This window comes from Mycobacterium paraintracellulare, from assembly GCF_000276825.1.
Classification (GTDB): domain Bacteria; phylum Actinomycetota; class Actinomycetes; order Mycobacteriales; family Mycobacteriaceae; genus Mycobacterium; species Mycobacterium intracellulare.
Genome location: NC_016948.1, coordinates 285,172 through 396,794, shown reverse-complemented (window position 1 = coordinate 396,794; position 111,623 = coordinate 285,172). Strand labels below are relative to the sequence as shown.

The following is a 111,623-nucleotide window of genomic DNA, read 5'->3' as shown; positions in this document are numbered from 1 at the left end:
CAGGTGCCAATTGCGCAACAGTCCGATAACGCTTTTTTTGGGACGAGCGTGCCGTCTCGTCCAAAAAATCCGGCGGGAAAGTGATCTTGCACACTGGGCTACCCGTCTGACCTGTGACGCAATCGCAAATTCTCGGTGCGCGCCCGAGGGGCCCGGGCGCCGAAATTTTTGGGCGAAGTTGCAGCGTGGCGGCGTGACTGGGGGCCGCTACTGTAGTACCCATGTCAGACCGCCCCCCGGCCGCGCTCACGATTTTGAAGCTCGCGGGGTTCTGTTTGTTGGCCAGCGTCGTCGCCACCGCGCTCCTGTTTCCCGTCGCCGGCGGCATAGGGCTGGTGTCCAATCGGGCCTCCGAAGTGGTCGCCAACGGCTCCGCGCAGCTGCTGGAGGGCGAGGTGCCGGCGGTGACGACGATGGTCGACGCCAAGGGCAACACCATCGCGTGGCTGTATTCGCAGCGCCGGTTCGAGGTGCCCAGCGACAAGATCGCCAACACGATGAAGCTGGCGATCGTCTCCATCGAGGACAAGCGGTTCGCCGACCACAACGGGGTGGACTGGAAAGGCACTCTGACCGGGCTGGCGGGCTACGCGCGCGGTGACGTGGACACGCGCGGCGGGTCGACCATCGAGCAGCAGTACATCAAGAACTACCAGCTGCTGGTCACCGCGAAGACCGACGCGGAGAAGCGCGCGGCGGTGGAAACCACCCCGGCGCGCAAGCTGCGCGAGATCCGGATGGCGCTGACGCTGGACAAGACCTTCACCAAGCCCGAGATCCTGACGCGGTATCTGAACCTGGTCTCGTTCGGCAACAACTCGTTCGGCGTGCAGGACGCCGCCCAGACCTACTTCGGCATCAACGCCTCCGACCTGAATTGGCAGCAGGCGGCGCTGCTGGCGGGCATGGTGCAATCGACCAGCGCGCTCAACCCGTACACCAACCCCGAGGGCGCTCTCGCGCGGCGGAACCTGGTGCTGGACACCATGATCGAGAACATCCCGCAGGAGGCCGAGGCGCTGCAGGCCGCCAAGGCCGCGCCGCTGGGCATCCTGCCGCAGCCCAACGAGTTGCCCCGCGGCTGCATCGCGGCGGGCGATCGGGCGTTCTTCTGCGACTACGTGCAGGAGTACCTCTCCCGGGCCGGGATCAGCAAGGAACAGGTGGCCCGGGGCGGCTACCTGATCAAGACGACGTTGGACCCGGACGTGCAGCTGCCGGTCAAGGCGGCGATCGACAAGTTCGCCAGCCCGACGCTGCCGGGCATCTCGAGCGTGATGAGCGTGATCCAGCCCGGCAAGACGTCGCACAAGGTGATGGCGATGGCCAGCAACCGCACCTACGGGCTGGACGTCGACGCCGGTCAGACCATGCGCCCGCAACCCTTCTCCCTGGTCGGCGACGGCGCGGGATCCGTCTTCAAGATCTTCACCACGGCCGCGGCCCTGGACATGGGGATGGGCATCAACGCCACCCTCGAGGTGCCCGGCCGGTTCCAGGCCAAGGGCATGGGTAGCGGCGGGGCCAAGGGCTGCCCGAAGGACAACTGGTGCGTGGTCAACGCCGGTAACTACCGCGGGTCGATGAACGTGACCGACGCGTTGGCCACCTCACCCAACACCGCGTTCGCCAAGCTGATCCAGCAGGTCGGGGTGACGCGCACGGTGGACATGGCGATCAAACTCGGGCTGCGGTCCTACGCCGACCCCGGCACCGCCCGCGACTACAACCCCGACAGCAACGAGAGCCTCGCCGACTTCGTCAAACGGCAGAACATCGGATCGTTCACCCTGGGCCCGATCGAGGTGAACGCGCTGGAGCTGTCCAACGTCGCGGCCACGCTCGCCTCGGGGGGCACCTGGTGCCCGCCGAACCCGATCGACAAGGTGGTCGACCGCAAGGGCAACGAAGTCGCGGTGACGACCGAGACCTGCGATCAGGTGGTCCCCGAGGGGCTGGCCAACACACTGGCCAACGCGATGAGCAAGGACGCGTTGGGCGGCGGCACGGCGTCCGGTTCGGCCGGCGCGGCGGGCTGGGACCTGCCGATGTCCGGTAAGACGGGCACCACCGAAGCCCACCGCTCCTCGGGCTTCGTCGGATTCACCAACCACTACGCGGCGGCCAACTACATCTACGATGACTCCACCAACCCCACGGACTTGTGTTCGTCCCCGTTGCGGCACTGCGGCGAGGGCGACCTCTACGGCGGTAACGAGCCCGCGCGCACGTGGTTCACCGCGATGAAACCGATCGCCACCAACTTCGGCCCGGTGCAACTGCCGCCCACCGACCCGCGCTACGTCGACGGCTCCCCCGGGTCGCGGGTGCCGAGCGTGGCGGGCCTGGACATCGACGCGGCACGCGCGCGCATCAAGGAGGCCGGCTTCCAGGTCGCCGACCAGAACAACTTCGTCAACAGCAGCGCGAAGCAGGGCGAGGTGGTCGGCACGACACCGAGCGGCGCGACGATTCCGGGCTCGATCATCACCATTCAGGTCAGCAACGGCATCCCGCCCGCCCCGCCGCCGCCGCCCGAAGGGGCGCCGGTGCCGGTCGGCTCGCAGGTCGTCGAGATTCCGGGGCTGCCGCCGATCACCATCCCGTTGATGGCGCCGCCACCGCCGGCCCCGCCCGGTGCGCCGCCCCCGTAAATCTGATTGCGTCGTGACGCACGAGATACGCTGCCCGTCCGCGACCGGCAGTAGGCTGCCATCATGGCGAACGTTATGCCCGTCCTGATACGTGCCGGTGCCGCGGCGCTCGGTTCGAGCGTCGCCGGCCTCGGCTATGCCGCGATCATCGAGCGCAACGCCTTCGTCCTGCGCGAGATCACCATGCCCGTGTTGAGCCCGGGTTCCACACCGTTGCGCGTGCTCCACATCAGCGATCTCCACATGACGCCCGGCCAGCGGCGCAAGCAGGCGTGGCTGCGGGAGCTGGCCGGCTGGGAGCCGGACCTGGTGGTCAACACCGGCGACAACCTGGCCCACCCGAAGGCCGTCCCGGCGGTCGTCCAGGCCCTGGGCGACCTGCTGTCGCGGCCGGGTGTCTTCGTGTTCGGCAGCAACGACTACTTCGGGCCGCGCCTGAAGAACCCGCTGAACTACGTGACCAACCCGTCGCACCGGGTCCGCGGCGAGCCGCTGCCCTGGCAGGACCTGCGGGCGGCGTTCACCGAGCGCGGCTGGCTCGACCTCACCCACACCCGGCGCGAGTTCGAGGTGGCGGGTCTGCACGTCGCCGCCGCGGGCGTGGACGACCCGCACCTCGACCGGGACCGCTACGACACCATCGCGGGCCCGGCCAGCCCCGCGGCGAACCTGCGGCTGGGACTGACCCACTCCCCGGAGCCCAGGGTGCTGGACCGCTTCGCCGCCGACGGCTATCAACTGGTGATGGCCGGGCACACCCACGGCGGACAGGTCTGCCTGCCGTTCTACGGCGCCCTGGTGACCAACTGCGGCCTGGACCGCTCGCGCGCGAAGGGGCCGTCGCGGTGGGGCGCGCACATGCAGTTGCACGTCTCCGCGGGGATGGGCACCTCGCCGTTCGCGCCGGTGCGATTCTGCTGCCGGCCCGAGGCGACCATGCTGACGCTGATCTCCACCCCGATGGGCGACCGCGACGCGGCCAGCGACCTGAGCCGTTCGCAGCCAACAGCTTCGGTGCGTTGACCGACCGGACCCGGATCGCGGTCCGCAGCCGCTCACGGTGCTGGACCGACAACGCGATCCGGTTGATCCACGCCGACGCCCGCCGCAGCGCCGACACCCACCTGCTGCGCTATCCGCTGCCGTCGGCGTGGAGCACCGACGTCGACGTCGCGCTGTACCTCAAGGACGAGACCACCCACATCACCGGCAGCCTCAAGCACCGGCTGGCCCGCTCGTTGTTCCTCTACGCCCTGTGCAACGGCTGGATCGACGAGGGCACCACGGTGGTCGAGGCGTCGTCGGGTTCGACGGCGGTGTCGGAGGCCTATTTCGCGGCCCTGCTGGGGCTACCGTTCGTCGCGGTGATGCCGGCGGCGACGAGCGCATCGAAGGTCGCGCTGATCGAAGCCCACGGCGGCCGTTGCCATTTCGTGCAGAGTTCCAGCGAGGTGTATGCCGAAGCCGAGCGCGTCGCCCGCGAAACCGGCGGGCACTACCTGGACCAGTTCACCAACGCCGAACGCGCCACCGACTGGCGGGGCAACAACAACATCGCCGAGTCGATCTTCGAGCAGATGCGCGAGGAGCGCTTCCCCGTCCCGGAATGGATCGTGGTCGGCGCCGGCACCGGCGGGACCAGCGCCACGATCGGGCGCTACATCCGCTATCGCCGCCACGCCACCCGGTTGTGCGTCGTCGACCCGGAGAACTCCGCCTTCTTTCCCGCCTACGCCGAGGACCGCGACGACGTTCTGATGCCCACCTCGTCGCGCATCGAGGGCATCGGCCGCCCGCGGGTGGAGCCGTCGTTTCTCCCCGGCGTGGTCGACCGCATGGTGGCCGTCCCGGACGCGGCGTCGATCGCCGCCGCGCGCCACGTCAGCGCCGTGTTGGGGCGCCGGGTGGGACCGTCCACGGGCACCAACGTGTGGGGCGCGTTCGGCCTGCTCGCCGAGATGGTCGCCGAAGGCCGCAGCGGTTCGGTGGTGACGCTGCTCGCCGACAGCGGCGACCGCTACCGCGACACCTACTTCAGCGACGAGTGGGTCGCGGCGCAGGGACTGGACCCAACGGGCCCGGCCCGGGCGCTGGTCGAGTTCGAGCGTTCTTGCTCGTGGGAGTGACGTGGCGCACCGCGGTTTGGCGAGCCGCTGGCCCGGTGCGATAGGCTGTCGGAGCTTCAGGCGGGGTGTGGCGCAGCTTGGTAGCGCGCTTCGTTCGGGACGAAGAGGCCGTGGGTTCGAATCCCGCCACCCCGACCACTTAGGTTTTGCTCGTCCGGTGTCGGTCGCAATCACCCAAAACCCGGCCGATATAGTGGATCTCACCGTAATGCTGAGCAGACAGCATTGACATTCGTCGCCGTCATAACTGACAAATGATCGCCTCGCGAGACCGCAGGCTGGGAGAAAACGGCGCGGGTTTTGCCTGGAACCGGTCTCGACGCACGAAGGCGACATTCAGTGACCAATTTCGACGATCTCACCCTGCTCACCGACGTTCTGCGGGCCATCTATTCGGCGGACGCGGCCGACTTCCCTCGGGTGCTGGACGAGCTGACCAGGGCGGCGGCGCGCTGGGTGCCCGGGGCGCAGGAGGCGGGGATCACGGTCACCAGCCGGCAGAACGAGGTCAGCACCCCCTCGGTCACCGACGACTGCGCCAGGTTGCTCGACGAGTTCCAGCAACGCCACCTCGAGGGGCCGTGCGTGCACGCCGCGTGGACCCGGAAAGTCGTCGTCATCGACGACCTCGGGAGCGACTCGCGCTGGCCGAAGTATCAGGCCGACGCCCTCGCGTACACGCCGGTGCGCAGCGTCCTGTCACTGCCGATGTACGCCGACGAGCTCAGCATGGGGGCGCTGAACTTCTATGCCGAACGCCCGCACGCCTTTTCCGACGATTCCCGCCGGGTGGCCGCCGTCTTCGCCGCGCTGGGCGCCCTGGCGTGGAGCAACGTCGTCCGCACCCAACAGTTCAGGGAGGCCCTGAGCACCCGCGACACCATCGGGCAGGCCAAAGGCATTCTGATGGAGCGCTACGACCTCGATGACCACACGGCGTTCAACACGCTGATCAAACTGTCGCAGAGCACGAACACCCCGCTGCGCGAGATCGCGCGCCGGGTCATCGAGGACACCACCCGGCGCTGAGGCGCGCCGTCCGAACGCGCTGCGGCCCAGGGCATCTCGCGGCCGTTAGTTCCCCCGCACGGGAAGGGGCGCCACCCGCGTCCAGTTCTGCAGCTGGGTGCGCCCGACCAGCCGGCATTGATGGGTGCCGGCCAATTGGCGGGCCGCCTTCGTGAACGTCTGGTTGGTCACCACGACCGCCCGATTGCAGCCGTGGTGGCGCGACCCGGAAACGACCTGTTGCACCGCGGCGACGCCGACGGCCTTGGCCAGCCTTTTGCACTGCACCGCCATGCGGACGCCGCCCCTTTTGGCGATGAGGTCCACCCCGTAGTCGCCGGTGCTCGCGGTCGGCGTGACGGTGTAACCCGCGACGCGCAGCTGGGCGGCGACGAATTCCTCGAATTCGGTACCGGACATGCGGTCGATGGCCCGCAGCCGGGATTTCGCGTGTTTGAGGTCGCGGCGGCGGTGGGCGTCGGCCTGACGGCGGTCCCGCTGCACCGAAAGCCACCACAGCACGGCGACCGCGAGCGCGAGCCCGCCGAGGCCGGCCAAAAACCCCGCCGGCGGGCTGCCGGTGGCCTGCTGCGTGAAATACCAAGGGAGAGCTAACCCCAGCAGGAGGAGCAACCCGAGAACCTTCTCCATGACTCCTCAACGTGCCGTTCGCGCCGACGCAGACTTGTCCGATGAACCTAGTTCAAGCCTGTGACATTTCGGCGCAGGCGCGAGACGGCGCCACGCCGCGGCCGGGGCGCTATCGGCGCGTTACGCGCAGTCGGCGCAGACCGGCAGGCCGGAGCTGGAGCGACGCAACCGGCTGCGGTGCTGCACCAAAAAGCAACTCGAGCAGGTGAACTCGTCGGCCCGCTGGGGAATCACGGTCACCGTCAGCTCCTCCCCGGACAGGTCGGCGCCGGGCAGCTCGAAGAAGTGGACATCGTTGGGGTCCTCGTCGACCACGGTGGTGCCGGCCCCGTGCAGGGTCGGTGCCAGCTCGCGCAGCGAGGACTTGTCCTGGGTGTCGTTGTCGGATACACGGCGTGCGTCGTAGTCAGTGGTGGTCGCCATCGGAGTTCCTCCCTGCTCTCAGACGGGCTGACGCACTTTGCTGTACTCACCCGTGGCGCAGGCAGTACCCCGTTCACGCGCGCCCTACACCGATCTGGGGCAAGAATTTCGGCCGCCGCACGCATCCGCTTACGCGCCAGCGGGTCCCCCCGGCGTCCCGGCGTCGCCGACCGGACGCCGCCGGGGCAACCCAACGCGGTCGCTCGCGAGATCCGTTGAATGCCAGCGTTATTCGCAACGGAGCGGCGGCTCGGGTCGCCGCCGCCACGCCGCTCAGCCGCCGGCCGGTGTCAGCCCGGCCCGGCGTGGGTATGCCCACCACATGACGTTGCGACCCGATGCGGGCGCCCCCGCCGTCCTGTTCGACGTCGACGGCACCCTGGTGGATTCCAACTACCTGCACGTCCACGCGTGGCGGCGCGCGTTCGACGCCGAAGGCATCGTGGTGGCGTCGTGGCAGATCCACCGCCGCATCGGCATGGACGGCTCAACGCTGGTGCGGACGCTGTCCGACGACGCGCCCGACGACGTGCAGGAGCGGCTCAGCGACAAGCACAGCCACTACTACCGCGAGATCACCGCGTTGTCAGAACCGCTGCCCGGGGCCCGCGCCCTGCTGCGCCGCGTCGCGGACCTGGGACTGCAGGTCGTGCTCGCCAGCTCGGCGCCCGAGGACGAATTGGCGATCTTGCGCAAGGTGCTCGATTGCGATGACGTCATCTCCGAGACGACCTCGTCCCGTGACGCCGACACCGCCAAACCCGAACCGGGCATCGTGCACGTGGCGCTGGACCGGGCCCGGGTGGATGCCCGGCACGCCGTCTTCGTCGGGGACGCCGTCTGGGACGCGCACGCCGCGGCGGCCGCGGGAGTGCCCTGCATCGGGCTGCTCAGCGGCGGCATCTCCCGCGCGGAGTTGCAGGAGGCCGGGGCCGCCCCGATCTTCGCCGATCCGCAGGACCTGCTCGACCATCTGGAAACCACCCGGATCGCGGAGTTGTCGCCCGGCCGCTGACTACATTCCGTGCGTGCGCAGCGTCAGGGGTAACGCCCACCAGAAGATGGCAAACAGCGCCAGGGCGCAGGCTCCGGCGATGAACCCCACCGTCGCCCCGGCCACCGCGACAAAGACGATTGCCGTGACCCCGGTCAGCGCCGTGCCCAGCAACGCCAGCCCGGCGTAGGCACACCGGTGCGCGGCCGACACCAGCGCCTGGAGGCGGTGCCGCCGGAACAGCAGCCGGTGAATGGCGACCGGGGCGATCAGCAGCACGGTTGCGCCCACCGAACACCCCACCGTCACCAGGTACACGATCCGCATCGGTCCGCTGAGCACGTCGAAGCGCTGCTGGAACGGCAGCGTCAACAAGAACCCGGTGAGCAGCTGCACGCCGGTCTGCACCACGCGCAACTCCTGCAGCAGGCTGTTCCAATTGCGGTCCAGCCGTTCGATTTCGGTTTCACCGCGCTGGCTGCGGTCCCATTGTTGGTCGTCTTCCGGATGATCGACACCCATGGCTGCCGGCGCCCCGGTTGCTAGCCGTTGAGTTTGCCGTCCCGCACCGCGGTCAGCGCGTCGTCGAGCGTCGGATACAGCGGGAAGGTCTTGTCCAGACCGGTCAGATGAATCGGCCGCCTGGTGGCCGGGCCGCGCGCGACCACGCCGAACCCGGTGTCCTTGCCCAGCTTCTCGTACGTCGCGGCCAGGATCTTCAGCCCCACCGAGCCCAGGAACTCCACCGCCGAGAGATCGATGACCAGTGCGGTGGGACTCTCCGCGACGACCGCGCCGATGGCCTGTTCCAGGGCAGGAGCCGTGACCAAATCGATTTCGCCGCTGACACTGACCACGGAAACGCCGTCGTGGTCCTCAACCAACGTGGTAATCGAATCAGGAGCTGACAATGGCAATCCTTTGTCCTGGGCCTTGAATGCCTCGAGCGTGGTTCAACCCTAGCCTGCGTTATGAACTGCGAGAAGAATATGCCCTCTACACGTGGCCCGCGACAACCCAGGCTAGTCTCGCAAAAAGGAACTGCAGACCGCAGTGCGTGACGTGTACTCGGGAGGCCTGGGGAGGCCATATGTCAGATTCGACGTCGGATTTCACCAGTACCGGCACCGCAGCGCAAGTCGTCGGCATTTCCAGCGAGGGGCTGTTGCCTCAGCTCGTTCAGCACCTGCGGCAGAATCGGACCGTTTTGCGGGAGGAATGGGCCCGCCGCATCACCGAGGCCGAGCTGCTCACCGCGATGACGCCCGAAGAGCTCTTCTCCGAGGCCACGGCCGTCTACGACAACTATGTCGAGGTGCTCGAGACCGGTAGCGTCGAGGCGCTGCAGGCCTACGCCCGCGACCTGTCCGAACGCATCATTCCACGGGGCGTGGAAACCGACGAGGTCGTCGGCATCGTCCTGCTGCTCCGCGACGTGCTGGCCCGCTCGCTGTTCGAGAAGTACCAGACCGAGTTCGAGATGCTCAACCGGGTGCTGGACGCCTACGAGCCGGCGGCCAACCGGATCGCCAACACCGTGGCGGTCAGCTTCGTCCAGGAACGTGAGCGCATCATCCGCCAGCAGCAGGAGGCGATCCGGGAGCTCTCGACGCCGGTGCTGCAGGTGCGTGAGCAGTTGCTGATCCTGCCGATCATCGGTGTGCTGGACAGCCAGCGCGCCCGCCAGGTCACCGAGCAGCTGTTGCGCGCCATCCGCGCCAACCGCGCGAAAGTGGTGGTCATCGACATCACCGGTGTGCCGACCATCGACTCGACCGTGGCCAACCACCTGGTGCAGACCGTCGACGCGTCGGGGCTGATGGGTGCCAGCGTGATCATCACCGGTCTGTCCTCGGAGATCGCGCTGACGCTGGTGACGATCGGCCTGGACCTGTCGAAGATGAACGCGGTCGGCGACCTGCAGGGCGGCATCGAGGAAGCCGAGCGGCTGCTGGGTTACGAGGTGACTCGCACCGGCGAGCAGACCGGGTGACGGTTAGGAACGCGAGCGCCGCATGCCAGTACCGATCCTGAAACAGGGTTCGATCCTCATCGCCTCGGTGCAGGCCGCGCTCTCAGACTCCGACGCCGAACGGCTGCGCTACGACCTCATGGAGCGCGTCAGCCGGTTCCGCGCGCAGGGCATCATCGTCGACGTCACCGCCATCGACGTCATGGATTCCTTCGCGGCCCGCTCGCTGCGCACGATCGCGCACATGACCCGGCTGCGTGGCGCGGACACGGTGATCGTCGGCCTGCAGCCCGAGGTGGCGTTCGCGATGGTCCAGCTTGGCCTGGCGTTCGACGACATGAACACCGCGCTGGACCTGGAAGAGGGCCTGTCCCTTCTGAATCGTCAACTGGCGCAGCGCAAACCGACGATCGGGCGCGATGGTGGCGGCTGATATCGTCGTCGCCATCGACCATCCCGACGACATCGTCGACGCCCGCAAGGCGGGACACCAGCTCGCCCTCGATCTGGGATTCTCGCTGACGGACGTCACCATTATCGCGACGGCGATCTCCGAAATCGCGCGCAACATCACCAGCTACGCCGGCCGCGGCTCCGTCCGGGTCGGGGTGGCCGACCGGGAGGGGCGCAAGGCCCTGGTGGTGCGCGCGGAGGATCAGGGGCCCGGGATCGCCGACATCGAACGCGCGATGGAAGACGGATATTCGACCGGCCGCGGGCTCGGGATGGGATTGCCGGGCGCGCGCCGCCTGATGGACCGGTTGGTCGTCGAGTCCACGGTCGGTCAGGGGACCGTCATCGAGATGTGGAAATGGGTCCCGCCCCGTGCATGAAAGCGGCCGGTTCGGACCCATCGAATGGGCCAGGGCGGGCCGGCCCTTGCCCAGCGAGTACACCTCCGGCGACCGGGGCATCTCGGTCGCCATCGGCGGCGAGGCCGCGCTGTTCGGTCTGGTGGATGGCCTCGGTCACGGGCCGGCCGCCGCGGAGGCTGCGCTGCGCGCGATCGATGCGGTCAAGAACAACAGTTCCGAGCGGCTCGAAGTCCTGATCCAGCTTTGCCACCGGCTGCTCACCGGAACCAGAGGGGTGGCAATGACGTTGGCGCGGGTGGATTTCGCCGCGAACACGCTGACGTGGACGGGGGTCGGCAACGTCACCGCCGATCTGGTGGCCAAGGCGCCCAGCGGTGTCCATGTCCGGTCCAGTGCCCGTCTCACCGGGGGCATCGTCGGCTACCGGATACCGGAAATCCTTCCGGCACAGGCTATTTCGATCCGCCCCGGTGATCTTCTCGTGATGAGCACCGACGGGATCGGGGAAGATTACCTGGGTCACGTCGACTTCTCGGCGCACGCTGTCGCCATCGCGGAAGAGATTCTCGGTAAGGGCGCCAAGGAAACCGATGACGCGATGGTGCTGACGGCGCGGCACAGGGGGACCTCGACATGAGCGGCAACGAAGACTTCCACGATCGCTACGCCGCCGCGTTGCGCAACTATCTGGACTCACCCGATGACGCCAACTTGTCGATCGGAAATGAGCTCGGTCGCACGGCCCTGCAGAATCAGATCAGCCTGCTCGAAATCGTCGAGAACCACGTCCGCCTGGTTTTCGAGATCGCGAAGGACGTGCGCATCGACGGGCCGATCGCGCTGGAGTTCCTGCTGCAACTGCTGGCTCCCCTCGACGTGGCCATGCGCGGATTCATCGACGGCAACAGGCGCTACGCGGAACAGCGGGATCGCGCGGATTGGCTGGCAGATCGCGACAAATTCCGCAACGCGCTGGTGAATTCGCTGCAGGAGGGGTTCTTCGTCGCCGACCACGAGGGCTCCGTGATCGAGATGAACAGCGCCTTCATCGACATCATCGGCTTTCCCAGCGAGGGTTTGCCCTATCGGTGGCCGCACCCGTGGCTGGTCGACACCAAGACGGCGGCCGAGCAGATCGGCCTGGTGCTGAACCACGGCAGGGCCGACTACGAAACGCCGATCCGCCACGGCGACGGGCATCTCGCCTGGGTGAAGGTGAGCATCAACGCGGTCAAGGAATCCGGCAGCGATCGCGACGCCTACGTCGGGACCGTTCGTGATATCACCGCGGAACGCGCATTCGCGGCGCGGGAGAGCGCGGTGTTGCGCCTGGCCACGGCGGTGGCGGTGGCCAGGAGCGTGGATGAGTTGCTGTCGATCACGCTCGACGAGTGCCGCGCGGCGATCGACGTGCAGCGGGTGGTCGCGGTCATGTGGCCCAGCGGCGAGGGCGACCCGACCGTCCACACCGCGGGCGAGCCCGCGGCGACGTCGTGGCGCAAGCTGGATCCGTGGTTGCGTCACACCTTCTCCGACGCGCGCCAGCAACTACCGCTGACCGCGAAAACCGTTGAGTCACCTGATCATCCCGGTAAGGCCCAGGGGTTGGTCGCGGTGCTCTCCGGCACCGGGGACCTGGCGTTGTGGCTGGAGCTGCGCACACCCCGCTGGGTCAGTGGCGAAGACCGCCTGCTGGTCACCGTGCTGATCAGCCACCTCAGTCTGGCGATGCAGCACGTTCGTCAGTTCGAGAGCGCCCGCGAGACGTCGCTGACGCTGCAGCGTGCCATGCTCCCGCCCATCCAGCCCCCGCCGGGTTTCACGGTGCGCTACGAACCCGCGGTGCTGCCCTTGGAGATCGGCGGTGACTGGTACGACGTGCTGCCGATCGGCGAGCACCGCATCGGCATCGTCGTCGGCGACTGCGTGGGACGCGGCCTGCCCGCCGCCGCCATCATGGGCCAGCTGCGCAGTTCCGCGCGAGCGTTGTTGATCAACGGCGCCGAGCCGGCGGTGCTGCTCGATCAGCTGGACTCGGCGGCGTCGCTCATCCCGAACGCCTACTGCACCACCGTGTTTCTCGCGATCCTGGACACCGAAACCGGGCTGTTGCAATACAGCAACGCCGGGCACATGCCAGCCGTGCTCACCGGCCCCGAGCCGGGCACGACGACCCTGTTGACCGACGCCGCTTCGGTGCCGCTCGCGGTCCGCCGCGATGAACCGCGCCCGCAGGCCACCCGGGTGCTGCCGCCCGGCTCGACCCTGATGTTGTTCACCGACGGGCTGGTGGAACGCAAACACGAGTCGATCGACGACGGAATCGCCCGCGCGGCAGACGTTCTGGCGCAGACGATGACATTACCGCTGGACACCGTCGCCGACGAGATGCTTCGTGAACTGGCGCCGGCGGGTGGCTATGACGACGACGTCGCGATGGTGATCTACCGCCACCACCAGACGCCGCTACGCATCGAAAGTGACGCCACCGCAGACCAATTGGTTCGCATCCGGCACCGCCTCGCGGACTGGCTGCGCGCCGCCCACATCACGGGGGACCTGGCCGCCGACATCGTGCTGGTGGTCAACGAGGCCTGCACCAATTGCGTCGAACACGCCTACCGCGGATTCGTCGCGGGGACGATGGTGGTCGAGGCCAGCCTCGGCGACGGCGAAGTGCGCACCCGTATCACCGATTACGGTTCGTGGAAGGCGCCGGCCGCCGACCCGGTCAACAGTGGGCGCGGCTTGCCCCTGATCAGGGCGCTCAGCGATGCGACGCAGCTCGACACCGCGGCCACCGGCACCACCCTCGACATCACCTTCAGACTGCCGGCTGAATCCGGCTAGTGGGCGTCGAAAAGTGTTGCGGCGCCGTTTGCCGGGCCCCGGTTACGGGTAGTCACCGGCGTGACCCGCTCATCGACCATGACTGAACCCGTCCTGCCCGAGGCACACGGGCCCCTGTCGACAGCCGTTCGTTGCGCGCTGGCGGGCCCGCCGTCGGTTGACCATTTCGCGCGCATCGGCGCATCCGTGCGCGATTCCGACCCGTACGGTCTGGATCTGCAGCTGGCGCTGTCCGTCTGCTACGAGCTGCACTACCGCGGTTTCGCCGGTGTCGACCCCGCGTGGGAGTGGAACCCGGCGCTGCTGGCGCTGCGCGCCGAGCTGGAGCGCGTGTTCTTGGCCGGTGTGCGCCGCGACGTCGGGCCGATCGAACCCGAGCAGACGGCCGCGGCTGAGATGGAAGCGATTTCGATCGAACCCGTCGACGGCACCGGCCCGTCGTACTACCTGCGTGACACCGGGACGTGGCAGCAGATGTGCGAATACTTCGTGCACCGCTCGCTGTATCACCTCAAAGAGGGCGATCCGCACGCCTGGGCCATCCCGCGCCTGATGGGCACCGCCAAAGCGGCCTTCGTGGCGGTGGAGTTCGACGAGTACGGCGCCGGGCAGGGCCCCCGACTGCACCAGCAACTGTTCGCCGATCTGCTGACCGCGGCCGGGCTGGACGCGACGTATTGGGGTTACGTCGACGCGGTTCCCCCCGAATCGCTGGCGGTGGTCAATCTGATGTCGCTGTTCGGGTTGCACCGCTCGTTGCGCGGCGCCGCGATCGGGCACTTCGCGTCGACCGAGATCACCTCGCCGCCCGGATCCCAGCGCATGGTGCGGGCGTTGGAGCGCTTGCAGGCGCCCGCGGCCTGCATCAATTTCTACAGCGAGCACGTCGAGGCCGACGCGGTACACGAACACGTCGTGCGCGCGGATGTGGTCGGCGATCTCGTCGCCCGGGAGCCGCAGCTCGAGCAGGACGTCATCTTCGGGATCCGCGCGCACGCCGCGGTCGAAAACCGCTTGGCGGAAACGATTATGGCGTCGTGGAAGCAGGATCGGACGTCGTTGCGGCGGCCGCTGACGTAGCGGTCGTCTTGCTCAGGCGCTTGCATCTGCGGTGGCTGGTGTCGCACAAGGGGTACCTGCCGCTGCGACGGCAGGTGCAGATCGCCACCATGAACCGGTCGGACTGAACGACCTCGCCGCCGGGCATCTCGATGCGCACCGGACCCGAAACCAGCACCGGGCCGTTGGGCACCACCTGAACCCTGGTGGGACTCATCGCTTTTCGGCCCGAATCACGATCAGTTCCTCTTCCCGGCGTCCGCGCGGTATCAGGCCGACGTCTTCCAACCACTGCGCCCGGGATGTCATCACCGGGCCGAACGGAATCCATTTCGAGGCAACCACTGCCGCGTCCATACCGGCCCACTTGAGGGAATCCAGCGACTGCTGGACACCGGCGAGTGCCGAGTGCACCATCAGCAGGGATCCACCGTCGCGCAACAACTTCGGAGCCGACTCGCACAGCGGGTCGAGGATCAGGCGTCCGTCTCGGCCGGCATTCCAGGCCCACGACGGTCCGGCTTCCGGGCAGATCTCTTCCAGCTCGGCACCGGGCGGGGTCGGCACGTAGGGCGGATTCGACACCACCACGTCGAACGGCGCGCACTCCACCGCGGTTATCCACGACCCCTCGCGAACGTCGATGTCGATTCCGGCAGCCGCGGCGTTCTCCCGGGCGCAGCGAACGGCCTGCGGGCAGATGTCGAAGGCGGTCGTGTCGGCGCAACCCATCTCCGCCGCCGCTATCGCGACGAAACCGCTGCCGGTGCACAGGTCCAGAACGCGCCGTCCCGGGATCAGACCGGTCTCGTGCATCACATCGACCAGCAGTCTGGAGTCCTCCTGCGGCCGATACACGTTCTGGGTGGGCAAGACGGCGGGCTCGGGATATGTGGTCGTCACGGTTGGCCTTTCGAGAACCCTATACGGATAGCCGCTGATCACGGCTTGGCGGGATGATGCCCGCAAACCGGGGCATTCAAACCGACCGGCCCGGCATCGCCGCGGCTAACCGGCCGTCGCCTGGGCAAACTGTTTGAGGATCGCCGCGCAGAACGCGGGGAGGTCCGACGGTGACCGGCTGGAGATCAAATTGCCGTCGATGACGACCTCGTCGTCTTCCACCTGGGCGCCCGCGTTGCGAAGATCCGTGCGAATGCTCGGGTAGGACGTCAGCGTCCGGCCCACCGCCACACCGGCTTCCACCAGGGTCCAGGGTCCGTGACAGATGGCGGCCACCGGTTTGCCCGAGCTGACGAAATCGCGGACGAACGAGACGGCGTCGTCGTCCATGCGCAGCTTGTCCGGGTTCACCGTGCCGCCCGGCAGCACCAGGCCGTCGAATTCGCCCACCGACGCCTCGGACACTTTCCGATCGACGGCGAAGGTCCCGGCGGGCTCGAGATCGTGGTTGCGGGCCTGGATTTCGCCGTCCTTGAGCGAGAGCACCTCGACCTTGGCCCCGGCCTCTTGCAGCGCCGCGCGCGGCTGTTCGAGCTCAACCTTTTCCACGCCGTCGGCCGCGAGAAAAGCTATTCTCTTTCCTTGCAATTCGTTTGACATCGCCGTTTTCCTTCCTGCGATCGACGATTCGCGTCGGATCAAAGAGTTCGCATCGCCGTGTAGAGGTCCAGGCCGGCGATCCCGGACAGGGCGGCGGCACAGACGATGCCCTGGCGCCGCCGGCCGGGACCGCGGGCGGCCACACCCGCGATCAACAGGGCCATATCCAGGACATCCCCGGCCACACGGGTCCACACCAGCTTGTCGGGGCCCCCGAACAGCGCCGCGCCGTGGCCGCATTCGCGCACGCCGAGCGCGCGGATCACCCGGCGCGACCGGGCGGTGTCGTCGACGCCCGCGATCGCGGCGACCCGACTCGGCGCCACCAGTTCGCTGATGCCCAGGGCGAAGCTGGCACCGCCGAGCGCGGAGACCAATGTGGCTGTGGTGTTGTCCGATTGGTCGCTCGTCATCGCCCGCCCGCCGATCAGTTCGCTGCCTCGCGCAGCGCCGCGAGCAACGGCTCGGCGGCCTCTTTGAGGAACCTCTCCTGGGTGTCCCCGCCGACCTGGATGAGCGCGATGTCGGTGAATCCGGCTTCCCAGTAGGGCCGGACGCTCTCGACGATCGCGTCGAGGTCGGGCCCGCAGGGAATGGTGCCGGCGACGTCTTCGGGGCGGACGAATTGGGTCGCGCCGGCGAAACCGGCCGGGGTCGGCAGGTCGGCGTTCACCTTCCAGCCGCCGGCAAACCAGCGGAACTGGTCGTGCGCGCGCTTGACGGCCGTGTCGCGGTCGGGGTCCCAGCACACCGGTATCTGGCCGATCACCCGGCCGCCACCGGCGAGGTTCGCGGCCTGGCGGGCGCCGTGCCAGCCGTGGACGAGTTCGGCCTTGGGCTCCGTCGCGATCAGGTGGTCGGCCAGCTTGGCGAACTTGTCGATCGCCTTGGTGCCCCCGATGGCCACCCCGATGCCGACCGGGACGTCGGGGACGTCCCACAGCCGCGCGGAGTCGACCTGGAAATAGTCGCCGGTGAAGTCCACCAGCTGCCCGCCGAACAGTTCCCGGATGATCTTGATGGCCTCACGCAGCATGTCCTGGCGGCGGGTGACGGCCGGCCAGCCCCTGCCCACGACGTGCTCGTTGAGGTTTTCGCCGCTGCCCAGGCCCAGCGTGAACCGGCCGTCGGACAGGATCTGCACGGTGGCGGCCTGCTGGGCGACGATGGCCGGGTGATACCGCATCGTCGGGCACGTCACGTAGGTGTAGAGGTCTACCCGTTCGGTGGCCTGTGCCACCGCACCCAGGACCGCCCAGGCGTTGGGCGCGTGTCCCTGCGAGCTGAGCCACGGTGAAAAGTGGTCACTGCAGACGTGGAAGTCGAAACCGCGCTGTTCGGCCGAAATGGCGTACTGGACAAGCTCTTTGGGTCCACTCTGCTCGGTCATCAAAGTGTAGCCAAAATTGGTCATGCGCAGTTGGGTACCCGGCTGCCCCGAGGGCAAACGAGACCACCGAACCGGTCGGGCTACAGGCGCTCTTTGACGGCGGCCGACAATCGGGCGCCGTCGGCCTTGCCGGCCGCGATCGCGGTGGCGGCCTTCATCACCAGGCCCATCTGTTTCATGCCGGGGCGCTCGCCGATTTCCTCGGCCACCTGCGCGATCGCCGTGTCGGCAACGTCGGCCACCTCGGCCTCGGTGAGCGGGGTGGGCAGGTATTCGTCGATGATCCTGGCCTCGGCGTGCTCGTTGGCGGCCAGGTCTCCGCGCCCGTTCTGGGTGTAGATCTCGGCGGATTCGCCGCGTTTGCGCGATTCCTTGGCCAGCACCTTGATGACCTCCTCGTCGGTGAGGTCTTTGGCCTGCTTGCCGGACACTTCCTCGGTTTGGATCGCGGCCAGCAGCATCCGCAGCGTGGCCGTTCGCAGCTTGTCCTGGGCCTTCATCGCCGCGGTCAGGTCCGCCCGGAGCCGGGATTTGAGTTCCGCCATGTGTGAGACGCTACGCGCGGGCGCGGGGGACAACGCGGTCAATGCCGGTCAATGCCGGTCAACATTGTGAAATGCCACGACCGCCGACAGGATGGAGCCCATGACGAACGACGCGCCCGGCCGCGGAGCTAGTTTGCAAGGCCTCGGCGTTCGGTGACCGCGCCGCCGCCTGGTCATCCGGTTGGCCCGCCGCCCGCATACGGCCCGCCGCCTCAATACGGCCCGCCACCTCAATACGGCCCGCCCCCGGTCTACCCGACCTATGGTCCCCCGCCGGGCTATCCGCCCCCACCCGGCCACGGCGTCCCACCCGGCTACGGGCGGCCGCCGGGCTACGGCACCCCACCCGCCTTCGGCGCGCCGCCGGGCTACGGAACGGTCAAGCCCGGCATCATCCCGCTGCGCCCGCTGACCCTCGGCGACATCTTCAACGGCGCGGTCGGCTACGTGCGCGCCAATCCGAAAGCGACGCTGGGTCTGACCGCCATCGTCGTCGTGGTCATGCAGATCATCACCAAGGTCGCCTTCTTCGGCCCGCTGGCCGCCCACGACCGGTTCACCACCACCGGCGAGCCCGACACCCTGACCGCGGGGGTCCTGGGCGCCTGGACGGCGTCGGTGGGGGCCGGCCTCCTCGTCGGCTGGTTGGGCGGCATGCTGCTGTCCGGAATGCTCACCGTCATCGTCGGGCGGGCGGTGTTCGGGTCGCCGATCACCATCGGTGAAACCTGGACCAGGATCCGCGGGCGGCTGCCGGCCTTGCTCGGCCTGGCCCTGGTCGAGGCCGTCGTGGTGGCGGCCCTGGCCGGGCTGGTCGCGGTGATCATCGGGGTGCTGGCGGCGATCGGCAGCGCCGCGGCGGCCGTGGTGCTCGGCATCCCGCTGGTGCTGGTCGTCCTCGCGGCGCTGGTGTACCTGTACACCGTGGTGCTGTTCGCCCCGGTGCTGATCGTGCTGGAACGGCTGCCCGTGCTCGACGCGATCACCCGATCGTTCAAGCTGATCCGCAACGGCTTCTGGCGAGTGCTGGGCATCCGCACGCTCACCTTCCTGGTGGCCTCGATCGTCGCCAACGCCGTCGCGGTGCCGTTCAGCATCGTCGGTCAGTTTTTCCAGATCACCTCGTCCGGCACCGCCTTTTTGATCAGCACCGCGATCCTCTCCGTCGGGGCGGCGATCGGCGAGATCATCACCGCACCGTTCAACGCCGGAGTGATCGTCCTGCTCTACACCGACCGCCGGATGCGCGCCGAGGCGTTCGACCTCGTCTTGCAGACCGGAGCCGCCCAGGGGCCCTACGCGGCCGCGTCCACCGACCACCTCTGGCTCACGCGGCCGCTGTAACGGCCGAGCGAGGACTAGCTGAGCATGCCTTCCATCGACATCGACCGCGATGCCGCGCACCGCGCCGCGCAGGACGAACTCAACAAGCCGATCTATTCCAAGGGGTCGTCGGCCGACCAGTTCCTCGACTGGCTCAACGACCTGATCTACCGGATGCTGCAGAAGACCGCCACGGTGCCAGGCGGATGGTTCACGGCGACAGTGCTTTTGATCCTGCTGGCGATCGCGGTGTTTGTTGCCTTCCACGTCGCGCGGCGCACCATGCGCGCCCGCCGCGGCGGTGACCAGCTGCTGTTCGAAGCCGCGCAATTGACGGCCGCCCAGCATCGAGCGACGGCCGAAAGCTATGCGGCCGAAGGTGATTGGGCGGCGGCCATACGCCACCGGCTGCGCGCTGTCGCCCGCCAGCTCGAGGAGACCGGTGTGCTGGCGGCGGCCCCCGGCCGCACGGCCAACGAGCTGGCTCGCGACGCCGGCACCGCGCTGCCCCATCTGGCCGACGAACTGTCCGAAGCGGCAACGGCTTTCAACGACGTCACCTATGGCGAGCAGCCCGGAACCCGGGCCGCCTACCAGATGATCGCCGACCTCGACGATCACCTGCGGTCCCGCTGGCAGGGCGCCCCGGCCGAGGCCGGGCGACCCGCCGTCCCCGAGTCGTGGGCGCAGGTGCGGTGATGGCCACGATCAGCGATGCCCGCACCCAGACCGCGCCCCGGCGCCGGCGCTCGTGGCGCTGGGTGGTCGTCATCCTGCTGGTGCTGGCCGTCATCGCCGGCGTCGATGCCTACCTGACCGCGCCGCGCCCCGGCGCGCGGATGGACCCCGCGTCGACCGGCCCGGACGGCGCCCACGCGCTGGTGGAGTTGCTCCGCGACGCCGGTGTGGACGTCGTCGTGGCCGACACCATCGCCGACGTCGAACGGGCGGCGCGCCCGGACGCGCTGATCCTGGTGGCACAGAGCCAGTACCTGACCGACGCGGTGACCGACCGGCTGGCGAGGATCCGTTCGGACCTGCTGCTGGTGGAACCGACGACGCGGGCCCGCGAGGCGCTGCTGCCGGGCGTGGAGGTGTCCGGCGCCAGCGGCTTCGACAGCGACCCGAATTGCACGCTGCGCGAAGCCGTTCGGTCCGGCTCGGTGCGGTTCGGCCCGACCAACACCTTCAAGGCCAAGGACGGCCGGACGATGACCCGCTGCTACGACGGCGCGCTGATCCGCTTCCGGGACGGCGGACGGGTCGTCACCGCCGTCGGCAGCACCGACTTCATGACCAACGGCGGCCTGTTGCACGCTGGCAACGCGGCGCTCGCGATGAACCTGGCCGGCGACCGCCCCCGGCTCGTGTGGTACGCGCCCCATCACGTCGAGGGTGAAACCTCCACCAAGGCATCACTTTTCGACCTGATTCCACCCAACGTGAGCTGGATCGTGTGGCAGCTGGCGCTGGTGGTGCTGCTGGTCGCCGCGTGGAAGGGCCGCCGCCCCGGCCCGCTGGTGGCCGAGGAGTTGCCCGTCGTGGTGCGCGCGTCGGAGACCGTCGAGGGTCGCGGCCGGCTGTATCGGTCCCGGCGGGCACGCGATCGCGCGGCCGCGGCGCTGCGCACGGCGACACTGCAGCGGCTGCTGCCGCGGCTCGGCCTGGGCGCCGGCGCCGACCCGGCGACCGTGGTGTCCACCGCGGCCCAGCGCACCGGTTCGGATCCGGGGTTCGTCTCCTACCATCTGTTCGGTCCGCCCCCGACGACCGACCACGACCTGTTACAACTTGCCCGTGCGCTCGACGACATCGAAAGGCAGGTCGCACGCCCGTGACACAGTCCCCTTCCGGTCCACAAGCCGATACCGCCTCGTCCCCCACCGCCGAATCCGCTCGCGAGGCGCTGCTGGCGTTGCGCGCCGAGCTCGCCAAGGCCGTCGTCGGGCAGGAGGGCGTGGTCAGCGGCCTGGTGATCGCGCTGCTGTGCCGCGGGCATGTGCTGCTGGAAGGCGTTCCGGGAGTGGCGAAGACGCTGCTGGTCCGGGCGCTGTCCGCGGCGCTGCAGCTGGAGTTCAAGCGGGTGCAGTTCACGCCGGACCTGATGCCCGGCGACGTGACGGGTTCCCTGGTGTACGACGCGCGCACCGCCGCGTTCGTGTTCCGGCCCGGTCCGGTGTTCACCAACCTGCTGCTCGCCGACGAGATCAACCGCACCCCACCCAAGACCCAGGCCGCGCTGCTCGAGGCGATGGAGGAGCGCCAGGTCAGCGTCGAGGGCGAACCCCAGCCGCTGCCGGACCCGTTCATCGTCGCCGCGACCCAGAACCCGGTCGAATACGAGGGCACCTACCAGCTGCCCGAGGCCCAGCTGGATCGCTTTCTCCTCAAACTGAATGTGACGCTGCCCCCGCGGGACGCCGAGATCGCCATCCTGCACCGGCACGCGCACGGTTTCGATCCCCGCGATCTGTCGGCGATCAAGCCGGTGGCGGGGCCGGCCGACCTGGCCGCCGGCCGCGACGCCGTGCGACACGTGCTGGTCGCCGACGAGGTGCTCGGCTACATCGTCGACATCGTCGGGGCCACCCGATCCTCCCCCGCGCTGCAGCTGGGCGTGTCCCCCCGCGGGGCGACCGCCCTGTTGGCCACCGCGCGCTCCTGGTCCTGGCTGTCGGGCCGCAACTACGTCACCCCCGACGACGTGAAGGCCATGGCCCGCCCGACGCTGCGGCACCGGGTGATGCTGCGGCCCGAAGCCGAACTCGAGGGGGCCACGTCCGATGGCGTGCTCGACGGGATTCTGGCGTCGGTTCCGGTGCCCCGCTAGTGATCCTGACCGGACGCACGGGACTGGTCGCGCTGATCTGCGTCCTGCCCATCGCTGTCTCGCCTTGGCCGGCAACGGCTTTCGTGGCCCTGCTGGTGGCGCTGGCCATCGCCGTTGCCGTCGACGTCGGGTTGGCGGCCCGCACCACCGCCCTGCGCTACGTGCGCTCCCCGGATCGCTCCGCCCGGCTCGGTCAACAGGTGGATTGTGAGCTGTCCATCCACAACGACGGCCGGCGGCGGTTCCGCGGCCAGGTCCGCGACGCCTGGCCGCCCAGCGCCCGCGCGCGGCCGCGCACCCATGCGGTGGACATCCCGGCCGGGGGCGATCAGCACGTCGCGACCCGGCTGGAGCCAAAGCGCCGCGGCGATCAGCGCGCGACGGTGATCACCGCGCGATCGATCGGGCCCCTGGGCTTGGCGGGACGGCAGGGTTCGCAATCGGTGCCCGGCCAGCTCCGGGTGCTGCCGCCGTTCCTGTCGCGCAAGCACCTGCCGTCGCGCCTGGCCAGGCTGCGCGAGATCGACGGCCTACTGCCCACCCTGGTGCGCGGGCAGGGCACCGAATTCGATTCGCTGCGAGAGTATGTCGTCGGTGACGACGTGCGCTCGATCGATTGGCGCGCGACCGCGCGGCGCGCCGACGTGGTGGTGCGCACCTGGCGCCCCGAACGCGACCGGCGCGTGGTGATCGTGCTCGACACGGGCCGCACCGCGGCGGGCCGGGTGGGCGTCGACCCCACCACCTCCGATCCCGCGGGCTGGCCGCGGCTGGACTGGTCGATGGATGCCGCGCTGCTGCTGGCCGCGCTCGCGTCGCGGGCGGGCGACAACGTCGACTTCCTCGCCCACGACCGGGTGAGCCGGGCCGGCGTCTTCGGCGCGTCGCGCACCGAGCTGCTCGCCCAGCTCGTCGACGCGATGGCCCCCCTGCAGCCCACGCTCGTCGAATCCGATTGGCGGGCAATGGCTTCGGCCATCGCGCTGCGGGCCCGCCGGCGCTCGCTGGTGGTGCTGCTGACCGACCTCAATCCGACCGCCCTCGACGAGGGCCTGCTGCCCGTGCTGCCGCAGCTGTCGGCCAAGCATCACCTGCTGCTGGCCGCGGTTTCCGACCCGCGGGTCGACCAGATGGCCGCCGGCCGATCGGATGCCGCGGCGGTGTACGACGCCGCCGCGGCCGAGCGATCCCGCAACGACCGCGGCGCCATGGCCACACGATTGCGCCGCACCGGCGTGGAGGTCGTCGACGCCCCGCCCGCCGAACTGGCGCCCGCGCTCGCCGACCACTACCTGGCGATGAAAGCGACCGGGCGCCTGTGATCGGCACCGCGAAACTGTAACCACCGACGCATTTCCCGAGTAGGGCCGTCCGCAGTTGCAGTCTCGCGAAGCTCAGCCGGTGGGGACCACATCCGGCGCGTCTTCGATGTCGCCGCTTTCCCCGGCTCTGACCCCGCGGCGACCGAAGTAGACGATGTAGGACAAGAACGCCGCCTCGGCGATGACGCCGATGCCGACCCGTACGACCGTCGGTAACGGCGACGGCGTCACCAGCGCCTCGATCAACCCGGAGACGGCGAGCACGGCCACCAGGCCCACGGCCACCGAGACGATGGCACGGCCCTGTTCGGCGAGCACCTGTCCGCGGGGCCGGTCGCCGGGCGACATCACCGACCATCCCAGCCGCATTCCCGCCGCCCCCGAGAGGAAGACCGCGGTGAGCTCCAACAGCCCATGGGGGGCAAGCAATCCCAGCAGCAGGCCGCCCTTGCCGGCGGGGAACATCAGGCCGGCGATCACGCCCACATTGGCGGCATTCTCGAACAGCACAAAGGGAATGGGCAGCCCCAGCACGACGGACAGCGCGATGCATTGAGCGGAAACCCAGGAATTGTTCACCCAGATCTGCAGCGCGAAGGCGGCGGCGGGATGTTCGCTGTAGTACGACTCGACGTCGTGATTGACCAATTGCTCGATGTCACTAGGGGTTCCGAGCGCTGACTGCACCTCGGGACTGCCGGCGACCCACAGCGCAATGACCACGACCACCGCGAAAAACGCCGCCGCCGTGGCCAGCCACCACCGCCACGTGCGGTACGCGACGACCGGGAAGGACACCGTCCAGAACCGGGTGAACGTACTGCTTAGCGGCGCGTGGGCGCCGGTCACCGCGGAACGGGCCCGCGCGACCAGGCTCGAGAGCCGGCCGACCAGCATCGAATCCGACGACGCCGAGCGCAGCATCGACAAATGGGTGGACACCCGCTGATAGAGCTCGACGAGTTCGTCGATCTCGGCGCCGCTGAGCGACCGGCGGCGCCCGATCAGTCGATCGAGGCGGTCCCACGTGCCTCGATGGGCCAGCACGAATGCGTCGACGTCCACCCTGGGCAGCCTAATCACCCCGCGGGCGCGGCGCCGCGGGCATGACCAAGTGCGGTCGCCCGCACCCGCCCGGCCTGTACCGTTCGAAGTTATGTCGGTGGTGACCGGGGACGCCGTGGTGCTGGACGTGCAGATCGCCCAGCTGCCGGTGCGGACGTTGAGCGCGCTGATCGATATCGCCGTCATGGTGATCGGCTACCTGCTCGGGCTGATGCTGTGGGCCGCCACCCTGACCGAGTTCGACACCGCGCTGAGCAACGCCATCCTGCTTATATTTACGGTTCTGGTAATTGTGGGCTACCCGTTGATCCTCGAGACCGCGACGCGGGGACGCTCGGTGGGCAAGATCGCCCTGGGTCTGCGCGTCGTGTCCGACGACGGCGGCCCAGAACGCTTCCGCCAGGCGCTGTTTCGCGCCCTGGCCTCGCTGGTGGAAATCTGGATGCTCTTCGGCAGCCCCGCCATCATCTGCAGCATCCTGTCACCCAAAGCCAAACGGATCGGCGATATCTTCGCCGGCACCGTGGTGGTCAACGAACGCGGACCCCGGCTGGGGCCCCCGCCGACGATGCCTCCGGCGCTGGCCTGGTGGGCGGCGTCGCTGCAGCTGTCGGGACTGTCCGTCGGTCAAGCCGAAGTGGCGCGCCAATTCCTTTCCCGCGCACCGCAACTCGACCGCCAGCTGCGCACTCAGATGGCGTACCGCATCGCCGGTGATGTCGTGGCGCGCATTGCGCCGCCCCCGCCCCCCGGGGCCCCGCCGGAACTGGTGCTGGCCGCGGTCCTCGCCGAGCGGCACCGTCGCGAACTGGCCCGGCTGCGCCCGACCGCCCAGGCGCCGGGCTGGCCGCCCATGCCACCGGGCGCGCCGCCGCGGTACCCGGAGCCGTGGCCGGAGCCGGGCCGACCCGCCCCGGGACCGGGCTACGGCGCGCCTCCGGACGGTTTCGCACCGCCGCACTGACGCAGCGCGGCTAGCGGGCGACGCTCGCCGCCATGAGGACGACGTCGGCGATCAGCAGCGCCCACCCCAGCAGCGGGACCGCGATGCCGCCGCGGTGTTTGGCGGTGAAAACCGAGATGACGATGACGACGACGGCCACCGCGGGCGCGCCGTAGAAGGCGACGCCGAAGTCGATGCCGCCGTGGCCCAGGTTGGGGCAGCTGGTGTCGCTGCAACCGGCGGTGCTCAGCACGCCACCGAGCGCGAACAGCATGACGATCGCCGCGGCGGGCACCGTCGCCAGCGCCAACCCCCAGTTGACCCAGGGCCAGACGTTCCGGCGCGGGGCACCACCGGGGTCCCCGGATGGGGCCGCACCGGCGGCCGTGCGATCGACCGTCACGTCGTTGTCAGCGTCCATCCCACAGTTCCTACCCGCCGTCTGGCCTCTGCAAACCGGCCCGCGGGTTTGGGCGGCGCGGATGGGCGTGGATTTCCGCAGGTCAGCTTCGCTAGTCGATATCTTTCAACATATCCAGTTGCATCGCGTTAGTTCCCGATATATCGTGATATTCCGAAGCGCACGTCGGGTGCGCGATCCACCAACGTAAGGACACAAATGAGCAACCCATTCACTCCCCCCGAGGGACCATTCGGCGGCCGGCCCGGTTTCGGATTCGGGTTCGGCTCCGGCCCGGTCGACCGGCGCGCCCTGCACGAGGCGCGGCGCCAGGCCAGGCGGGACTTCCGCGAACATCTCCGCGACCACGCCGGCGGCGGCCACCCGGGTGGCTACGAAGGCCCGTTCGGGTTCGGTCCCGGATTCGGGCCGGGCTTCGGCCCCGGTTTCGGTTTCGGTCCCGGCGGACGGCGCGGCGCCTGGCGCCGTGGCGGCCCGGGCCGCGGCAAGCGCGGTGACGTGCGGGCGGCCATCCTGACGCTGCTCGCCGAGCGGCCGATGCACGGCTACGAGATGATCCAGCAGATCGCCGAACGCAGCAACGGGCTGTGGAAGCCGAGCCCTGGCTCGGTGTATCCGACCCTGCAGCTGCTCGACGACGAAGGCCTGATCACCGCGAGCGAATCCGCGGGCAGCAAGAAGCTTTTCGAGCTGACCGAGCAGGGCCGCGGGGCGGCCGAGAAGATCGAGACCCCGCCGTGGGACGAGATCACCGAAGGTGCGGACCCCGGTCACATGAGCCTGAGGGCGGCCGTCGGCCAGTTGTTCGGCGCGGTCGGGCAGTCCGCCCACACCGCTTCCGCCGAGCAGCAGCAGCGCATCGTCGACATTCTCAACAACGCGCGGCGCGAGATCTACGGCATCCTCGGCGAAGACTGATTCCGAGCCAGCGGACCCTGGATCAGGTCACCTCAGGTGATGGAGACCCAATCCAGGGTCCGCTGCACGGCCTTGCGCCAGCCCGCGTACCCCTCGGCGCGCTGCTCGTCGTTCCAGGTCGGCGACCAACGCCGGCCCTCCTGCCAGTTGGCGCGCAGGTCCGCCGGGTCGGCCCAGAACCCCACGGCCAGGCCGGCCGCGTACGCGGCGCCCAGCGCCGTCGTCTCGGCGACCACCGGACGCACCACGTCCACGCCCAGCACGTCGGCCTGGATCTGCATGCACAGGTCATTGCCGGTGATACCACCGTCGACCTTCAAAACCTCAAGGCGCACACCGGAATCCGCGGCCATCGCGTCTACCACGTCGCGGCTCTGGTAGCAGATCGCCTCCAGGGTGGCCCGGGCCAGATGCGCGTTGGTGTTGAATCGGGACAGCCCCACGATCGCGCCCCGGGCATCGGATCGCCAGTAGGGGGCGAACAACCCGGAAAACGCCGGGACGAAATAGACGCCGCCGTTGTCGTCGACCTGGCGGGCCAGCGCCTCGCTTTGCGCGGCCCCGCTTATGATGCCCAGCTGATCGCGCAGCCATTGCACGGCCGCGCCCGTCACCGCGATCGAACCCTCAAGTGCGTAAACGGGTTTGGCGTCCCCGAACTGGTAGCAGACGGTGGTCAGCAGCCCGTTGTCGGACCGCACGATCGTCTCGCCGGTGTTCAGTAGCAGGAAATTGCCGGTGCCATAGGTGTTTTTCGCCTCCCCCTCGGCCAGACACACCTGCCCCACCATCGCCGCGTGCTGGTCACCCAGCACGCCCGTGATCGCAATCTCTCCGCCCGCCGGGCCGGTCTCGGCCGTCACCCCGTAGGGCTGCGGCGACGACGACGGCCCGATCCGCGGCAGCATCGCGCGCGGGATCGCAAAGAATGACAGCAACTCGTCGTCCCAGTCCAGGGTCTCGAGGTTCATCAGCATGGTCCGGCTGGCGTTGGTCACGTCGGTGACGTGCACGCCGCCCCGCGGACCCCCGGTCAGGTTCCACAACACCCAGGTGTCCGGGGTGCCGAACAACGCGTCGCCACGCTCGGCGGCGTCGCGCACCCCGTCGACATTCTCCAAGATCCATCGCAGCTTTGCGCCGGAGAAGTACGTCGCCGGGGGAAGTCCCGCCTTGCGGCGGATCACCTCGCCCCGGCCGTCGGCTCCCAGCGCCGACGCGATCCGGTCGGTGCGGGTGTCCTGCCAGACGATCGCGTTGTAATAGGGCCGTCCGGTCTTGCGGTTCCAGACCAGCGTCGTCTCGCGCTGGTTCGTGATACCCAGCGCGGCAATGTTTTTCGGCGCCAGGTTGGCACGGTTGAGCACGGAGGTCAGCACCGAGGAGGTACGTTCCCAGATCTCCACCGGGTCGTGCTCGACCCAGCCCGCCTGGGGCAGGATCTGTTCGTGCTCGAGCTGGTGGCGGGCCACCTCGGCACCCTCGTGATCGAAGATCATGCAGCGCGTGCTGGTCGTCCCCTGGTCGATAGCGGCCACGAATTCGGCGAACTCGGCCAACTGCTCTCCTCCACCCGTGAGCTCTGACACTTTTGCGGCAAAAGTCCATCATGGTCTACCCGCCCGGCGGGCGAGGCCACAACCGCGCCGCCGGAGAGCTTGCGTTACGGGCGGTAACCCTGTTGCATCTGCGGTGTGGGCGAAGAGGTCAAGCGCACCACGTACGACAGCGCACACCGCCGCGAATACCGGCGCAAGGTTCAGGCGTGTCTGAACGTGTTCGAGACGATGCTCGCCCAGTCATGCTTCGATTCCGACCAGCCGCTCACCGGCATGGAGATCGAGTGCAACCTGGTCGACGCCGACTACCAGCCGGCCATGTCCAATCGCCACGTCCTGGACGCCATCGGCGATCCCGCGTACCAGACCGAATTGGGCGCCTACAACATCGAATTCAACGTCCCGCCGCACGCGCTGCCCGGACACACGGGGCTGGATCTCGAGGCCGAGGTGCGGGCCAGCCTGAACGAGGCCGAGATCAAGGCCGGCGCCGCCGACGGTGCGCACATCGTCATGATCGGCATCCTGCCCACGCTGATGCCCGAACACCTCGATCACGACTGGATGAGCGAGTCGACGCGGTATGCCGCCCTCAACGACTCGATCTTCACCGCCCGCGGCGAGGACCTGCCCATCGACATCGACGGCCCCGAACCGCTGAACTGGCACGCCGCGACGATAGCGCCCGAATCCGCTTGCACCAGCATGCAATTGCACCTGCAATTGGCCCCGGAGACGTTCGCCGCCAACTGGAACGCCGCGCAGATTGTCGCCGGTCCGCAGCTGGCGCTGGGCGCCAACTCGCCGTTCTTCTTCTCCCACCAACTCTGGGCGGAAACCCGCATCGAGCTGTTCACCCAATCCACCGACACCCGACCCGAAGAGCTGAAAACCCAAGGCGTGCGCCCGCGAGTGTGGTTCGGTGAACAGTGGATCACCTCGGTCCTCGACCTGTACCGCGAGAACATCCGGTACTTCCCGTCCCTGTTGCCCGAGGTGTCCGAGGAGGATCCGGTCGCCGAGCTGGCCGCCGGGCGCACCCCGCAGCTGTCCGAGTTGCGGCTGCACAACGGCACCGTGTACCGGTGGAATCGCCCGGTGTACGACGTGGTCGACGGGCGCCCGCATCTGCGACTGGAGAATCGGGTGTTGCCGGCCGGACCGACAGTCGTTGACATGCTGGCGAATTCGTCCTTCTTCTACGGGATGCTGCGCAGCTTGTCCGAGGCGGACAGCCCGTTGTGGGACCGCATGGATTTCGCGGTGGCGGAGGCCAACTTTTTGGCGGCGGCGCGCCACGGCATCGACGCCCGGCTGCACTGGCCCGGGCTCGGGGAGGTGAGCGCACGCGAGCTGGTGCTCGACACGTTGCTGCCGATGGCCGACGACGGGTTGCGGCGCTGGGGCGTCGACCCCGAGGTCCGCGACCGGTTCCTGGGGGTCATCGAGGGCCGCGCCCGCGCTGGCCGCAACGGCGCCACCTGGCAGGTTTCCACCGTACGGGCCCTGCAGGACGCGGGCATGGGCCGGGCCGCCGCGCTGGCCGAGATGCTGCGCCGCTACTGCGAGTACATGCACGCCAACGAGCCGGTGCACACCTGGGAGTAGGTTGACAACCATGTCGTCTGATCAAGTGATGGACTGGGACAGCGCCTACCGCGAGCAGGCCCATTTCGAGGGTCCGCCCCCGTGGAATATCGGTGAGCCGCAACCCGAACTGGCGGCGCTGGCCGCGGCCGGCAAGTTCCACAGCGACGTCCTGGACGCCGGCTGCGGAGTCGCCGAGCTCTCACTGAGCCTGGCCGCCCAGGGTTACACTGTGGTCGGCGTCGACCTCACGCCGACCGCCGTCGCGGCGGCCACCAAGTCCGCCCAGGAGCGCGGCTTGACCACGGCCAGCTTCGTGCAGGCCGACATCACGTCGCTGAGCGGGTATGACGGACGGTTCGCCACCGTCGTCGACAGCACGCTGTTTCACTCGCTGCCCGTGGAGGGCCGCGACGGCTACCTGCGCTCGGTCCACCGCGCCGCGGCACCGGGCGCCAGCTACTTCGTGCTGGTGTTCGCCAAGGGCGCCTTCCCGGCCGAGATGGAACCCAAGCCCAACGAGGTCGACGAAGACGAACTACGCGCCGCGGTCAGCACGTACTGGGAAATCGACGAGATTCGCCCCTCCTTCATCCTGTCGAACGCGATCAACATCGCCGACGCGCCTTTCGAATTCCCGCCGCACGATCGCGACGAGCAAGGCCGGATCAAGATGCCGGCCTACTTGCTGACGGCGCACAAGGCCGGCTAGCCGGTTGCGGTCGCCGCCGTCGCGGCGATGAGCGCCTCGGCGAAGGTCTCCAGGTCCTCGGCAGTGGTGTCCAGGTGCGGCGAGATCCGCAGCAGCGGCCCCGGGAGCTCCAGCGGTGCCCGCTGCACGCCGACGAAGGTGGTCAGGATCCGTCGCTCGGCGAGCAACCAGTCCCGCACCGTCTGCGGGTCGGCGCCGTCGGTCGGCGCCAAAGTCGTGATGGCGCTGGGTTCTTCGACCTCCTCGACGACGGCCCACCCGGCGACGTCGGCCAGCACCGTGCGGCTCAGGCCGCCCAGCTCGGCCAGGCGTGCACAGACGGCCGCCGGCCCGTAGGCCAGGTGCTCCCCCAGCGCCAGCGAAAACCCCACCCGCGCAGCGATATTGGCTTCGCCGAATTCGAGCTGCTGGGCCACCGTCGGCGACCCCGATGCGCGCGCCCACTGCGGTGCCGCCAGCCTGGGGCGCAGGCTCTCCATCAGCTCCCGGCGCACCGCCAGTATCCCGACACCGCGCGGGCCGGCGACCCACTTGCGCGACGAGGAATACGTCGCGTCGGCCCCGGCCGCGCAATCCACCTGCCCCAGCGCCTGCGCCGCGTCGATCACCAGTGGCAGCCCGAGCTCCCGGCAGAGCTGGGCGACCATCGAAACCGGTTGCACCACACCGCTATGGCTGGCCACCGCGGTCAGGTGCACCAGGTCCGGCCGGTCGGTGTCGAGGGCCCGCGCCGCGTCGTCGAGCGCGACGCGGCCGTCATCCATGGTCGGCAGCAGCCGGCGGTCGAACCCGTGGGCGGCCATCACGGCCAGGTTGGGCCCGTATTCGCCGGGCAGGCACGCTACCGTTCGGTGCTTGGTCGGCCAGGCGCCCAACAGCAGATCCAAGGCGTGAAGCGAGCCGGTGGTGAACACCACCTCGGCGTCGGTCATCCCGGTCAGCGCGGCGAACGCGACACGTCCGGCGTCGAGCACCGGGGCGGCCGCCTCGGCCGCGACATACCCGCCGACTTCGGACTCGTTGCGGGCGTGCTGCGCGGCGGCGTCGATCACCGCGACGCTCTGCCGCGAGCAGGCGGCGTTGTCCAGATGCAGGCCGGCCATGGGCAAGCGTGCCGCCCGCCATCGGTCGGCCAGCGAGTCGCCGGCGGTCACTTCACGGCCAACGACAACCCGAAGTCACCCGCGCCGTCGGTCCACCATTGCGTGCGACGCAGTCCCACGGCGGCCAGTTCGGCACTCACCTTTTCCGGGCGGAACTTGCACGACACCTCGGTCAGCATCTCCTCGCCGGCCTCGAAGTCCACGATCAGCTCGAGCGCACCGACACGCACCCGCTGGCCGCGATCGGCCCGCAACCACATCTCGATACGTTCCTCGGCCGGGTTCCACCGCGCGACGTGCGCGAAAGTATCGACGTCGAAATCGGCGTCCAGTTCCCGGTTTACCACCGCAAGAACATTGCGGTTGAACGCCGCCGTCACCCCGGCGGAATCGTCGTAGGCGCGCACCAGCCGCTCGAGGTCCTTGACCAGGTCGGTGCCCAGCAGCAGGCTGTCGCCGGGCCGCATCTGGGCGGACAGCGCGGCGAGGAAGTCCGCGCGCGGCCCGGGCGTGAGGTTGCCGATCGTCGACCCCAAGAACACGAACAGCCGCCGCCCGTCCGCCGGGATCTCGGTCAGGTGTTCTTCGAAATCGCCGCAGACGGCCTTGATTTCGACTCCCGAGTATTCCTGCGCAATGGCCGCGGCGGCCGTCGACAGGATGCTGGCGTCGACGTCGAAGGGGACGAACCGGCGCAGCGAACCGCGCGCGCGCAGGGCGTCGAGCAGCAGCCGCGTCTTCTCCGAGGTGCCGCTGCCCAGTTCCACCAGGGTGTCGGCCTCGCTGGCCGACGCGATTTCGGCCGCCCGCGCACGCAGGATCTCGGCCTCGGCGCGGGTCGGGTAGTACTCGGGCAGCCGGGTGATCTGGTCGAACAGGTCACTGCCCACGGCGTCATAGAACCACTTGGGCGGCAACGACTTCGGCGTCTTCTGCAGGCCTTCGAACACGTCACGGCGCAACGCGTGGTAGGCCGAGTCGGCGGCGAGGTGGTTCGACAGCGACAGCGTCATCAAGACCCTTTCGGATGATCCAGCGGGGTCATCGTGACTCCGCCGGCGGTGACTTCGACGAGGTGGCGGTCCGGCACGTCCTCCCAGTCGGAGTCGTTGTCATAGGGTTCGCTGGCCAGGACCACACCATCCGGGCGGCGCAGGATGGACAGCGTGTCCCCCCACACCGTCGCCAGCATGCGAGAACCGTTGGCGGCCAATATGTTCAGCCGGGCGCGCGGGTCGGCCGCCGCGATCTCGGCGATGGTGTCGCCCAGCGCATCGAGGCCGCGCTCGAAGATGACGGCCGCCAGCATCGCGCTGTCGCAGACCGATTCGGCCTGCGACGTCGCCGGCAGCGCCGCCCGGTCGACGATTCCGTTGTGCGACAACAACCATTGCCCGTCGGTGAACGGCGCGGTCGCGCTGACTTCGATCGGCATGCCGACGGTCGCCGAGCGCACCGCGGCCACCACGCAGTGGCTGCGCAGCGCCGGCGCGACGGACTCGAAGGACACGTCGCCCCACAGCGGCAGCTGGCTGCGCCAGCGCCGGGGCGCGGCGCCATCCGACGCAGCATCGAAAAACCCGACGCCCCAGCCGTCCGCGTTCAACAGACAATGCTTCTGGCGGCGCGGCGCGTAGGCCTGCACCCGCAGCCCGAACGGTGGGTCGAGCACCAGCGAGGAGACCGTGACGTCGGCCCCGAGCCACCCCAGATGCCGGCACATCAGGCGATCTCCTTCGGCACGTCCCAGGCCAACCGGACGCCGGAGAAGATCTGGCGCCGGTACGGGTGATCCCAGTTGCGAAAACTCGGGCGCAGGATGCTCGGCTCCACGGCCCACGATCCGCCGCGCAGCACCCGGTAATCGCCGTCGAAGAACGGCTGTGAATAGCGCTCGTAGAGCATCGGGACGAACCCGGGCCAGGGCCGCAGCGGGCTGCTCGTCCACTCCCACACATCGCCGAGCATCTGCTCGGCCCCGTACGCGGAAGCGCCGGCGGGGTAGGCCCCGACGGGTGCGGGCCGTAGCGCGGTGCCGCCGAGGTTGGCCAGCGCGTCGCACGGCTCCTGGGCGCCCCATGGGTAGCGGCGCCGGGCGCCGGCGGAGGGGTCCCATGCGCAGGCCTTCTCCCATTCCATCTCGGTGGGCAGCCGCGCGCCGGCCCAGGCCGCGTACGCCTCGGCCTCGAAATAGCTGACGTGCTGGACGGGTTCGTCGGCGGGGATGTCTTCGACGTGGCCGAACCGGGTGCGGGTGGCGGCGTCAGGATTCCAGAACTGCGGTGCGGTCAGGCCGGCGGCCTGGCGATGCCGCCAGCCCCGCTCCGACCACCACCGCGGCTGGTCGTAGCCGCCGTCGTCGATGAAGTGCCGCCATTCGCCGTTGGTGACCGGAACCCGGCCGATCCGGAACGCGGGCAGGTCGACGACGTGGCCGGGACGCTCGTTGTCCAGCGAAAATGGCTCGGCGGCGGGGTCAACGCCGAGCACAAACTCGCCGCCGGGCACCAGCACCGAGGTGCCGGCCAGGCCCGGGCGGGCGGGCGGCAGCATCGACGTGCCGCGCAGGAGCGGCGGGCCGCTGCGCAGATTCAATGCCTGCAGCATGGTTTCGTCGTGCTGGTTTTCGTGGCTGACCACCATCGCGTACGCGAACGCCGCCTCGTCGCCCGCCGGGTCGTCGGGCAGCGCGTCCAGGGCGTCGAACACGGCGGACCGCACCGTCCGGCAGTACGCGCGCGCCTCGTCCGGCGACAACAGCGGCAGGTCGACCCGACTGGCGCGCGAGTGCACGAAGGCGTCGTAGAGACCCTCGACGGCCGGCGACAGCATCGACGGCCGGGCAAGATCCCCGCCCCGCAGCAGCCACAGCTCTTCCTGCTGGCCGATGTGCGCCAGATCCCACACCAGCGGGCTCATCAGCGGGTCGTACTGCCGGCACAGTTCGGCATCGTCGAAGTCGACCAGCCGCAGCGTCCGCGTCCGCGTCCGCGTCAACTGGTCGGCAAGCGCCTGGCGTGACGTCACCGTCACAGTCCCCCTCGCGCCGCCCGCGACACCTCGGCGGCGACGCCGTGTTCGATCACCCGGTCGGCGAAATCGTCGCCGGGACACCGGCCCTGTTCGACGAGGTCGACCAGCCGCTGCATCGCGTCGCCGACTTCGGCCGGCGCCCTTTCGGCCGCGATGGCCACGCACGCGTTGGCGGCCGCGTAGAGCCGCCGGTCACGCAGCCCGAGCCGGGCCGCGATGTCCCAGGCGGTGGCCACCGGTGCGACGGCCTCGGCCGCGGCGTCGGCCGCGGTCGGGTCGTCGAGCAGCGCCACCAGGGTGAACACCACCGCGGGCCACAACGCGTCCGGGACGCTGTCCAGGTAGCGGATTTCCAGCCACTGCCGGGGGCGGACCGGCGGGAACAAGGTCGTCAGGTGGTATTCGAGATCGGCGACGCTGGGGCGGCGATTACCGAGCAATACCCGGCCGTCGACCCAGTCGGCAAAGGGCACCCACTGCGTGACCGCCTCGGCGCCCGGCGTGTGCACCAGCATCACCGGGGCCTTGAGCGCGTAGCGCCCCCAGTCGGTGCCCGGGTCATCGCCGCTGGCGCCCAGGATGGGTCCGCAGCGCGCGGAATCCATCTGCCCCCACACCCGCTGCCGGCTGGAGACCCAGCCGGTGAAGTCGCCGCCCAGCATCGGCGAGTTGGCCGTGATCGCAATCATGGTGGGCCCCAAGGCATGCGCCAGCCGAACCCGAGCCGCCCAGCCCTCGCGCGGCCCGGCGTCGACGTTGACCTGGATCGATGCGGTGGACGTCATCATCGCCGCGCCCGCTTCCCCGGAGCGGCTGGTGGCGAAGAACCTTTCCATGGCGCGGTAGCGGGCGCCGGGGTTGATGCGCTGGGGGGGTCGCAGCGGGTCGGCGCCGAGGAAGACCAGGCCCAGGCCGGCCTCGGCAAACGCCGGCTGGAGCACGGCCTGGTCCCGTCGCATGGCCTCGATCGCGGGCAGGACGCCGTCGGCCGGCGGCCCGGAGAGTTCGACCGCGCCACCGGGTTCCACGGTGATCCTGCTGCCGCCCGGCAGGGCGGGGAGCCCGTCGAGCACCGCGGCGATTTCGTCCCAGCCGGGCCTGCGGTGCGGGGCGGCCGGGTCGTGGCAGTGGGCCTCGAGTTCCAGACCCACCCGTCCCAGCGGGGCGTCCACCAGGCAGCCGTCGGCGATGTATTGCGCGACGGCCGTGGAGTCGGTGAGCTCGGCGATTTTCAGCTCCAGGGCGGGGTCGGCGCCGGTCGACCGCGGAGCCGCCGCAGTGATCGGGGCGAACGTCATATCACGATCCCTTCGGGCCCGGCGAAGGCTGAACACGCACCTGCGGACCGCTTCCCTGCGCAGCTAATCGAACGATATCCGGCACTACTTCGTCTAGTGCTTCATCTATCAGACGCCCCCGACATATTCCCCTCCCGCGCTGATGGCCAGACGGCAAGGACGGATACCCGATCGCTGCGCTACTGACCCAGCGCGTTCTGCATCGCCCCAGCTAGCACGTTCACGGCGGGCCCGGCGTTGCCGGACTGACACACTTTCGCCTGCAGCAACACGTTTTCGCGCAGCCTGGTTTGATCGAAGCAGCGCCGATCGGTGCCCGCCTCCTGCTTGGTCCAGTTCTCGTCGGCGGGCCCGGCCGGCCCGCCGTCGAAGGACCACACCTGCGTGCTGCCGTTGTCCAGGTGTATCGCGGTCGTCTGACCCGAACAGCCGACCGTTCGATCCACCACCCGATGAAATGCCCGGGCCGCGGCGTCCGGGGTGGCGAACACCCCGACCGCCTGCTTGACCAGGTGCGTTTGATCATTCGCCGACGTCTGCGTGACGGCCCCGTTGAACGACGCCAGATCGGGATCGTCGTAGACCTCGGACAGCCCGATGTCCGCCCAGTTGTTGCACTCCGGGAGGTCCACCCAGGGGCCCTGTCCGGGCTGGGTGAACACCGACTCCCAGCCCATGGGTCCGCCGACGATGTTGCCGACCGACCCCTTGCCCAGGACGGCGTAGTTCACCACGCCCGGCTCCGACGGGTGCGCGGCGGCGACTGCGGGCGCGACGGTGCCCGCCACCGCGAACCCGACGGTGAGTACGGCGCGGTGCACCTGCGTGGCCCGCATGGTCATGAGGCGATCATGCCAAACGCCACGACGTTCGGTCAGCCCCCGTCAAGCGCCGACCTTGTGCGCCAAGCGTTTCGCGACCGCGTCAGGGGCGCGGCGCCGGCGAGCCGGGAGCCGGGCTGACGGCCGTCGGCTGACCGGGTCCGCTGATGCCGGGGCCGGAGACGGGACCGCCGGGCCCGCCCGGGCCGCCCGGGGGCATCGGAACGATCAAACCGGGGCCGCCGGGACCGGGCCCCCAGGGCCCATTGTCGGGCCCGGGACCACCGGGGCCGCCGTACCACGATCCGGGACCACCGGGACCGGGTCCCCAGGGGCCATTGCCCGGCCCGGGGCCGGGTCCCCACGGCCCGTTGCCCGGGCCGGGGCCGCCCGGGTGAAACATGCCGTGGTGATGGTGGCAGTGGTAGTGGTGCTTCCAAATGAAGGCGCCGACGAAGAACACCGAGGAGAGGATGAACACGATGCCCGCGACGATCACCACCCAGGCTGCCGCCGTGTAGAGCCGCGGCGGCTTGACCCGCGGCGGCGGTGGCGGCGCGGGCGGAGTGGTCGCGGCGGCGGGGGTCGGCTCGGCTTGCGGTTCGGGTGTCTCGCTCATGCCATGCCATATTGCCCCGCACGCGATGTCCGGAACAGGCCCCGGCGGCAAATTGCCTGGAATCGAGACGTGGCCCGACGCTCGATGAGAGCGCCGGGCCACGAGTGGGTTGGGGGTTTTAGTTGGTCAGCACAATGACGCTGGGGGCCTGCCCCGGCGCTGCGTGCGAGGCCGCCGCGGAGTGGAAGATCGACGCCGGGAGCTGTCCCGGGGCCATGCCGCTGGGCCGCACGGGCGACGGACTGGCGGGCGCGGTGGTCGCGCCCGGGCCCGTGGGTGCGCCCGGGCCGCCCTGGGTGCCGCCGCCCGGTCCACCGGGCCCGCCGGGGCCGCGGTGATGCAGCATCGCGTGGTGGTGGTGCTTGTGGTGGTGATGGCCGTGATGGCCGCCGCGGTGGCCGAGGATGAAGCCGGTGAAGAAGATGACCGCGACGATGAACACGATCCCGGCGACGATGGCGACCCACGCGGCGAGTTGGAAGACCCGCGGGGCCCGATAGGCCGCTGCAGCGGCGGCCGGTGCAGTTGCGGTGGAGGTCCGCACGGTGGGGGTTTCAGGTGTTTCACTCATGAGACAAATGATGAAGCCGTTAACAGTAGTGGCGGCTATGCGCTACTTATGTAGGAGCTGTGAACCATCGCCGCCGCTCAGCGGGCGAAGCGCCTACTCGGGCTTGAACGGATTGACCGCGAACTGGATGACCCGGTACGGCGCGGCCACTCGCGCGCGGGTGTCCCACTGGCTCACGAAGATTCGCAGCTCGTCCAGCGTGGAACCGGGCGAGATGTAGCCGCCGTACGGTTGCGCGAGCCGGTTGTCGTACGGCGGCGGCAGGCTTTCCGCGGGCTCCGGCCACTCGTCGTGCTGCACCACCGTGGTGACCGGCGCGTCACCCAGCGCCGTCGGGTCGTCGGCCACCCGGACCTCCATGTTGCCCGTGACGGCATTGAAGTAGGACAACACGGCCTTGCCGTCGATCTGCCTGATGCACATCTCGCCCACCGCGTCCGGCCACAGCGGTGTCGGCGGCTTGCCCCACCCCCCGCTCGCGCCGGCCGCCCAGCCCTGCCAGCGGGACCGGTCGGTGAACGTTTGCGGTGTGGCGCGATACAGGACGACGGGGTCCCGACGGGTGAAGCTGTCGGCCACGATGTACACCCACCCGCTCGGCGATTCCGGGGTCGGGATCGGGTCGTAATACCCGCTGATCTGCGTCTGCGAGCCGCCTTGATACGAGGCGGGCCGCTTCGAACCCGGGATCGTCTGCCAGCCCGCGCGCGCCGGTTCGGCGGTCACCAGCCGGGAGCTCTGCGGCTCCAGGTCCTTCGTCGTCGTCACCATCAGGTAGTTGCGCCGGTTGATCTGCACCACCCCGGCGGGCAGTTGCGAGGAATCCGGCGGAGCGGGGTCGGCCAGCAGCGGGTGGGCGATCCCGGTGACGCCGGTGTAGCGCACCCCGGCCGGGTCGTCGACCGACGCGGTGTCGACGCGCAGCGCGACGGGCGCATACCAGCCGCCGAACCCGACGCCCTGGCCGGCGAAGCTGTCGCCGCAGACCTGCAGCAGTTCGGTGGGGAATTCGACGAATTCACACAGGTCGGTCGCGCCGATGCCGTAATCGCCTGTGGGAGTTCCGGTTCCGGCGGTCGGACCGATCCGCAGCACCTGACCGGGCGCCAGCGGCTGCAGGATCGGTTCCGGGGCGGGCGCCGGCGGATCGGCATGCGCGGCCCAAAACCATTGCGGCGCAAGCAAAGATGCCACAAGTAGCGAGAACCGCGTCGCGGAACTCACTCGCGGATTCACAACTCGGCGGCGAGTAACTCGGCGATCTGGATGGTGTTCAGCGCCGCCCCCTTGCGCAGGTTGTCTCCCGAGACGAACAGGGCCAGGCCGCGGCCGTCGGGCACCCCCGGATCCCGCCGGATCCTGCCGACGAGGGATTCGTCGGCGCCGGCGGCCGCCAACGGGGTCGGCACGTCGACCACCTTGACGCCGGGCGCGCCGTCGAGCAGCTCGCGGGCACGCTGCGGCGACAGCGGCCGCGCGAACTCGGCGTTGATCGACAGCGAGTGCCCGGTGAACACCGGCACCCGCACGCAGGTGCCGCTGACCGCCAGGTCGGGGATGCCGAGGATCTTGCGGCTCTCGTGGCGCAGCTTCTGGTCCTCGTCGGTCTCGCCGGACCCGTCGTCCACCAACGATCCGGCCAGCGGCACGACGTTGAAGGCGATGGGCGCCACGTAGGTCTTGGGCGCCGGGAACTGCACGGCGCCGCCGTCCTGCACCAGCTGCTCGGCGTCGTCGACGACCGCGCGGGCCTGCGTGGACAGCTCCTGGACTCCGGCGATCCCGCTGCCGGAGACCGCCTGATAGCTCGACACCACCAGCCGTTGCAGGCCGGCCTCGTCGTGCAGCACCTTCAGCACCGGCATCGCGGCCATGGTCGTGCAGTTCGGGTTGGCGATGATGCCCTTCGGACGGTTGGCGGCATCGCGGGCGAAGTTCACCTCGGAGACCACCAGCGGCACGTCGGGGTCCTTGCGCCAGGCCGACGAGTTGTCGATCACCGTCACCCCGGCCGCGGCGAACCGCGGCGCCTGCACCAGCGACATCGTCTTGCCGGCGGAGAACAACGCGATGTCCAGCCCGCTGGGGTCGGCCGTCGCGGCGTCTTCGACCTCGATCTCCTGGCCGCGGAACTCCAACTTGCGGCCCTGCGAGCGCGCCGACGCGAAGAACCGCACCGACGTCGCGGGGAAGTCCCGCTCGTCGAGCAACCTGCGCATCACCTGGCCGACCTGGCCGGTGGCGCCCACCACACCGATGGCAACCATCTATCTGCCCGTCCCCGCATACACCGTCGCCGACTCCTCGCCGCCGAGCCCGAACGCCTCGTGCAACGCCACGACGGCCTTGTCCAGTTCCGTGTCGCGGCACAGCACCGAGATGCGGATCTCGGAGGTGGAGATCAGCTCGATGTTGACGCCCACCTCGGCCAGGGACTCGCAGAAGGTGGCGGTGACCCCGGGGTGGCTGCGCATGCCCGCCCCGATCAGCGACACCTTGCCGACGTGGTCGTCGTAGAGCAGCTGGCTGAACCCGATCTCGTCCTTGAGCGCGTCGAGCTTGGCCACCGCGGTGGGCCCGCTGTCGCGCGAGCAGGTGAAGGTGATGTCGGTCTTGCCGTCCTCGACCTTGGAGACGTTCTGCAACACCATGTCGATGTTCACGTCGGCGTCGGCGAGCGCCCGGAAGACGCGGGCGGCATATCCGGGGATGTCGGGGATGCCGACGACGGTCACCTTGGCCTCGCTGCGGTCGTGCGCGACTCCGGTCAGGATGGGGTCTTCCATGGCTATGTCCTTGATCGATCCGACGACGACGGTGCCTGGGTTTTCCGAATACGAGGATCGGACGTGCACCGGAATGTTGTAGCGGCGCGCGTATTCCACGCAGCGCAGCATCAAAACCTTGGCGCCGCAAGCCGCCATCTCGAGCATTTCTTCGAAGGTGACCGTGTCCAGCTTGCGGGCGTTGTGCACGATCCTGGGGTCGGCGCTGAAGATGCCGTCGACGTCGGTGTAGATCTCGCAGACGTCGGCGCGCAGCGCCGCGGCCAGCGCCACCGCGGTGGTGTCCGAGCCGCCGCGGCCCAGCGTGGTGACGTCCCGGGTGTCCTGGCTGACGCCCTGGAACCCGGCCACCAGCACGACGCGTCCCTCGTCGAGCGCGGCCTGCAGCCGCCCCGGCGTGACGTCGATGATCTTGGCGTTGCCGTGGGTACCGGTGGTGATCACGCCGGCCTGCGAACCCGTGAACGAGCGGGCCTGCGCACCGAGCGATTCGATGGCCATCGCGACCAGGGCATTGGAGATGCGCTCACCGGCGGTCAGCAGCATGTCGAGTTCGCGCGGCGGCGGGGCCGGGCACACCTGCTGGGCCAGGTCCATCAGGTCGTCGGTGGTATCACCCATGGCGGAGACGACGACGACGACGTCGTTGCCCTGCTTCTTGGTAGCGACGATGCGCTCGGCCACGCGCCGGATCCGATCGGCGTTCGCCACTGAGGATCCGCCGTACTTCTGCACGACGAGCGCCACGTTTTTCCCTGCCTCTCCGGCCCTGGGCACTGCAATTTCGGGGATAAGTCCACAACAGAATACGTGCCGCCGCATGGTGATTTACGTCGCGATACCCGGTCGCCCGGAGCGCGGATTCGCTGCGGTCTCGGCGCCATTTTTACCAACGCGCTAAAAGCGGTAAAGTGCAGGACGTGCAGCGGGTGCTCCTCCTCGGACGCCGCGACGGGGTCTGATCCAGACCGGCTTCCCGTCGCGGGTGTTCGCGATGCGCCGGTCTGAGGTTCCTTCTGATATCCCCGGAGCAATTACCGTGACTTCCAATTCCGACGCATTCAGCTCGACACGCAGCATCGTCAAACCCGCGGGCCCGCCGGGGCCCGGGCAGCCCGCATGGAACCCCCAGCGCGGCTCGTCGATGCCGGTCAGCCGGTACCGGCCCTTCGCCGAAGAGGTCGAGCCGATCCGGCTCGCCGATCGCACCTGGCCCGACCGGGTCATCACCAGCGCGCCGCTGTGGTGCGCGGTGGACCTGCGCGACGGCAACCAGGCGCTGATCGACCCGATGAGCCCGGCCCGCAAGCGCCGCATGTTCGATCTGCTGGTCCGCATGGGCTACAAGGAGATCGAGGTCGGGTTCCCGTCGGCCAGCCAAACCGACTTCGACTTCGTCCGCGAGATCATCACCGACGGCGCCATCCCCGACGACGTCACCATCCAGGTGCTGACCCAGTGCCGGCCGGAACTGATCGAGCGCACGTTCGAGGCGTGCCAGGGCGCGCCGCAGGCCATCGTGCACTTCTACAACTCGACGTCAATCCTGCAGCGCCGCGTCGTATTTCGCGCCGAGAAGGCCGCGGTGCAAGACATCGCGACCGCGGGCGCCCGCAAGTGCGTCGAGGAGGCCGCCAAGTACCCGGGCACGCGGTGGCGGTTCGAGTATTCGCCGGAGTCCTACACCGGAACCGAGCTGGAGTACGCCAAGCAGGTGTGCGACGCCGTCGGCGAAATCATCGGGCCCACACCGGAAAACCCGATCATCTTCAACCTGCCCGCCACCGTGGAGATGGCCACCCCGAACGTCTACGCCGATTCGATCGAGTGGATGAGCCGCAACCTGGCCAACCGGGAATCGGTCATCCTGAGCCTGCATCCTCACAACGACCGCGGAACCGCCGTTGCCGCAGCGGAATTGGGCTACCAGGCGGGTGCCGACCGGATCGAGGGCTGCCTGTTCGGCAACGGTGAGCGCACCGGCAACGTCTGCCTGGTGACGCTGGGGCTGAACCTGTTCTCGCGCGGCGTGGACCCGCAGATCGACTTCTCCAACATCGACGAGATCCGCCGCACGGTGGAGTACTGCAACCAGCTGCCGGTCCACGAGCGCCACCCCTACGGCGGTGACCTGGTCTACACCGCGTTCTCCGGTAGCCACCAGGACGCCATCAACAAGGGCCTGGACCAGATGAAGGTCGACGCGGATGCCGCGGACACCGACGTCGAGGACATGCTCTGGCAGGTGCCGTATCTGCCGATCGACCCCAAGGATGTCGGGCGCACCTACGAGGCGGTGATCCGGGTCAACTCGCAGTCCGGCAAGGGCGGGGTGGCCTACATCATGAAGGCCGATCACGGCCTGGCCCTGCCGCGGCGGCTGCAGATCGAGTTCTCCCAGGTGGTGCAGAAGATCACCGACGGCGAGGGCGGCGAGGTCTCGCCGAAGGAGATGTGGGACGCGTTCTCCGAGGAGTATCTGGCCCCGGTGTGGCCGCTGGAGCGGGTGAAGCAGCGGGTCGACGCTTCGGAGGAGGACAGCGGCGTCACCAGCATCGCCGCGACCGTCAAGATCAACGGGGTGGAGACCGAGATCAGTGGGTCCGGCAACGGCCCGCTGGCCGCGTTCGTCCACGCGCTGGGCGATGTCGGATTCGACGTGGCCGTGCTGGATTACTCCGAGCACGCGATGAGTTCCGGTGACGACGCGCAGGCCGCGGCCTACGTCGAGGCTTCGGTGTCGATCGCGAGCGCGGCGGAGCCGGGCGAAGCGGGTCGGCACCCATCGGATCCGGTGTCGATCGCGAGCGCGGCGGAGCCGGGCGAAGCGGGTCGGCACCCATCGGGTCCGGTGGGCGCTCGCACGGTGTGGGGTGTCGGCATCGCGCCGTCGATCACCACAGCGTCGCTGCGTGCGGTCGTGTCGGCGGTCAACCGCGCGGCTCGCGCCTGATCAGACTCGCGCCTGATCAGAAGAGCGCGAGCTGCGGGTCGGAGTTGGTGGTGTCGGCGAATTCATCCATGCTGGTGCCGCCGATGACGGCTCGGACGCAGTCCATGAAGGTCGCGTCGGAGATCACCGGCACCCCCAACTTCCGGGCCAGATAGCCCTTGCCCTGCTCGGGCGCGGGGTCGTTGCAGACCACCAGCGAGGTCTCCCGGTCGACGGCCTCGCTGTAGGCCAGACCGGCGTGCAGGATCCGCTCGACGAGTTCCTCGTGGGTGCGGCCGACCTCGGCGGCCAGCGCCACCCGCATGCCCTGGACGAGGGGCCGCCCGCCCACGTAGGGGCCGGGGTTGAGATACGGGCAGGGCATCCGGGAGGCCAGCACCTTCAGCGGCCGCAGCTCGTCGTGGGTCACCCGGCCGTTCGGCCAGCGGCGCCGGGTCACCGGATGCACCGGCAGCCAGACGTCGCCGTCGCGGGCCAGCTTGAGCGCCGAGGCCAGCACTCCGGTCAGCACCATGGCGTCGTCGAAGGCGTCGTGGGGGCGCTCCTGGGTCACGCTCCAATGCGCCGCCAGCGTCTCCAGCCGCAGGTTGTCGACGCCGAGGTCCAGCCGCCGGGCCAGCTCGACCGTGCACATCACCGAGTCGACGGGAAGTTCGATGTCGGCGAGTTCGGCCTCGGCCGCAAGAAAGGCGTAGTCGAACGCCACGTTGTGGGCCACCAGCGTGCGGCCGCGCAGCACGTCGATCACGTCTGGAGCGATGTCGGCGAACTGCGGTTGGTCTTCCAGCATGGCGGCGGTCAGACCGTGCACGTGAGTGGGCCCCGGATCGACGCCGGGGTTGAGCAGGCTCACCACCGACTGTTCGACCTCGCCGTCGGCGTCCAGACCGAGCACCGCGAGGCTGATGATCCGCGCCTGACCTGGCCGGAAACCCGAGGTTTCGACGTCGATCACGGCCCAGCCCGCGTCCGGCTCGCTGGCAGGCCGCCCCCAGCACACCGCGCTCATGCACTGAGGATGGCACGGCCGACCGACATCATCGGTGTCACGCGGCGCCGTGTCGGGTGGGAAATCGGTGCGGGAATCCAACGCGGGCCGCACACATTTAAACTTCCCGGGTGGTCACCACCCGCGCCCGCCTGGCCCTCGCCGCGGGAGCGAGCGCGCGCTGGGCGTCGCGGGTGACCGGCCGCGGGGCCGGCGCGATGATCGGCGGGCTGATCGCGATGACGCTGGACCGCTCGGTTCTCCGGCAGCTCGCCGCCGGGCGGCGCACGGTCGTCGTTACCGGCACCAACGGCAAATCGACCACCACCCGGATGACGTCGGCCGCGCTGGCGACGCTGGGCCCGGTCGCCACCAACGCCGAGGGCGCCAACATGGACGCCGGCCTGGTGGCGGCGCTGGCCGCCAACCGGCAGGCGTCCCTGGCCGCGCTGGAAGTCGACGAAATGCACGTCCCCCACGTTTCCGACGCCGTCGAGCCCAGCGTCGTCGTGCTGCTCAACCTGTCGCGCGACCAGCTGGACCGGGTCGGCGAGATCAACGTCATCGAACGAACCCTGCGCGCGGGCCTGGCCCGACACCCGAACGCGGTGGTGGTGGCCAACTGCGACGACGTGCTGATGACGTCGGCCGCCTACGACAGCCCCAACGTGGTGTGGGTGGCCGCCGGGGGTTCGTGGTCGAACGACTCGGTGAGCTGCCCGCGCAGCGGCGAGGTCATCGTCCGCGAGCGCGGCCACTGGTTCTCCACCGGCGCCGACTTCAAGCGGCCCAGCCCGCAGTGGTGGTTCGACGATCACACGCTGCACGGCCCGGACGGGTTGTCCCTGCCGATGCGGTTGACGCTGCCGGGCGCGGTGAACCGGGGCAACGCCGCCCAGGCCGTGGCCGCCGCGGTCGCCCTGGGCGCGGATCCGGCGGCGGCGGTCGCGGCCGTCTCGTCCGTCGACGAGGTCGCGGGGCGCTACCGGACCGTCCGCGTCGGCGAGCACGAGGTGCGGATGCTGCTGGCCAAGAATCCGGCAGGCTGGCAGGAGGCGCTGTCGATGGTGGACAAGCGCGCCGCCGGGGTCGTCATCTCCATCAACGGCCAGGTGCCTGACGGGGAGGACCTGTCGTGGTTGTGGGACGTGCGTTTCGAACACTTCGAGCAGACGGAAGTCGTGGCCGCCGGCGAGCGCGGCACCGACCTCGCGGTGCGCCTCGGCTACGCGGGGGTCGAGCACACCTTGGTGCACGACACCGTCGCCGCGATCGCGTCGTGCCCACCCGGGCGGGTTGAGGTTGTCGCCAATTACACCGCGTTCCTCCAGCTGCAACGAGCGTTGGCGCGCCGTGGCTGACTCGACGGTGCGGATCGGGCTGGTCCTGCCCGACGTGATGGGCACCTACGGCGACGGCGGCAACGCCCTGGTGTTGCGCCAGCGGCTACTGCTGCGCGGCATCCCCGCCGAGATCGTCGAGATCACCCTGGCCGACCCGGTGCCGGAGTCGTTGGACCTCTACACGCTGGGCGGGGCCGAGGATTATGCGCAACGGCTGGCCACCCGTCACCTGATCAAGCACCCGGGCCTGCAGCGCGCCGCGGAACGCGGCGCGCCGGTGCTGGCGATCTGCGCGGCCGTCCAGGTGCTCGGGCACTGGTACGAGACCTCGGCCGGGGAACGCGTGGACGGCGTGGGCATGCTGGACGCGACGACGTCGCCGCAAGCGGCGCGCACCATCGGCGAGCTGGCGACCAGGCCGCTGTTGGCGGGCCTGACCGAGCGCCTCACCGGGTTCGAGAACCACCGCGGGGGCACCGTGCTGGGCCCGTCGGCGTCGCCGCTGGGCGCGGTGGTCAAGGGCGCCGGCAACCGGTCCGGGGACGGATTCGACGGCGCGGCGCAGGGCAGCGTGATCGCGACGTACATGCACGGGCCGTGCCTGGCCCGCAACCCGCAGCTGGCCGACCTGCTGCTGGGTTCGGTGGTCGGTGAGCTGCCGCCGCTGCCGATGCCGGAAGTGGACCTGCTGCGCCGCGAGCGGTTAGCGGCGCGCTAGGGGGTTGCCGAGATGACGAAGATCCGCCCGAGACTGGCCGCCGGTGCCGCACTGGTCGCCGCGTTCGTCGCGTCGTCGGCGCCGTCGCACGCCAGCCCGGAAGTGCTCAACGGCCGGTACAACGTGCTCTACGCGGACAACGACAAGCCGACCGCCTGGCTGTTCGTCCCGTGCGGGTCGGACTGCACCCTGGCGACCTCCCAGGATGGCGGGACGTTCGTCATCAGCTGGGAGTTCCACCTCGCCGACGGGCGGTGGACGCACAGCGGCACGTCCCAGGCGCCGTGCCCGAACGGCGCGTCCGCTCCGGTGACCGTCAACTACAGCTTCGACGCCGTGTCGCTCGCCGGCGAGGGCCAGCAGACGACGACGGACGCGTGCGGCCCGGAGGTGGGCAGGACCTTTACCAGGTCGTTCCAATTGAGCAAGGCCTGACGAACGTCAGACCATGGCCCGGCGGCCGGCCAGCGCGCGGCCGAGCGTCAGCTCGTCGGCGAACTCCAGGTCACCGCCCATCGGCAGCCCGGAGGCGATCCGCGTCACGGTCAGGCCGGGGATGTCACGCAGCATCCGCACCAGGTAGGTGGCCGTCGCCTCGCCCTCGGTGTTCGGGTCGGTGGCGATGATCACCTCGGTGATGTCGACGTCGTCGACCCGCTCCCCGATCCGGCTCAGCAGCTCGCGGATCCGCAGCTGGTCGGGCCCCACCCCGGACAGCGGATCGAGCGCCCCGCCCAGCACGTGATAGCGGCCGCGGAATTCGCGGGTGCGCTCGACGGCCTGCACGTCCTTCGGTTCCTCGACGACGCAAACCTGCGACCCGTCCCGCCGCGGATCGGCGCAGATCCGGCACCGTTCGTTGTCGGAGACGTTGCCGCACACCGCACAGAACCGCACGCCGTCGCGCACCTTGGCCAGCACCGCGGTCAGCCGGTCGATGTCCGGCGGCTCAACCGACAGCAGGTGGAAGGCGATGCGCTGGGCGCTCTTGGGCCCGATGCCGGGCAGCTTGCCCAGCTCGTCGATCAAATCCTGGACGGGTCCTTCGAACATGTCAGGGCGGGATCTAAATCCCCGGCGCCGGCGCGGGCGGTTGCCCCGGCGGCGGCCCGAACCCACCGGCCAGCGACCCGAGCCGCTCCTGCGCCATCCGGGTGACCTGCTTGGACGCGTCGGCCATGGCGCCGACGATCAAGTCCTGCAGGGTCTCGACGTCCGACGGGTCGACGACGGAGGGATCGATCTTCACGGCGACCACCTCGCCGCTGCCCTTGACGACGACGCTGACCAAACCCCCACCGGCTTGACCATGCACCTCAGCGTTCGCCAGCTGCTGCTGGGCCTCCATGAGCTTTTGCTGCATCTGCTGCGCCTGGGCCAGCAGCGCCGACATATCGCCTCCGGGTTGCATGACAGTCCCCTCGCATCTTGGTCTCGACTTGATTTCGCTCGTGAGTCTCCGGCGATTCGGAACACCCAGCGTAAACCGCGCGCCGTTACCTTTGCGCCGTGGACCTACGACTGAGCAGACGTGTCGGGATCAAATTGGCGGTCGGCGCGCTCGTTGCCGCCTCGACGGCGATCACCCCGGCCGCGTGGGGGGTTCCCTCCAACATCGCCGGCATGGTGGTTTTCATCGATCCGGGTCACAACGGCTCCAACGACGCGTCGATCAGCCGGCAGGTGCCCACCGGCCGCGGCGGCACCAAGGACTGCCAGGCCAGCGGGACGGCGTCCGCCGCCGGCTATCAGGAGCACACCTTCACCTGGGACACCGCGCTGCGGGTCCGCGCCGAGTTGACCGCGCTGGGAGTGCGGACCGCCCTGGCACGCGCCAACGACACCGGGCTGGGGCCCTGCGTCGACGAGCGCGCCAGCATGGCCAACGCGCTGCACCCCAACGCGATCCTGTCCATCCACGCCGACGGCGGCCCGCCGTCCGGGCGCGGGTTCCACGTCAACTATTCGGCGCCGCCGCTCAACCAGGCCCAGGCCGGGCCGTCGGTGCAGTACGCCCGCATCATGCGCGACCAGATGCAGGCGTCGGGCATCCCGCCGGCCAACTACATCGGGCAGAACGGGCTGTACGGACGCTCGGACCTCGCCGGCCTGAACCTCGCGCAGTACCCGTCGGTTCTGGTCGAGTGCGGCAACATGAAGAACCCCGCGGACTCGGCGCTGATGCAGTCCGCGGAAGGCCGGCAGAAATACGCCGACGCGATGGTCCGCGGCGTCGCGGGTTTCCTGGCCTCGCAGGGCCAGGCGCGCTGATCGCCCGCCCGGCGCTAGCCTTCGAGTTCCTTCTTCAGGTTGGCCAGCACCTCTCCCTGAATCCTCTTCAGCCCCAAGGGCGCAAAGGTCTTTTCGAAGAAGCCCTTGACGCCGCCCGCGCCGGTCCAGGTGGTCTTCACGGTGACGCTGGAGCCCGGCCCGGCGGGCGCCACCGTCCAGTTGATCACCATGGTCGAGTTGGCGTCCTTCTCGATGACGGTGTGCCCGGCCACGTCCACGTTGACCTGCACGTCGCGGACGCGTGATTTGGTGGCCTGCAGCCTCCACTTGGCGACCGTGCCCGCCCCCTGCCCGCCCTGCAGCACCTGGTAGTCGCTGTACTGCGGCGAGAGAATTTTCGGACGCACCGTCTGATAATCCGCGACGGCGGCCAGGGTCGCCGCAGGCTCGGCATTGATCAAGATGGTGCTGTCGGCGCTCACCTGTCCCAAGGCGACCCCTCCTCGTGATGAATTCCCCGGCGCCGCCGCTCGCGGCGGATGCACGGGCTGTTGTCGAAGACTAGGGTATATGTGGTGCCTGTCCTTGGATCTGCACTCTCGGCCCACAAGTCGGGCGTTGACCGGCTGCTGGCAAGCTATCGATCCATTCCCGCAACGTCCGCGGTCCGGCTGGCCAAACCGACGTCAAACCTGTTCCGCGCCCGCACCAAACGTGACGCGCCCGGCTTGGACACCTCGGGGCTGACCGGCGTCCTGAGCGTGGATCCCGAAACCCGCACCGCGGACGTCGCCGGCATGTGCACCTACGCGGACCTGGTGGCCGCAACGCTGCCCTACGGCCTGTCGCCCCTGGTCGTCCCGCAGCTGAAGACCATCACCCTCGGCGGGGCGGTCAGCGGCCTGGGGATCGAGTCGGCGTCGTTCCGCAACGGGCTGCCGCACGAATCGGTGCTGGAGATGGATATCCTCACCGGCGCTGGCGATTTGCTCACCGCATCACGTACCCAGCACCCGGACCTGTTCCGCGCCTTCCCGAATTCCTATGGGACACTGGGGTATTCGACCCGGCTTCGGATCGAGCTGGAACCCGTCGCACCGTTCGTCGCGCTGCGCCACATCCGCTTCCGCTCGCTGCCCGCGCTGATCGCCGCGGCCGAACGCATCGTCGACACCGGCGGGCAGGGCGGAACCCCGGTCGACTACCTCGACGGGGTGGTCTTCAGCGCCGACGAAAGCTACCTGTGCGTGGGCCGGCGGACCACCACCCCCGGCCCGGTCAGCGACTACACCGGCAAGGACATCTACTACCAGTCCATCCGGCACGACGCCCCGGGCATGGATGCGACCAAGGATGACCGGCTGACCATCCACGACTACTTCTGGCGCTGGGACACCGATTGGTTCTGGTGCTCGCGCGCGTTCGGCGTGCAGGACCCGCGGGTGCGACGCTTCTGGCCGCGCCGTTATCGGCGCAGCAGCTTCTACTGGAAGCTGATTTCCCTGGACCGGCGCTTCGGGATCTCCGACCGCATCGAGGCGCGCAACGGGCGGCCCCCACGCGAACGGGTGGTGCAAGACATCGAGATTCCAATCGAACGGACCTGCGACTTCCTGGAGTGGTTCCTGGACAACGTGCCAATCACGCCAATCTGGTTGTGCCCGTTGCGCCTTCGCGACCGCGACGGCTGGCCGTTGTACCCGATGCGGCCGGATCACACGTACGTCAACGTCGGCTTCTGGTCGTCGGTGCCGGGGGGCGCGACCGAGGGCGCCGCCAACCGGATGATCGAAGAAAAGGTGAGCGAACTCGACGGGCACAAGTCCCTGTACTCCGATTCCTTCTACTCCCGCGAGGACTTCGACGAGCTGTACGGCGGCGAGGCCTACAACACCGTCAAGAAAACCTACGACCCCGATTCTCGTTTACTCGACCTCTACGCAAAGGCGGTGCAACGGCGATGACGACTACCAAGGAACCCCACCGCACGTCGCACGGGAAACTGAGCATGGCAGAGATCCTGGAGGTCTTCGCCGCCACCGGCCGACATCCGCTGAAGTTCACCGCCTACGACGGCAGCATCGCCGGCAACGAGGACGCCGAACTGGGCCTGGACCTTCGCAGCCCCCGCGGCGCCACCTATCTGGCGACCGCCCCCGGCGAACTCGGCCTCGCCCGCGCCTACGTGTCGGGCGACCTGCAGGCGTACGGCGTTCATCCGGGCGACCCGTACCAACTGCTCAAGACGCTCACCGATCGGGTGGAATTCAAGCGGCCCCCGGTGCGGGTGCTGGCCAACGTCGTGCGGTCGCTGGGGTTCGAGCGGTTGCTGCCGGTTGCGCCGCCCCCGCAGGAGGCGCTGCCAAGGTGGCGGCGCATCGCCGACGGGCTGATGCACACGAGGACCCGCGACGCCGAGGCCATCCACCACCACTACGACGTGTCCAACACCTTCTACGAATTGGTGTTGGGGCCGTCGATGACCTACACCTGCGCGGTGTATCCCGATGCCGACGCGACACTCGAACAGGCGCAGGAGAACAAGTACCGGCTGATCTTCGAGAAGCTGCGGCTGAAGGCCGGCGACCGGCTGCTCGACGTCGGCTGCGGCTGGGGCGGCATGGTGCGCTACGCGGCCCGGCGCGGCGTCCGGGCCACCGGCGCCACCCTGTCGGCCGAACAGGCGAAGTGGGCGCAGAAGGCGATCGCCGAGGAAGGCCTTGCGGACCTGGCCGAGGTGCGCCACACCGACTATCGGGACGTGGGCGAGGCGGCGTTCGACGCCGTGTCCTCGATCGGGCTGACCGAGCACATCGGCGTCAAGAATTACCCCGCCTACTTCGGCTTCTTGAAGTCGAAGCTGCGCACCGGCGGCCTGCTGCTCAATCACTGCATCACCCGCCACGACAACACGTCGACGTCGTTCGCGGGCGGATTCACCGATCGCTATGTCTTCCCGGACGGGGAGCTGACCGGCTCGGGCCGCATCACCTGCGACGTCCAGGACTGCGGCTTCGAGGTGCTGCACGCGGAGAACTTCCGCCACCACTACGCGATGACGCTGCGCGACTGGTGCCGGAATCTGGTCGAGAACTGGGACGCCGCGGTCAGCGAGGTCGGCCTGCCGACCGCGAAGGTCTGGGGCCTGTACATGGCGGCGTCACGGGTTGCGTTCGAGCAGAACAACCTTCAGCTGCATCACGTGCTGGCGGCCAAGACCGACGCGCGGGGCGACGACGACCTGCCGCTGCGGCCGTGGTGGACGGCCTGACGGTCTGACGCTCAGCCGTTGTCGATGCGGCGCGCGCCGAGCTCGTTCTGGAGCAGTTCGAGCGCGACCTCTTCCGGGTCGCGGCGCGGGCCCGACGGCTGGTCGCGGACGGCCTCGGCGAGCAGGTGTTCTTCCTCGGCCCGCCGGGCCGAATCCGGTTCGGGGGCAGGCTCTTCGGGCTGCGGTGTCAGCGGGTTGGCCGCGGCCTGCGCCGGCGTGCCGGCCTCGCACCGCACTCGCCAGTTGACTCCCAGCGCGTCCTTGAGCGCCTCGGCGATGACGTCGGCGTTGCGCTGTTCGCACAGCCGCTTGGCCAGCGGCGCCGATTCGTGGCTCAGCACCAACGTGTTGTCCTCGATCGCCCGGACGGTGGCGCCGGCCAGCATCACCTCGGTGGTGCGGCTGCGCTGACGGACCTTGTCGCGCACGGTCGACCACATGCTGCGCACCGCTGCGGCGTTGAGTTCGCCGGGCGCAGAGGATGTTTCGGCCGCCGGCGAGGGGGCGGGGGCGGGCGCCGGAGGAGGCTCGGGTGCCGGCGCGGGCTCGGCCTTCGGCTCGGGCTTTGGCTCGGGCTTCGGCTCGGGCTTTGGTTCGGGCTTCGGCTCGGGCTTGGGGGCAGCCGCGGACGGTCGGGTGAAGCGGACCGGCCGGTCGGCGGGCTCGGCCGGCCGGCCCGCGGTGGCCTCCGAGCCGGGAATGGACATGTCCAGCCGGGTCTCGATCCGCTCGACGCGTTGCAGCAGCGCGGCTTCGGTGTCGCTGGCCGAGGGCAACAGCAGCCGCGCGCACACGACCTCGAGCAACAGGCGCGGCGCCGTCGCGCCCCGCATCTCCCCCAGCCCCGCCTGCACCACCTCGGCGTAGCGGGTCAGGGTCGCCGTCCCGAGCCGGGTCGACTGGTCGCGCATCCGCTCCAGCACGTCCTCCGGTCCGTCCACCACGCCGCGGGCCGCCGCGTCCGGGACGGCCTGCAGCAGGATCAGGTCGCGGAACCGCTCCAGCAGATCGGTGGCGAAACGCCGGGGGTCGTGGCCCGCGTCGATCACCGACTCCACCGCCCCGAACAGCGCCGCGGCATCGGCGGCGGCCAGAGCGTCCACGGCGTCGTCGATCAACGCCATGTCGGTGGCCCCCAGCAGGCCCAGGGCCCGCTGGTAGGTCACGTGGGCGCCCTCGGCGCCGGCCACCAGCTGGTCGAGCACCGACAGGGTGTCGCGGGGCGAGCCGCCGCCGGCGCGGATCACCAGCGGGTAGACCGCGTCGTCGACGACGACGCCCTCCTGCTCGCAGATCCGGCCGATCAACGCCCGCATGGTCTTCGGCGGCAACAGCCGGAACGGGTAGTGATGGGTGCGCGACCGGATCGTCGGCAGCACCTTCTCCGGCTCGGTGGTGGCGAAGATGAAGATGAGGTGCTCGGGGGGTTCCTCCACGATCTTGAGCAGCGCGTTGAACCCCGCGGTGGTCACCATGTGCGCCTCGTCGACGATGAACACCCGGTAACGCGACTGCGCCGGCGCGTAGAACGCGCGGTCGCGTAGCTCGCGGGTGTCGTCGACACCGCCGTGGCTGGCGGCGTCGAGCTCGACGACGTCGATGCTGCCGGGCGCGTTGGGCGCCAGGGCCTGGCACGAGTCGCAGACCCCGCAGGGGGTCGCCGTCGGCCCCTGGGCGCAGTTCAGCGACCGGGCGAGGATCCGCGCCGAGGAGGTCTTGCCGCAGCCGCGCGGACCCGAGAACAGGTACGCGTGGTTGATCCGGCCGGCCTCCAGCGCGATCGACAGCGGCTCGGTGACGTGCTCCTGCCCCACCACTTCGGCGAAGGTTGCCGGACGGTACTTGCGGTAGAGGGCCACGGTCAGCAGGCTACCGGCGTCGTCCGACGACGATGCGGGCGCGGCAGGGTCGTCGGTTCACACTCGATCGCGGGCCAGCAACGACTCCGAGGCGGCCAGCAGCGCGCAGGTGGCCAGGCCGTCGACCGCGTCGCGCAGATCCGGAAGCGACGGGAAGGTCGGCGCGATCCGGATGTTCGTGTCGTTCGGATCCTTGCGGTACGGGAACGACGCGCCCGCCTCGGTCACCGCGATCCCCGCGTCCTTGGCCAGCGCGACGGTCCGCTTCGCCGTGCCGGGCAAGACGTCGAGGCTGATGAAGTAGCCGCCCTTGGGGTCGGTCCACGAGGCGATCTTGGAATCGCTGAGCCGCTGATCCAGGATCTCGGCCGCCAGCGCGAACTTCGGCGCCAGGATCTGCTGGTGCCGCAGCATGTGCAGGCGCACCCCGTCGGCGTCGCGGAAGAAGCGCAGGTGCCGCAGCTGGTTGATCTTGTCCGGTCCGATCGACTTCTTCCCCGCGTACTGCAGATACCAGGCGATGTTGCCCAGCGATCCGCCCAAAAAGCTGACGCCGGCGCCGGCGAAGGTGATCTTGGACGTCGACGCGAGAACGTACGGGCGGTTGGGATTGCCGGCCGCCGCCGCCAGGCCGAGGACGTCGACCTGCCGGACGAAGTCGTGGGTCAGGGTGTGCACGGCGTACGCGTTGTCCCAGAACAACCGGAAATCGGGTGCGGCGGTCCGCATCTGGACGAGCCGCAGCACCGTGTCCCAGGAGTAGGTGACCCCGGTGGGGTTGCCGAACACCGGCACGGTCCACATGCCCTTGATGGCGGGATCCGCGGCGACCAGTTCCTCGATCAGGTCGACGTCGGGCCCGTCGGACAGCATTGGGACACCGATCATCTCGATGCCCATCGTCTCGGTGATGGCGAAGTGCCGGTCATAGCCGGGGACGGGGCATAGGAACTTGACGCTGGCCTCGTCCTTCCAGGGCCGCTGCGAATCCACGCCGCCGTAGAGCATCGAGAACGCGACGAGGTCGTGCATCAGTTCCAGGCTGGAGTTGTTTCCCGCGATCAGGTTCTGCACCGGGATGCCGAGCAGCTCACCGAAGATGGCTCGCAGCTCCGGCAGGCCGTGCAGGCCGCCGTAGTTGCGGGTGTCGGTGCCCTCGCCGTCGCGGTAGTCGTCGCCGGGCAGGCTCAGCAGCTGGTTGGACAGGTCGAGCTGGGCGGGCGCCGGCTTGCCGCGGGTCAGGTCCAGGGCCAGCTTTTTGGCCTGCAAATCCGCGTAATCCTGCTGGTGGCGAGCGTGTGCGGCGGCAAGCTCGGCAGGGCCGAGGGACTCCAGCGACACCATGGACCCTTTCGCTATCAAGGCGTGGGAGGTGGCGATCGCAAGCGCGGCCAGCCGGGCGCAGCGGGTCGCCACTCAATCGAATCCTGTGGCGATCGCAAGCGCGGCGGAGCCGGGCGCAGCGGGTCGGCACCCGTTTAACCTAGGGGACCCCGCGCACCCGACAGAGCCCATTGACCCTTGCTGCCTTCCGGCCCTGGGGGAGTTCACAGGATAGACGCCGCGCGGGGTCCACCGAGAGTCTAGTACCTTCCCCGGAGCAACCGGCGAACGCGGTCTGGCCCTCGGTTACCATGGCCACGGAGGATTCGCCTAGTGGCCTATGGCGCTCGCCTGGAACGCGGGTTGGGTTAACAGCCCTCGCGGGTTCAAATCCCGCATCCTCCGCCATCGGTCCGCCCCGCGGACACGCACAAAGCGGTTTGGTGTCGAGTCGGTCCCCTCAGGCCGGCTCGAACCAACCCAGCATGAGGAGGCTTATGGGGCGCAAGGTCGCCATCCTGTGGCACGCGTCATTCACGATCGCCGCCGGCTTCCTCTACTTCTTCTTCGTCTTGCCCCGCTGGCCTGAGTTGATGGGTGACACCGCGCATTCGTTGGGGACGGCGCTGCGCATCGTGACGGGCGCGCTTGTCGCGCTCGCGGCGCTGCCGGTGGTGTTCACCCTGCTGCGCACCCGCAAGCCGGAATTGGGCACCCCGCAGATGGCGCTGTCCATCCGGGTCGCCTCGATCGTGGCCCACGTGCTGGCCGGTGTGCTCATCGTCGGGACGGCGATCAGCGAGATCTGGCTGAGCCTGGACGTCGCCGGACGGTGGTTGTTCGGGATTTACGGGGCGGCCGCCGCGATCGCGTTGCTCGGTTTCTTTGCCTTCTATCTCTCCTTTGTCGCCGAGTTGCCGCCGCCGCCGCCGAAACCGATCAAGGCGACAAAGCCCAAGAAGGCCAAGAAGGGGGGCCTCCGCCGCAAGAAGGGCGAGGAGGCCGACGAAGCAGGCGAAGCCGACGAGGCCGACAGCGCCGACGAAGCAGGCGAAGCCGAAGAGGCCGACGCGGTCACAGAGGCCGAAGCGAGCGAGCCGGACGAGACGGACGCGGCCACCGACGCAGCAGCCGAAGCAGCCCCCGACGAGCCCGCCGAGACCGAGGTAGCGCCGGTAGCCGACGCGACCGAGGAGAGCGAAGAGCCGCGGACCAAGTTGCAGAACCGCCGCCCGACGGGCAAGGGGTCGCACCGGATGCGGCGCAGGCGCACTCGGGCCGGCACCGCGGTCGACGACACCGTCGACCAAACCGCCGACGAGGACTAGCGGCCTCGGTCGACCGACCCTCCCGCGGCAACGTCGGCTGCCGAATCTTCCTATTAGGCCTACTAAGAACCCCCGCGATTCCCTATGCTGAGCGAGTGCCAAACAACTATCGAGTGGTTCAGTGGAACACCGGCAATGTCGGCAAGAGCTCGCTGAAGTCGATCGTCACCAACCCCACGCTGGAATTGGTCGGGTGCTTCGCCTGGTCGAAGGACAAGGTCGGGCGCGATGCCGGTGAGCTCGTCGGGATCGCGCCGGTGGGCGTCGCGGCCACCAACGACGTCGACGAGCTCCTGGCCCTCAAGCCGGATTGCGTGGTCTACAACCCGATGTGGTTCGACGTCGACGAGCTGGTCCGCATCCTGTCCGCGGGCGTCAACGTGGTGACCACCGCGTCGTTCATCACCGGCGGGAACCTCGGCAACGACCGCGAGCGCATCGCGCAGGCCTGCCAGAAGGGCGGCTCCACGATCTTCGGGTCCGGCGTCAGCCCGGGTTTCGCCGAGCTGCTGGCCATCGTGTCGGCGATGGTGTGCAACCGGATCGACAAGGTCACGGTCAACGAGGCGGCCGACACCACGTTCTATGACTCGCCCGAGACAGAGAAGCCGGTGGGCTTCGGCCAGCCGATCGACCATCCGGACCTGCCGGCGATGGCGGCGAAGGGGACGGCCATCTTCGGCGAGGCCGTCCGGCTGGTGGGCGACGCCCTCGGCGTCGAGCTCGACGAGGTGCGCTGCGTCGCCGAGTTCGCCCAGACCACCGAGGACCTCGTGATGGCGTCCTGGACCATCCCCGCGGGACACGTCGCGGGCACGTACATCAGCTGGCAGGGAATCGTCAACGGACAGACCCTGATCGACCTGAACGTGCGGTGGCGCAAGGGGCAGACGCTCGACCCGGACTGGAAGATCGAGCAGGACGGCTGGGTCATCCAGATCGACGGGCAGCCCACGGTGACCACCAAGGTGGGGTTCCTGCCGCCGCCCTACTTCGAAGCCACCACCATCGAAGAGTTCATGGACCTCGGCCACATCATGACCGCGATGCCGGCCATCAACGCGATCCCCGCCGTCGTCGCCGCGGCACCCGGCATCGCCACCTACGCAGACCTCCCGCTGACGCTGCCCCGCGGCAACGCGCACATCGGGTCATAGCGCCGCGCTGCGCCGCCGGGCGGGTTTGGCGTAGCGCGCGCCCAGCGGCGGCACCGCGAGCGGCTCCTGATCGCGGACCGCCTCGATGGCGTTGCGCAGCGGACGCGCAAGGCGCGCAAAGGATCCCATGTCGAACAGCAGCGGCGTCAGCAGCCGGTTGTGCACGAAGCCGAAGGAGCTGCCGGTCTCGGGGTCGGCCCAGCCGAGCGTTCCGCCCAGCCCGACGTGGCCGAAGCCGCGGAGCAGGCCGGGAACCGGCGACTCGTGGTACCCGAGGTGAAAAGGCATGGGCACCACCATGTTTGCGTCGGGCCACTTCCGCCGCGCCTGCCCGGCGAGCCCCCGTGCCAGCTCGTCGGACAGGAACTTCTTGCCGTCGATGCGGCCGTCGTTGGCCAGCGCGGCGAACATCTTGGCCAGTCCCCGCCCGGTCACCACGCCGTTGGCGGCCGGGACCTCGCCGTCCAGGAACGGGGTGTCTCCCTTGATCAGCGAGATGACGCCCGGGAAGTACATCGCGCCGAGCGCCCCGGAGAAGGGCAGGCCGGCCAGTCGCGGCGCGATGAAGTTGAACACCGGGGCACGCAGCCGCCCCTGCGGTATCAGGATTTCGGCGGCCGTCGTCGGTGAACCTTGCGGGGGGCGGCCCAGGTGCAGCCCGTCGGTGTCCAGCGGACGGGCGACCTCCTGGCGGATCAGCTCGCGCATCCCCTTACCGGTCACCGCCCGGGCCAGACCCGACAACAGCCACCCGTAGGTGAGCGCGTGGTAGGCCTGCACACCGCGCAGATGATCGACGGGCGCGGCCGCCAGCCGCTTCTCCATCAGCAGGTGGTCCATCAACTCGGTTTTGGTGACGCCCCGCAGGTGCGACAACCCGGATCGGTGCCGCAAGACGTCGCGGACCGTGATCTCGGCCTTCCCGTTGGCGCCGAACTCGGGCCAGTATTGCGCGACGGGCGCGTCGTAGGACAGCAGGCCGCGGTCGGCGAGCCGGTGTATCACGGTCGACGCGATGCCCTTGGTAGCCGAGAACACCATCGCGCCGGTGTCGGCGGTCCAGCGCTGGGTGCCGGCCCGGTCCGACCACCCGGTCCAGACGTCCACGACGGACACGCCGTCGACATAGACGCTCAGGGCTCCCCCGCCGAACCGGCGGCCGGGGAACAGCTGGGAGAACAGCTTGACGACGTTGGCGAAGCGCGGGTCGGCTGCGCCGGACACACCGCGTGGCAAACCATCGCCGGTGATCAGCAGGGTCGACGGTGTCACTGCGCCGCGACGTCTGGAGCGGTCATCCGAATGAAGCTATCAGTCGGGTTGTCGCGGGGGCTCGGGATTCTCACCGGGGATTTGATCGGGCGGCGCGTCCCTCAGATAGCGGCGCAGCCGCAGCAGCTGATTGACCACCATGCCGATGCCCAGCAACATCAGGCCCGCCACTACTGCCACCACGATCGCGGTGCTCACAGCGTCCATGATGACAGGGCCGGTGTTTCGATATCTGCTGCTCCCGGGTAGCCAGCACGCCATGAGCGCCGAAGACAAGTTGAAGAATAAGATCGAGGACCTCGGCGGCCGCGCCAAGGAAGCCCTCGGCAAAGCCACGGGCGATGCCCAAACCCGGGACGAAGGGCGGGCCGATCAAGCGAAGTCCGCGTTGAAAGACGCCGGCGAAAAGGTGAAGGACGCGTTCAAAAAGTAATGACAATCCGGAATGTGTTGGCCGTCCGGTCGATGCGCCGCCTGCCGCTGCCCTTGTTGGCAGCGGCAGCCGTATTCGGCTCACCGGTCGCGAGCGCGCCCTCGGCGACGGCCGAACCGTGTCCCGACGTCGAGGTGGTGTTCGCCCGGGGATCCGGCGAGCCGCCCGGCATCGGCGGCATCGGCCGGCCGTTCGTGGACGCGCTGCGCTCGGAGATCGGTGCCAAGTCGCTGACGGTGTATGCGGTGAACTACCCCGCCAGCACCGACTTCGACAATCCCGCGTTCCCGGGGACCGTCATCGACGGAATCCGCGACGCCAGTTCGCACATCGAGTCCATGGTGGCGAGTTGCCCCAACACCCGCGAGGTGCTCGGCGGCTACTCGCAGGGCGCCGCGGTGGCGGGCTACACCACCTCGGCCACCGTGCCGCCGGGCGTTCCCGCTGACAAGGTGCCGCCTCCGATGCCGCCGGCCATCGCGCAACACGTCGCCGCCGTCACGCTGTTTGGCACGCCGACGGGGCAGTTCCTGCAGAAGTACAACGCGCCGCCGCTCACCATCGGGCCGCTGTATGCGCCCAAGACGATCCAACTGTGCGCGCCGGGCGATCCGGTCTGTGCCAGCGGCGGCGACGGGGGCCTGGCCGCCCACACCTCCTACCCGGGAAACGGCATGACCAGCCAGGCCGCCGATTTCGTCGCCGGCCGCCTGTAGGCCGGCATGCGGGTCCTCATCACGGGCGGTACGGGCTTTGTCGGCGGGTGGACCGCCAAGGCCGTTTTCGACGCGGGACACTCGGTGCGGTTCCTGGTCCGCAACCCGGCGAAGCTGCAGACCACCGTCGCGAAGCTGGGTGTGGACACCTCGGACTTCGCCGTCGCCGACATCACCGACCGCGTCGCGGTGCGAGACGCGTTGCAGGGATGCGACGCCGTCGTGCACAGCGCCGCCCTGGTGGCCACGGATCCGCGCCAGACGCCGCAGATGCTCGCCACCAACATGCAGGGCGCCCAGAACGTGCTTGGCCAGTCCGTCGAGCTCGGTCTGGATCCGATCGTGCACGTGTCGAGTTTCACCGCGCTGTTCCGTCCGGACCTGGAGACGCTGACGGCAGACCTGCCAGTGGTGGGCGGGGCCGACGGCTACGGAACGTCCAAGGCGCAGGTCGAGATCTATGCCCGCGGCCTGCAGGATGCGGGCGCGCCGGTCAGCATCACCTATCCGGGGATGGTGCTCGGGCCGCCGGTCGGCGACCAGTTCGGTGAGGCCGGCGAGGGCGTGCGAGCGGCCGTGCAGATGCATGCGATCCCGGGGCGCAGCGCGGCATGGCTGATCGTCGACGTCCGCGACCTGGCCGCCCTGCACGCGGCGTTGCTCGAACCCGGGCGCGGGCCGCGGCGCTACACCGCGGGCGGCCACCGGGTGCCCGCCGCGGACCTCGCGAACCTGCTCGGCCAGGTGGCCGGGACGCCGATGGTGGCGGTCCCGATCCCCGACACCGCGCTGCGGGTGGCCGGGGCGGTGCTTGATCGGGCGAATCGCTTCCTGCCCTTCGAGACCCCGTTCACCTCGGCGGGAATGCAGTACTACACCCAGATGCCGGCGTCCGACGATTCCCCGAGCGAACGAGAACTGGGCATCAACTATCGCGATCCGCAGCAAACGGTGGCGGACACGTTCGCGGCGATGCGCGCGGAAAGCGAATAGCCGCAACGCCGTTCAGGGCCGTTCAGGCGGGTGTGATCTCCAGGCCGACGTGCACCTTGTCGATGCCGCCGCGGACGATCGTGTGCGCGTAGAACCACCACGCGTGGTACCAGTACCGCTTGAGGACGGCGTTGTACACGCGCCGCGTCTCGGACTTCGGCAGTACCCGGGCGACGGCCTCGACCTCGTCGCTCTTGGGCTTGCCCAGCGCAGCGCTCTTGGCGATCGTCACCCTGGGCGTGTTGTTGATCCGCTTGGTTTTCCACGAACCGTCGTCGGTGATCACCAACAGCTTGCCGTCGCCGTCGGGCGCCCCCCAGACCGGGGTCGGCTTGGGCCGGCCGTCCTTGGTGAACGTGGTCAACAGCAGGTACTTGGATCGGATGACGTCGCTGAAACTGGGGGCCATGACACCTCCATTGCCCCGTCGCGCCAGTTCCTAATCATGGTCGGCACGACCCTGGGCTAAGCTTTTGGGCGATTGCCCAAAAGGCTACGCATCCCTGCGGGAAAGACGTACACCATGACCGCCCCCCGACGGCCGAAGGCGCGCGACTCCAACACTCGCGACATGCTGATCGACGCGACGATCCAGATCATGGTCGAGGACGGCTACGCCGCGGCCACCTCGCGGCGGGTGGCGAACGAGGCCGGCGTCAAACCCGCGCTGGTCCACTATTACTTCCCCACCATGGACGAGCTGTACCTCGACGTCTTCCGGCGCGGGGCCGCCGCCTATCTGGAGCGCCAAAAGCAGGCGCTGGCCTCCGACCGCCCACTGCACGCCTTCTGGCAAACCCTCATCGAGCCGAAGGACACCCGGCTGCTGTTGGAGTTCATGGGGCTGGCCAACCATCGCAAGGACATCGGGGCAGAGATCGCGGCGTGGTCGGAGCGATGGCGCGAAACGCAAACCACCGCATTGAATTTCATCGTCCGCGAACACGGATTGGACCGGGGCGAATTTCCGCCCGCGGGGATCGCGGTCATCATCGCGGCGATCGGCCGCATGCTGATCCTGGAACAGGCGCTCGGCACCACGGCGGGCCATGACGAAGCCGTCGCCCTCGTCAACCGGCTCATCGACCGTTTCGAGTTGCCCTCTTAGCGCCCGTTAAGGCAGCACGACCCGCAGCCGCTCCCAGCCGCGCACCGTGGACGTCGACGCCAATTGTGCGGTGTCGTAGTCGATGTCCCATTCCGGCCAACGGTTGAGGATCTCGTCGAGCGCGACGCGGCCTTCCAGGCGGGCCAGGTTGGCGCCCAGGCAGTAGTGCACGCCCTTGCCGAACGTGATGTGCGAGATGTTGTCGCGTCGGATGTTGTAGGTGTCCGGATCGGTGTAGCGGCGGGGGTCGCGGTTGGCGGCGCCGAAGAGCAGCAGCATGGCGCTGCCGGCCGGCACCGTCGTGCCGTAGCACTCGAAATCCCGTGCCATCCAACGGGCGACGTGGGGGCCGGTGGGTTCGAAGCGCAGCGTCTCGTCGACGGTGCGGGTCAACAGGGACCGGTCCCGGTACACCTCTCGGCGCTGATCCGGGTGCTCCGCGAGCACCTTGGCCAGCCAGCCGATCAGCCGGCCGGTCGTCTCGTTACCCGCCCCGGCGACAACCTGGGTGTAATGCAGCACCTCTTTACGGGTCAGCTTGCGGTGCACACCCTGGTCGTCGTCGAACTCGACGTTGAGCAGCGTCGTCATCAGGTCGTCGGACGGATTCTTCGAACGCCATTCGACGTAGTCGGCGTAGATCCGGCCGTCGGCGATGGAGTCGGCGTTGGCGACCTTCAGGGGAGCGCCGGGCTTGGTGCGCAGGTTGGCGTCGTTGGCGTCGCGCACCGAGACCTGCTCGGATTCCGGGATTCCCAACAGCATCCCGATCACCCGCATCGGCATCATCGATGCCAGCTCGGCGATGATGTCGAATCCCCCGGACCCGACGAGTGGGTCCAGGCACCGAACGCAGTACTGCCGGATCTGGTCCTCGAGGGCGGCCATCCGGCGCGGCGTGAAGACGCGGGACATCAGGCCGCGCAGCCTCGTGTGTTCGGGGGGGTCCTGGAACATCATCACGCCGCCGGGCATCTCGAACTTCGACTGGACCAGCTCGAGGATGTCGCTTCGCTTGTTGGAGAAGGTTTCCCAGTTGGCCAATCCGCGCTCGACGTCGGAATGCCGTGACAGCGCCCAGAAGTCGTACTTTTCGTTGTAGTAGATCGGGGCTTCATCGCGCAGCCGCGCATAGGTCGGATACGGGTCGGCGTTGATGCCCACGTCGTAGGGGTCGTAGTAGACGTCGGTGTCATTGGTGACGGTCATCGATTTCCTCACTTCGGGCAGCCGCCGGCATCCCTGCGCCCGTCGAGTTTGGGCGATCGCCCAAAATCGTGGCGCAGGCCATGTCTAGCAGCATCTCCGCGAATCCGTCAAGGTCGCCAAGCCGTGCGCGATGATGATCCGGTGGCATACGACAAGGCGGCGACCGGGCTCCTGGTGATCGACCCCTACAACGACTTCATTTCCCCGGGCGGGAAGGTGTGGGACCGGCTGAAAGGCGTCATCGAAGGCAATGGCTGCGTCACCCACATGCAGCAGGTGCTCGACGCGGCGCGCGGCGCGAACCTCCGCGTCTTTTATGCCCTGCATCGCCGTTACCGGCCGGGCGACTACGAAACGTGGAAGCACATCGCGCCGGTGCAGCGGGCGGCCTGGTCGCGCAAGACGTTCGAATACGGCACCTGGGGCGGCGAGATCCGTCCCGGGTTCGCACCGCAACCCGGTGACGTCGTCGCTCACGAGCACTGGTGTTCCAGCGGTTTCGCCAACACCGATTTGGATCTGCAACTCAAGCGCCACGGCATCGAGCAGGTCATCGTCATGGGCTTGATCGCGCATACCTGCGTGGAGGCGACGGTGCGGTTCGCCGCCGAGCTCGGCTACGACGTCACCGTGGTCCGCGACGCCACGGCCGACTATTCGGACACCGAGATGCGCGCCGCCCTCGAGGTCAATCTGCCCAACTACGCCTCGGCCATCGTGACCGCCGACGAGGCCGTCGCCGCGATCGCCGCTCTCTAGGCCGGGCCCGTGAGGGCGTCGACGTGGTAGCGGCTGGCGGTCCAGGGCGGCGAATCCGCCGCGGGCGTGAGGGTGATGGTCAGCTGCGCTTTGCCCGCGGTGACCGACTGCGGCAACAGGTAGGTGTCGTCCAGCCAGCGGTGAAAGGTGTTGCTGCGCGGCTGAAGCCACGTGCCCGCGGGCACGCCGTCCACCGCGACGTCCGCCGATTGGAAGCCGGTCGCCTGGTCCGACGTGCGGCGCAGCAGGACACCGTGGTTGCCCGGATCAACCTGGACATGGAACGTGATCGCGCCCTGGGTGCTGCGGACCGAGCCGACGAGGGGCAGGGTGTCCTCGGTGCCCTCGTATTCGCTGACCAGCAGCTGATCGGTGGCGTCGGCATCGGTGTAGCCGTGCAGGACGCGATCGACGGGGTCGGCGGGGCGGACGTCGTCGCTGCCGGTGAGGACCGCGTCCGGCTGTGTGTAGAGGAATGCCGTTGAGCTGTAGTCGGGTTGGACCATGTTGCGCTTGCCGTGCTCGATGCCGAAGCGGAGCGCGGAGTGATACCCGATGGCGTCGGCTAGCATGATCCGGTAGACGGCGACGCAGTAGTCCGCGCACCCGCCGGTCGCCGTGCGCTGGTCGGGCTGGCCGTTGAGCGGGTCGCTGAAGTGGGTGCCGTCTTTGAAGTACCAGCCACCCTCGTAGAGGTCCTCGGTGCCGGTGCCGTACCACTGCGGGGATGCGGCGCCGTCGGTGTAGACCCGCTCGGCGCCTTCGAGAAAGTAGGGGGCGCCGTCGCTGAACGCCGTTTTGGTCCGCTGGCCCCGTATGGTGTGGCTGACGCCGACGAATTTGCCGTGGCCCTGTTCGTCGGCGAACACCCAGTCCTGGCCCTGGATGGTCGGGCCGGCATGGGCGCGGGCGGTGAAGTAGCCGGCGCGGCCGCTGGCCAGCGCCGCCGCCCATTGCGCGTCGGGCGTCGTCGTGACGTCGCCGGCGATCCCCGGCACCGTGGCGGCGGTGGTGTTGACGAGGGTGACGCGGGTCGAGTTCGCGAAAGGCATTGGCCACCAATCCCACAAGACCAGCGACCCGTCGGGCTGTGGATCGGCGGCGAACATCAGCGATCGCACGGGGTTGGCGCCGAGTCCCGCGCCGAAGAACTCCCCCAGGGGCGCGTCGACCAAGGTCCGGCCGTCGAATTCGATCCGCAGGCGCAATCCGGCCAGGAGTTGATCCGCCGCGGCGGGCAGCCGCAGCCGCAGCGCCGAGATGCTGCCCGGACCGCTCGTCTCGGCGACGGTTTGTTCGGTCCCGGCGGGGAGATCGATGACCCGATTGCTCTGCGTTGCAGTGCCTGTCGCCGGTTTGGGGTCGGCGGTGCCCGCGGCGCGCAGGGTGTCCAGCACATCGAGCGCGGGATCGGCGGGCGAAAAGGTAGTTATCCCATCGGCATTCGGGAACTGTCGATAGTCGACGTGGTAGTACTCCAGATGGGACGCGACGCTGATCCGCATCGACCGCCGATAGGGCATCGGCACCTTGATATAGACCCCGCCCGGCGACCGGGCGGCGTTGGCCACCAGCGGCCACGCGAACGGGGCGCCCAGTTCGCCGTCGACCAGCGCTTGCAGCGGTGTGTCCACGACGGTCTGCCCATCCAGCTCGATGCGGATGTGCCCGATGGCACGCACATTGCCCCCGTCACGGGTAAACCAGATCGAATCAACTTCCCCGGCACCGTGATCCTCCGCGATGACGCAGCCCGCGCCGCCCGGTGCCAAACACCCGCCGGTGCCGTTGCGGTTACCGGTCGAAATGTCGAAATCGCCGCCGCTGCGATCGAAACTCGACACCTGCAGGGTCTGCGATTCGGCGTCCAGATAGGGCAGCCGATCCAACCGGCGGTAGGTGTCCCAGCCGACCATCTTCTCGCCGAGACCGGCGGCCGGCGGCTCGGCCGCTGCGGGCGCGGTGACGCAGGCGGCGGCCCACAGCATCAGCGCGCAGGCCGCAGTCCACGCCCGAGAAGCCACCGGCATAACAACGGAGCTTACTTTTCTTCGGGCTCTGGCCCCGCCCCTGCCGCGCGAAATACCTTCGAGGTGTTGCCAGTTCGCACCATGCGACCGGCATCAGTGCGGCGGAAACGCGCCATTCCAGTCTAAAAATTGGCCCGTCGCGATGGACTTCAATCAGTTGACGTAAATCGACGCTATTTCGCTGGATCCCATGGCATTCCGCATTGTACTCACGTACTATAACGCTTCTCGGGCGTAAGAATTCTCCTACGAAGGGAGTGGTTATGTCTGGATTGAAATACAAGGTTGTTCTCGGCCTTCTCCTCACCTTCACCGCACTGACGGCCTCGGGTTGCACCCTGCCCCTCACTGTCGACTGCTCACCGGTCGCCACCTGCACGTTGTAGGGCCGAACTTCGGCCATCAGGTGCTTCCGCCGTTGGCACCCATTACCAGGTAGGGCCCATTTGTACTTACCAATGCGGCGTTAATGGCATTGGGTGCCAGTTACTCGCACAGCCGAAGCCGATACATCCCCTCGTATATCGGACGACGCCGTGACAATGCTAACGCGGTCGTGCGACGTGAAGTCGTTGGGCACCAACGGTTTACATCGATCGCTGGGGCCCGCTCCGGTCACTTTGAGCATGACCGACACCTCAGCGACGCGATGGCGTGCGCATCCTTCGGGCCGTGCGCACGCTCTTCGCGAATTTCTTGCTGAGCTTGTGCGGGTTCGGGGTAAACTGATCGCCTGAGCGAAAGAGCGCTGAAAGCGGTCAGCCCCGAAACCCTGGCAGTTCGGGTAGGGGAATTCGTGTGGTTCGGATCCGCATCTCCTAAGCCCCTGGGGCACAGAAGGATCGCTTCCGCTCGTCCACCGCGAGCGCGCAGCCCATCGCCCTCAGGCTGATCGCGCAATGGGTTTCGGGCTACTTCTTCCCGTTCCTGCGATCCGTATCCCGGCTGGGCTGAACGCGTTTGGGCTCCCCGGGCATCTTCGGATAGTTCGGCGGATACGGCATGTCACCCAAGCCACGCTCTTCGTCGGCCTCGGCCATTTCCAGCAGCGACGCGATCGACTGGGCAACATCATCCATTGCGGCCCAAGGGTCTTCCCGGCGCGCGACCAGCTCGGGCACGGTCGCCATGGTGTAGTCGTCCGGCTCGGCACCGGCCAATTCGTCCCAAGTCAGCGGCATCGACACCGTCGCGATCGGCGTGCGTCGCACCGAATAGGCCGACGCCATGGTCCGATCCCGGGCGTTCTGGTTGAAGTCGACGAAGATGCGCTCGCCCCGTTCTTCCTTCCACCATGCGGTGGTGACGGCGTCGGGCGCACGGCGCTCCACTTCACGGGCCAGCGCGATGCCCGCGCGGCGCACCTCGACGAAATCCCAGTCGGTGGCGATCCGCAGGAAGACGTGGATCCCGCGACCCCCGGATGTCTTCGGGTAGCCCACCAGACCGAGCTCGTCGAGCAGCGGCCGCAACACGTCGACCGCGACGGTGCGCGCCTGTTCGAATGCGACGCCGGGCTGCGGATCCAGATCGATGCGCAGCTCGTCGGGGTGGTCGGTGTCGGGGCAGCGCACCTGCCACGGGTGCAGGGTGATCGTGCCCATCTGCGCCGCCCACACGATCGCGGCGGGATGGGTGACCTTCAGCGCGTCGGCGGTCCGCCCCGACGGGAACGTCACCTGGCACGTCTCCAAGTAGTCCGGGTGGTGCTGGGGAATCCGCTTCTGATAAATCTCCTCGCCGTCGATGCCGTCCGGGAACCGCTGCAGGTGGCTGGGCCGGTCGCGCAGCGTGTCGAGCATCGGGCCGCCGGCGACGGCGCGGTAGTACTCGACCAGGTGCCGCTTGGTGCCCCGCGATCCCAGCTTGGGGAAATACACCTTGTCGGGATTGGTCAGGCGGACCGCGACACCGTCGACGTCGACCTCTTCTGCAGCAGCCATACCACCGATTCCAGCACAATCAGGCTATGGACCTCCCTGTCATGCCGCCGGTGTCGCCGATGCTGGCCAAGTCGGTTCGCGCTATCCCGCCCCACGCGTCGTACGAGCCCAAGTGGGACGGATTCAGGTCGATCTGTTTCCGCGACGGCGACGACGTCGAGCTGGGCAGCCGCAACGAGCGGCCGATGACCCGCTACTTTCCGGAGTTGGTCGCCGCGGTCAGGGCCGAGCTGCCGGAGCGCTGCGTGATCGACGGGGAGATCGTCATCGCCACCGACCACGGCCTGGACTTCGAGGCGCTGCAGCAACGCATTCACCCGGCCGACTCGCGGGTGCGGATGCTCGCCGAGGCGACGCCCGCGTCCTTCATCGCGTTCGACCTGCTGGCGCTCGGCGGCGACGACTACACCCGGCGGCCGTTCAGCGAGCGGCGGGCGGCCCTGGTCGATGCGGTGGGCGGATCGGGTCGCTCGATCCATGTCACGCCCGCGACGACCGATCTGGGCACCGCGCAGCGATGGTTCGACGAGTTCGAGGGCGCCGGCCTCGATGGCGTGATCGCCAAGCCCCTGGACGTCACCTACCAGCCGGACAAGCGGGTGATGTTCAAGATCAAGCACGAACGGACCGCGGACTGTGTGGTCGCCGGCTATCGGGTCCACAAGTCCGGCGCCGACGCGATCGGGTCGCTGCTGCTGGGGCTCTACCAGGACGACGGGCAGCTGGCCTCGGTCGGCGTCATCGGCGCGTTCCCGATGGCCGAGCGGCGCCGGCTGTTCGCCGAACTGCAGCCGCTCGTCACCGACTTCGCGGACCATCCGTGGAACTGGGCCGCCCACGAGGCCGGCGAGCGGACGCCCCGCAAGAACGAATACTCGCGATGGAACGCCGGCAAGGACCTCTCGTTCGTGCCGCTGCGGCCCGAGCGCGTGGTCGAGGTCCGCTACGACCACATGGAGGGTCGGCGGTTTCGCCATACCGCGCAGTTCAATCGGTGGCGTCCGGACCGCGACCCGCGCTCGTGCACCTACGAACAGCTGGAACAGCCGGTGACGTTCAGCCTCGGCGAGATCGTGCCGGGCCTCGGCCCGGGCTGAAAGGAAGGGTTCCTTCCGCGACGCTGCGGCCATCACGACCCGCGATTACCGGATCTGAAACGCCTTGCGGCACTGGTTAGTTTGCCTCCGCCGGGCATACCTTCGGACACAAGAGCCAGGTGCCCGGACGGCTTTCAACGTCGGTTAGCTGGGTCAGGTCCACACCGTGGTGCCGTCAGACCACTGTTAGTCGTACAAGTGAAAGGTCGCGTTGAGTGGTCACCCCATGTCGATCCTGATAGTCAGGGCCAGGGTCAAGACGGCGACAACCGCGAGCAGAATTGTGTCCGTCCTGCCAAGGCGTGGCACGTCGGCTGTGCGCAGGCGCAATTCGCGCGCGATCAGGAAGAGCGGGAACATCACGCTGACGGCGATGAAGAACGATCCCACAATGTACAGCCAGACGAATCGCAGGTTGTATTTCCTGGCTTCGATCACCATCAGAATGACGGCACTCAGGGCCAGCATCAGGGCGTCGGCTGTGATATTGCGCGAGGCCGCAGTCGTTTTGGTGTCGCGCCAGAAATTAACGAAAAACTCGGTCGGGCTGTGAACGTACGTGATTGTCTGGCTCCACGTCGCGATGAGCGCGGCGACCGCGATAGCGCCGTAGACGATGCAAAGAATTTTGCGGGACGTAGGGACCGATGATGCTTGGTCCGCTCGGTCGGTTGTAGTCATGCCTCAAGGTAGAACGAACCAAACGGGCGATGGCACAAAATGGCCCATTGAACCATCCCGAGTTTCATGCACCCTCGGGGTTCTGTGAGCCGGCCGATTGGTCGGTCACGAGTTGGGAATAGTAGCGGGTCTCGGCTTCGGCGGGTGGGATGCGTCCGAGGCGGTGCATGAGGCGCTGCTGGTTGTACCAGGCGACGTAGTCGGCGGTGATGTACTCGACGTCGCCCACGGTGTTGAGCTTGCCGCGGCGGAACGGGGAGTCGGCTCGGACGCACTCGTTTTTGTAGAGCCCGATCGTGGTCTCGGCCAACGCGTTATCGTAGGCGTCACCGACACTACCGACCGACGGTCGGATCCCCGAAAGACTCAGTGTCTCACCGAATCTCACGCTCGTATATTGCGACCCGGCATCGCTGTGGTGGATCGCACCGTCGATCGGATGCCCCTGGCGGCGGCGTAGTGCGGCGGCCTGACGGATGGCTGATTCGACGAAGCGGGTGTGCTTGGAGGCCGACGCCTCCCACCCCAAGATGGCTCCGGCATAAGCGTCGATGACAAACGCGACATAGACGAAGATCCCGGTCACCAACTTCACGTAGGTGAAGTCAGCCACGAGCAGCAGGTTGGGAGCGGGCACGGCGAACTGGCGGTCCACCAGATCCGGTGGCCGCACCGCGGCCGGGTCCGGGATCGTGGTGCGCACCTTCTTGCAGCGTCGCACGCCCTGCCAGCCGTTTTTACGCATCAGCCGTTCCACCGTGGACTTGGCCACCGGGATGCCCTCGCGCTGCAGATGGGCCCACATCTTCAGCGACCCGTACAGCGACTCCGGTTTGCGGCGGCCCTGCTCGTCGGGCTCGTAGCAGCCGGCCAGGATCTGCGTGATCGTGGCATCCCACAGGGCCCGTTTCGAGGGCGCCCGCGTAGCCCAGGCGTGAAACGTTCTCGGGGCGATCGGCATCCCGTGCTCGGAGAGCACGCGGCAGATCGGAGCGACCCCGAAACGGTCCCTGTTCTCGGCGATGAACTCGCAGACCGTGGCTGTCAGCGGCGGTTGCGCGGGTCGCTCTCCCGCACGAAGAAACTCGTTGCCGCTTTGAGGATTTCGATGGTCTGCTCCAGCTCGGCGTTACGGCGCTTGAGCGCGCGGATCTGCGCCGCAGCGTCACTGGACACACCGTCGCGCTCACCCTCGTCGACCTGATGCCGACGGATCCAACTTCGCAGCGTCTCGGCGGTCATCCCCAGCCGCTGAGACACCGCAGTGATCGCCGCCCACTCGCTTGGATAGTCATCACGATGATCCAGCACCAAACGCACAGCCCTGGCCCGGGTCTCCGGGTCGTACTTGCTCGCCACGACATGCACCTTCCCAAGAAGAGAGGTGCGCATCAAACGCGGGACGGTTCACATTCACTCGTAGCCCGGAGCCTGCGTTGCCAATGGTGTATGCGGCGCAAGGCAATCGACTCGGCAAAGAAGACTTCGCTCTAGCACGGCGGACATTGCCGATATGCCGATGGTGGCCTTGTCCAAGGGCGTGGTTAACGCTCCATGCCAATTCGGTGATCCTGTCCAAAACACCGGGCTTGATTCGCATTGGTGCGCGCGTCGGCGTGGTCGCGAACGAACGAATCCGTTGATGCCCCAATCCCGTAGGAGGATTGATTCCGCCAGCTAGTTGGTTGTCGGTGGTGGTTGGGGTTGGAAGGGGTCATACCACCACCAGTCGGCCCGCTCACCGGTAGGTCCCGGACACGGTGGCACCGCGGGCGGGGGTCGGGTGGGTGGGTGCGCGAGTGAGCCCGGGCTCAGGATTTGGCCGGCCTCGTCGGTGACGGTCAGGCCGTCGGCGGGTCCGGTGAGGGTGATGGCGCCCCGGTGATGCAACCGGTGGTGATAGGGGCAGACCAGCACCAGGTTGGCCAACTCGGTGGGCCCACCGTCTTCCCAATGCCACAGGTGATGGGCATGCAAACCCCGGGTGGCCCCACAACCGGGCACCACACAGGTGCGGTCGCGGTACTCCAGCGCGCGGCGCAGCCGCCGATTGATCACCCGCGTGGTCCGGCCCGCCCCAATGACCTCACCCTCGCGTTCAAACCACACCTCACAGGTGGCATCACAAGTCAGCAAGCGGCGCTCGGCATCCGAGAGCAGCGGACCCAGATGCAGCCCCGCCACGCGGCGCCCCACATCGAGGTGGGCCACCACCGTGGTGTGCTGCCCATGCGGGCGCCGAGTCGCCTCGACGTCCCAGCCCGCCTCCACCAGACGCATAAACGCATCGACCGTACTCGGCAACGGCGGCCGCTGATCGGATGAACCCTCGCCGTTTGCGTGATCGTGTTTCCACTGCGCGGTCAACGCCTCACGATGAGACGCCAAAGCGGCGTCGAACTTCGCCGCATCATGATGGCCCAGCGTGATCCGATAACAACCGCCCCACTCATCGCAGGACTTGGTGAACGAGGGCTCGGGTTCGGGCCGCGGGCCGGGGTCGGGTCGCGGTTCCAGCTTCACCGCGGTACGCAACTGACTGACCGTTGCCACCGCGGCCAGCTCCGCATAATGCGCATCAGACCCCTCACCCGCGCGCGTCGCGATCACCCCGACCTGATCGGCCGACAACCGGCCCTCGCGCATGCCCGCCGCGCAACGGGGAAACTCCTCGAGCCGGCCCGCAATCGCGGCCAGCGTGTGCGCGTTGCCCGACGAACACCCCAGCTTCCAGGCCACCAACGCCGGCACCGACCGCGCACCAGTCACACCACACAACCCGTCACGATCAATCTCGGCGACGATCTCCACAATGCGCCCATCAATCGCATTGCGCTGACCCGCCAACTCCGCCAACTCCCCGAACAACACCTCAAGGCGGTCACTCGCAGTGACCACCACAGCCTCAGCGGACGCGGTCGACGACATGACCACATCATCACAACCACCACCGACAAAACCCGGCCACCCAAACAACGCCCGCCCACCCGAAGCTCAACCCAAAAGCCAACCTGTGGAAGAACTTCCAACTGTGGATAACTTCGAATGCACACGTTTAACGCCCGCCGAAGCGGGCACGCGGCCCGTATGTCAGTCACAGCGTTTCAAGACCTGCCGTTGGCCGACCGCGACCGGAAATGGGACGGTGGCGCCGCGGAGAAACGGGTCCGCAAGTGGGCCGGCGCCGAGGAGGCCCCGAACCAGAGGTACCGCGACGCCCACGTCTGGTACGACGGCGACAAAAAGGACAATTTCACCGGCTACAAGCTGCTGATCGCCGACGTCATCGGAGGAACCCTCAAGGCGGTGCCGCGCGGGGTGATGGCCGCCGGCGCGATCATGGACGGCGCGCGCGGCGGCATCGACATGCCGCACTCCGATGTCGATCGGGTCAAAAGCCACCTGGCGAAGTACTACAGGAAGATGGACGAAAGCCCTCCCTGGGAGCGCTGAACCCTGGGAGCGCCGATCAGATCGCGAGCGTCAGCTGCGACAGTCCGCGCAGCGTGACGTTGGTCTTGTACTGCGGTTCGCCGTCCAACCGGGCGTTCGGGAAACGCGCGGCGACCGCCGCCAGCGCCACGCTGGCCTCCAGCCGGGCCAACGGCGCACCCAGGCAGTAATGCGCCCCGCGGCCGAATCCCAAGTGCCGCAGGTTCTTCCGATCCGGATCGAACACATCGGGCCGGTCGTATTCGGCGGGGTCACGGTTGGCGCCGGCGAGCAGCAGCATCATGACATCACCCGCGGGCACCTCGACTCCCCCAATCACCATGTCGGCGAGCGCAATTCGACCAGCCAGCTGTACGGGCGGGTCGTAGCGCAGGGTCTCCTCCACGATCGCGGGCGCTCGGTCGGCGTCGGCGCCCAGGGCTGCCCACTGACCTGGGTTGCGCAGCACGGCCAACACGGCGTTCCCGATGAGGTTCACCGTGGTCTCGTGACCCGCGATGAGCAGCAGGTTGCAGGTCGAGACGATCTCTTCCTCGGTCAGTTGATCCCCCGACTCCTCCACGGCGATCAACCCCGACAGCAGGTCCTCACCGGGTCGTGACCGGCGCTTGTCGATCAGGCCGTGAAAGTAATCACGCAGCCACGTACCGGCCTGTTGTCGCTCATTGGCGACTTCCGCCGGCACGCCGGTGATCGTCGAAAACGGGTCCAGCGCCTGGGCGAGCAACGCCGACGCGCGGCTGAACTGCGGCTCGTCCTCGAGGGGCACACCGAGCAACCGGCAGATGACCGCGACCGGCAGGGGATAGGCGAAATCCTCGACGACTTCGAACTGGCCCTTCTCGGCGACCCGGTCGAGCAATCCGTCGACCAGCGAGCGGATGTCGGGTTGCAGCGCGCTCACCACCCTCGGCGCGAACGCCTTGCTGACCAGCTTGCGCAGCCGGGTGTGATCGGGCGGGTCGAGGAACAAGAATCCCGGCGGGCCCTGCCTGGGCGGTGCGGTGCCGGCCTCGGCCTGCCGCTTCGCGACCGTCGAGTTGGCGTTCTCGCTGCTCGACGACGGATGCCGCAACACCTCGTCGCAGTCGCGGTAGCTCAAGAAGACCACCAGGTTGGCGTCGGGCAGCTGCAACGGCCCGCGGTCGCGGAACTGCGCGCACAGCCGATACGGGTCGGCCCGGTTGGCGGGGTCCAGCAGCTGCAGCAATAGCCCCTGGGATTCGGTGGCTTCGGTGGGCGCGGTCGTCATCCTGACATTGTGCCCGCCCCCGATCCGCCGGGCCGCGCCCGTTCAGCGGCGCAGGAACGCCACAATATGGCGGGCCAGTTCTTCGCCGGCGTCCTCCTGCAGGAAATGTCCGGCGCCGCGGATCACCGGGTGGTCGATCCCCTACGCGCCGCGCATCTCGCGCTGAAAGATCGCGGCCATCGGCCCGGTGATGGGGTCGCTGTCACTGAAGGCGACCAGCATCGGCGTCGGACTCACCGACAGCTTGGCCCACGCGGCCTTGTTGGCCGCCGCGGCGGGATCGTCCGGAGAGGTGGGCACCAGCCCGGGCATGGCCCGGGGGCCGATGCAGTACTCGTCAGCGGGAAACGGCGCGTCGTAGCCCGCGCGTTCGGCATCGCTCATCGGCCGGCGACAGCCGCCCTGCACAAACGCGCCGATGTCGAGCGCCGGCGCCGACGTGATGGCCTCCCGGAAGCGCCACCAGATGTCGGCCATCGGCTGGTCCCCGTTCGGAAGCCCGGTGTTGGCGACGACGATCCGGGCAAACCGCTCGGGATGCTCTGCGGCGAGCCGCAATCCGATCAGCCCGCCCCAGTCCTGACCGACCAGGGTGACGTTGCGGAGGTCGAGGACATCGAACGCCAGCGCGCGCATCCATTCGACGTGGCGCGCATAGCTGTGGTCGTCGAGCCGGGTCGGCTTGTCCGAACGGCCGAAACCCACCAGGTCCGGGCAGACGACGCGGTGACCGTCGGCCACCAGTATCGGAATCATCTTGCGGTACAGGTACGACCACGACGGCTCGCCGTGCAGCATGAGAACCGGATCCGCATCTCCTGGTCCGTCTTCGATCCAGGCCACGCGCAGCGCACCGCCATCATCGTCGGGCAGTTCGCAATACCTTGGCGCATAAGGGAAACCAGGAATCTCGTCGAACCGCTCGTCGGGTGTGCGCAGTGTCTGCATGTCAGGTCCCTTCGGATAGTCCTGCCACAGCAGGATCCGCCATCAAGCGGTCGAGAAAACCGTGCTGGCCCTTCAGCAGCTTGGTGCGCGCCGCCCCCACCGCGAACCAGCCCACCCGATCGACCTCGGGAAACTCCCGCAGCGTGCCCGACCCCATTGGCCACTCCAGTTCGAACGTGTTGCTGCGCGCGTCGGTGATGTCGAGGTCGCTGTGCACGGCGAAGGCGGTCACCACCTTGGCGCCGGATTGTTTCAGCTGACCGAGGTCGACACGCGGCCCGGCCGGCACCGGCAACCCCAGCTCCTCGGCGAACTCGCGCTGCGCGGCCGCCCAGGGATCCTCCCCGTCGGCGTACTCGCCTTTCGGGATCGACCACGCGCCGTCGTCCTTGCGGGCCCAGAACGGCCCACCCGGGTGTGCGAGCAAGACCTCGACGACGCCGTCGCAGGTCCGGTACAGCATCACACCCGCGCTCAGCTTTGCCATCGACTTCTATTCTCCCACAGCGCGTTCCAGATCCTTGAGCGAGGATTCCAGATGCGCGAGCAGGCGCTGCAGGTGCGGCACGCTGCGCCGGCACCCCACCAGACCGAAGTCCAGATTGCCGGCGTTGCTGGCCAGGGTGATGTTCAGCGCCTGGCCGTCCAGCGCGATGGACAGCGGATAGTTGCCGTCGAGCCGCGCTCCCCCGTAGTAGATCGGCTGCGTGGGCCCCGGCACGTTCGAAATGATGATGTTGAAAGGCGGCGACGTCGACGCCACCCAGCCGGGCACCGCCGCCAACGCCAGCGCCGAGGTGTTGACGGCGGACAGCGCCAGCGCCTGAAGCCGCGGCAACTGCGAGAAGACCTTCTTGTTGCTGCACATCGAATCGCTGATGGTCAGCAGACGCTGCGCGGGATCGTCGGTGTCGGTCGCGAGGTTGCACAGGATGGCTCCGACCATGTTGCCACCGGCGTCGGCCTCTTCCTCGGTGCGCAGGCTCACCGGGACCATCGCGATCAGCGGCGTGTCCGGCAGCGCGTTCTGCTCGAGGAGGTAATAGCGCAGGGCCCCCGAACACATCGCCAAGACGACGTCGTTCACCGTGACGCCGGCGGCCCGCTTCACGCTTTTGATGCGGTCCAGCGACCAGGACTGCGCGGCGCAGCGGCGAGCGCCGCCGATCTTGACGTTCAGCATGGTCTTCGGCGCGCCGAACGGCAACGTCAGCTGCTGCTCGAGTAGCGCGGCGCGCGCCAGTCCTACCGTCGAGGGAGCAAGTGCCGCAACGGATCCCGCCGCACGGGCCAATGAACCCAAGCGAGACGACGGGCTGGATCTGCGCTTGGGTTTGCTCAGGCTCCACGGGGCGCGGATCTCGGGGTCGTCGGGGTCGGTGGACAGCGCGCGCTGCATCAGCTTCTGCGCCGAGACGCCGTCGATCAGTGCATGGTGCACCTTGGTGTAGATGGCGAACCGGCCGTCCTTGAGGCCTTCGACGATGTGCGTCTCCCACAACGGGCGATGACGGTCCAGCAGGGTGCTGTGCCACCGCGACGTCAGCTCGAGCAGTTCGCGGACCCGTTTGGGTGACGGCAGCGCCGAACGCCGGACGTGATAGTCGACATCGATGTCGTCGTCATACGACCACCCCAGGTTCGCGATGCCGCCGACGAACTTCGCGGGATGCTTGCGAAACGTGGGTTGGAACTCCCGCTGAGCGGTCAGTTGCTTGTGCAGCTCACGGGCGAAGCCTCGCCCGGCGCCCGGCGGGGGCTCGAACAACTGCAAGCCTCCGACGTGCATGGGATGTTCGCGAGACTCTCCCAGGAGAAAGATCGCGTCGGTGGGCATCATCAGTTCCATCCACCCATTAGACCGCGACTGACGCCGCTGTGTGCATGTCTGCCCAGATCGGCGACGAGCCGATCACCCGCCGGTCGGTCGCGGTGACCGCGAACGCGGCAGTCGGGCGGACGGTGATCGCGCGAGTCCCGTTGTCCCAGAAGGGTTCCAGCTACCAGCCGGTCACAACAGGTCGGTGATCGTCTTCAGCCCCGCGTCATAGAGCACACCGGGCAGCATCCCGCCGTCGCATTCGATGGTGGTGCCGTTGACGAAGTCGGCCTGCCCGCCCGCGAGGAACACGCACACCCGCCCCACCTCCGCGGGCTCGCCGGCGCGGCGCAGCGGAACGGCGGCGAAGTACCTCTCGCCGGTCGGATCGTCCTTGGGCAGCACAAACGACCGGAAGTTTTCCGTCATCGTCGGGCCCAACGCCACGCAGTTGACGCGGACCTTCGGCCCCCACTCCTCGGCCAGGGATCGGGTGAGGTGGTTGAGGCCGCTTTTGGCCGCGCCGTAGGAGACCAGCGTCGGCGATCCCGCCGGATGTCCCGCGCCGCTGGAGATGTTGATGATGCAACCGACGCCGTCCTGGGTCTGCATCTGCCGATAGGCGCGGATGGCGAACCACAGCGGGCTGATCAGGTTCATCTGCACCGCAAACGCATGGAACAGGGCGGTGCGCGCGTACTCGTCGTCGCTGGCGGGCGCGCCCTGAATGCGTTGCACCAGTTCGGGAATGCTCTCGACGTGCGGCGCCGGAACGGTGCCGCCGGCGTTGTTCACCAGGATGTCGACCCGGCCGTGGGCGGCCACGACGTCCGCGACGAACGAGTCGATCGACCGATAGTCACCCTGATCGCAGACCCTCTGGAAAGCGCGCGGCGCCCAGTCTTTTTCGATGCCGGGAAGGCCATCGAGCGGCGAACGCGAGCAGCCGATGACCGTCGCGCCCGCCCGCAGCAGCTCGTGGGCGATGCCGACGCCCACGCCGCGGCTGGTGCCGGTCACGATCGCGATCTTCCCGTCGAGGACGCTCATCAACAGACCCTTCCCGAAGTAGGCGATCATTGACAGTCACTGTCAGCAAGTCATAGCCTGCCATGTTGTTCGCCGATGTGTAAAGGTCGCGCACCGCAGTCCGGGAGGTCAATGATGAGTAGCCCGTCCAAACTTCGTGTCATCCAGTGGGCGACCGGCGGTGTGGGTAAGGCGGCGATCCAGTGCGTCCTCAATCACCCACAGCTGGAACTCGTCGGGTGCTGGGTGCACAGCGCGGACAAGAACGGTGTCGACGTCGGGCGGATCATCGGCACCCAGGATCTCGGTGTCACGGCCACCACGAGCGCCGACGAGGTGCTGGCGCTGGACGCCGACTGCGTCATGTACAGCCCGCTGATCCCCAACGACGACGAGGTCATCGCGATCCTGCGATCCGGCAAGAACGTCGTCACACCGGTCGGCTGGGTCTACCCCGACCCGGCCAACCCGCGCCACCGGGCCGTCGCCGACGCCGCGGCGGAAAGCGGTGTCACGCTGCATGGTTCGGGGATCCACCCCGGGGGCATCACGGAGCGATTCCCGCTCATGGTGTCCTCGTTGTCGTCGGCGATCACGCACGTGCGCGCCGAGGAGTTCTCCGACATCCGCACCTACAACGCACCCGACGTGGTCCGCCACATCATGGGATTCGGCGGCACGCCCGAGGAGGCCACCCAGGGGCCGATGGCCGGACTGCTCGACGGGGGCTTCAAGCAGTCGGTGCGGATGATCGCCGATCACATGGGTTTTCGCATCGACCCCAACATCAGGACCATCCAAGATGTCGCCGTGGCGACCGCGGAGATCGACTACGACCCCTTCCCGATCGCCGTCGGCACCGTGGCGGCGCGCCGCTTCCGCTGGCAAGCGCTGGTCGATGGCGAGCCGGTCATCACCGCGGCGGTCAACTGGCTGATGGGCGAGGAAAACCTCGATCCCGCCTGGGATTTCGGTGGGCGCGGCGAACGCTTCGAGGTCGACATCACCGGCGACCCCGACGTGAGCCTCACCTTCAAGGGGCTGCAGCCGGAGACGATCGCCGAAGGGCTGATCAAGAATCCCGGCGTCGTGGTCACTGCCAACCACTGCATCAACGCCGTTCCCGACGTCTGCGCCGCCGAACCGGGCATCAAGACCTACCTCGATCTGCCGTTGTTCGCCGGCCGCCCGGCCCCGAATCTCGCGGCGGGCAGGCCATGACCCTCGACGACGTGTCGTTCTGTCACCTCGTCGTCGGCGTCACCGACATGGACCGCGCACTGGCGTTCTACCGCGACGTCCTGGGCATGGACGTGGTCTTCGAAACGCTCATCTCCGGAGAGCCTTTCGATGCGGTGTTGCACGCGACCCGCAAGCAGGAGGGGCGGGTCGTCGGCGGGCTGCTGGGCGGGTTGATGATCGAGCTGCTGTCGATCGGCAGCAAGCCGACCGAACACAAACCGCGACGGGGCATCACCGGGATCCACAACGTCTCGCTGTCGGTGCCCGACCTCGACGACACCCATCGCCGCATCGTCTCCGCCGGTTACACCCCCGACCAGGATCCCTTCGAGATCGGCGGTGTCCGAATGTTTTTCGTCAAGGATCCGGACGGGACGCCGGTGGAGTTCATCGAACTGCCCAACGGCGCGCGGAGCACCTACGAACTGCACCGGGGCGTGGCGCTACAGATGGGACCCGCCGAATGAGCTACAGCCACCCCGATTCGATGCGCGGGCACGTCGCGATCGTCACCGGCGCCGCCCAGGGCGTCGGCAAGGGCGTGGCCACCGCGTTGCTCGAACGCGGCGCGGCGGTGCTGCTGGTCGACATCCAGGAGGAGGCCCTCGAGGCGACCACCACCGAACTCAGGGCGATCGGACGGGTCGAACGGCTCGTCGCAGACCTGCGCGACCCCGACAGTGCGCCGCGGATCGCGACCGCCGCGATCGACGCCTTCGGTACCGTGCACGGCCTGGTGAACAACGCGATCGCCACCAACGAGCCCAAGGCGTTCGTCGACATCACCACCGAAGACCTCGCGCTCGGCTACGACGTCGGGCCCCGGGCGACCTTCCTGCTCATGCAGGCCGTGCACCCGCTGATGGTCAGGGAGGGCGGCGGGTCGATCGTCAACCTCGGCTCCGGGACGGGTACCGGCGGCGAGCCCAAGTGGGGTGGGTACGCGGCCGCCAAGGAAGGCATCCGCGGACTGTCCAAGGTCGCGGCGCTCGAATGGGGACGCGACAACATCCGCGTCAACGTCATCTGCCCATTCGCCGAGTCGGACGGCGTCAAGTACTGGAAGTCGTTCGCGCCCAAGGAATACGAGAAGGCCGTGGGCCGCGTCCCGATGAAGCGCATCGGCGACGTCCGCACCGACGTGGGCGCGCTGGTGGCGTTCCTGCTCGGCAGTGACGCGACGTTCATCACCGGGCAGACCATCCACGTCGACGGCGGGATCGGCTGCTTCCGGTGACCTCGCCCACCCGACCAGAGTCGCTCCGCGATCGGCAGCGCGCGCAGATCCGCGCCGACATCCGGCGCGCGGCGTTCCGGCTGTTCGTGGAGCGCGGGTATGACGCGGTGACGACGGAGGAAATCGCCACGGCCGCAGGCGTTTCCCCGCGCACCTTCTTCCGCCACGTGCCGGCGAAGGAGGAGCTGCTGCTTGCGCCGGTGCGCTATGGCGGCGCCGCGATAGTCAACCTCCTCGAAGGCCGCCCGGCCGCCGAACCACCCGACATCGCGCTGATCAACGCCATCGTCACCCGCACCCGCTCGTTCGAGCAGGCCGACACCGAGGAATGGCGCGAAGCCCTGCTGGTGGCCCCCGACCTGCTCGACAAGGTCACGGTGCACCGGCCCGCCGACAAGGACCGGGCGACCAAACTCATCGCCGAACGAATGGGCGTCAACGCCGACGCCGATCTGCGTCCGGGCTTGCTGGTCCAACTGGCCTTCGCGGCGGCGGATTTCGCTTTCCAGCAATGGGTACGACAATCGGGAAAGCCGCGGCCGCTCGACCGCTACGTCACCGAGGCTCTCGACGCGGTCAAAAGCCCGCACTGGAAACGGAAGTGAGCGGTCAGCGTCGGTGCAACACCTCGGGATTGGCGATCCGAACGGGCGTCCCGTCCAGCCATGCCACCACTGACTCCACGGTGTCGGAGTAGAAGGCGCCGAGCATCTCGCGGGTGACGTACCCCAGGTGGGGAGACAGCGTCACATTCGGCAGCCGCCGCAACCGGTGATCGCCGGGCAGCGGTTCGACGTCGTACACGTCCAGCCCGGCACCGGCGATGCGCCCCGACTCCAACGCCGCGAGCAGCGCAGCCTCGTCGACGATCGGACCCCGCGACGTGTTGATCAGGTAGGCGTGCGGCTGCATCAAGGCCAGCTCGGACGCGCCGACCAGCCCCCGGGTGCGCTCCGAGAGCACCACATGGATGGAGACCACGTCGGAGGCAGCGAACAGCTCCGACTTCTGCACGCGCCGGGCCCCCACGCTCGCGGCGGTGTCCGCGGTGAGATTTTGGCTCCACGCGATCACGTCCATGCCGAACGCCTTGGCATACTCGGCCATTCGTCTGCCGACCCTGCCCAGACCGAGCAGGCCGAGCGTCTTGCCCGCCAGCGTCATACCTGCGGCGCTCTGCCAACCGCCGTCGCGCATGTTGCGATGCTCTTCGGCGAGATTGCGCACCGTCGCGATCATCAGGCCCCACGCGAGTTCCGGCGTCGCATCGCGCATTGCCCTGAATCGGGGATGCGCGAAATCGGAGTGAGCGACCAGGATCCCGTGCTCGGTGGCGGCGGCCAGGTCCAGGTTCGGCAGGCTCCTGCCGACGATGGTGATCAGTTTCAGGTTCGGCAGCCGCGCGATGAGGGTCGACGGAAACGCCATCCGCTCGCGCAGGGTGCACACCACGTCGAACGGCCGCAGCGCTTCGGCGGCCGCGTCCTCGGAGAGGTGGCGATCGAAAACGGTTACCTCCGAGCGTGTCTGCACGGGCGACCAGTCGGCGACCCGCAACGCCACTCCCGCGTAGTCGTCGAGTACCGCGACCTTGGGCATGGCTCACTCGATCATCGCGTTGCCGTGCCCGTCAAGACCGGGCACTGTGGACCCATGGGCGTTGTCGTGATCGGCCAGATCGCACGCGATCTGGTGCTGCGTACCGATGGGCCGCCGACGACCGACGATTCCACCACGGTCCTGCAGCGCAAGGAGCTGCTGGGCGGCAAGGGCGCCAATCAGGCGGTCGGCCTGGCGCAGCTGGGTGTACCGGTCGCCCTCATCGCGGTGGCCGGTGACGACGACGCGGGGACGTCGATCCTGGCGCAGGCCCAACGGGACGGCATCGACGTCGGCGGCGTCGCGCGTCGCGGCACCACGGCGCTGTTGATCGATGTGGTCCCAAAACCGCCGGAACGCATGCTCCTCGAAGACGTGCCCGAAAGCTCGCTGATCCAAGTCGCCGACCTCGATCGGTCCGTGTTCGACACCGCCGACACCGTTTCCATTCAGCTGCAGCAGCCGCCGGCCACCGCGTTGGAAGCCGCGCAACGCGCTCGGCGGCGGGGTCTGCGCGTCGTGGCCGACGGCGCGCCCGCCGAGCACATTCGGGCCGACCTGCTCGCGGCGGTCGACGTGATCCGCGCCGACGCCACGGAAGCCTCGCTCATCGCGGGCCGGGAGATCGGCACGGCGGCGCAGGCGCGCGAGCTGGCCGACCGCCTGTTGGCCTGCGGTCCGGGACTGGTCGCCCTCGCGGTTCCGAAGGTCGGTGACCTGGTGGCGTGGGACGGTGGCAGCCGGCTCTTCGAATTCGCCGACGTCGACGTGGTGGATCCGACCGGCGCGGGCGACGCGTTCGTGGCCGGGCTGATCGCCGCGCTGCGTGATGGCGCCGCACCACCGGAGGCCGGCGAGCTTGCGGCCGCGGCCGCCAGCGCCACCGTTCAGCGCCTCGGCGGCCGGCCCGACCTGACCGCGCTCAAGGCGTGATCGCCGGCGGATACGGCAGATCGGTGCTGCTGTGGGGGTCGACGTACACCGGATGGCCGAGGTATGGGAACGCGCGTTGCGGGCACGCGGGCCGGTCGCAGATCTTGCAGCCGGCGCCGATCGGCACGATCGACTCGGCGTCGCCCAAATCGATGCCGACGGAGTAGATCAGCTTCTCCGCGTGCGCGACGTCACACCCCAGTCCGATGGCGAAACTCTTGTCCGGGCCGAGGTATCGGCTCGGCTCCGTCGTGGTGGTTCGCGCGACCCAGAAGTAGGTGCGCTCGTCGGGCATCTGCGCGACTTGGGTCAGAAACTGGCCGGGCCGCGAGAACGCGTGGTGGACCACCCACAGCGGACAGTTGCCGCCGACGCGTGAGAAGTGAAAAGCGGTGGCGGACTGGCGTTTAGAGATGTTGCCGGCGCTGTCGGTGCGGACGAAGATGAACGGCACGCCCCGCGCGTTCGGGCGCTGCAGGGTGGACAGCCGGTGGCAGATGGTTTCGAATCCCACCTCGAATCGCCTTGCCAGCTGGTCGATGTCGTAGCGGACGTCCTCGGCGGCCTCGAGGAATCTCAGGTAGGGAAGCAGCAGGGCGCCGGCGAAATAGTTGGCCAGCCCGATGCGCGCCACGCTGCGGGCGTCGTCGCTGAGCTGGTCGTCGCCGGCGATGATCCCGGTGATCAACTTGGCCTGGGTGAGCAGGGCGATCTGGGTGGCGAGTTGAAAGGCACGCTGGCCCGGATGCAGCCACCGAGCCAGGTACAGGGTTTTCGATTCGGGCGCAAACCGGCGTTTGGAGTTGGGATCCAACACCTGACCGTCGTCGATCACCACCGAGACGCCGAGCTGTTCGGCGAGCAGCTCCGCGAGCTGGCCGTCGAGTCCGCCGATTCGCAAGTGGTTCTTGGTGAACAGCTCTTCGGCCGCGAGATCCAGTTCGCCGATGTAGTTCTTGCGGTCGTAGAAGAAATCGCGAACCTCTTCGAACGGCATCGGCTGCTGGGACAGCGACGACGCGTCCGAGACTTCCGAATTCGCGCGACTGTGCAGGGCCTCCAGGTCGGCCGTCGTGTCGTGCAGCCGCCTGTGCAGGTTGACCAGGGTCTGACCGATCGCGGGCATGCGGGCGACGAGCTCCTCGACCTGCCCGGCCGTCGCGGGCGCCTCGGCGAGCACCTCCCGCAGGTCGGAGATCAAGCGGGCGTCGGACTCCGGCGCGAAGTACTGGCTCGGCAGGTCGAATCGTTCGGTGAGCGTGAGCAGTACCGGCACGGTGATCGGGCGCTGGTCGTTTTCCAGCTGGTTGACGTAGCTGGTCGACAGCCCCAGGACGCGGGCCAGCGCCACCTGGGTCAGCCCCAGTTCCTCGCGCAATCGCCGTAGCCGCGCGCCGGCGAACGTCTTCGCCACGGAACCCACCGTACGCCCAACTCCTTTCACAAGATTCGCAAACTGCCGCGGACAAGGACACAAGATTACGCTTTTACAGGGGATTTACGCCGACTTCAGCCCTGCGTACTGTGCGAGTTATGCGCATTCATGATGTTCGAACCCGTCGTAGCGCCGACGACTTCCCCCGCAGTGAACACCTCGCGTGGAAGATCGCCGAGGTCGCGGCCGACCTGGTCGCCGTGCCCGCCGACGTCGAGGCGATGGTGATCAACCGCATCATCGACAACGCCGCCGTCTCGGCCGCCTCGCTGCTCCGCCGGCCGGTGGCGGTCGCGCGGGCTCAGGCGCGGGCGCACCCCGCCGCGGCCAAGGGCGCCAAGGTTTTCGGGATCGAGGGCGACTACTCCCCGGAGTGGGCGGCCTGGGCCAACGGCGTCGCGGTGCGCGAATTGGATTTCCACGACACGTTTCTGGCCGCCGAGTACTCGCATCCCGGTGACAACATTCCCGCCCTGGTGGCGGTGGCGCAGCACCTGGGGATCGGCGGCGCCGACCTGATCCGGGGCATCGCGACCGGCTACGAGATCCAGATCGACCTGGTCAAGGGAATCTGCCTGCACGAGCACAAGATTGACCACGTCGCGCACCTGGGCCCGTCGGTGGCAGCCGGCCTGGGCACGATGTTGGGCCTGGACAAAGAGACCATCTATCAGGCGATCGGCCAGGCGCTGCACCTGACGACGTCGACCCGGCAGTCGCGCAAGGGCCTGATCTCGAGCTGGAAGGCGTACGCGCCCGCCTGGGCGGGCAAGGTCGCCATCGAGGCCGTCGACCGCGCCATGCGCGGTGAGGGCGCGCCGGCCCCGATCTGGGAGGGCGAGGACGGCGTGATCGGCTGGCTGCTTTCGGGGCCCGAGCACACCTATCACGTCCCGCTGCCCGAGCCCGGCGAGCCGAAGCGCGCCATCCTCGACAGCTACACCAAGGAACACTCGGCGGAGTATCAGAGTCAGGCGCTGATCGACCTCGCGCGCCGGATGCGCGAACGGATCGGCGATTTGAACCAGGTCGCGACCATCGTGCTGCACACCAGCCATCACACCCACTACGTGATCGGCACCGGGTCGGGCGATCCGCAGAAGTTCGATCCCGACGCTTCGCGCGAGACGCTGGATCACTCGGTGATGTACATCTTCGCGGTCGCGCTGCAGGACGGCACCTGGCATCACGAGCGCTCGTATGCGCCGCAGCGGGCGCGTCGCCCCGACACCGTCGAGCTGTGGCACAAGATCTCGACGGTCGAGGATCCCGAATGGACCCGGCGCTACCACTCGACCGATCCGGCGGAGAAGGCGTTCGGCGCGCGCGCGGAGGTCACCCTCAAGAACGGCGAGGTCATCGTCGACGAGCTCGCCGTCGCCGACGCTCATCCGCTGGGGGCGCGGCCATTCGAGCGCAAGCAGTACGTCGGGAAGTTCACCGAGCTGGCCGAGGGCGTGGTCGGCGAGGGCGAGCAGCAGCGGTTCCTGTCGGCGGCCGAAGCCCTGGCGGACCTGCAGGCGGGCGCTTTGGGCGCGCTCAACATCACGGTCGCTCCGCTGATTCTCGACAAGGCGCCCGCGATCGGGCCGGGGATTTTCTGATGGGCGGGCTGATCGGCGGGGCCGTTCCGGCGACCGACAAGCGGGCGCGGTTCCGCGACGCGCTGGAAAGCGGTCGGCTGCAACGGTTCCCGGGCGCCTTCTCACCACTGGTGGCCAAGCTCGTCGCCGAGCTCGGGTTCGACGGCGTGTACGTGTCGGGCGCGGCGCTTTCGGCCGACCTCGGCCTGCCCGACATCGGCCTGACCACCCTGACCGAGGTCAGCGGGCGAGGCGCCCAGATCGCGGGGGTGAGCGACCTGCCCACCCTGATCGACGCCGACACCGGCTTCGGTGAGCCGATGAGCGCGGCGCGTACCGTGACGGTGCTCGAGGACGCCGGCCTGGCGGGCTGCCACCTGGAGGACCAGGAAAACCCCAAGCGCTGCGGGCATCTCGACGGCAAGGCCGTGGTGCCGGCCGGCGAGATGATCAAACGGCTGCGGGCCGCCGTCTCCGCGCGCCGCGACCCGAATTTCATCGTCTGCGCCCGCACCGATGCCGCCGGCATCGAGGGGGTGGGGGCGGCGATCGAGCGCGCCAAGGCCTACGCCGACGCGGGTGCGGACCTGATCTTCACCGAAGCCTTGGGCAGCCCAACGGAATTCGAGCGGTTCCGCACCGCGGTGGACACACCCTTGCTGGCCAACATGACCGAGTTCGGCAAGTCGCCGCTGCTGACCACCCAACAGCTGTCCGACATCGGCTACAACGTGGTGATCTACCCCGTCACCACGCTGCGGCTGGCCATGCACGCCGTCGAGGCGGGCCTTCGCGAAATCGCCGAGACCGGAACACAATCCGGCCTGACCGAGCGGATGCAGCACCGCAGCCGCCTCTACGAACTGCTGCGCTACGCCGATTACACCCAATTCGATTCCGACCTCTACAACTTTTCCGTCCAAGGAGTCGCGCCATGAGCACCGTCGAAGACAACAAGCCCCGCATTTACAAAGGCCTGGCCGGCGTCGTCGTCGACACCACCGCCATCTCCAAGGTCGTCCCGGAGACCAACTCGCTGACCTACCGCGGGTACGCCGTGCAGGACCTCGCGGCCACGTGCAGCTTCGAGCAGGTCGCCTACCTGCTGTGGCACGGCGAGTTGCCCGACGAGCAGCAGCTGGCGCTGTTCACCCAGCGGGAACGAGCGGCGCGTCGGCTGAACCGGTCCCAGTTGTCGCTGCTGACCAAGTTGCCCGACACCTGCCACCCCATGGACGTCGTGCGCACCTTCGTCAGCTCGATGGGCGCCGAAGATCCCGATGAGGACGACAACAGCCCGGGGGCCAACTACGCCAAGGCCTTGCGGATGTTCGCGGTGCTGCCCACCGTCGTCGCGGCCGACATGCGCCGCCGGCGCGGACTGGAACCCATCGCGCCCCACAGCCACATGAGCTACGCCCAGAATTTCTTGCACATGTGCTTCGGCGACGTCCCCGAGCAGGTGATCGTCGACGCGTTCGAACAGTCGATGGTGCTCTACGCCGAGCACAGCTTCAACGCCTCCACCTTCGCCGCGCGCGTGGTCACCTCGACCCAGTCCGACATCTACAGCGCGGTCACGGCCGCCATCGGTGCGCTCAAGGGCTCGCTGCACGGCGGGGCCAACGAAGCGGTCATGCACGACATGATCGAAATCGGAAGCGCCGAACGGGCTTCGGAGTGGTTGTCTGGCAAGCTGGATCGCAAAGACAAGATCATGGGCTTCGGTCACCGCGTCTACAAGAACGGCGACTCCCGGGTGCCGACCATGAAGGCGGCGCTCACGCGCGTCGCCGCGGCGCGCGACGGTCAGAGGTGGCTTGACATCTACGAGGTCCTGGAAAAGGGGATGGCCCAAGCCAATGGCATCAAGCCGAACCTGGACTTTCCCACCGGCCCGGCCTATTACCTGATGGGCTTCGACATCGGGGCTTTCACCCCGATTTTCGTGATGAGCCGGATCACCGGATGGACGGCGCACATCATCGAGCAGACCGCGTCGAACGCGTTGATCCGTCCGCTGAGCGAGTATGTCGGACCGCCGCAACGCGCTCTATCGTAAGTACCGTGTTGACGAAAGTCCTGGTCGCCAATCGCGGTGAGATCGCGATCCGCGCCTTCCGCGCCGCCTACGAACTGGAAATGGCCACCGTGGCGGTCTACCCCTACGAGGACCGCAATTCGGTGCACCGGCTCAAGGCCGACGAGTCGTACCAGATCGGTGAGGAGGGCCACCCGGTCCGCGCCTACCTGTCGGTCGACGACATCGTCGCCACGGCGCAGGCGTGCGGGGCGGACGCCATCTACCCGGGCTACGGGTTCCTGTCCGAGAACCCGGACCTGGCGGCGGCGTGCGCGGCCGCGGGCATCACGTTCGTCGGCCCGAGCGCCGAGGTGCTCGAGCTCACCGGCAACAAGGCGCGCGCGATCGCGGCGGCGCGGGCGGCGGGCCTGCCGGTGCTGGCGTCCTCGGCGCCCTCGACATCGGTGGACGAGCTGGTGACAGCCGCCGAGTCGATGACATTTCCGCTGTTCGTCAAGGCGGTCGCCGGTGGTGGCGGCCGCGGGATGCGCCGGGTCACCGACCCCGCGGCGCTGCCGGAGGCGATCGAGGCGGCCAGCCGGGAGGCCGAATCCGCCTTCGGGGATGCCTCGGTGTTTCTCGAACAGGCGGTGATCAACCCGCGCCACATCGAGGTCCAGATCCTGGCGGACAACCACGGCAACGTGATCCACCTCTACGAACGGGACTGCAGCGTGCAGCGGCGGCACCAGAAGGTGATCGAGATCGCCCCGGCGCCGAACCTGGATCCACAACTGCGCGAACGTATTTGCGCCGACGCGGTGGCGTTCGCGCAAAGCATCGGCTACACCTGCGCGGGCACGGTCGAGTTCTTGCTCGACGAACGCGGCAATCACGTGTTCATCGAGATGAATCCCCGCATCCAGGTGGAGCACACGGTGACCGAGGAGATCACCGACGTCGACCTGGTGTCCGCCCAGCTGCGCATCGCGTCCGGTCAAACGCTGGAAGAGATTGGCCTGCACCAGGGTTCGATCGTCCCGCACGGCGCGGCGCTGCAATGCCGCATCACCACCGAAGACCCGGCGAACGGTTTCCGCCCGGACACCGGCCGCATCACCGCCTACCGCACCCCGGGCGGCGCGGGAATACGACTGGACGGCGGCACCACCCTGGGCGCGGAGATCAGCGCGCATTTCGACTCGATGCTGATCAAGCTCAGTTGCCGGGGCCGCGACTTCCCCACCGCGGTGCGCCGCGCCCGGCGGGCGGTCGCGGAGTTCCGCATCCGCGGTGTGTCGACGAATATCCCCTTCCTGCAAGCGGTCCTGGACGACCCCGACTTCCAGGCCGGGCGCATCACCACGTCGTTCATCGAGGAACGCCCGCAGCTGCTCACCGCGCGCAGCTCGGCCGACCGCGGCACCAAGATCCTCAACTACCTGGCCGACGTCACCGTCAACAAGCCCCACGGTGAGCGCCCGTCAACGGTGTACCCGCACGACAAGCTGCCCGACATCGACCTGTCGACCGACCCACCCGCGGGCTCCAAGCAGCGTCTGACCGAACTCGGACCCCAGCGATTCGCGGCCTGGCTCCGCGAGTCGCGCGGCGTCGCCGTCACGGACACCACGTTCCGCGACGCGCACCAGTCGCTGCTGGCGACCCGCGTCCGCACCAGCGGCCTGATCAAGGTCGCGCCCTACCTCGCGCGGACCATGCCGCAACTGTTGTCGGTGGAGTGCTGGGGCGGCGCAACTTACGATGTGGCGCTGCGGTTCTTGAAGGAGGACCCCTGGGAGCGGCTGGCGGCGCTGCGGGAGGCGATGCCCAACATCTGCCTGCAGATGCTGCTGCGCGGACGCAACACCGTCGGCTACACGCCCTATCCGGAGACGGTGACGACGGCGTTCGTCGAGGAGGCGACGGCCACCGGCATCGACATCTTCCGGATCTTCGACGCGTTGAACAACGTCGACTCGATGCGCCCGGCCATCGACGCGGTGCGCGACACCGGGGCGGCGGTGGCCGAGGTGGCGATGTCCTACACCGGGGATCTCAGCGATCCGGCCGAAAAGCTTTACACGCTCGACTATTACCTCAAGTTGGCCGAACAGATCGTCGAAGCGGGCGCGCACGTCCTGGCGATCAAGGACATGGCCGGGTTGTTACGCGCGCCGGCCGCCGCGACGCTGGTCTCGGCGCTCAAATCCCGGTTCGACCTGCCGGTGCACGTGCATACCCACGACACCCCGGGCGGACAACTCGCGAGCTACGTGGCGGCCTGGCACGCGGGGGCCGACGCCGTCGACGGTGCCGCTGCCCCGCTCGCGGGGACCACCAGCCAGCCCGCGCTGTCATCGATCGTGGCCGCCGCCGCCAACACCGACTACGACACCGGGTTGTCGCTGCCGGCGGTGTGCGACCTGGAACCGTACTGGGAGGCGCTGCGAAAGGTGTACGCGCCGTTCGAATCCGGGCTGCCGTCCCCGACGGGCCGCGTCTACCACCACGAGATCCCCGGTGGCCAACTGTCGAACCTGCGCCAGCAGGCCATCGCGCTGGGGCTCGGCGACCGGTTCGAGGACATCGAAAACGCCTACGCCGGCGCCGACGCCATCCTCGGGCACCTCGTCAAGGTCACGCCGTCGAGCAAGGTGGTCGGCGACCTGGCGCTGGCGCTGGTCGGGGCCGGCGTCAGCGCGCAAGACTTCGCCGAAGATCCCGCGCGCTATGACATCCCGGATTCGGTGATCGGGTTCCTGCGCGGCGAACTCGGCGATCCGCCCGGCGGCTGGCCGGAGCCGTTGCGTACCAAGGCGTTAGACGGCCGCGGCCCGGCCAAGCCCGAGCAGCCGCTGACGGCCGACGATGAAAAGGCGTTGGCCACACCGGGCGCCGAACGGCAGGCGGCGCTGAACCGGCTGCTGTTCCCCGGGCCGGCCAGAGAGCTCGAGGACCACCGCGAGGCCTACGGCGACACCTCCGGATTGAGCGCCAACCAGTTCTTCTACGGGCTGCGCCAGGGGGACGAGCATCGCGTGGAGCTGGAGCGCGGTGTGGAGCTGCTGATCGGGTTGGAGGCCATCTCCGACCCCGACGAACGCGGCATGCGCACCGTGATGTGCATCCTCAACGGTCAGCTGCGGCCCGTCGTGGTGCGCGACCGCAGCATCGCCACCGACGTCCCGGCCGCCGAGAAGGCCGACCGCGCCAATCCCGATCACGTCGCCGCCCCCTTTGCCGGCGTCGTCACGGTCACCGCCGAGGTCGGCGAGGAGGTCGAGGCCGGCCAGACGATCGCGACGATCGAGGCCATGAAGATGGAGGCCGCCGTCACCACCCCCAAGGCCGGCAAGGTCGCGCGAATCGCGGTGTCGCGCACCGCACAAGTCGAGGGCGGCGACCTCCTGGTGGTGATCGACTAGCGGCGATCGCAAGCGCGGCCGCGGCGATCGCAAGCGCGGCCGCGGCGATCGCAAGCGCGGCGTAGCCGGGCGCAGCGGGTCGCCGCTATAGGCCGTAGCCGGGCGCAGCGGGTCGCCGCTATAGGCCGTAGCCGGGCGCAGCGGGTCGCCGCCATCAAACGTGCCTGGCCTTGATCAGGGCCGCGCGCGCCAGCGTCTGCTCCGCCTGCTTGACGTGGGCGGCGTCGACCAGGACGCCGTTCACCCCGACGGCTCCCCGGCCTTTGGCCTCGGCCTCCCGGTAGGCGGCGACGTTGGCTTCGGCGCGGGCGATCTCGTCGGCGGTCGGGGCGTAGACCTCGTTGGCGACCGGAACCTGGTCGGGGTGGATGGCCCACTTCCCGGTGTAGCCGAGCAGCGACGCGCGCCGGGCGTCGCGCTCATACCCGGCGAGGTCGCGGTAGTCGGGGTACGGCGCGTCGATCGCGTCGATGCCCGCGATGCGCGCGGCGACGATCACCTTGTTGCGCGCGTAGGCCCAGAACTCGCCCGGATACTCGCCCAGCGGGACGAAGTTGGTGTCCACCCGCGCGCCCTGTGACAGCGAGAAGTCGCCCACCCCGAAGATCAGGGCGTCGAGGCGATCGCTGGCCGCCGCGATCTCTTCGGCGTTGGCCAAACCTTCGACCTCTTCGATCAGCACCTCGAGCCGGATCCGCTTGTCCAGGTCCAGTTTTGATTCCAGCTGGGTGAGCAGGACGTCCACCCACCACACGTCGCGGGCGGTGCGGGCCTTGGGGATGATGATGGTGTCGAGGTTGCGGCCGGCCCTGGTCACCACCTCGATGACGTCGTCGTGGCACCACCGGGTGTCCAGGCCGTTGATCCGCACCGCCCGCACGGTGCGGCCCCAGTCCAGGTCGTTGAGCGCGCTGATCGCCTTGCCGCGCGATTCCTCCTTGAACGCGGCGGGCGTGGCGTCCTCGAGGTCGAGGAACACCAGGTCGGCACCGCACCCGGCCGCCTTGTCGAACATGTTGTCGCTGCAGGCGGGCACCGCGAGCTCGGAGCGGCGGAGAAGATTCGTCATCGTTTCAATTTCCTTCTGTCACAACACGCCACGGGCGCGCAGGTCGTCGATTTCGTCGTGGCTCATGCCGAGCAGATCCCCGTATACCTCGGTGTTGTGCTCGCCGAGGCGCGGCCCCAGATGCCCGACCGTGCCGGGGGCTGACGAGAACCGCGGCACGGGGGCCTGCACCGTCATGGGTCCGAGTTGTGGGTCGTCGACGGAGATGAACACCCCACGATGCGCCAGCTGTTCGTCGGCGACCAGGTCGCTGATGTCATAGACCGGCGCGGCGGCCACCTCGTGCGCTTCGAAGGCGTCCATCGCCTCCGAAAGTGTTTTGGTGGCAACCCAATCGGCGACCACGGCGTCGACCTCGCGGGCCCGCGCCAACCGTCGCTGCGGGTCGGAGAAGTCGGCGTCGTCCAGCAGATCGTGGCGGCCGATCGCCCGGAACACCCGCAGCGCCAACGCCGGCGAACTGCCGGACATGGCCAGCCACTTGCCGTCCGCGGTGCGATAGGTGTTGCGCGGCGCCGAAATGTCCCACCGGTTGCCGGCCCGCTCGGGCACCAGGCCCAACTGGTCATAGCCCAGCAGCGTCTGTTCCAGCAGCCGGGCCAGCGGGTCGATCAGGTTGACGTCGATCAGTTGTCCGGGCCCGCCGTGCACGTCGCGGTGATACAGCGCCATCATCACCGCGTACGCGGCGTTCAGCGACGCGACGCCGTCGGCCAACATGAACGGCGGCAGCGTCGGCGGCGCGCCGGCCTGACCCGTGATGTGCGCGAACCCGCTCATCGCCTCGCCCAGCGTGCCGAACCCGGGGCGCTCGCTCTTCGGCCCGCTCAGCCCGTACCCGGTGATGTGCAGCATCACGATCCGCTCGTTGACCGCGCGCAGGCTCTCGTAGTCGAGGCCCCACTTGCGCAAGGTCTGGGGGCGGGTGTTGAAGATGGCGACATCGGCGTGCTCCACCAGGCGGCGCACCAGCTCCTGCCCTTCGGCGCACCGCAAGTCGAGCGTGATCGACCGCTTGTTGCGCGCGATCGACTTCCACATCAGGCCGACACCGTCGCGCTGGTTGCCCCAGCCGCGGATCGGGTCGCCGTGGCGCGGTTCTTCGACCTTGATCACGTCGGCGCCGAACTCCCCGAGATAGGTGGCCACCAGCGGCGCGGCGGCCAACGTGGCGAGGTCGAGCACCCGCAGCCCGTCAAGCATGGGCACCGGCGGCCACCCGGCTGTTCGACGGACGCTGCAGCCCGAGATGGCCGCGCAGCGTGGAGGATTCGTATTCCGTGCGGAACAGGCCGCGGCGCTGCAGCTCCGGCACCACCATGCGCACGACGTCCTCGAATGCACCGGGCAGATGCGTTGCGGCCAAGACGAATCCGTCACACGCGCCGCTTTCGAACCAGTCGGCCATCTGATCGGCGACCTGTTCGCCGGTGCCGACGAAGCGCGGCCCCTGCAGCAGTGTGGCGCGATGGTTGGCGAGGTCGCGCAAGGTGACCGTGTCCCCGCCGATATGGGTGCGCAGGTTCTGCACCAGGCCGCGGATGCCGGAGACCGAGGCGAGCAGTTCGTCGGTCACCGGGTCGTCGAGATCGTGTTGCGCGAAGTCGTAGTTCATCAGCTCGGACAGCAGCGTCAGCGACGCCATCGGATGCACGAGGTCGTTGAGGAACATGGCCTCGCGATCCTTGGCGTGGGCCTCGGATTCGCCCACCACCGCGTAGGCCATGGGGCAGATGCGCACGGCGGCCGGATCGCGGCCCGCGTCGGCGATGCGGTCCTTTTGATCGGCGTAGTGGTTGCGTGCGACCTCGATGCCCGGGTCGCCGGTGAAGATCAATTCGGCCCACCGAGAAGCGAATTCGCGGCCGCGGCCCGACGATCCGGCCTGGATGATGACCGGGCGGCCCTGCGGGGTCCGCGGCACCGTCAACGGTCCACGGGCGGAGAAGAACTGGCCGACGTGTCCCAGCTCGTGCACCTTGTTGGGGTCGGCGAACTGCCCGGAAGCCCGGTCGTGCAGGACGGCTTCGTCCTCCCAGGTGTCCCACAGGCCGGTCACCACGTCCATGAATTCGTCGGCGCGGTCGTACCGTTCGTCGTGACCGAGGTGGGCGTCGACCCCGAAGTTCTGCGCCTCGCTGTCGTTGACGGAGGTGACCACGTTCCACGCCGCGCGGCCGCCCGACAGGTGGTCGAGCGAGGCGAACGTGCGCGCCACGTGGAACGGCTGGTAGTAGGTGGTCGAGTAGGTGGCGCCCAGCCCGATCTTCGACGTGGCCTGCGCCAGCACCCCGAGAATCACACTGAGGTCCAGCTTGACCGGGCGGGCGCCGTAATGCACGGCCTCGCCTACCGATCCGCCGTAGACGCCGGGCATGGCCAAGCGGTCGTCGAAGAACATCAGGTCGAAGCAACCCTCTTCGAGCTGGCGGCCGATCTTCGCGTAGTAGGACGCGTCCAGGTACCGGTGTTCGGTCGCGGGGTGCCGCCACGAGCCCGCGTAGACCGAGGTGCTGCCGGCCTGCATGAAGGCCACGAGGGCCATTTTGTCGGTGCGCATGCTTGAAACGTAACATCTGATATTTCAGATATCAAATGCTAGATCTGTCGTTTGGTATTATGCCCAGGTGGCTTCGACCTCAGGGATCGACATCTCCGGGACGGTCCGAGAGCGCGCCGCCCGGGAGCTTCGCGACCGCATTCTGACCGGCGTGCTGCCGGCCGGCTCCCGGGTCGATCTCGACGCCATCACCGAGGAATTCGCGACCAGCCGCACGCCGGTGCGCGAGGCGTTGCTGGAGCTGTCGTTCGAGGGCCTGGTTCAGGTCGCCCCGCGCAGCGGGGTGACGGTGGTCGGCATCAGCCCGGGCGACGTCCTGGACAGCTTCACGATTCTCGGCGTGCTGACCGGGCAGGCCGCGGCGTGGGCCGCCGAGCGGATCGAGCCCGCCGAACTCGCCACGCTCAGGGAACTCGCCGCCGACGTGGTCGCGCGATCCGGTGACGACTCCATCGGAGAGGCCAACTGGCATTTCCATCAGATGATCCATCGCGCGGCGCACTCCCCTCGCCTGCTGAACCAGATCAAGCAGGTCGCGCGCGTGGTGCCGAGCAACTTCCTCACGCTTTTCCCCGAGCACGAAAAGCATTCGCTCGACGAACATCAACAGCTCCTCGATGCGCTGGGCGACAAGGACGCCGAACGCGCCCGTGCGATCGCCGAACGGCACGTCTTGGATGCCGGCCGCTCGCTGGCCGACTGGCTCGAGCAGCGCCGCGACGTCTAGCCCGCCAGCGCGGGCAGCACCTTGTCGGTGAGCAATTGCACCGATTTCCACGCTTCGTCGACCGGCATGCCACCGACCAGGGGGTGCATGACGAGCGGCCCGTAGTTCTGCGCCTCGCGCACCTCCGAGATCAGCTGATCTGGAGTCAGGAAGCGGTATCGCCCCGATGCCCTGACCTGATCCAGGGTCTGCACACCCGGAAGGTGCATGAGCGAGCGTTGATCGGTGGACCATCCGCCGTAAGTGACTGCCTCCCACAGGATGTGGTCGCCCAGTTCCGCCCACGCCCGCTCGGGGTCCTCGTGCAGGTAGATCATTCCGCGGTTGATCGGTCCCGGCATGAGAATGAACGGCGCCATGCCGGCCTCGGCGCACAGCTCGCGGTAGTAGGCGGCGATCTCGGGCAGGTGATCGGCCAGGCTGAGCGGCAGCCGGAACCGGGCGGCGCGGCGCGCGGTGGCACGCGCGCCACCGCCGACGTACAGCGGTGGATGCGGCCGGGTCCACGTGCCAATGTCGGACCACACCGCCAGCATCCGCTCGAGCAGGCCGTCCATCAGCGCGCCACGTCGCGTGAAATCGGCTCCCAGCGCATCGTATTCGACCGTGCGGTATCCCAGGCCCACCGTGGTGTGCAGCCGGCCGCGGCTCATGTTGTCGACGAGCGCGATGTCTTCGGCAAGGCGGACGGGGTTCCACAGCGGGCCCAACGCGCAATCGACGCTGGCGATCAGTGTCGAGGTGCGGGCCAAGAACATCGCCGCGGCCATGATCGGGTTGCAGCTCCACCCGTGCCCGGTCGCGTGATGCTCGTCGACACTGATCGACGTGATGCCGTGCGACTCACCCCACTGCGCCAGTTCGAGCGCTGCGGACAGCAGTTCGCCCTGCACGCGCGGATCCCCCTGCGGCGAGGCGAAATTGAAGCGCAGGACCGTCAGCAACATGCTATGAGTTCCTCGCAATCTGGTTGCGCAGCCACGCGCTTTCCCAGAAGTTCGTGCTGCTTGCGAGAAGCTTTTCATGCGCCTGCCGGAGCACATCGCGAGCCCCCGAATGCTCGGCGGGCACGAGCTGGGCGAGGTGGATGGCGTGCAGTGCCCGATCGGCGGCCAGGTGCGCCCGGGCGCGATCCAGGAGCGCATCGGCGCCGGCCAACTCGACCACGTCGGCCGCGACGGCGTCGAATCCGACCGGGTACAGCTCGGTGGTCGACTCGTGGTGGAACCAGCCCGAGTAGTTCTCCCAGACGGCCCGCACGTCCCAGGCGACCTTCCCATAGCCCTGGCCCACTTCGTATTCCGCGGGCAACGTGATCTCGCGCATCAGGGTGCGGACATCCTTTCCGGCATTCATTCCGGCGACCGTCTGATCGTGGATGTACTGGATGGCGTTGCGCAGCCGGGTCAGCTCGGCGTTGATGCGCTCGGCCCCCGCGACGGGCGCGAAGTGACCCGTCACGAGCAGCTCGGGGTGCAGGTCGCGGACCCGTTCCACCGAGGCAATGGCCGTCAACGCGTCCCGGTAGCGGTCGCCCCGCATGGTGACGAGGTTGGGGATGTGCCCGAACAGGGGGCCGAAGGTGTTTCCGCACAGGCAGATTCGTTCGTCGGGGAGCCAGACCACCAGCGAGTCGGTGGTCTCCCCACCTTGCACCGAGATCAGTTCCATCCGCCGGCCGCCGAGCTCCAGCGTCAGCGTGTCCTCGAAGTCGAGGTCGACGACGGGCACGCTCTGGCCCGCCAGCTGCGCGGTCCCCAGGCGCCGTTGGATGGCTTGGATGCCGTCGGCCAGCGTGTCTTTGAACGCGAACGCGCTGCGGCTGGCGCGGTAGGGGATCAGTCGTTCGTTGTCGTCTCGCCACGCCGTCCAGTTCGCTTGCGCGACAACGGTCGTGTCGGGGTCGCGCACGCTGTCCAGGCCGCCGACATGGTCGACGTGGCCCTGGGTGAAGATGATGTAGCGCACCGGCGAGGAGTCCACGGCGTCGAAGTTGGCGCGATGCACCGGCCCCTCGAAACCCATGCCGGTGTTGACGATCACCCGGCCCTGCGCGGTGGTGAGCAGGTACGAGTTGGACAGCCCGGGCGAGCACCACAATCCCGGGGCGATCTCATCCGCCTTCTCCGCGGACGCCGGGCGCATCGCGTCGGCTCCGGGCCTGCCGCGATAGACGGGTTCGGTCATCGCTGCTGACTCCTTTATTCGGGTCGGACGTCGAACTTGTCGAAATAGAAGCCGAACCGGCCGCGGAGTTCGTCGGCGGAGACGCCGAAGTGCCGTTGCAGTTCGTAATGGATGCGGCCGTGCTTGCCTCGTGGATTGCCGTCCAGGTAGCGCTGGAAGCCGTCGCGCACTTGCTGCGGCAATTCGACACCGCCGCAGTGATACAGCCGCTCGAGCACCGGCATCTCGTTGCCACCCAGCTGATGAAAGTTGACGTCGATGCTGCGTTCGGTGTCCACCAGGTCGCGGTCACGCACGCATGCGCTCAGCAGACGATGCACGCGATCGCTCCAATATTCCAGCAGCCACTGCGGATCAATGCTGTTGCGGCGCAGCCGATCCGAGTAGGCCATCATCGTGATCGCCGATTGGATCACCGCGACCGGGTCGCGGTGCGTGAAAGCCACCGTCGCGTCGGGGAACGTCGCCATCAACGGGCCGAGCTGCTCGCAGTGCTGCGGACTCTTGAGGACCCAGGTGCGCGGACCCCGCAGAAAGGTGAGCGCCTGCAGCACCTTGCGCATGTAGGCATAGTGGCGGGTTTGGTCGAGGCTCAGGTAGTAGTCGCGCCAATCCGGCACCCGCGCATGCCATTCCAGGACATAGGAGGCCAGATCGAGGTCGAGGAGTTCCACCTCCTCCTCGATCGCCTCGGGGAAGCGGTCATGCATGGCGGCCACCACGGGCGCGCTGGCCATCAGCGCTTCGTGTTCTGCTTTGGCTCGCGCGTAACGGGGGTCCACGCCGAACACGTCGGGCCCCTGCCCACGAGCGGGGATGGGATCCTGGCTCTCCCAGTACGGCAGCGCGCGCCTGCGCGGGTCGGCGGCAATGAGATTCACCAGGTGCGTGGTGCCCGACCGCGGCATCCCGACCACGATGAAAGGCCTCTCGATCGGGATGGATTCGATCTCGGGGTACCGCGTGATCAGCTCGGTGAGCGACAACCGGTTACGCAGCAGGCGGACGATCCGCTGCCGCAGCGAACCGCGGGTGAGCTGGCGCAGGCCATCGTCGGCTTCGATCGCCGCGACGTGCGCGCGCAGCCGGTCAGCGAAGCCGTCGGCGTCGTCAAGATCGGCGGCTGCGGTCTTTAGGCCGGTCTGTTCGACGGCCTCCGCGAGCATCCGGTCGACGTCGAGGTCGACGCGCTTGGCCTCGGTGAACTCCAGGATCTGGCGCTGGACGTCGGTCAGCCGGGGCGCGGTCAGGTCGTCGAAGTCGATGTCGTCAACCGCAGAACCCACCGCAACCCCTCTTCGACGCGTCAGGTGAGAAAGATGACACCGAGGCTAGACGCGGCGCTATTCCGTGGTTCACCCACCATCCCGGCCAGCGGTCACCCAGCTACAGGTTGGCCAGATCGTCGGGCACGTCGATCTTGTGCGCCTGCAGCGCCTCCAGGGGGACCACCTCGAGGGTGCTCTCGTGCGTGGATGCCAGCACCACCGGCGCCGCACACCCGTCGTGGTGAGCCCGCAGCCAATTCAGCGCGGTCACGCACCAGCGGTCGCCGGGCAGCAGGCCCGGGAACCGATACTCGGGAACCGGCGTCAACAGGTCGTTGCCAATGGAGCGCTGGTGCTCCAGGAACTCGGCGGTCATCACCGCGCAAATGGTGTGCCGTCCAAGGTCCTGAGGCCCGGTTGAGCAACAGCCGTCGCGGTAGAAACCGGTCAGCGGGTCTGTGCCGCACGGTTCCAGCGGACCGCCCAGCACATTTCGATCAGGCACCCGTCCAGTATTGCTCTCGCGGTGGTGAAGTTTGAAGCAATTTGCCGACTGCGCCCAAGGATTTTCCGCGCCGGCGCCTTGGAGCCCGATGTGGACGGCCGAACGGCGGGCGTGTTAACTCGAATCGATGTCGACGCCGCCCAACCCGCCCGGAAATCCCGCCGATGAACCACCGTGGGGATGGCAGCCGCCCGGTTACGGTCCGCAGCCGAATCCGCAGGGCCCGCCTCCGCCACCGCCGGGGTATCCGTCGCCGCAGGGTTACCCCGGGTACCCGGGCTATCCGGGCTATGGCGGGTACCCGGGCTACGTCGACCCGCAGGCGCCGTTCGGCCGTGATCCCGTTACCGGGCTGCCCCTGTCGGATAAGTCCGCCACCACCGCCGGCTTACTTCAGCTCTTCCTCGGCCTGTTCGGTGTCGGCCGCTTTTACATCGACTCGACTCAGATCGCCGTGGCCCAGCTGTGCGTGGGGCTGTTCGGAATTGTCTTCAGCCTGTTCTGTTTTCTGGGATTCCCGGTCCTGCTCGGCGGGATCATCTGGGCGATCGTCGACGCGATCCTGATCTTCACCGGCAGCGTCAAAGACAACCACGGCCGCAAGCTGCGCTAGGCCCTCCATATAAGAGGGCTATCGGGTTCGGTTGGCCTGCAACGGTTTTGGCGCACAGTCGGGGACATTTTAACCCGGCCGGCATGCACGACGGCCCGGGGCGCGCCGGAGTCGATGGTTACGGATTGGTCACGATGGCGGGTGGGTGCCGACTTTCGGCGACCCCGATTACGGTGCGGGAACAATTGTTATCTCAAGCTCTCGCGACGCGCTGAGCAAATCCCAGGGAAATCGCCCCGGAAACTTATCGTCACATCGTGGAACGACGAACGGCCCTGAAACTCCCTCTGCTGTTGGCGGCGGGCGCCGCAGTTACCCGGGTACCCAGGGCCTCCGCGGAGGAGGCGGGCCGGTGGTCCCCCGATCGCGCCAACCGGTGGTATCAGGCGCAGGGCTGGCTCGTCGGAGCAAACTACATTCCCGCGAGCGCCATCAACCAGTTCGAGATGTTTCAGGCCGATACCTTCGACCCGCGGCGCATCGACACCGAGCTCGGCTGGGCTCAGTTCTATGGCCACAACACCGCGCGGGTCTTCCTCCATGATCAGCTGTGGGCCGCCGACCAGCGCGGGTTCCAAACGCGCCTAGGGCAATTCGTCGACATCGCGGCCCGTCATCACATCAAACCGCTGTTTGTCTTCTTCGACTCCTGCTGGGATCCGCAACCCCGCGCGGGTCGACAGCGCGCGCCGCGCCCCGGTGTGCACAACTCGGGCTGGGCGCAGAGCCCGGGTGCCGAGCGCCTCGGCGACCCCCGCTACGTCCCGGTGATGCGCGACTACGTCACCGCGGTGATGACCCAATTCCGTAACGACAACCGGGTTTTGGGCTGGGACCTCTGGAATGAACCCGACAACCCGGCACGCCAATACCGCAACACCGAAAGAAGCGATAAGGAGCAACTCGTCGCCGACCTGCTCCCCCAGGTGTTTCGGTGGGCGCGCGCGGTGGATCCGAGCCAGCCGCTCACGAGTGGAGTGTGGCGGGGCGACTGGGGACAACCCCAGGGCCGCAGCGCAATCAGCGACATCCAGCTCGCCAACTCCGACGTGGTCACCTTCCATTCCTACGCTGAGCCCGCCGGGTTCGAGTCGCGCATCAACGAGCTGACGCCGATGGGCCGGCCGATCCTGTGCACGGAATACATGGCTCGGCCCCGGGGCAGCACCGTACAGAGCATCCTGCCCGTCGCCAAACGCCTCAACGTCGGCGCGATCAACTGGGGCCTGGTTGCCGGCAAGACCCAGACCTACTTCCCCTGGGAAACGTGGGATCACCCGGCCACGACGGTTCCGAAGGTGTGGTTCCACGACTTGATCCGGCCCGAGGGACGTCCGTTCCAAGACATCGAGGTTTTGACCGTCCGGAAGCTGGCCGGAAGCCAGGCCTGACAAGCAGAGGCGGGCCAACCGGCCCGCCTGGGCTTTGACCATTCAACGATCGCCGTCGCGCTGCCAGTAGTAGCGTTTATGCCAGCTCAGAAGGGGGCGGCGATGATCGTCGGTGTTGGCCATCTGCCCGCGACGCCATGACGCTGGCGAACCTGAGCGAAGCGGAACTGATCGCGTCGGCCGGCGGCGATCCGTGGGCGATCAATCAGAACTTGCAGGCGGGTAGCCCGTTACAGATTTCGCAGTTGGCGGAGGCCTTTCATGGCGCGGGTCGACACACCGCCGAAGCCGACCATGCATTCGAGCAAGCGCGAAAACGGTTCGCCGCCGCCTGGAACCATCAGGATGGTGGCCACCCCATCAACGATTCTGACGAAGTGCAGCGGGTGACCAAAATGCTCGGTGCGCAGTCCGAGCAGCTGCCGAAGATCGGTGCTGAATTGGAAACGATCGCCGCCGCGTTGGCCGACGCGCAGAAACAAGGAGCTCGAGAGATCGCCCTGCTGGACAGTGAGCTCCGAGGCCTCGACAGCCTCATGACCGCGATCAAGAAGGAATTGGCCTCCCATCTGCCCGAGTCGGAACGCCAGAAGCTGTTGAGACTGTACGACGACGCGCACGCCGATGCCGTGGACGACGTCCGCGATGCCGTCAAACAAATGACGTCAATTCGCAACGGGTACTCCGACACTCTCCGTAGAGCCATGGGTGCCCTGCATACCGACGGTTACGACCCACCGAAAGCTGTAGACGAGTGGATCGAAAGCCCGCTGAAACCGGGTGAGGTGAGAGACCTCGGGCCGATCGCCGGTACCGGCGGCATTCCCGGCATCCCGGGTATCGGGGCGGCGGACTTAGGAGAAGTGGTCGAGATCCCCGGACAGCCGGGAAAATATCTCGCGATTTTTGGGGATTCGTTCTCCGGCAACAAAGTCGGTGAGGACGAACACTATCGATCTGTGGCCGTACCGGTGACCTTCGACGCCGACGGACGTCCGCATTTTGGTGCGCCACTAACGGGCCCCGAGAATAGTGGCCGCGAGCTCTTCACAATGCCGTCGGAGGCGGTCAAGGCCGGAATCAGCGACACGTTGCCAGCCGGAACGGTCACCCTGGGCGACAAAACGTACATGATGGTGACCGGCACGACGGGGAACCTTAAGCCGGCGGCTTCGTGGCTGGTCGAAGTCAACGGTGACCCGGGCAAAGGGTGGACAATGGTGCCAGGCTCGTATCGCGCCGCGGGAGAGGCGCCCACCCAGATCAGCGGCTATAAGGGCTCGGACGGCAAAGTCTACATCGCCGCTGATTCCTTCGACCGCAGCCGAGGCATCACCATGTACCGCGCGGATCCTGACAAAGTGTTCAATCGCGGCAGTTGGCAGCCCTGGAACGGAACCGGCTGGGGCCAAGCCGGCGGAGTCGCCACCGCTCCGATAAGCCGCACACCCTTCGGCGAACTCAGTTTCAGGGAGGTCGACGGCAAGGCGGTGCTGTCGGGTTTCAATCAGGGCACTGGAAATGTCGAAGTTCGGGTGGTGGATGAACCCACTAAAGTGTTGAGCGTCGGGCCGACAGTTGTTGCACAGCAGAGCAATCCGCAGGGGCCAAACTTTGTACCCCAGAACTACGGTGGGTATATCCTGCCTGGATCCACGCTGGATAAGCTGAATCTGTTCGTAAGTCAATGGAACACAACGACCAACACCCCGTACAACACTCGGCAATTCCAGGTAAACGCAAACCGCTAATCTACCCGCCGATAGGACCAGAAATGATCAGTAGGACGCTCGCTGTCGCTGCCGGGGTTCTCACCGCGTTTATGACTAGTTGCAACGCTCGCGCCGACGCGCCTGCATTTCCGGACATCAGCGGGTATTCACCCGTGACGGTTGCGGACTACACGATTGGGCTTCCCAACACGGGGCGTGCACCGCTCAACATGGTCTATTTCCTTACCCCGGATGGAATCACGTGCGATTTCTTCTCCGGGGAAGCACAATGCACAGGCAATAATTTTCCCGCGGTCCCGCCAGCCAGCGGGGCCGGCACGGTGAACGCGATTGGGACCGCCTCTGGACTGGCTCAATCCGGCGACCCGATCGCGCCTAACGGCCAGGTCTATGGCCATCCACTCAAGACGTTGCCCCCACTGCATTCCATCACCGTCGACGGCATCATTTGCGGGGTCGATAACTCAGGCACGACCGCATGCAAAGACCCCCAAGGCCGTGGCTTCGTCCTGTCGCCACATGGTTCTGGTTGGCTGCCTCACGTGTGACTGTCAATCAGGCGGTAGGCGACCGCTTCAGCGTCCGACCATGATTCGGAGGAGGTTTCGAATGCCTACCGTCGCACGCCTGACTACTCGATCGTTTGCCTTAATCTTCGTCTTGGTGTCCGTGTCCTGTACGTCGCCGTCGCAACACGCCGTCGCACAGCCGCCCGGCTTCCCTAAGCTCGACGAGTTCACCCCGGTATCAATCGATAACTACATCGAAATTCCGCCGAAAGGATTGCGGTACGCCTACTTTTCGACCCCTTACAACATCCAATGTTGGTTTGAGGCCGGCGAGCCCGTACCGGTGTGGCAATCGCAAGACATCAACTGCCTAGGGGACATGCCGGACGCGAATCCCTGCATGGTCGGCAAAGCAACGGGCGTACGATCAGCACCCACATATGCGATCAGCATGACAGGTAACAAATGTGGTGTGCCGTATACCCACGGGACATTGTTAAACATCGGACAGAAGGTGAACTTCCGCGACGCGACGTGCGTAGTGGGTCCTGACCGCCTCGTCGCCTGCCTGGACACCAGCAGCGGCGAGCACGGATTTGTGCTCAAACCCTCTGGCAGCGTGGCTTTTTAGGGCACAACTAAACCGGTTTGCCCACGGCGGCGATCCGAAACCGCTTGACCCAAAAGGGTTTACGAAGCCGCGAAGTCGCCGACGACGGTCATTTTGTTGCCGTCCCGTGCGGTGGCGAAGCCGCCTGCGTTGAATGCGCAATTCAGGATGATCGCCCGGTGCGGGGGACTTTGCATCCACATGTCCAGGGCCTCACGGGGATTCGCGGCGGATCCGGTGCCCCAGAAGACGATTTCACCCGTGGAGCGGCTCCGATAGCCCGCCTGCGCGATCCGTGCCTGCGGCGACGAGCCGTCCGAGCCGATGTGTCCGCTGACCCCGCTGCGCAGCATGTCGTCGGCATGCCGCTGGGCGGCTTCCGTCAGACGCGGGTCGTCGGTGATCGGTCCGCATCCCTGGCGAAGCTGGTTGACGCCGCTGTACACCGCGCTCCCCGCATCGTCGGCGTGCGCAACGAACCCGTCTGCACCGGAAACAGTAATGAAGGCAGTGCAGATCGAGAAGATTGCGTAGAACGCAACTTTCCTCGTCATGTTTGCCTCGTACCGCATACTGGCTTTATCTGTTTCAGATAACAAAATGTTACCCACTTGCAACCATCGGCGGTCGCGAATAACAGATCCGTTCGGCAGCCGCCGACGGCGAGGCTAAGCCAAAGGTCCTGCTAGTGGCCGGTGTTGTGGGCCAGATCGATGGCGTACTGATTCACGAAGTGGCCCGCCGGCGGATCACCCTTGCCGCACGTCCCGTCGGATTCGCCGGGACGTTTGATCCACAGGTAGGCGTCGGCGTGCGCACCCGCGGTCGAGGCGGTGGGCGGGGTGCCCAACGCTCGGCCGCTGGGATTGCACCAGTTGAGCTCGGAATCAGGCGCCGGTCCGGCACCGTTGCGCGACGTGTCGATCACGTAGTGCGAACCGTTGGTGAGTCCCGAAATCGCTTCGCCGTAACCGATTTCGTCCTCGGTGGTGAAGAAGTTCGCGGTGTTGACGCTGAAGCCCCGCGCGTGACCGACGCCGGCCTGATTCAGCCTGGCGGCCATGTCCTCGGCACTGTGCCAACGCAGGTGACCCGCATCGATGTACACGGCCGCGTTCGGATCCTTCGTCAGCGTGTCGACGGCGTAATGAACCAGATCGAACCGTTCTTGGCGCTGATCACCCGAGAGGCAGTCGGCCATGGCGAGCGCATCGGGCTCGACGATGATCGCCACCCGCGAGGTGCCCACGCCGCCGGCGATCCCATCGATCCAGCTCCGGTAGTCGGCGCCCGACCCCATGCCGCCCGCGGCGAAGCTGCCGCAGTCGCGATGGGGGATTCCGTAGATCGCCAGCACCGGGATGGCGCCGGCGGCGGCCGCGTCGCCGACGTACTTCCCGACCGTTGCTGCGGAACCGCCCGGGACGATCCAGTACGCCTGCGGCGTATTGGCGATCGCGGTCAACTCGGCACTCGGCGGATCGGCGCTCTGGGCGGCGCGCATGGCCGCCGACGTGGGGTTGACGTAGAACGGCGCCCCGTCCAGTGGGTTGCCATCGGAGGCCAAACGCACCGTCGGGGCGGGACGGACCGGCACCGGGTCGCAGACAAGGCCGATGCCGGCGACGGCGGTGATCGTCAGGAACGGGGTGATCCATCGTGCGACTGCACGAGCAGCTGAGAACGTCACCTCAGGAAAATTAGTGGGTCGAACCATCGAGCGCCAACGAGGGTGGCGACCGGTCGGCGCGCGCACGATCGGTGCATCGTGAGAGCACGATCTACCTGCGACGGGGCGCCGGTAGTTTGTGGCGGTGGCGGAGGGATTTGAACCCTCGGACGGTTTTAGCCGTCACACGCTTTCGAGGCGTGCTCCTTAGGCCGCTCGGACACGCCACCGCCGAGCAGCTTACCGAACGGCATGCCTCTCACCCCAATCGCTGGCGGGCGAAGAACGCCTCCAGCGGCGCCGCGCACTCCTGTGCCAGGACACCGCCGCGCACTTCCGGCCGGTGATTGAGCCGCCGGTCGCGGACCACGTCCCACAGCGATCCGACCGCGCCCGTCTTGGGTTCCCAGGCGCCGAACACCAGCCGCCCGATGCGCGACAGCACCAGCGCACCCGCGCACATGGTGCACGGTTCGACAGTCACGGCCAACGTGGCGCCCTCGAGCCGCCACCCGTCGCCGAGCACCTCGGCGGCCGCGCGCAGCGCGAGGATCTCGGCGTGGGCGGTCGGGTCGCCCAGGGCCTCGCGGGCATTCACGGCGCGGGCCAACTCGGTGCCGTCGGCGCTGATCACGACCGCGCCGATGGGCACATCGCGGGGACCCGCCGTCGCGGCGACCGACAGCGCGGAACGGATCAGCTGTTCGTCAGGAATCACCGACCGATCCTGATGGCGGCGACCCGCTGCGCCCGGCTCCATCAGTGGTGGCGACCCGCTGCGCCCGGCTCCGCCGCGCTTGCGATCACCGACCGAGGCGGTCGATCACCGCCGACAGCTGATCGGCGAAGCCCATCTCGCGGGCGATGCGGCCCAGCTGCTCGTCGGCATACAGGTCGGTCTCGTCGAGGATGACCCCCAAGACCGCCTCGGGCAGCCCGATGTCGGACAGCAGCCCCAGGTCGCCCTCTTCGAAGGGATCGGAATCCTCGAGGTCGTCGGGATCGATGTCGGCGTCGAGCTTGTCGAGCACTTCCGCGGCGATGTCGTAGTCCAACGCTGCGGTGGCGTCCGAGAGCAGCAGCCGCGTCCCCGACGGCGCGGGCCGCACGATGACGAAGAATTCGTCATCGACGTCGAGCAGGCCGAAGACAGCCCCGGCGCTGCGCAGTTCACGCAGCTCCGTCTCGGCGGCCGCCAGGCTCGTAAGCGACTTGCGGGCCATTGGAGCACAGCGCCACTGTCCCTCTTCACGCACGACCGCGACGCCGAAGCCGTCCGGCACATCTGCGGACAGGCCCTGGGCGGAGGCCCGTTGTTGTGCTCCCATGGCCGCTTACGGTAGTCCCTGACCAGGCCCCTGACCAGATGGAGCCTGGTAGCGGCGACATCTGACAGCGACCTATCCGAACGGATGTGCCAACCTTGGAATGTGGCAAGCCCTCCTTCTAAGACACCGGTGTGTGTGCTCGGGCTGGGGCTGATCGGTGGCTCGATCATGCGGGCCGCCACGGCGGCGGGCCGTGAAGTCTTCGGCTACAACCGCTCCGTGGAGGGCGCGCAGGCCGCGGCCGCCGACGGCTTTGACGCCTCCACGGAGCTCACCGAGACCCTGACCCGCGCCGCCGGCTCCGGCGCGTTGATCGTGCTCGCCGTACCGATGCCGGCGATGGCGGGCATGCTCGCGCACATCAAGGACACGGCCCCGGCGTGCCCGTTGACCGACGTCACCAGCGTCAAAAAGGCGGTGCTCGACGAGGTCGTCGCGGCGGGTCTGCAGGAACGCTTCGTCGGGGGCCACCCCATGGCGGGCACCGCGCATTCGGGTTGGACCGCCGGCTACGCCGGGTTGTTCGCCGGGGCGCCGTGGGTGGTCAGCGTCGACGACCATGTCGACCCGACGGTCTGGTCGATGGTGATGACGTTGGCGCTGGACTGCGGCGCGGTGGTGGTGCCCGCCAGATCCGACGAACACGACGCCGCCGCGGCCGCCATCTCGCATCTGCCCCACCTGCTCGCCGAGGCGCTGGCGGTCGTCGCCGGGGACGTCCCGTTGGCGTTCGCGCTGGCCGCCGGGTCATTCCGCGACGGGACCCGGGTGGCGGCCAGCGCCCCGGATCTGGTGCGGGCGATGTGCGAGGGCAACTGCGACCAACTGGTGCCCGCGGTCGACCGCGTCATCGAACTGCTGAGTCGCGCCCGCGATTCGCTGGCCCACCACAACTCGGTCGCCGACCTCATCGAAGCCGGCCACGCCGCGCGAACGCGTTACGACAGCTTCCCGCGCAGCGACATCTTCCACGTCGTCGTGGGCGCGGAGAACTGGCGCCAGGAACTGGCCGCCGCGGGCCGCGCGGGCGCGGTGATCAGATCCGCTCTGCCAAGCCTGGATAGTCGACGATGAATCCTTCGTCGTCGACGCTCACCGTGGTGTCGGCGATCGGCGTGTGCACCTTGATCTCGCCGCGACTGCCCGCGCTGCTGTAGCTCACCGTGTCCGCGATGATGGACATCTCGGGCACGTTGACGTAGACGACGGGCAGCGTGACCGACGCCGCCTGCTCGTGCAGGCCGAGCCGCCGGATCGGCAACGCGTTGAAGAAGGGGCTGAACTCCACGTCGACGTCCAGGGCGCCGTTGTAGGCCGCGCGGTGCTCGCCCTGATGGTCGGTGACCAACCACATGTTCTCTTCGTCGCGTGCGAAGGAGAAGACGCGTTCGCGCTCGGCCAGGGTGACGGTCATCCCGAGCCGCTTGGTGGCGCCGGTTTCATCGGTCAACAGGTCGTAGTAGGCGCCGAACGCCGGGTTGGCCTCGGTGGCGGCCGCGACGATGCGGCCGTTGGCCTTGATTCTCTTGCCGGACACCTGGAGTCGTACCGATTCCATCCGGGAGACGTCCTGTGCGCGCCAGGTGAGCATCGCCTGCCAAACGCGGCGAGACGGGTCGGAGGGGGCTGCGTTCACTCATCTACCGTAAGACGTCCCCGCGAACCGCTGCGGAAGTGTCCGGTAAGTGCGTCGCAGGCGGCCGGTGCCCGGCACCGATGCCCACACCAGCAACGCCAGCAGTCCGTCGAGCACCAGCGCCAATGCGGCCACCATCAGCGCCCCGACCAGGGCCAGGTGAAACTCGCGTTCCTTGATCCCATCGATCAGGTATCGCCCCAAACCGCCGAGGCTGGCATAGGCGGCCACCGTTGCGGTGGCGACCACCTGCAGCGTCGCGTTGCGCAGCCCACCGAGCATCAACGGCAGCGCATTGGGCACCTCGACGCGCAGCAGCACCTGGGCCTCGGTCATGCCCATCGCCCGGGCGGCGTCGACGACCGTCGGGTCGACATTGGCGATCCCCGCGTACGTGCCGGCCAGCAGCGCGGGCACACCCAGCAGCATCAGGGCCACCAGCGACGGTCCCAGGCCCAACCCGAACAGCAGCGTCCCGAACAGCAGCACGCCCAGCGTCGGCAGGGAGCGCAGCCCGTTGACGGCGCCCACCACGAACAGGGTGCCGCGGCCGGTGTGCCCGATGACGAGCCCGACGGGAACGGCGATCAGCGCCGAGGCGCCCACCGCGATGGCGGTGTATTCGAGGTGCTCGAGGATGCGGGCCGCGAGTCCGACCGGCCCGGTCCAGTTGTCGACGGTCAACACATACGAGATAGCCCGATCGACGAAGTTCATCGCGCGCCACCCACGACGGGCGCGACGACCGAGCGGCGGCCGGCGGTATCTACGGCGCGGACCCAGGGTGTGGCCAGCCGGCCGGCGCACACGATGAGCACATCGATGACGACCGCCAGCGCGAACAGCGCGATGATGCCCGCCAGGATCTGATCGCTCTTGTCGGTTTGATACCCCTGCGTGAACCAGCTGCCCAGCCCGCCGATCCCGATGACCGAGCCGACCGAGACCATCGCGATGTTGGTCACCACCACTACCCTCAGGCCGGCGATGAGGACCGGAACCGCAAGCGGGAGGTCGACTTTCACGATCCGCGTGATGGGCGGGTAGCCGACCGCGACGGCGGCGTCGCGGGTCTGGGCGGGGACCGCGTCTAGCGCCTCGAGCACCGCGCGCACCAGCAGCGCGGCGGTGTAGGCGGTCAGCGCGACGATCACGTTCGCCTCGTCGAGGATGCGCGTTCCGATGATCATCGGCAACACCACGAACAGCGCCAGCGACGGGATGGTGAACACGACGCTGGCGGCCGCGGTCGTGAGCGTGCGGGCGATCCGCGTGCGCTGCACGGCCAGGCCCAGCGGCAGCGCGATCGCCAACCCGATCACCACCGGCACCAACGACAGCCGCAGGTGCACGATCGTCAGCCACCACGCGTCGTCGAGATGGGTGAGCAGATAGTGCATTATCGGTTCCCCCGTTGGGATTCCACCGCGGCCAGCACGTCGGCGGCCAGCACCCCGCCGATC

111 protein-coding genes, 3 tRNA genes, 1 other RNA gene and 1 pseudogene (1 of these 116 running past the window's edge) are annotated in these 111,623 nt (G+C 68.3%); 53 read left to right on the top strand and 63 right to left on the bottom strand.

Translation table 11 applies throughout. The features are described from left to right. Positions 1-221: 221 nt before the first annotated feature. The 5 genes from ponA2 (at position 222) to OCQ_RS01915 (ending at position 5,809) form a co-directional block, all read left to right on the top strand. Positions 222-2,654, top strand: coding sequence for a transglycosylase/D,D-transpeptidase PonA2 (ponA2, locus tag OCQ_RS01935; protein ID WP_008263338.1), 2,433 nt, complete (start codon positions 222-224; stop codon positions 2,652-2,654). Between the two features lie 63 nt (positions 2,655-2,717). Continuing rightward, positions 2,718-3,677: a metallophosphoesterase gene (locus OCQ_RS01930; protein ID WP_008263336.1), complete on the top strand. Its 960-nt coding sequence runs from the start codon at positions 2,718-2,720 to the stop codon at positions 3,675-3,677. Beyond that, positions 3,674-4,780, top strand: a complete 1,107-nt coding sequence (gene cds1, locus OCQ_RS01925) for an L-cysteine desulfhydrase Cds1 (protein ID WP_014381696.1) — start codon at positions 3,674-3,676, stop codon at positions 4,778-4,780. The genes OCQ_RS01930 and cds1 overlap by 4 nt, the downstream gene beginning before the upstream one ends. 61 nt (positions 4,781-4,841) lie before the next feature. Continuing rightward, positions 4,842-4,918 (top strand) — tRNA-Pro (locus OCQ_RS01920). A 201-nt stretch (positions 4,919-5,119) separates the two neighbouring features. After that, positions 5,120-5,809, top strand: coding sequence for a GAF and ANTAR domain-containing protein (locus tag OCQ_RS01915; protein ID WP_009954787.1), 690 nt, complete (start codon positions 5,120-5,122; stop codon positions 5,807-5,809). A 45-nt stretch (positions 5,810-5,854) separates the two neighbouring features. On the opposite strand, the gene OCQ_RS01910 is transcribed toward OCQ_RS01915, so the two are convergent. Both OCQ_RS01910 and OCQ_RS01905 read right to left on the bottom strand, forming a co-directional pair. Continuing rightward, positions 5,855-6,439: a restriction endonuclease gene (locus OCQ_RS01910; protein WP_008263324.1), complete on the bottom strand. Its 585-nt coding sequence runs from the start codon at positions 6,437-6,439 to the stop codon at positions 5,855-5,857. Between the two features lie 120 nt (positions 6,440-6,559). Beyond that, positions 6,560-6,862, bottom strand: a complete 303-nt coding sequence (locus OCQ_RS01905) for a DUF4193 domain-containing protein (protein ID WP_014378938.1) — start codon at positions 6,860-6,862, stop codon at positions 6,560-6,562. A gap of 322 nt (positions 6,863-7,184) precedes the next feature. Here OCQ_RS01905 and OCQ_RS01900 point away from each other — a divergent pair, with 322 nt between their 5' ends. Next, positions 7,185-7,877, top strand: coding sequence for an HAD family hydrolase (locus OCQ_RS01900; protein WP_014383699.1), 693 nt, complete (start codon positions 7,185-7,187; stop codon positions 7,875-7,877). On the opposite strand, the gene OCQ_RS01895 is transcribed toward OCQ_RS01900, so the two are convergent. Further along, positions 7,878-8,378 (bottom strand): DUF6328 family protein, encoded by a 501-nt coding sequence (locus OCQ_RS01895; protein ID WP_009954783.1) that lies wholly within the window; start codon positions 8,376-8,378, stop codon positions 7,878-7,880. A gap of 20 nt (positions 8,379-8,398) precedes the next feature. After that, positions 8,399-8,767, bottom strand: coding sequence for an STAS domain-containing protein (locus OCQ_RS01890; RefSeq protein WP_008263316.1), 369 nt, complete (start codon positions 8,765-8,767; stop codon positions 8,399-8,401). Between the two features lie 179 nt (positions 8,768-8,946). On the opposite strand from OCQ_RS01890, the gene OCQ_RS01885 reads away from it, so the two are divergent. From OCQ_RS01885 to OCQ_RS01860, 6 genes are all read left to right on the top strand, one after another. After that, entirely contained in the window at positions 8,947-9,849 is a 903-nt protein-coding gene (locus OCQ_RS01885; RefSeq protein ID WP_009954780.1) for an STAS domain-containing protein, read from the top strand. A gap of 22 nt (positions 9,850-9,871) precedes the next feature. Then, the gene (locus OCQ_RS01880) at positions 9,872-10,261 is read left to right on the top strand and encodes an STAS domain-containing protein (RefSeq protein WP_008263312.1); all 390 of its coding nucleotides are present in this window, start codon (positions 9,872-9,874) and stop codon (positions 10,259-10,261) included. Next, positions 10,251-10,661 (top strand): anti-sigma regulatory factor, encoded by a 411-nt coding sequence (locus tag OCQ_RS01875; protein ID WP_014383698.1) that lies wholly within the window; start codon positions 10,251-10,253, stop codon positions 10,659-10,661. Before OCQ_RS01880 ends, OCQ_RS01875 begins: the two co-directional genes overlap by 11 nt. Next, positions 10,654-11,280 (top strand): SpoIIE family protein phosphatase, encoded by a 627-nt coding sequence (locus OCQ_RS01870; protein WP_041784760.1) that lies wholly within the window; start codon positions 10,654-10,656, stop codon positions 11,278-11,280. The genes OCQ_RS01875 and OCQ_RS01870 overlap by 8 nt, the downstream gene beginning before the upstream one ends. After that, complete coding sequence (locus OCQ_RS01865) at positions 11,277-13,493, top strand: SpoIIE family protein phosphatase (RefSeq protein WP_014383696.1); 2,217 nt, start codon at positions 11,277-11,279, stop codon at positions 13,491-13,493. Before OCQ_RS01870 ends, OCQ_RS01865 begins: the two co-directional genes overlap by 4 nt. Positions 13,494-13,571: 78 nt before the next feature. Continuing rightward, positions 13,572-14,573 (top strand): iron-containing redox enzyme family protein, encoded by a 1,002-nt coding sequence (locus OCQ_RS01860; protein WP_008263299.1) that lies wholly within the window; start codon positions 13,572-13,574, stop codon positions 14,571-14,573. Here OCQ_RS01860 and OCQ_RS25715 read toward each other — a convergent pair. The 6 genes from OCQ_RS25715 to OCQ_RS01835 form a co-directional block, all read right to left on the bottom strand. Continuing rightward, the gene (locus OCQ_RS25715) at positions 14,521-14,769 is read right to left on the bottom strand and encodes a CDGSH iron-sulfur domain-containing protein (RefSeq protein WP_080587974.1); all 249 of its coding nucleotides are present in this window, start codon (positions 14,767-14,769) and stop codon (positions 14,521-14,523) included. The two genes, OCQ_RS01860 and OCQ_RS25715, sit on opposite strands and share 53 nt — an antisense overlap. Next, positions 14,766-15,455: a HemK2/MTQ2 family protein methyltransferase gene (locus OCQ_RS01855; RefSeq protein ID WP_008263297.1), complete on the bottom strand. Its 690-nt coding sequence runs from the start codon at positions 15,453-15,455 to the stop codon at positions 14,766-14,768. The genes OCQ_RS25715 and OCQ_RS01855 overlap by 4 nt, the downstream gene beginning before the upstream one ends. A gap of 105 nt (positions 15,456-15,560) precedes the next feature. Beyond that, positions 15,561-16,115: a type 1 glutamine amidotransferase domain-containing protein gene (locus OCQ_RS01850; protein WP_008263296.1), complete on the bottom strand. Its 555-nt coding sequence runs from the start codon at positions 16,113-16,115 to the stop codon at positions 15,561-15,563. 38 nt (positions 16,116-16,153) lie between these two features. Then, the gene (locus OCQ_RS01845) at positions 16,154-16,528 is read right to left on the bottom strand and encodes a hypothetical protein (protein WP_014383693.1); all 375 of its coding nucleotides are present in this window, start codon (positions 16,526-16,528) and stop codon (positions 16,154-16,156) included. Between the two features lie 14 nt (positions 16,529-16,542). Continuing rightward, complete coding sequence (locus OCQ_RS01840) at positions 16,543-17,529, bottom strand: LLM class F420-dependent oxidoreductase (RefSeq protein ID WP_008263293.1); 987 nt, start codon at positions 17,527-17,529, stop codon at positions 16,543-16,545. 56 nt (positions 17,530-17,585) lie between these two features. Beyond that, positions 17,586-18,050: a GatB/YqeY domain-containing protein gene (locus OCQ_RS01835; RefSeq protein WP_008263292.1), complete on the bottom strand. Its 465-nt coding sequence runs from the start codon at positions 18,048-18,050 to the stop codon at positions 17,586-17,588. 153 nt (positions 18,051-18,203) lie between these two features. Here OCQ_RS01835 and OCQ_RS01830 point away from each other — a divergent pair, with 153 nt between their 5' ends. From OCQ_RS01830 to OCQ_RS01810, 5 genes are read left to right on the top strand one after another with little or no spacing between them, the layout of a single operon-like run. Then, positions 18,204-19,394 carry a hypothetical protein gene (locus tag OCQ_RS01830; RefSeq protein WP_014378928.1) on the top strand — a complete coding sequence of 397 codons (1,191 nt, stop codon included), beginning with the start codon at positions 18,204-18,206 and terminating at the stop codon, positions 19,392-19,394. Between the two features lie 24 nt (positions 19,395-19,418). Next, a complete protein-coding gene (locus OCQ_RS01825) occupies positions 19,419-20,072 on the top strand; it encodes a DUF4129 domain-containing protein (RefSeq protein ID WP_009954769.1) in 654 nt (217 codons plus the stop codon). Next, positions 20,072-21,211: a DUF4350 domain-containing protein gene (locus OCQ_RS01820; RefSeq protein ID WP_014378927.1), complete on the top strand. Its 1,140-nt coding sequence runs from the start codon at positions 20,072-20,074 to the stop codon at positions 21,209-21,211. Before OCQ_RS01825 ends, OCQ_RS01820 begins: the two co-directional genes overlap by 1 nt. Beyond that, positions 21,208-22,203 carry an AAA family ATPase gene (locus OCQ_RS01815; protein ID WP_008263288.1) on the top strand — a complete coding sequence of 332 codons (996 nt, stop codon included), beginning with the start codon at positions 21,208-21,210 and terminating at the stop codon, positions 22,201-22,203. Before OCQ_RS01820 ends, OCQ_RS01815 begins: the two co-directional genes overlap by 4 nt. Continuing rightward, the gene (locus OCQ_RS01810; protein WP_008263287.1) at positions 22,203-23,525 is read left to right on the top strand and encodes a DUF58 domain-containing protein; all 1,323 of its coding nucleotides are present in this window, start codon (positions 22,203-22,205) and stop codon (positions 23,523-23,525) included. The genes OCQ_RS01815 and OCQ_RS01810 overlap by 1 nt, the downstream gene beginning before the upstream one ends. A 72-nt stretch (positions 23,526-23,597) precedes the next feature. Here the strand turns inward: OCQ_RS01810 and OCQ_RS01805 are convergent, their stop codons facing one another. Next, the gene (locus tag OCQ_RS01805) at positions 23,598-24,590 is read right to left on the bottom strand and encodes a stage II sporulation protein M (protein ID WP_014378925.1); all 993 of its coding nucleotides are present in this window, start codon (positions 24,588-24,590) and stop codon (positions 23,598-23,600) included. 91 nt (positions 24,591-24,681) lie between these two features. Between OCQ_RS01805 and OCQ_RS01800 the strand changes: the two genes are divergently transcribed. Further along, on the top strand, positions 24,682-25,554 hold the full coding sequence (locus tag OCQ_RS01800; protein ID WP_014383692.1) for an RDD family protein: 873 nt from the start codon (positions 24,682-24,684) through the stop codon (positions 25,552-25,554). Positions 25,555-25,564: 10 nt separating this feature from the next. Here the strand turns inward: OCQ_RS01800 and OCQ_RS01795 are convergent, their stop codons facing one another. After that, on the bottom strand, positions 25,565-25,954 hold the full coding sequence (locus OCQ_RS01795) for a hypothetical protein (RefSeq protein WP_008263284.1): 390 nt from the start codon (positions 25,952-25,954) through the stop codon (positions 25,565-25,567). Positions 25,955-26,152: 198 nt separating this feature from the next. On the opposite strand from OCQ_RS01795, the gene OCQ_RS01790 reads away from it, so the two are divergent. Beyond that, entirely contained in the window at positions 26,153-26,872 is a 720-nt protein-coding gene (locus tag OCQ_RS01790) for a PadR family transcriptional regulator (RefSeq protein WP_008263283.1), read from the top strand. 32 nt (positions 26,873-26,904) lie between these two features. On the opposite strand, the gene glpK is transcribed toward OCQ_RS01790, so the two are convergent. Further along, a complete protein-coding gene (glpK, locus tag OCQ_RS01785) occupies positions 26,905-28,431 on the bottom strand; it encodes a glycerol kinase GlpK (RefSeq protein WP_014378923.1) in 1,527 nt (508 codons plus the stop codon). A gap of 135 nt (positions 28,432-28,566) precedes the next feature. On the opposite strand from glpK, the gene OCQ_RS01780 reads away from it, so the two are divergent. Together OCQ_RS01780 and OCQ_RS01775 are read left to right on the top strand one after the other, a co-directional pair. After that, positions 28,567-30,039, top strand: coding sequence for a glutamate--cysteine ligase family protein (locus tag OCQ_RS01780; RefSeq protein ID WP_014381683.1), 1,473 nt, complete (start codon positions 28,567-28,569; stop codon positions 30,037-30,039). Between the two features lie 10 nt (positions 30,040-30,049). Then, positions 30,050-30,730, top strand: coding sequence for a class I SAM-dependent methyltransferase (locus tag OCQ_RS01775; RefSeq protein WP_014383691.1), 681 nt, complete (start codon positions 30,050-30,052; stop codon positions 30,728-30,730). On the opposite strand, the gene egtE is transcribed toward OCQ_RS01775, so the two are convergent. From egtE to OCQ_RS01720, 11 genes are all read right to left on the bottom strand, one after another. Then, on the bottom strand, positions 30,727-31,833 hold the full coding sequence (gene egtE, locus OCQ_RS01770) for an ergothioneine biosynthesis PLP-dependent enzyme EgtE (RefSeq protein ID WP_232065644.1): 1,107 nt from the start codon (positions 31,831-31,833) through the stop codon (positions 30,727-30,729). The genes OCQ_RS01775 and egtE overlap by 4 nt on opposite strands. Before the next feature lie 47 nt (positions 31,834-31,880). Further along, the gene (egtD, locus tag OCQ_RS01765; protein ID WP_008263276.1) at positions 31,881-32,846 is read right to left on the bottom strand and encodes an L-histidine N(alpha)-methyltransferase; all 966 of its coding nucleotides are present in this window, start codon (positions 32,844-32,846) and stop codon (positions 31,881-31,883) included. Then, positions 32,846-33,556: an ergothioneine biosynthesis protein EgtC gene (gene egtC, locus OCQ_RS01760; protein WP_008263273.1), complete on the bottom strand. Its 711-nt coding sequence runs from the start codon at positions 33,554-33,556 to the stop codon at positions 32,846-32,848. Before egtC ends, egtD begins: the two co-directional genes overlap by 1 nt. Beyond that, positions 33,556-34,860 (bottom strand): ergothioneine biosynthesis protein EgtB, encoded by a 1,305-nt coding sequence (gene egtB / locus OCQ_RS01755; RefSeq protein WP_071196532.1) that lies wholly within the window; start codon positions 34,858-34,860, stop codon positions 33,556-33,558. Before egtB ends, egtC begins: the two co-directional genes overlap by 1 nt. A gap of 2 nt (positions 34,861-34,862) precedes the next feature. Then, positions 34,863-36,164: an ergothioneine biosynthesis glutamate--cysteine ligase EgtA gene (gene egtA, locus OCQ_RS01750; RefSeq protein WP_014383689.1), complete on the bottom strand. Its 1,302-nt coding sequence runs from the start codon at positions 36,162-36,164 to the stop codon at positions 34,863-34,865. Positions 36,165-36,343: 179 nt separating this feature from the next. Further along, positions 36,344-37,006 carry a sensor domain-containing protein gene (locus tag OCQ_RS01745; RefSeq protein ID WP_008263267.1) on the bottom strand — a complete coding sequence of 221 codons (663 nt, stop codon included), beginning with the start codon at positions 37,004-37,006 and terminating at the stop codon, positions 36,344-36,346. Between the two features lie 82 nt (positions 37,007-37,088). Next, on the bottom strand, positions 37,089-37,604 hold the full coding sequence (locus OCQ_RS01740; protein WP_008263266.1) for a hypothetical protein: 516 nt from the start codon (positions 37,602-37,604) through the stop codon (positions 37,089-37,091). A 118-nt stretch (positions 37,605-37,722) separates the two neighbouring features. Next, positions 37,723-38,148: a hypothetical protein gene (locus OCQ_RS01735; RefSeq protein WP_008263265.1), complete on the bottom strand. Its 426-nt coding sequence runs from the start codon at positions 38,146-38,148 to the stop codon at positions 37,723-37,725. 120 nt (positions 38,149-38,268) lie between these two features. Continuing rightward, a complete protein-coding gene (locus OCQ_RS01730; protein WP_036429778.1) occupies positions 38,269-39,399 on the bottom strand; it encodes a DUF4185 domain-containing protein in 1,131 nt (376 codons plus the stop codon). An 8-nt stretch (positions 39,400-39,407) separates the two neighbouring features. Then, on the bottom strand, positions 39,408-40,442 hold the full coding sequence (locus OCQ_RS01725) for an aspartate-semialdehyde dehydrogenase (RefSeq protein WP_014383687.1): 1,035 nt from the start codon (positions 40,440-40,442) through the stop codon (positions 39,408-39,410). Beyond that, the gene (locus OCQ_RS01720) at positions 40,443-41,708 is read right to left on the bottom strand and encodes an aspartate kinase (protein ID WP_008263260.1); all 1,266 of its coding nucleotides are present in this window, start codon (positions 41,706-41,708) and stop codon (positions 40,443-40,445) included. 247 nt (positions 41,709-41,955) lie between these two features. Here OCQ_RS01720 and leuA point away from each other — a divergent pair, with 247 nt between their 5' ends. Continuing rightward, positions 41,956-43,914, top strand: coding sequence for a 2-isopropylmalate synthase (gene leuA / locus OCQ_RS01715; protein ID WP_263650247.1), 1,959 nt, complete (start codon positions 41,956-41,958; stop codon positions 43,912-43,914). Between the two features lie 16 nt (positions 43,915-43,930). Here leuA and OCQ_RS01710 read toward each other — a convergent pair whose 3' ends face one another. Further along, positions 43,931-44,923, bottom strand: a complete 993-nt coding sequence (locus OCQ_RS01710) for a DEDDh family exonuclease (RefSeq protein WP_008263256.1) — start codon at positions 44,921-44,923, stop codon at positions 43,931-43,933. Positions 44,924-45,033: 110 nt separating this feature from the next. Here OCQ_RS01710 and OCQ_RS01705 point away from each other — a divergent pair, with 110 nt between their 5' ends. From OCQ_RS01705 to OCQ_RS01695, 3 genes are read left to right on the top strand one after another with little or no spacing between them, the layout of a single operon-like run. Next, a complete protein-coding gene (locus tag OCQ_RS01705; RefSeq protein WP_014383685.1) occupies positions 45,034-46,263 on the top strand; it encodes a Mur ligase family protein in 1,230 nt (409 codons plus the stop codon). A 37-nt stretch (positions 46,264-46,300) separates the two neighbouring features. Beyond that, positions 46,301-46,963 (top strand): type 1 glutamine amidotransferase, encoded by a 663-nt coding sequence (locus tag OCQ_RS01700; protein ID WP_232065643.1) that lies wholly within the window; start codon positions 46,301-46,303, stop codon positions 46,961-46,963. A 12-nt stretch (positions 46,964-46,975) separates the two neighbouring features. After that, entirely contained in the window at positions 46,976-47,398 is a 423-nt protein-coding gene (locus tag OCQ_RS01695; protein WP_009952028.1) for a hypothetical protein, read from the top strand. Between the two features lie 6 nt (positions 47,399-47,404). Here OCQ_RS01695 and recR read toward each other — a convergent pair whose 3' ends face one another. Then, positions 47,405-48,016, bottom strand: a complete 612-nt coding sequence (gene recR / locus OCQ_RS01690) for a recombination mediator RecR (RefSeq protein WP_008263246.1) — start codon at positions 48,014-48,016, stop codon at positions 47,405-47,407. Between the two features lie 13 nt (positions 48,017-48,029). Next, positions 48,030-48,374, bottom strand: coding sequence for a YbaB/EbfC family nucleoid-associated protein (locus tag OCQ_RS01685; protein ID WP_026071056.1), 345 nt, complete (start codon positions 48,372-48,374; stop codon positions 48,030-48,032). Between the two features lie 98 nt (positions 48,375-48,472). Between OCQ_RS01685 and OCQ_RS01680 the strand changes: the two genes are divergently transcribed. Further along, positions 48,473-49,234, top strand: coding sequence for an Rv3717 family N-acetylmuramoyl-L-alanine amidase (locus tag OCQ_RS01680; protein ID WP_009952026.1), 762 nt, complete (start codon positions 48,473-48,475; stop codon positions 49,232-49,234). A 14-nt stretch (positions 49,235-49,248) separates the two neighbouring features. On the opposite strand, the gene OCQ_RS01675 is transcribed toward OCQ_RS01680, so the two are convergent. Next, positions 49,249-49,686: an SRPBCC family protein gene (locus tag OCQ_RS01675; RefSeq protein WP_026071057.1), complete on the bottom strand. Its 438-nt coding sequence runs from the start codon at positions 49,684-49,686 to the stop codon at positions 49,249-49,251. 81 nt (positions 49,687-49,767) lie between these two features. Here OCQ_RS01675 and OCQ_RS01670 point away from each other — a divergent pair, with 81 nt between their 5' ends. Further along, positions 49,768-51,159 (top strand): FAD-binding oxidoreductase, encoded by a 1,392-nt coding sequence (locus OCQ_RS01670; RefSeq protein WP_179960098.1) that lies wholly within the window; start codon positions 49,768-49,770, stop codon positions 51,157-51,159. Further along, the gene (locus tag OCQ_RS01665; protein ID WP_020188345.1) at positions 51,156-52,466 is read left to right on the top strand and encodes a class I SAM-dependent methyltransferase; all 1,311 of its coding nucleotides are present in this window, start codon (positions 51,156-51,158) and stop codon (positions 52,464-52,466) included. The genes OCQ_RS01670 and OCQ_RS01665 overlap by 4 nt, the downstream gene beginning before the upstream one ends. 11 nt (positions 52,467-52,477) lie before the next feature. Here OCQ_RS01665 and OCQ_RS01660 read toward each other — a convergent pair whose 3' ends face one another. From OCQ_RS01660 to ffs, 3 genes are all read right to left on the bottom strand, one after another. Then, complete coding sequence (locus OCQ_RS01660; RefSeq protein ID WP_008263232.1) at positions 52,478-54,325, bottom strand: DNA polymerase III subunits gamma/tau; 1,848 nt, start codon at positions 54,323-54,325, stop codon at positions 52,478-52,480. A gap of 57 nt (positions 54,326-54,382) precedes the next feature. After that, complete coding sequence (locus tag OCQ_RS01655) at positions 54,383-55,666, bottom strand: aminotransferase class I/II-fold pyridoxal phosphate-dependent enzyme (RefSeq protein WP_029383892.1); 1,284 nt, start codon at positions 55,664-55,666, stop codon at positions 54,383-54,385. A gap of 140 nt (positions 55,667-55,806) precedes the next feature. Further along, positions 55,807-55,903, bottom strand: an RNA gene (gene ffs / locus OCQ_RS25710) — signal recognition particle sRNA small type. A gap of 64 nt (positions 55,904-55,967) precedes the next feature. Here ffs and OCQ_RS01650 point away from each other — a divergent pair. The 3 genes from OCQ_RS01650 to OCQ_RS01640 all read left to right on the top strand — a co-directional run bounded on the left by OCQ_RS01650 (position 55,968) and on the right by OCQ_RS01640 (position 58,133). After that, positions 55,968-56,056: transfer RNA gene (locus OCQ_RS01650), tRNA-Ser, on the top strand. Between the two features lie 89 nt (positions 56,057-56,145). Beyond that, positions 56,146-56,976, top strand: a complete 831-nt coding sequence (locus OCQ_RS01645) for a hypothetical protein (RefSeq protein ID WP_014383683.1) — start codon at positions 56,146-56,148, stop codon at positions 56,974-56,976. 95 nt (positions 56,977-57,071) lie between these two features. Further along, positions 57,072-58,133 carry an NAD(P)H-dependent amine dehydrogenase family protein gene (locus OCQ_RS01640; RefSeq protein ID WP_036429769.1) on the top strand — a complete coding sequence of 354 codons (1,062 nt, stop codon included), beginning with the start codon at positions 57,072-57,074 and terminating at the stop codon, positions 58,131-58,133. On the opposite strand, the gene lipL is transcribed toward OCQ_RS01640, so the two are convergent. Together lipL and OCQ_RS26715 are read right to left on the bottom strand one after the other, a co-directional pair. Next, positions 58,128-59,405, bottom strand: coding sequence for an esterase/beta-lactamase LipL (gene lipL / locus OCQ_RS01635; protein ID WP_008263225.1), 1,278 nt, complete (start codon positions 59,403-59,405; stop codon positions 58,128-58,130). The two genes, OCQ_RS01640 and lipL, sit on opposite strands and share 6 nt — an antisense overlap. 39 nt (positions 59,406-59,444) lie before the next feature. Next, entirely contained in the window at positions 59,445-59,603 is a 159-nt protein-coding gene (locus tag OCQ_RS26715; RefSeq protein WP_014710822.1) for a hypothetical protein, read from the bottom strand. 61 nt (positions 59,604-59,664) lie between these two features. Between OCQ_RS26715 and OCQ_RS01630 the strand changes: the two genes are divergently transcribed. Genes OCQ_RS01630 through OCQ_RS01620 form a run of 3 tightly spaced genes read left to right on the top strand, consistent with a single transcriptional unit; the run spans position 59,665 to position 61,547 of the window. Then, positions 59,665-59,838 (top strand): CsbD family protein, encoded by a 174-nt coding sequence (locus OCQ_RS01630; RefSeq protein WP_008263222.1) that lies wholly within the window; start codon positions 59,665-59,667, stop codon positions 59,836-59,838. Beyond that, positions 59,838-60,554 (top strand): cutinase family protein, encoded by a 717-nt coding sequence (locus OCQ_RS01625; RefSeq protein WP_008263220.1) that lies wholly within the window; start codon positions 59,838-59,840, stop codon positions 60,552-60,554. Before OCQ_RS01630 ends, OCQ_RS01625 begins: the two co-directional genes overlap by 1 nt. A gap of 6 nt (positions 60,555-60,560) precedes the next feature. Continuing rightward, on the top strand, positions 60,561-61,547 hold the full coding sequence (locus tag OCQ_RS01620; RefSeq protein ID WP_008263218.1) for an SDR family NAD(P)-dependent oxidoreductase: 987 nt from the start codon (positions 60,561-60,563) through the stop codon (positions 61,545-61,547). A 22-nt stretch (positions 61,548-61,569) separates the two neighbouring features. On the opposite strand, the gene OCQ_RS01615 is transcribed toward OCQ_RS01620, so the two are convergent. After that, the gene (locus OCQ_RS01615; protein WP_008263216.1) at positions 61,570-61,956 is read right to left on the bottom strand and encodes a PPOX class F420-dependent oxidoreductase; all 387 of its coding nucleotides are present in this window, start codon (positions 61,954-61,956) and stop codon (positions 61,570-61,572) included. A gap of 114 nt (positions 61,957-62,070) precedes the next feature. Here OCQ_RS01615 and OCQ_RS01610 point away from each other — a divergent pair, with 114 nt between their 5' ends. After that, positions 62,071-62,655, top strand: a complete 585-nt coding sequence (locus tag OCQ_RS01610; RefSeq protein WP_041784756.1) for a TetR/AcrR family transcriptional regulator — start codon at positions 62,071-62,073, stop codon at positions 62,653-62,655. 6 nt (positions 62,656-62,661) lie between these two features. On the opposite strand, the gene OCQ_RS01605 is transcribed toward OCQ_RS01610, so the two are convergent. Further along, complete coding sequence (locus OCQ_RS01605; protein WP_008263209.1) at positions 62,662-63,864, bottom strand: cytochrome P450; 1,203 nt, start codon at positions 63,862-63,864, stop codon at positions 62,662-62,664. A gap of 123 nt (positions 63,865-63,987) precedes the next feature. Between OCQ_RS01605 and OCQ_RS01600 the strand changes: the two genes are divergently transcribed. Next, positions 63,988-64,623, top strand: a complete 636-nt coding sequence (locus OCQ_RS01600; RefSeq protein WP_014383679.1) for a cysteine hydrolase family protein — start codon at positions 63,988-63,990, stop codon at positions 64,621-64,623. On the opposite strand, the gene OCQ_RS01595 is transcribed toward OCQ_RS01600, so the two are convergent. Both OCQ_RS01595 and ligD read right to left on the bottom strand, forming a co-directional pair. Beyond that, on the bottom strand, positions 64,620-66,611 hold the full coding sequence (locus tag OCQ_RS01595; protein ID WP_014383678.1) for a glycoside hydrolase family 172 protein: 1,992 nt from the start codon (positions 66,609-66,611) through the stop codon (positions 64,620-64,622). The two genes, OCQ_RS01600 and OCQ_RS01595, sit on opposite strands and share 4 nt — an antisense overlap. 953 nt (positions 66,612-67,564) lie before the next feature. After that, positions 67,565-68,596 carry a non-homologous end-joining DNA ligase gene (gene ligD / locus OCQ_RS01590; RefSeq protein ID WP_014383677.1) on the bottom strand — a complete coding sequence of 344 codons (1,032 nt, stop codon included), beginning with the start codon at positions 68,594-68,596 and terminating at the stop codon, positions 67,565-67,567. A 26-nt stretch (positions 68,597-68,622) separates the two neighbouring features. Between ligD and OCQ_RS01585 the strand changes: the two genes are divergently transcribed. Further along, positions 68,623-69,693: an ATP-dependent DNA ligase gene (locus tag OCQ_RS01585; protein WP_008263203.1), complete on the top strand. Its 1,071-nt coding sequence runs from the start codon at positions 68,623-68,625 to the stop codon at positions 69,691-69,693. A gap of 219 nt (positions 69,694-69,912) precedes the next feature. Here the strand turns inward: OCQ_RS01585 and OCQ_RS01580 are convergent, their stop codons facing one another. From OCQ_RS01580 to OCQ_RS01565, 3 genes are all read right to left on the bottom strand, one after another. Then, on the bottom strand, positions 69,913-70,374 hold the full coding sequence (locus tag OCQ_RS01580) for a DUF2834 domain-containing protein (RefSeq protein WP_041784755.1): 462 nt from the start codon (positions 70,372-70,374) through the stop codon (positions 69,913-69,915). Positions 70,375-70,438: 64 nt separating this feature from the next. Further along, a protein-coding gene (locus tag OCQ_RS01575) for an IS3 family transposase (protein WP_139826619.1) occupies positions 70,439-71,733 on the bottom strand; the annotation gives its coding sequence in 2 pieces (ribosomal slippage) (positions 70,439-71,460 and positions 71,460-71,733; 1,296 coding nt in all). A gap of 318 nt (positions 71,734-72,051) precedes the next feature. Further along, positions 72,052-73,302 (bottom strand): HNH endonuclease signature motif containing protein, encoded by a 1,251-nt coding sequence (locus tag OCQ_RS01565; protein ID WP_041785351.1) that lies wholly within the window; start codon positions 73,300-73,302, stop codon positions 72,052-72,054. A gap of 159 nt (positions 73,303-73,461) precedes the next feature. Between OCQ_RS01565 and OCQ_RS01560 the strand changes: the two genes are divergently transcribed. Next, positions 73,462-73,827: a hypothetical protein gene (locus OCQ_RS01560; protein ID WP_014383672.1), complete on the top strand. Its 366-nt coding sequence runs from the start codon at positions 73,462-73,464 to the stop codon at positions 73,825-73,827. Positions 73,828-73,843: 16 nt separating this feature from the next. On the opposite strand, the gene OCQ_RS01555 is transcribed toward OCQ_RS01560, so the two are convergent. The 5 genes and pseudogenes from OCQ_RS01555 to OCQ_RS01535 all read right to left on the bottom strand — a co-directional run bounded on the left by OCQ_RS01555 (position 73,844) and on the right by OCQ_RS01535 (position 78,896). Then, the gene (locus OCQ_RS01555) at positions 73,844-75,079 is read right to left on the bottom strand and encodes a cytochrome P450 (RefSeq protein WP_014383671.1); all 1,236 of its coding nucleotides are present in this window, start codon (positions 75,077-75,079) and stop codon (positions 73,844-73,846) included. Between the two features lie 42 nt (positions 75,080-75,121). Beyond that, positions 75,122-76,027, bottom strand: a pseudogene (locus OCQ_RS01550) (haloalkane dehalogenase). A gap of 1 nt (position 76,028) precedes the next feature. After that, positions 76,029-76,514, bottom strand: coding sequence for an NUDIX domain-containing protein (locus OCQ_RS01545; protein WP_014383669.1), 486 nt, complete (start codon positions 76,512-76,514; stop codon positions 76,029-76,031). A gap of 6 nt (positions 76,515-76,520) precedes the next feature. After that, the gene (locus OCQ_RS01540; RefSeq protein WP_008263192.1) at positions 76,521-77,876 is read right to left on the bottom strand and encodes a WS/DGAT/MGAT family O-acyltransferase; all 1,356 of its coding nucleotides are present in this window, start codon (positions 77,874-77,876) and stop codon (positions 76,521-76,523) included. A 162-nt stretch (positions 77,877-78,038) separates the two neighbouring features. Then, the gene (locus tag OCQ_RS01535) at positions 78,039-78,896 is read right to left on the bottom strand and encodes an SDR family NAD(P)-dependent oxidoreductase (RefSeq protein ID WP_041785350.1); all 858 of its coding nucleotides are present in this window, start codon (positions 78,894-78,896) and stop codon (positions 78,039-78,041) included. A 114-nt stretch (positions 78,897-79,010) separates the two neighbouring features. Here OCQ_RS01535 and OCQ_RS01530 point away from each other — a divergent pair, with 114 nt between their 5' ends. Genes OCQ_RS01530 through OCQ_RS01515 form a run of 4 tightly spaced genes read left to right on the top strand, consistent with a single transcriptional unit; the run spans position 79,011 to position 81,959 of the window. After that, the gene (locus OCQ_RS01530) at positions 79,011-80,096 is read left to right on the top strand and encodes an NAD(P)H-dependent amine dehydrogenase family protein (protein WP_029385323.1); all 1,086 of its coding nucleotides are present in this window, start codon (positions 79,011-79,013) and stop codon (positions 80,094-80,096) included. Next, a complete protein-coding gene (locus OCQ_RS01525; protein WP_014381658.1) occupies positions 80,093-80,584 on the top strand; it encodes a VOC family protein in 492 nt (163 codons plus the stop codon). The genes OCQ_RS01530 and OCQ_RS01525 overlap by 4 nt, the downstream gene beginning before the upstream one ends. Further along, positions 80,581-81,354, top strand: coding sequence for an SDR family NAD(P)-dependent oxidoreductase (locus OCQ_RS01520; protein ID WP_014381657.1), 774 nt, complete (start codon positions 80,581-80,583; stop codon positions 81,352-81,354). The genes OCQ_RS01525 and OCQ_RS01520 overlap by 4 nt, the downstream gene beginning before the upstream one ends. Beyond that, entirely contained in the window at positions 81,351-81,959 is a 609-nt protein-coding gene (locus OCQ_RS01515; RefSeq protein WP_009956709.1) for a TetR/AcrR family transcriptional regulator, read from the top strand. The genes OCQ_RS01520 and OCQ_RS01515 overlap by 4 nt, the downstream gene beginning before the upstream one ends. A gap of 4 nt (positions 81,960-81,963) precedes the next feature. Here OCQ_RS01515 and OCQ_RS01510 read toward each other — a convergent pair whose 3' ends face one another. Next, the gene (locus OCQ_RS01510; RefSeq protein ID WP_009956710.1) at positions 81,964-82,953 is read right to left on the bottom strand and encodes a D-2-hydroxyacid dehydrogenase family protein; all 990 of its coding nucleotides are present in this window, start codon (positions 82,951-82,953) and stop codon (positions 81,964-81,966) included. A gap of 54 nt (positions 82,954-83,007) precedes the next feature. On the opposite strand from OCQ_RS01510, the gene OCQ_RS01505 reads away from it, so the two are divergent. Then, positions 83,008-83,886 carry a PfkB family carbohydrate kinase gene (locus OCQ_RS01505; RefSeq protein WP_014383665.1) on the top strand — a complete coding sequence of 293 codons (879 nt, stop codon included), beginning with the start codon at positions 83,008-83,010 and terminating at the stop codon, positions 83,884-83,886. Here OCQ_RS01505 and OCQ_RS01500 read toward each other — a convergent pair. Then, positions 83,876-85,309, bottom strand: coding sequence for a short-chain fatty acyl-CoA regulator family protein (locus OCQ_RS01500; RefSeq protein WP_139826584.1), 1,434 nt, complete (start codon positions 85,307-85,309; stop codon positions 83,876-83,878). The genes OCQ_RS01505 and OCQ_RS01500 overlap by 11 nt on opposite strands. Before the next feature lie 110 nt (positions 85,310-85,419). Here OCQ_RS01500 and prpD point away from each other — a divergent pair, with 110 nt between their 5' ends. The 4 genes from prpD to OCQ_RS01480 are packed head-to-tail and all read left to right on the top strand — an operon-like array spanning position 85,420 to position 92,355. Beyond that, complete coding sequence (gene prpD, locus OCQ_RS01495) at positions 85,420-86,925, top strand: 2-methylcitrate dehydratase PrpD (protein ID WP_014383663.1); 1,506 nt, start codon at positions 85,420-85,422, stop codon at positions 86,923-86,925. Beyond that, complete coding sequence (prpB, locus tag OCQ_RS01490) at positions 86,925-87,842, top strand: methylisocitrate lyase (protein ID WP_014383662.1); 918 nt, start codon at positions 86,925-86,927, stop codon at positions 87,840-87,842. Before prpD ends, prpB begins: the two co-directional genes overlap by 1 nt. Next, positions 87,839-88,966 (top strand): bifunctional 2-methylcitrate synthase/citrate synthase, encoded by a 1,128-nt coding sequence (locus OCQ_RS01485; protein WP_009956716.1) that lies wholly within the window; start codon positions 87,839-87,841, stop codon positions 88,964-88,966. The genes prpB and OCQ_RS01485 overlap by 4 nt, the downstream gene beginning before the upstream one ends. A gap of 5 nt (positions 88,967-88,971) precedes the next feature. Then, positions 88,972-92,355 carry a pyruvate carboxylase gene (locus tag OCQ_RS01480; protein ID WP_014383661.1) on the top strand — a complete coding sequence of 1,128 codons (3,384 nt, stop codon included), beginning with the start codon at positions 88,972-88,974 and terminating at the stop codon, positions 92,353-92,355. Positions 92,356-92,509: 154 nt separating this feature from the next. Here the strand turns inward: OCQ_RS01480 and OCQ_RS01475 are convergent, their stop codons facing one another. The 3 genes from OCQ_RS01475 to OCQ_RS01465 are packed head-to-tail and all read right to left on the bottom strand — an operon-like array spanning position 92,510 to position 95,984. After that, positions 92,510-93,424 carry an HpcH/HpaI aldolase/citrate lyase family protein gene (locus OCQ_RS01475; protein ID WP_014383660.1) on the bottom strand — a complete coding sequence of 305 codons (915 nt, stop codon included), beginning with the start codon at positions 93,422-93,424 and terminating at the stop codon, positions 92,510-92,512. 18 nt (positions 93,425-93,442) lie between these two features. Further along, positions 93,443-94,627: a CaiB/BaiF CoA transferase family protein gene (locus tag OCQ_RS01470; protein WP_014378888.1), complete on the bottom strand. Its 1,185-nt coding sequence runs from the start codon at positions 94,625-94,627 to the stop codon at positions 93,443-93,445. Then, positions 94,620-95,984: an LLM class flavin-dependent oxidoreductase gene (locus tag OCQ_RS01465; RefSeq protein ID WP_008263166.1), complete on the bottom strand. Its 1,365-nt coding sequence runs from the start codon at positions 95,982-95,984 to the stop codon at positions 94,620-94,622. Before OCQ_RS01465 ends, OCQ_RS01470 begins: the two co-directional genes overlap by 8 nt. Positions 95,985-96,051: 67 nt before the next feature. Between OCQ_RS01465 and OCQ_RS01460 the strand changes: the two genes are divergently transcribed. After that, positions 96,052-96,711 carry a GntR family transcriptional regulator gene (locus OCQ_RS01460; RefSeq protein ID WP_008263165.1) on the top strand — a complete coding sequence of 220 codons (660 nt, stop codon included), beginning with the start codon at positions 96,052-96,054 and terminating at the stop codon, positions 96,709-96,711. Here OCQ_RS01460 and OCQ_RS01455 read toward each other — a convergent pair. The 4 genes from OCQ_RS01455 to OCQ_RS01440 form a co-directional block, all read right to left on the bottom strand. After that, positions 96,708-97,658, bottom strand: a complete 951-nt coding sequence (locus OCQ_RS01455; RefSeq protein WP_008263164.1) for an LLM class flavin-dependent oxidoreductase — start codon at positions 97,656-97,658, stop codon at positions 96,708-96,710. The two genes, OCQ_RS01460 and OCQ_RS01455, sit on opposite strands and share 4 nt — an antisense overlap. A gap of 1 nt (position 97,659) precedes the next feature. Beyond that, positions 97,660-98,898 (bottom strand): MBL fold metallo-hydrolase, encoded by a 1,239-nt coding sequence (locus OCQ_RS01450; RefSeq protein WP_008263162.1) that lies wholly within the window; start codon positions 98,896-98,898, stop codon positions 97,660-97,662. Positions 98,899-98,912: 14 nt separating this feature from the next. Next, on the bottom strand, positions 98,913-100,184 hold the full coding sequence (locus tag OCQ_RS01445; protein ID WP_014383659.1) for a sulfotransferase family protein: 1,272 nt from the start codon (positions 100,182-100,184) through the stop codon (positions 98,913-98,915). Between the two features lie 100 nt (positions 100,185-100,284). After that, positions 100,285-100,671 carry a DUF2237 family protein gene (locus OCQ_RS01440; RefSeq protein ID WP_008263157.1) on the bottom strand — a complete coding sequence of 129 codons (387 nt, stop codon included), beginning with the start codon at positions 100,669-100,671 and terminating at the stop codon, positions 100,285-100,287. 127 nt (positions 100,672-100,798) lie between these two features. Here OCQ_RS01440 and OCQ_RS01435 point away from each other — a divergent pair, with 127 nt between their 5' ends. The 4 genes from OCQ_RS01435 to OCQ_RS25690 all read left to right on the top strand — a co-directional run bounded on the left by OCQ_RS01435 (position 100,799) and on the right by OCQ_RS25690 (position 105,548). Continuing rightward, on the top strand, positions 100,799-101,284 hold the full coding sequence (locus tag OCQ_RS01435) for an NINE protein (protein WP_008263155.1): 486 nt from the start codon (positions 100,799-100,801) through the stop codon (positions 101,282-101,284). A 257-nt stretch (positions 101,285-101,541) separates the two neighbouring features. Beyond that, positions 101,542-102,675: a cellulase family glycosylhydrolase gene (locus OCQ_RS01430; RefSeq protein ID WP_008263154.1), complete on the top strand. Its 1,134-nt coding sequence runs from the start codon at positions 101,542-101,544 to the stop codon at positions 102,673-102,675. Between the two features lie 137 nt (positions 102,676-102,812). Beyond that, entirely contained in the window at positions 102,813-104,426 is a 1,614-nt protein-coding gene (locus tag OCQ_RS01425) for a putative alpha/beta hydrolase (RefSeq protein WP_008263153.1), read from the top strand. Positions 104,427-105,017: 591 nt separating this feature from the next. Further along, positions 105,018-105,548, top strand: coding sequence for a hypothetical protein (locus OCQ_RS25690; protein WP_225330913.1), 531 nt, complete (start codon positions 105,018-105,020; stop codon positions 105,546-105,548). Between the two features lie 59 nt (positions 105,549-105,607). On the opposite strand, the gene OCQ_RS01420 is transcribed toward OCQ_RS25690, so the two are convergent. The 5 genes from OCQ_RS01420 to OCQ_RS01400 form a co-directional block, all read right to left on the bottom strand. Beyond that, a complete protein-coding gene (locus OCQ_RS01420; RefSeq protein WP_026071064.1) occupies positions 105,608-106,081 on the bottom strand; it encodes a CAP domain-containing protein in 474 nt (157 codons plus the stop codon). A 131-nt stretch (positions 106,082-106,212) separates the two neighbouring features. Beyond that, positions 106,213-107,217: a glycoside hydrolase family 6 protein gene (locus tag OCQ_RS01415; RefSeq protein ID WP_014378884.1), complete on the bottom strand. Its 1,005-nt coding sequence runs from the start codon at positions 107,215-107,217 to the stop codon at positions 106,213-106,215. A gap of 119 nt (positions 107,218-107,336) precedes the next feature. Next, positions 107,337-107,426: transfer RNA gene (locus OCQ_RS01410), tRNA-Ser, on the bottom strand. Positions 107,427-107,455: 29 nt separating this feature from the next. Then, a complete protein-coding gene (locus tag OCQ_RS01405; protein WP_008263147.1) occupies positions 107,456-107,914 on the bottom strand; it encodes a nucleoside deaminase in 459 nt (152 codons plus the stop codon). 85 nt (positions 107,915-107,999) lie between these two features. After that, on the bottom strand, positions 108,000-108,524 hold the full coding sequence (locus OCQ_RS01400; RefSeq protein WP_026071065.1) for a tRNA adenosine deaminase-associated protein: 525 nt from the start codon (positions 108,522-108,524) through the stop codon (positions 108,000-108,002). Positions 108,525-108,653: 129 nt separating this feature from the next. On the opposite strand from OCQ_RS01400, the gene OCQ_RS01395 reads away from it, so the two are divergent. Then, positions 108,654-109,598, top strand: a complete 945-nt coding sequence (locus OCQ_RS01395) for a prephenate dehydrogenase (RefSeq protein ID WP_162130203.1) — start codon at positions 108,654-108,656, stop codon at positions 109,596-109,598. Here OCQ_RS01395 and OCQ_RS01390 read toward each other — a convergent pair. The 4 genes in view from OCQ_RS01390 to OCQ_RS01375 are tightly spaced (each overlapping or abutting the next) and all read right to left on the bottom strand, a layout consistent with a single transcriptional unit that may run on beyond the window. Then, positions 109,561-110,160, bottom strand: a complete 600-nt coding sequence (locus OCQ_RS01390; RefSeq protein ID WP_008263137.1) for a putative glycolipid-binding domain-containing protein — start codon at positions 110,158-110,160, stop codon at positions 109,561-109,563. The two genes, OCQ_RS01395 and OCQ_RS01390, sit on opposite strands and share 38 nt — an antisense overlap. Next, entirely contained in the window at positions 110,161-110,877 is a 717-nt protein-coding gene (locus OCQ_RS01385; protein WP_009956728.1) for an ABC transporter permease, read from the bottom strand. Continuing rightward, on the bottom strand, positions 110,874-111,560 hold the full coding sequence (locus OCQ_RS01380; protein ID WP_008263134.1) for an ABC transporter permease: 687 nt from the start codon (positions 111,558-111,560) through the stop codon (positions 110,874-110,876). Before OCQ_RS01380 ends, OCQ_RS01385 begins: the two co-directional genes overlap by 4 nt. Continuing rightward, positions 111,560-111,623, bottom strand: the end of a protein-coding gene (locus OCQ_RS01375) for an ABC transporter ATP-binding protein (RefSeq protein ID WP_014383658.1). 1,031 nt of this gene lie beyond the right edge of the window; only the last 64 of its 1,095 coding nucleotides appear in the window; its start codon lies beyond the right edge, outside the window — the gene reads right to left on this strand; the stop codon is at positions 111,560-111,562. The genes OCQ_RS01380 and OCQ_RS01375 overlap by 1 nt, the downstream gene beginning before the upstream one ends.

What these genes read in the sequence shown, in the direction of transcription:
- OCQ_RS01540 (WP_008263192.1), bottom strand. Translation starts at nt 77,876, where the DNA reads ATGGAACTGATGATGCCCACCGACGCGATCTTTCTCCTGGGAGAGTCT.
- OCQ_RS01865 (WP_014383696.1), top strand. Translation starts at nt 11,277, where the DNA reads ATGAGCGGCAACGAAGACTTCCACGATCGCTACGCCGCCGCGTTGCGC.
- OCQ_RS01510 (WP_009956710.1), bottom strand. Translation starts at nt 82,953, where the DNA reads ATGCCCAAGGTCGCGGTACTCGACGACTACGCGGGAGTGGCGTTGCGG.
- prpD (WP_014383663.1), top strand. Translation starts at nt 85,420, where the DNA reads ATGCGCATTCATGATGTTCGAACCCGTCGTAGCGCCGACGACTTCCCC.
- OCQ_RS01555 (WP_014383671.1), bottom strand. Translation starts at nt 75,079, where the DNA reads ATGACGACCGCGCCCACCGAAGCCACCGAATCCCAGGGGCTATTGCTG.
- OCQ_RS01520 (WP_014381657.1), top strand. Translation starts at nt 80,581, where the DNA reads ATGAGCTACAGCCACCCCGATTCGATGCGCGGGCACGTCGCGATCGTC.
- OCQ_RS01795 (WP_008263284.1), bottom strand. Translation starts at nt 25,954, where the DNA reads ATGGACGCTGACAACGACGTGACGGTCGATCGCACGGCCGCCGGTGCG.
- OCQ_RS01435 (WP_008263155.1), top strand. Translation starts at nt 100,799, where the DNA reads ATGTCGACGCCGCCCAACCCGCCCGGAAATCCCGCCGATGAACCACCG.
- OCQ_RS01400 (WP_026071065.1), bottom strand. Translation starts at nt 108,524, where the DNA reads ATGGGAGCACAACAACGGGCCTCCGCCCAGGGCCTGTCCGCAGATGTG.
- OCQ_RS01860 (WP_008263299.1), top strand. Translation starts at nt 13,572, where the DNA reads ATGACTGAACCCGTCCTGCCCGAGGCACACGGGCCCCTGTCGACAGCC.
- OCQ_RS01835 (WP_008263292.1), bottom strand. Translation starts at nt 18,050, where the DNA reads ATGGCGGAACTCAAATCCCGGCTCCGGGCGGACCTGACCGCGGCGATG.
- OCQ_RS01700 (WP_232065643.1), top strand. Translation starts at nt 46,301, where the DNA reads ATGGGCACCTACGGCGACGGCGGCAACGCCCTGGTGTTGCGCCAGCGG.
- OCQ_RS01530 (WP_029385323.1), top strand. Translation starts at nt 79,011, where the DNA reads ATGAGTAGCCCGTCCAAACTTCGTGTCATCCAGTGGGCGACCGGCGGT.
- OCQ_RS01525 (WP_014381658.1), top strand. Translation starts at nt 80,093, where the DNA reads ATGACCCTCGACGACGTGTCGTTCTGTCACCTCGTCGTCGGCGTCACC.
- OCQ_RS25690 (WP_225330913.1), top strand. Translation starts at nt 105,018, where the DNA reads ATGCCTACCGTCGCACGCCTGACTACTCGATCGTTTGCCTTAATCTTC.
- OCQ_RS01470 (WP_014378888.1), bottom strand. Translation starts at nt 94,627, where the DNA reads ATGCTTGACGGGCTGCGGGTGCTCGACCTCGCCACGTTGGCCGCCGCG.
- OCQ_RS01665 (WP_020188345.1), top strand. Translation starts at nt 51,156, where the DNA reads ATGACGACTACCAAGGAACCCCACCGCACGTCGCACGGGAAACTGAGC.
- OCQ_RS01385 (WP_009956728.1), bottom strand. Translation starts at nt 110,877, where the DNA reads ATGAACTTCGTCGATCGGGCTATCTCGTATGTGTTGACCGTCGACAAC.
- OCQ_RS01475 (WP_014383660.1), bottom strand. Translation starts at nt 93,424, where the DNA reads ATGACGAATCTTCTCCGCCGCTCCGAGCTCGCGGTGCCCGCCTGCAGC.
- OCQ_RS01895 (WP_009954783.1), bottom strand. Translation starts at nt 8,378, where the DNA reads ATGGGTGTCGATCATCCGGAAGACGACCAACAATGGGACCGCAGCCAG.
- OCQ_RS01905 (WP_014378938.1), bottom strand. Translation starts at nt 6,862, where the DNA reads ATGGCGACCACCACTGACTACGACGCACGCCGTGTATCCGACAACGAC.
- OCQ_RS01455 (WP_008263164.1), bottom strand. Translation starts at nt 97,658, where the DNA reads ATGTTGCTGACGGTCCTGCGCTTCAATTTCGCCTCGCCGCAGGGGGAT.
- OCQ_RS01485 (WP_009956716.1), top strand. Translation starts at nt 87,839, where the DNA reads ATGAGCACCGTCGAAGACAACAAGCCCCGCATTTACAAAGGCCTGGCC.
- OCQ_RS01775 (WP_014383691.1), top strand. Translation starts at nt 30,050, where the DNA reads ATGTCGTCTGATCAAGTGATGGACTGGGACAGCGCCTACCGCGAGCAG.
- OCQ_RS01930 (WP_008263336.1), top strand. Translation starts at nt 2,718, where the DNA reads ATGGCGAACGTTATGCCCGTCCTGATACGTGCCGGTGCCGCGGCGCTC.
- OCQ_RS01885 (WP_009954780.1), top strand. Translation starts at nt 8,947, where the DNA reads ATGTCAGATTCGACGTCGGATTTCACCAGTACCGGCACCGCAGCGCAA.
- OCQ_RS01880 (WP_008263312.1), top strand. Translation starts at nt 9,872, where the DNA reads ATGCCAGTACCGATCCTGAAACAGGGTTCGATCCTCATCGCCTCGGTG.
- OCQ_RS01595 (WP_014383678.1), bottom strand. Translation starts at nt 66,611, where the DNA reads ATGCTGTGGGCCGCCGCCTGCGTCACCGCGCCCGCAGCGGCCGAGCCG.
- OCQ_RS25715 (WP_080587974.1), bottom strand. Translation starts at nt 14,769, where the DNA reads ATGAGTCCCACCAGGGTTCAGGTGGTGCCCAACGGCCCGGTGCTGGTT.
- OCQ_RS01825 (WP_009954769.1), top strand. Translation starts at nt 19,419, where the DNA reads ATGCCTTCCATCGACATCGACCGCGATGCCGCGCACCGCGCCGCGCAG.
- OCQ_RS01565 (WP_041785351.1), bottom strand. Translation starts at nt 73,302, where the DNA reads ATGTCGTCGACCGCGTCCGCTGAGGCTGTGGTGGTCACTGCGAGTGAC.
- OCQ_RS01790 (WP_008263283.1), top strand. Translation starts at nt 26,153, where the DNA reads ATGAGCAACCCATTCACTCCCCCCGAGGGACCATTCGGCGGCCGGCCC.
- OCQ_RS01910 (WP_008263324.1), bottom strand. Translation starts at nt 6,439, where the DNA reads ATGGAGAAGGTTCTCGGGTTGCTCCTCCTGCTGGGGTTAGCTCTCCCT.
- OCQ_RS01425 (WP_008263153.1), top strand. Translation starts at nt 102,813, where the DNA reads ATGACGCTGGCGAACCTGAGCGAAGCGGAACTGATCGCGTCGGCCGGC.
- ponA2 (WP_008263338.1), top strand. Translation starts at nt 222, where the DNA reads ATGTCAGACCGCCCCCCGGCCGCGCTCACGATTTTGAAGCTCGCGGGG.
- OCQ_RS01535 (WP_041785350.1), bottom strand. Translation starts at nt 78,896, where the DNA reads ATGAGCGTCCTCGACGGGAAGATCGCGATCGTGACCGGCACCAGCCGC.
- OCQ_RS01450 (WP_008263162.1), bottom strand. Translation starts at nt 98,898, where the DNA reads ATGACCGAACCCGTCTATCGCGGCAGGCCCGGAGCCGACGCGATGCGC.
- OCQ_RS01620 (WP_008263218.1), top strand. Translation starts at nt 60,561, where the DNA reads ATGCGGGTCCTCATCACGGGCGGTACGGGCTTTGTCGGCGGGTGGACC.
- egtE (WP_232065644.1), bottom strand. Translation starts at nt 31,833, where the DNA reads ATGGCCGGCCTGCATCTGGACAACGCCGCCTGCTCGCGGCAGAGCGTC.
- OCQ_RS01580 (WP_041784755.1), bottom strand. Translation starts at nt 70,374, where the DNA reads ATGACTACAACCGACCGAGCGGACCAAGCATCATCGGTCCCTACGTCC.
- OCQ_RS01800 (WP_014383692.1), top strand. Translation starts at nt 24,682, where the DNA reads ATGTCGGTGGTGACCGGGGACGCCGTGGTGCTGGACGTGCAGATCGCC.
- OCQ_RS01625 (WP_008263220.1), top strand. Translation starts at nt 59,838, where the DNA reads ATGACAATCCGGAATGTGTTGGCCGTCCGGTCGATGCGCCGCCTGCCG.
- egtA (WP_014383689.1), bottom strand. Translation starts at nt 36,164, where the DNA reads ATGACGTTCGCCCCGATCACTGCGGCGGCTCCGCGGTCGACCGGCGCC.
- OCQ_RS01820 (WP_014378927.1), top strand. Translation starts at nt 20,072, where the DNA reads ATGGCCACGATCAGCGATGCCCGCACCCAGACCGCGCCCCGGCGCCGG.
- OCQ_RS01900 (WP_014383699.1), top strand. Translation starts at nt 7,185, where the DNA reads ATGACGTTGCGACCCGATGCGGGCGCCCCCGCCGTCCTGTTCGACGTC.
- OCQ_RS01585 (WP_008263203.1), top strand. Translation starts at nt 68,623, where the DNA reads ATGGACCTCCCTGTCATGCCGCCGGTGTCGCCGATGCTGGCCAAGTCG.
- leuA (WP_263650247.1), top strand. Translation starts at nt 41,956, where the DNA reads ATGCGCCGGTCTGAGGTTCCTTCTGATATCCCCGGAGCAATTACCGTG.
- ligD (WP_014383677.1), bottom strand. Translation starts at nt 68,596, where the DNA reads ATGGCTGCTGCAGAAGAGGTCGACGTCGACGGTGTCGCGGTCCGCCTG.
- OCQ_RS01610 (WP_041784756.1), top strand. Translation starts at nt 62,071, where the DNA reads ATGACCGCCCCCCGACGGCCGAAGGCGCGCGACTCCAACACTCGCGAC.
- OCQ_RS01465 (WP_008263166.1), bottom strand. Translation starts at nt 95,984, where the DNA reads ATGCGCACCGACAAAATGGCCCTCGTGGCCTTCATGCAGGCCGGCAGC.
- OCQ_RS01645 (WP_014383683.1), top strand. Translation starts at nt 56,146, where the DNA reads ATGGGGCGCAAGGTCGCCATCCTGTGGCACGCGTCATTCACGATCGCC.
- egtD (WP_008263276.1), bottom strand. Translation starts at nt 32,846, where the DNA reads ATGACGCTGTCGCTGTCGAACCACCTCGCCGCCGACTCGGCCTACCAC.
- OCQ_RS01630 (WP_008263222.1), top strand. Translation starts at nt 59,665, where the DNA reads ATGAGCGCCGAAGACAAGTTGAAGAATAAGATCGAGGACCTCGGCGGC.
- OCQ_RS01710 (WP_008263256.1), bottom strand. Translation starts at nt 44,923, where the DNA reads ATGAGCGCGGTGTGCTGGGGGCGGCCTGCCAGCGAGCCGGACGCGGGC.
- OCQ_RS01695 (WP_009952028.1), top strand. Translation starts at nt 46,976, where the DNA reads ATGACGAAGATCCGCCCGAGACTGGCCGCCGGTGCCGCACTGGTCGCC.
- OCQ_RS01605 (WP_008263209.1), bottom strand. Translation starts at nt 63,864, where the DNA reads ATGACCGTCACCAATGACACCGACGTCTACTACGACCCCTACGACGTG.
- OCQ_RS01845 (WP_014383693.1), bottom strand. Translation starts at nt 16,528, where the DNA reads ATGACGAGCGACCAATCGGACAACACCACAGCCACATTGGTCTCCGCG.
- OCQ_RS01560 (WP_014383672.1), top strand. Translation starts at nt 73,462, where the DNA reads ATGTCAGTCACAGCGTTTCAAGACCTGCCGTTGGCCGACCGCGACCGG.
- OCQ_RS01725 (WP_014383687.1), bottom strand. Translation starts at nt 40,442, where the DNA reads ATGGTTGCCATCGGTGTGGTGGGCGCCACCGGCCAGGTCGGCCAGGTG.
- OCQ_RS01420 (WP_026071064.1), bottom strand. Translation starts at nt 106,081, where the DNA reads ATGACGAGGAAAGTTGCGTTCTACGCAATCTTCTCGATCTGCACTGCC.
- OCQ_RS01380 (WP_008263134.1), bottom strand. Translation starts at nt 111,560, where the DNA reads ATGCACTATCTGCTCACCCATCTCGACGACGCGTGGTGGCTGACGATC.
- OCQ_RS01745 (WP_008263267.1), bottom strand. Translation starts at nt 37,006, where the DNA reads ATGACCATGCGGGCCACGCAGGTGCACCGCGCCGTACTCACCGTCGGG.
- OCQ_RS01840 (WP_008263293.1), bottom strand. Translation starts at nt 17,529, where the DNA reads ATGACCAATTTTGGCTACACTTTGATGACCGAGCAGAGTGGACCCAAA.
- OCQ_RS01850 (WP_008263296.1), bottom strand. Translation starts at nt 16,115, where the DNA reads ATGTCAAACGAATTGCAAGGAAAGAGAATAGCTTTTCTCGCGGCCGAC.
- prpB (WP_014383662.1), top strand. Translation starts at nt 86,925, where the DNA reads ATGGGCGGGCTGATCGGCGGGGCCGTTCCGGCGACCGACAAGCGGGCG.
- OCQ_RS01505 (WP_014383665.1), top strand. Translation starts at nt 83,008, where the DNA reads ATGGGCGTTGTCGTGATCGGCCAGATCGCACGCGATCTGGTGCTGCGT.
- OCQ_RS01685 (WP_026071056.1), bottom strand. Translation starts at nt 48,374, where the DNA reads ATGCAACCCGGAGGCGATATGTCGGCGCTGCTGGCCCAGGCGCAGCAG.
- egtC (WP_008263273.1), bottom strand. Translation starts at nt 33,556, where the DNA reads ATGTGCCGGCATCTGGGGTGGCTCGGGGCCGACGTCACGGTCTCCTCG.
- OCQ_RS01545 (WP_014383669.1), bottom strand. Translation starts at nt 76,514, where the DNA reads ATGGCAAAGCTGAGCGCGGGTGTGATGCTGTACCGGACCTGCGACGGC.
- recR (WP_008263246.1), bottom strand. Translation starts at nt 48,016, where the DNA reads ATGTTCGAAGGACCCGTCCAGGATTTGATCGACGAGCTGGGCAAGCTG.
- OCQ_RS01615 (WP_008263216.1), bottom strand. Translation starts at nt 61,956, where the DNA reads ATGGCCCCCAGTTTCAGCGACGTCATCCGATCCAAGTACCTGCTGTTG.
- OCQ_RS01740 (WP_008263266.1), bottom strand. Translation starts at nt 37,604, where the DNA reads ATGAGCGAGACACCCGAACCGCAAGCCGAGCCGACCCCCGCCGCCGCG.